Origin of the sequence: Microcoleus sp. S36a_B3, from assembly GCF_036700745.1 — a bacterium.
GTDB lineage: Bacteria > Cyanobacteriota > Cyanobacteriia > Cyanobacteriales > Microcoleaceae > Microcoleus.
Genome location: NZ_JAUBPN010000007.1, coordinates 112566 through 227908, shown reverse-complemented (window position 1 = coordinate 227908; position 115343 = coordinate 112566). Strand labels below are relative to the sequence as shown.

The 115343-nt window shown below is 45.3% G+C and carries 98 protein-coding genes and 3 tRNA genes (1 of these 101 only partly in view); 46 read left to right on the top strand and 55 right to left on the bottom strand.

Features of this window, described 5'->3' with window-relative positions; translation table 11 throughout:
* Together QUA01_RS10845 and QUA01_RS10840 are read left to right on the top strand one after the other, a co-directional pair.
* On the top strand, nucleotides 1-952 hold the 3' portion of the coding sequence (locus QUA01_RS10845) for a hypothetical protein (protein WP_333090793.1). Its footprint begins 488 nt before the window's first position; only the last 952 of its 1440 coding nucleotides appear in the window; its start codon lies beyond the left edge, outside the window; it ends in the stop codon at nucleotides 950-952.
* The gene (locus tag QUA01_RS10840) at nucleotides 952-2277 is read left to right on the top strand and encodes an O-antigen ligase family protein (protein ID WP_333090794.1); all 1326 of its coding nucleotides are present in this window, start codon (nucleotides 952-954) and stop codon (nucleotides 2275-2277) included. Before QUA01_RS10845 ends, QUA01_RS10840 begins: the two co-directional genes overlap by 1 nt.
* A gap of 20 nt (nucleotides 2278-2297) precedes the next feature.
* Here the strand turns inward: QUA01_RS10840 and QUA01_RS10835 are convergent, their stop codons facing one another.
* Nucleotides 2298-2597, bottom strand: a complete 300-nt coding sequence (locus tag QUA01_RS10835) for a hypothetical protein (protein ID WP_333090796.1) — start codon at nucleotides 2595-2597, stop codon at nucleotides 2298-2300.
* 49 nt (nucleotides 2598-2646) lie between these two features.
* A complete protein-coding gene (locus QUA01_RS10830) occupies nucleotides 2647-3258 on the bottom strand; it encodes a DNA-3-methyladenine glycosylase (protein ID WP_442921557.1) in 612 nt (203 codons plus the stop codon).
* Nucleotides 3259-3279: 21 nt separating this feature from the next.
* Here QUA01_RS10830 and QUA01_RS10825 point away from each other — a divergent pair, with 21 nt between their 5' ends.
* Entirely contained in the window at nucleotides 3280-3402 is a 123-nt protein-coding gene (locus tag QUA01_RS10825) for a hypothetical protein (protein WP_096830678.1), read from the top strand.
* A gap of 298 nt (nucleotides 3403-3700) precedes the next feature.
* Here QUA01_RS10825 and QUA01_RS10820 read toward each other — a convergent pair whose 3' ends face one another.
* Nucleotides 3701-4219 (bottom strand): pentapeptide repeat-containing protein, encoded by a 519-nt coding sequence (locus tag QUA01_RS10820; RefSeq protein WP_333090799.1) that lies wholly within the window; start codon nucleotides 4217-4219, stop codon nucleotides 3701-3703.
* Nucleotides 4220-4730: 511 nt separating this feature from the next.
* Here QUA01_RS10820 and QUA01_RS10815 point away from each other — a divergent pair.
* From QUA01_RS10815 to QUA01_RS10765, 11 genes are all read left to right on the top strand, one after another.
* A complete protein-coding gene (locus QUA01_RS10815) occupies nucleotides 4731-5234 on the top strand; it encodes a hypothetical protein (RefSeq protein WP_333090801.1) in 504 nt (167 codons plus the stop codon).
* A 101-nt stretch (nucleotides 5235-5335) separates the two neighbouring features.
* Complete coding sequence (locus QUA01_RS10810; RefSeq protein WP_333090802.1) at nucleotides 5336-5650, top strand: translation initiation factor; 315 nt, start codon at nucleotides 5336-5338, stop codon at nucleotides 5648-5650.
* Between the two features lie 268 nt (nucleotides 5651-5918).
* On the top strand, nucleotides 5919-7322 hold the full coding sequence (locus tag QUA01_RS10805; protein ID WP_333090803.1) for a hypothetical protein: 1404 nt from the start codon (nucleotides 5919-5921) through the stop codon (nucleotides 7320-7322).
* 110 nt (nucleotides 7323-7432) lie between these two features.
* The gene (locus tag QUA01_RS10800; RefSeq protein ID WP_333090805.1) at nucleotides 7433-8572 is read left to right on the top strand and encodes a transposase; all 1140 of its coding nucleotides are present in this window, start codon (nucleotides 7433-7435) and stop codon (nucleotides 8570-8572) included.
* Between the two features lie 326 nt (nucleotides 8573-8898).
* Nucleotides 8899-9372, top strand: a complete 474-nt coding sequence (locus QUA01_RS10795) for a hypothetical protein (protein WP_333090806.1) — start codon at nucleotides 8899-8901, stop codon at nucleotides 9370-9372.
* Nucleotides 9369-9878, top strand: a complete 510-nt coding sequence (locus QUA01_RS10790; RefSeq protein ID WP_333090808.1) for a hypothetical protein — start codon at nucleotides 9369-9371, stop codon at nucleotides 9876-9878. Before QUA01_RS10795 ends, QUA01_RS10790 begins: the two co-directional genes overlap by 4 nt.
* Nucleotides 9879-9952: 74 nt before the next feature.
* Nucleotides 9953-10597, top strand: coding sequence for a hypothetical protein (locus QUA01_RS10785; RefSeq protein WP_333090810.1), 645 nt, complete (start codon nucleotides 9953-9955; stop codon nucleotides 10595-10597).
* A gap of 786 nt (nucleotides 10598-11383) precedes the next feature.
* The gene (locus QUA01_RS10780; RefSeq protein ID WP_333090812.1) at nucleotides 11384-11581 is read left to right on the top strand and encodes a hypothetical protein; all 198 of its coding nucleotides are present in this window, start codon (nucleotides 11384-11386) and stop codon (nucleotides 11579-11581) included.
* 147 nt (nucleotides 11582-11728) lie between these two features.
* A complete protein-coding gene (locus QUA01_RS10775; protein ID WP_333090814.1) occupies nucleotides 11729-14149 on the top strand; it encodes a DUF3854 domain-containing protein in 2421 nt (806 codons plus the stop codon).
* A 139-nt stretch (nucleotides 14150-14288) separates the two neighbouring features.
* Nucleotides 14289-14615, top strand: coding sequence for a hypothetical protein (locus QUA01_RS10770; protein ID WP_333090815.1), 327 nt, complete (start codon nucleotides 14289-14291; stop codon nucleotides 14613-14615).
* Nucleotides 14616-14647: 32 nt separating this feature from the next.
* Nucleotides 14648-14932, top strand: a complete 285-nt coding sequence (locus QUA01_RS10765) for a flagellar alpha dynein (protein WP_333090817.1) — start codon at nucleotides 14648-14650, stop codon at nucleotides 14930-14932.
* A gap of 66 nt (nucleotides 14933-14998) precedes the next feature.
* Here the strand turns inward: QUA01_RS10765 and QUA01_RS10760 are convergent.
* Nucleotides 14999-15071 (bottom strand) — tRNA-Arg (locus tag QUA01_RS10760).
* A 355-nt stretch (nucleotides 15072-15426) separates the two neighbouring features.
* Between QUA01_RS10760 and QUA01_RS10755 the strand changes: the two genes are divergently transcribed.
* The 4 genes from QUA01_RS10755 (at nucleotide 15427) to QUA01_RS10740 (ending at nucleotide 22979) form a co-directional block, all read left to right on the top strand.
* Nucleotides 15427-18282 carry a hybrid sensor histidine kinase/response regulator gene (locus QUA01_RS10755; protein ID WP_333090819.1) on the top strand — a complete coding sequence of 952 codons (2856 nt, stop codon included), beginning with the start codon at nucleotides 15427-15429 and terminating at the stop codon, nucleotides 18280-18282.
* Nucleotides 18275-19711 carry a hybrid sensor histidine kinase/response regulator gene (locus QUA01_RS10750; protein ID WP_333090820.1) on the top strand — a complete coding sequence of 479 codons (1437 nt, stop codon included), beginning with the start codon at nucleotides 18275-18277 and terminating at the stop codon, nucleotides 19709-19711. The genes QUA01_RS10755 and QUA01_RS10750 overlap by 8 nt, the downstream gene beginning before the upstream one ends.
* Nucleotides 19712-19980: 269 nt before the next feature.
* Entirely contained in the window at nucleotides 19981-20376 is a 396-nt protein-coding gene (locus QUA01_RS10745; protein ID WP_333090822.1) for a response regulator, read from the top strand.
* Nucleotides 20373-22979, top strand: a complete 2607-nt coding sequence (locus QUA01_RS10740; protein ID WP_333090823.1) for a PAS domain S-box protein — start codon at nucleotides 20373-20375, stop codon at nucleotides 22977-22979. Before QUA01_RS10745 ends, QUA01_RS10740 begins: the two co-directional genes overlap by 4 nt.
* Before the next feature lie 281 nt (nucleotides 22980-23260).
* Here the strand turns inward: QUA01_RS10740 and QUA01_RS10735 are convergent, their stop codons facing one another.
* The 6 genes from QUA01_RS10735 to tkt all read right to left on the bottom strand — a co-directional run bounded on the left by QUA01_RS10735 (nucleotide 23261) and on the right by tkt (nucleotide 31978).
* Nucleotides 23261-24349, bottom strand: a complete 1089-nt coding sequence (locus QUA01_RS10735) for a hybrid sensor histidine kinase/response regulator (protein ID WP_333090826.1) — start codon at nucleotides 24347-24349, stop codon at nucleotides 23261-23263.
* 122 nt (nucleotides 24350-24471) lie between these two features.
* Nucleotides 24472-25971 (bottom strand): sensor histidine kinase, encoded by a 1500-nt coding sequence (locus QUA01_RS10730; protein ID WP_333090827.1) that lies wholly within the window; start codon nucleotides 25969-25971, stop codon nucleotides 24472-24474.
* Nucleotides 25972-26109: 138 nt separating this feature from the next.
* Nucleotides 26110-26559: a response regulator gene (locus tag QUA01_RS10725; RefSeq protein ID WP_333090828.1), complete on the bottom strand. Its 450-nt coding sequence runs from the start codon at nucleotides 26557-26559 to the stop codon at nucleotides 26110-26112.
* 49 nt (nucleotides 26560-26608) lie between these two features.
* Nucleotides 26609-29422 carry a PAS domain S-box protein gene (locus QUA01_RS10720; RefSeq protein ID WP_333090830.1) on the bottom strand — a complete coding sequence of 938 codons (2814 nt, stop codon included), beginning with the start codon at nucleotides 29420-29422 and terminating at the stop codon, nucleotides 26609-26611.
* Nucleotides 29423-29766: 344 nt separating this feature from the next.
* Nucleotides 29767-29949 (bottom strand): hypothetical protein, encoded by a 183-nt coding sequence (locus QUA01_RS10715; protein ID WP_194008234.1) that lies wholly within the window; start codon nucleotides 29947-29949, stop codon nucleotides 29767-29769.
* 13 nt (nucleotides 29950-29962) lie between these two features.
* Nucleotides 29963-31978 (bottom strand): transketolase, encoded by a 2016-nt coding sequence (tkt, locus tag QUA01_RS10710; protein ID WP_333090831.1) that lies wholly within the window; start codon nucleotides 31976-31978, stop codon nucleotides 29963-29965.
* A gap of 596 nt (nucleotides 31979-32574) precedes the next feature.
* On the opposite strand from tkt, the gene lysS reads away from it, so the two are divergent.
* Both lysS and QUA01_RS10700 read left to right on the top strand, forming a co-directional pair.
* Nucleotides 32575-34131, top strand: coding sequence for a lysine--tRNA ligase (gene lysS / locus QUA01_RS10705; RefSeq protein ID WP_333090832.1), 1557 nt, complete (start codon nucleotides 32575-32577; stop codon nucleotides 34129-34131).
* Between the two features lie 151 nt (nucleotides 34132-34282).
* Nucleotides 34283-35155 carry a hypothetical protein gene (locus QUA01_RS10700; protein WP_333090834.1) on the top strand — a complete coding sequence of 291 codons (873 nt, stop codon included), beginning with the start codon at nucleotides 34283-34285 and terminating at the stop codon, nucleotides 35153-35155.
* A gap of 78 nt (nucleotides 35156-35233) precedes the next feature.
* On the opposite strand, the gene QUA01_RS10695 is transcribed toward QUA01_RS10700, so the two are convergent.
* The 4 genes from QUA01_RS10695 to QUA01_RS10680 all read right to left on the bottom strand — a co-directional run bounded on the left by QUA01_RS10695 (nucleotide 35234) and on the right by QUA01_RS10680 (nucleotide 38537).
* On the bottom strand, nucleotides 35234-35833 hold the full coding sequence (locus tag QUA01_RS10695) for a TerD family protein (protein WP_333090835.1): 600 nt from the start codon (nucleotides 35831-35833) through the stop codon (nucleotides 35234-35236).
* A gap of 213 nt (nucleotides 35834-36046) precedes the next feature.
* The gene (locus tag QUA01_RS10690; RefSeq protein ID WP_333090836.1) at nucleotides 36047-36619 is read right to left on the bottom strand and encodes a TerD family protein; all 573 of its coding nucleotides are present in this window, start codon (nucleotides 36617-36619) and stop codon (nucleotides 36047-36049) included.
* Nucleotides 36620-36674: 55 nt separating this feature from the next.
* Entirely contained in the window at nucleotides 36675-37208 is a 534-nt protein-coding gene (gene def / locus QUA01_RS10685) for a peptide deformylase (protein WP_333090838.1), read from the bottom strand.
* An 87-nt stretch (nucleotides 37209-37295) separates the two neighbouring features.
* Complete coding sequence (locus QUA01_RS10680; protein ID WP_333090839.1) at nucleotides 37296-38537, bottom strand: HhoA/HhoB/HtrA family serine endopeptidase; 1242 nt, start codon at nucleotides 38535-38537, stop codon at nucleotides 37296-37298.
* 313 nt (nucleotides 38538-38850) lie between these two features.
* On the opposite strand from QUA01_RS10680, the gene dnaA reads away from it, so the two are divergent.
* On the top strand, nucleotides 38851-40224 hold the full coding sequence (gene dnaA, locus QUA01_RS10675) for a chromosomal replication initiator protein DnaA (protein ID WP_333090840.1): 1374 nt from the start codon (nucleotides 38851-38853) through the stop codon (nucleotides 40222-40224).
* 39 nt (nucleotides 40225-40263) lie between these two features.
* Here the strand turns inward: dnaA and QUA01_RS10670 are convergent, their stop codons facing one another.
* Both QUA01_RS10670 and QUA01_RS10665 read right to left on the bottom strand, forming a co-directional pair.
* Nucleotides 40264-41523 carry an RNA-guided endonuclease InsQ/TnpB family protein gene (locus tag QUA01_RS10670; protein ID WP_333090842.1) on the bottom strand — a complete coding sequence of 420 codons (1260 nt, stop codon included), beginning with the start codon at nucleotides 41521-41523 and terminating at the stop codon, nucleotides 40264-40266.
* A gap of 253 nt (nucleotides 41524-41776) precedes the next feature.
* A complete protein-coding gene (locus tag QUA01_RS10665) occupies nucleotides 41777-41911 on the bottom strand; it encodes a hypothetical protein (protein WP_255512907.1) in 135 nt (44 codons plus the stop codon).
* Nucleotides 41912-42109: 198 nt separating this feature from the next.
* Between QUA01_RS10665 and dnaN the strand changes: the two genes are divergently transcribed.
* Nucleotides 42110-43249, top strand: coding sequence for a DNA polymerase III subunit beta (gene dnaN, locus QUA01_RS10660; protein WP_194008244.1), 1140 nt, complete (start codon nucleotides 42110-42112; stop codon nucleotides 43247-43249).
* Nucleotides 43250-43732: 483 nt separating this feature from the next.
* Here the strand turns inward: dnaN and QUA01_RS10655 are convergent, their stop codons facing one another.
* Nucleotides 43733-45172 carry a sensor histidine kinase gene (locus tag QUA01_RS10655; RefSeq protein ID WP_333090845.1) on the bottom strand — a complete coding sequence of 480 codons (1440 nt, stop codon included), beginning with the start codon at nucleotides 45170-45172 and terminating at the stop codon, nucleotides 43733-43735.
* A gap of 818 nt (nucleotides 45173-45990) precedes the next feature.
* Between QUA01_RS10655 and QUA01_RS10650 the strand changes: the two genes are divergently transcribed.
* The 10 genes from QUA01_RS10650 to QUA01_RS10605 all read left to right on the top strand — a co-directional run bounded on the left by QUA01_RS10650 (nucleotide 45991) and on the right by QUA01_RS10605 (nucleotide 59631).
* Nucleotides 45991-47067, top strand: a complete 1077-nt coding sequence (locus QUA01_RS10650; protein ID WP_333090847.1) for a permease — start codon at nucleotides 45991-45993, stop codon at nucleotides 47065-47067.
* A 307-nt stretch (nucleotides 47068-47374) separates the two neighbouring features.
* Entirely contained in the window at nucleotides 47375-48163 is a 789-nt protein-coding gene (locus tag QUA01_RS10645; RefSeq protein ID WP_333090848.1) for a TIGR03943 family putative permease subunit, read from the top strand.
* A 183-nt stretch (nucleotides 48164-48346) separates the two neighbouring features.
* Entirely contained in the window at nucleotides 48347-49726 is a 1380-nt protein-coding gene (locus QUA01_RS10640) for an oligosaccharide flippase family protein (protein ID WP_333090849.1), read from the top strand.
* Between the two features lie 452 nt (nucleotides 49727-50178).
* Nucleotides 50179-50358 carry a hypothetical protein gene (locus QUA01_RS10635; RefSeq protein WP_333090850.1) on the top strand — a complete coding sequence of 60 codons (180 nt, stop codon included), beginning with the start codon at nucleotides 50179-50181 and terminating at the stop codon, nucleotides 50356-50358.
* Nucleotides 50359-51261: 903 nt separating this feature from the next.
* Entirely contained in the window at nucleotides 51262-52830 is a 1569-nt protein-coding gene (locus QUA01_RS10630) for a hypothetical protein (protein ID WP_333090851.1), read from the top strand.
* Nucleotides 52831-53347: 517 nt separating this feature from the next.
* Complete coding sequence (locus QUA01_RS10625; protein ID WP_333090852.1) at nucleotides 53348-56563, top strand: ATP-binding protein; 3216 nt, start codon at nucleotides 53348-53350, stop codon at nucleotides 56561-56563.
* Nucleotides 56564-56862: 299 nt separating this feature from the next.
* The gene (locus QUA01_RS10620) at nucleotides 56863-57744 is read left to right on the top strand and encodes a tetratricopeptide repeat protein (RefSeq protein WP_333090854.1); all 882 of its coding nucleotides are present in this window, start codon (nucleotides 56863-56865) and stop codon (nucleotides 57742-57744) included.
* A gap of 22 nt (nucleotides 57745-57766) precedes the next feature.
* Nucleotides 57767-58978, top strand: a complete 1212-nt coding sequence (locus QUA01_RS10615; protein ID WP_333090856.1) for a glutathione S-transferase family protein — start codon at nucleotides 57767-57769, stop codon at nucleotides 58976-58978.
* Between the two features lie 111 nt (nucleotides 58979-59089).
* Nucleotides 59090-59320 carry a ribbon-helix-helix domain-containing protein gene (locus QUA01_RS10610; protein WP_333090857.1) on the top strand — a complete coding sequence of 77 codons (231 nt, stop codon included), beginning with the start codon at nucleotides 59090-59092 and terminating at the stop codon, nucleotides 59318-59320.
* Nucleotides 59275-59631: a type II toxin-antitoxin system PemK/MazF family toxin gene (locus QUA01_RS10605; protein WP_333090859.1), complete on the top strand. Its 357-nt coding sequence runs from the start codon at nucleotides 59275-59277 to the stop codon at nucleotides 59629-59631. The genes QUA01_RS10610 and QUA01_RS10605 overlap by 46 nt, the downstream gene beginning before the upstream one ends.
* A 14-nt stretch (nucleotides 59632-59645) precedes the next feature.
* On the opposite strand, the gene QUA01_RS10600 is transcribed toward QUA01_RS10605, so the two are convergent.
* The 7 genes from QUA01_RS10600 to QUA01_RS10570 all read right to left on the bottom strand — a co-directional run bounded on the left by QUA01_RS10600 (nucleotide 59646) and on the right by QUA01_RS10570 (nucleotide 70405).
* Nucleotides 59646-62360, bottom strand: coding sequence for a DEAD/DEAH box helicase (locus QUA01_RS10600; RefSeq protein WP_333090860.1), 2715 nt, complete (start codon nucleotides 62358-62360; stop codon nucleotides 59646-59648).
* Entirely contained in the window at nucleotides 62350-63984 is a 1635-nt protein-coding gene (locus QUA01_RS10595) for a site-specific DNA-methyltransferase (protein ID WP_333090862.1), read from the bottom strand. The genes QUA01_RS10600 and QUA01_RS10595 overlap by 11 nt, the downstream gene beginning before the upstream one ends.
* Nucleotides 63985-64005: 21 nt before the next feature.
* On the bottom strand, nucleotides 64006-65325 hold the full coding sequence (locus QUA01_RS10590; protein WP_333090863.1) for an AIPR family protein: 1320 nt from the start codon (nucleotides 65323-65325) through the stop codon (nucleotides 64006-64008).
* A 24-nt stretch (nucleotides 65326-65349) separates the two neighbouring features.
* Nucleotides 65350-65706, bottom strand: a complete 357-nt coding sequence (locus QUA01_RS10585) for a hypothetical protein (protein ID WP_333090865.1) — start codon at nucleotides 65704-65706, stop codon at nucleotides 65350-65352.
* A 78-nt stretch (nucleotides 65707-65784) separates the two neighbouring features.
* Nucleotides 65785-68163, bottom strand: a complete 2379-nt coding sequence (locus QUA01_RS10580) for an EF-hand domain-containing protein (protein WP_442921556.1) — start codon at nucleotides 68161-68163, stop codon at nucleotides 65785-65787.
* A 183-nt stretch (nucleotides 68164-68346) separates the two neighbouring features.
* The gene (locus QUA01_RS10575) at nucleotides 68347-68997 is read right to left on the bottom strand and encodes an RNA ligase family protein (protein ID WP_333090867.1); all 651 of its coding nucleotides are present in this window, start codon (nucleotides 68995-68997) and stop codon (nucleotides 68347-68349) included.
* A gap of 130 nt (nucleotides 68998-69127) precedes the next feature.
* Nucleotides 69128-70405: an HhoA/HhoB/HtrA family serine endopeptidase gene (locus tag QUA01_RS10570; RefSeq protein ID WP_333090869.1), complete on the bottom strand. Its 1278-nt coding sequence runs from the start codon at nucleotides 70403-70405 to the stop codon at nucleotides 69128-69130.
* A 286-nt stretch (nucleotides 70406-70691) separates the two neighbouring features.
* Between QUA01_RS10570 and QUA01_RS10565 the strand changes: the two genes are divergently transcribed.
* On the top strand, nucleotides 70692-71042 hold the full coding sequence (locus QUA01_RS10565) for a metal-sensing transcriptional repressor (RefSeq protein WP_194010563.1): 351 nt from the start codon (nucleotides 70692-70694) through the stop codon (nucleotides 71040-71042).
* Between the two features lie 328 nt (nucleotides 71043-71370).
* Here QUA01_RS10565 and QUA01_RS10560 read toward each other — a convergent pair whose 3' ends face one another.
* Nucleotides 71371-71808 carry a helix-turn-helix domain-containing protein gene (locus QUA01_RS10560; RefSeq protein WP_333090872.1) on the bottom strand — a complete coding sequence of 146 codons (438 nt, stop codon included), beginning with the start codon at nucleotides 71806-71808 and terminating at the stop codon, nucleotides 71371-71373.
* A gap of 1056 nt (nucleotides 71809-72864) precedes the next feature.
* Between QUA01_RS10560 and QUA01_RS10555 the strand changes: the two genes are divergently transcribed.
* The 3 genes from QUA01_RS10555 (at nucleotide 72865) to QUA01_RS10545 (ending at nucleotide 76684) form a co-directional block, all read left to right on the top strand.
* Entirely contained in the window at nucleotides 72865-73509 is a 645-nt protein-coding gene (locus QUA01_RS10555) for a pentapeptide repeat-containing protein (RefSeq protein WP_194010561.1), read from the top strand.
* A 564-nt stretch (nucleotides 73510-74073) separates the two neighbouring features.
* Nucleotides 74074-75600, top strand: coding sequence for a hypothetical protein (locus tag QUA01_RS10550; protein ID WP_333090875.1), 1527 nt, complete (start codon nucleotides 74074-74076; stop codon nucleotides 75598-75600).
* A gap of 307 nt (nucleotides 75601-75907) precedes the next feature.
* The gene (locus tag QUA01_RS10545; protein ID WP_333090877.1) at nucleotides 75908-76684 is read left to right on the top strand and encodes a pentapeptide repeat-containing protein; all 777 of its coding nucleotides are present in this window, start codon (nucleotides 75908-75910) and stop codon (nucleotides 76682-76684) included.
* Nucleotides 76685-76694: 10 nt separating this feature from the next.
* Here QUA01_RS10545 and QUA01_RS10540 read toward each other — a convergent pair whose 3' ends face one another.
* The 9 genes from QUA01_RS10540 to speB form a co-directional block, all read right to left on the bottom strand.
* Complete coding sequence (locus QUA01_RS10540) at nucleotides 76695-79703, bottom strand: GAF domain-containing protein (RefSeq protein WP_333090878.1); 3009 nt, start codon at nucleotides 79701-79703, stop codon at nucleotides 76695-76697.
* A gap of 372 nt (nucleotides 79704-80075) precedes the next feature.
* Complete coding sequence (locus tag QUA01_RS10535) at nucleotides 80076-80531, bottom strand: NADAR family protein (RefSeq protein WP_194010558.1); 456 nt, start codon at nucleotides 80529-80531, stop codon at nucleotides 80076-80078.
* A gap of 265 nt (nucleotides 80532-80796) precedes the next feature.
* The gene (gene frr / locus QUA01_RS10530) at nucleotides 80797-81345 is read right to left on the bottom strand and encodes a ribosome recycling factor (protein ID WP_194068474.1); all 549 of its coding nucleotides are present in this window, start codon (nucleotides 81343-81345) and stop codon (nucleotides 80797-80799) included.
* Nucleotides 81332-82060, bottom strand: coding sequence for a UMP kinase (gene pyrH, locus QUA01_RS10525; protein ID WP_228050104.1), 729 nt, complete (start codon nucleotides 82058-82060; stop codon nucleotides 81332-81334). The genes frr and pyrH overlap by 14 nt, the downstream gene beginning before the upstream one ends.
* A gap of 186 nt (nucleotides 82061-82246) precedes the next feature.
* Nucleotides 82247-82645 (bottom strand): peptide-methionine (R)-S-oxide reductase MsrB, encoded by a 399-nt coding sequence (gene msrB, locus QUA01_RS10520; RefSeq protein WP_194068416.1) that lies wholly within the window; start codon nucleotides 82643-82645, stop codon nucleotides 82247-82249.
* Between the two features lie 73 nt (nucleotides 82646-82718).
* Nucleotides 82719-84539 carry a molybdate ABC transporter permease subunit gene (gene modB, locus QUA01_RS10515; protein ID WP_333090881.1) on the bottom strand — a complete coding sequence of 607 codons (1821 nt, stop codon included), beginning with the start codon at nucleotides 84537-84539 and terminating at the stop codon, nucleotides 82719-82721.
* Nucleotides 84540-84689: 150 nt separating this feature from the next.
* Nucleotides 84690-85496 carry a molybdate ABC transporter substrate-binding protein gene (modA, locus tag QUA01_RS10510; protein ID WP_333090883.1) on the bottom strand — a complete coding sequence of 269 codons (807 nt, stop codon included), beginning with the start codon at nucleotides 85494-85496 and terminating at the stop codon, nucleotides 84690-84692.
* A gap of 383 nt (nucleotides 85497-85879) precedes the next feature.
* Nucleotides 85880-86437 carry a thioredoxin family protein gene (locus QUA01_RS10505; protein ID WP_333090884.1) on the bottom strand — a complete coding sequence of 186 codons (558 nt, stop codon included), beginning with the start codon at nucleotides 86435-86437 and terminating at the stop codon, nucleotides 85880-85882.
* A 133-nt stretch (nucleotides 86438-86570) separates the two neighbouring features.
* Nucleotides 86571-87500, bottom strand: coding sequence for an agmatinase (gene speB, locus QUA01_RS10500; RefSeq protein WP_333090885.1), 930 nt, complete (start codon nucleotides 87498-87500; stop codon nucleotides 86571-86573).
* 369 nt (nucleotides 87501-87869) lie between these two features.
* On the opposite strand from speB, the gene QUA01_RS10495 reads away from it, so the two are divergent.
* Nucleotides 87870-88784, top strand: a complete 915-nt coding sequence (locus tag QUA01_RS10495) for an alpha/beta fold hydrolase (RefSeq protein ID WP_333090886.1) — start codon at nucleotides 87870-87872, stop codon at nucleotides 88782-88784.
* Between the two features lie 237 nt (nucleotides 88785-89021).
* On the opposite strand, the gene QUA01_RS10490 is transcribed toward QUA01_RS10495, so the two are convergent.
* Both QUA01_RS10490 and QUA01_RS10485 read right to left on the bottom strand, forming a co-directional pair.
* A complete protein-coding gene (locus tag QUA01_RS10490) occupies nucleotides 89022-89948 on the bottom strand; it encodes a calcium-binding protein (RefSeq protein WP_333090888.1) in 927 nt (308 codons plus the stop codon).
* A gap of 157 nt (nucleotides 89949-90105) precedes the next feature.
* On the bottom strand, nucleotides 90106-90558 hold the full coding sequence (locus QUA01_RS10485) for a hypothetical protein (RefSeq protein WP_333090889.1): 453 nt from the start codon (nucleotides 90556-90558) through the stop codon (nucleotides 90106-90108).
* A 101-nt stretch (nucleotides 90559-90659) separates the two neighbouring features.
* On the opposite strand from QUA01_RS10485, the gene QUA01_RS10480 reads away from it, so the two are divergent.
* Nucleotides 90660-91343 carry a response regulator transcription factor gene (locus QUA01_RS10480; protein WP_333090890.1) on the top strand — a complete coding sequence of 228 codons (684 nt, stop codon included), beginning with the start codon at nucleotides 90660-90662 and terminating at the stop codon, nucleotides 91341-91343.
* On the top strand, nucleotides 91340-92893 hold the full coding sequence (locus tag QUA01_RS10475; protein WP_333090891.1) for a sensor histidine kinase: 1554 nt from the start codon (nucleotides 91340-91342) through the stop codon (nucleotides 92891-92893). Before QUA01_RS10480 ends, QUA01_RS10475 begins: the two co-directional genes overlap by 4 nt.
* Nucleotides 92894-92949: 56 nt before the next feature.
* Here QUA01_RS10475 and QUA01_RS10470 read toward each other — a convergent pair whose 3' ends face one another.
* The 4 genes from QUA01_RS10470 to QUA01_RS10455 all read right to left on the bottom strand — a co-directional run bounded on the left by QUA01_RS10470 (nucleotide 92950) and on the right by QUA01_RS10455 (nucleotide 95734).
* Nucleotides 92950-93378: a YidH family protein gene (locus QUA01_RS10470; RefSeq protein ID WP_333090893.1), complete on the bottom strand. Its 429-nt coding sequence runs from the start codon at nucleotides 93376-93378 to the stop codon at nucleotides 92950-92952.
* A 220-nt stretch (nucleotides 93379-93598) separates the two neighbouring features.
* The gene (locus QUA01_RS10465) at nucleotides 93599-95014 is read right to left on the bottom strand and encodes an LCP family protein (RefSeq protein ID WP_333090894.1); all 1416 of its coding nucleotides are present in this window, start codon (nucleotides 95012-95014) and stop codon (nucleotides 93599-93601) included.
* 104 nt (nucleotides 95015-95118) lie between these two features.
* A complete protein-coding gene (locus tag QUA01_RS10460; RefSeq protein ID WP_333090896.1) occupies nucleotides 95119-95493 on the bottom strand; it encodes a hypothetical protein in 375 nt (124 codons plus the stop codon).
* 118 nt (nucleotides 95494-95611) lie between these two features.
* On the bottom strand, nucleotides 95612-95734 hold the full coding sequence (locus tag QUA01_RS10455) for a hypothetical protein (RefSeq protein WP_255515891.1): 123 nt from the start codon (nucleotides 95732-95734) through the stop codon (nucleotides 95612-95614).
* On the opposite strand from QUA01_RS10455, the gene rpe reads away from it, so the two are divergent.
* Complete coding sequence (rpe, locus tag QUA01_RS10450) at nucleotides 95733-96434, top strand: ribulose-phosphate 3-epimerase (protein WP_194009673.1); 702 nt, start codon at nucleotides 95733-95735, stop codon at nucleotides 96432-96434. The two genes, QUA01_RS10455 and rpe, sit on opposite strands and share 2 nt — an antisense overlap.
* 399 nt (nucleotides 96435-96833) lie before the next feature.
* Here the strand turns inward: rpe and QUA01_RS10445 are convergent, their stop codons facing one another.
* The 11 genes from QUA01_RS10445 to QUA01_RS10395 form a co-directional block, all read right to left on the bottom strand.
* Nucleotides 96834-97997, bottom strand: coding sequence for a ribonuclease inhibitor (locus tag QUA01_RS10445; protein WP_333090898.1), 1164 nt, complete (start codon nucleotides 97995-97997; stop codon nucleotides 96834-96836).
* Nucleotides 97998-98000: 3 nt separating this feature from the next.
* Nucleotides 98001-99410, bottom strand: coding sequence for an SDR family NAD(P)-dependent oxidoreductase (locus tag QUA01_RS10440; protein ID WP_333090900.1), 1410 nt, complete (start codon nucleotides 99408-99410; stop codon nucleotides 98001-98003).
* A gap of 67 nt (nucleotides 99411-99477) precedes the next feature.
* Nucleotides 99478-99549: transfer RNA gene (locus tag QUA01_RS10435), tRNA-Ala, on the bottom strand.
* A gap of 8 nt (nucleotides 99550-99557) precedes the next feature.
* Nucleotides 99558-99633: transfer RNA gene (locus tag QUA01_RS10430), tRNA-Asp, on the bottom strand.
* 107 nt (nucleotides 99634-99740) lie between these two features.
* A complete protein-coding gene (locus QUA01_RS10425; RefSeq protein WP_333090902.1) occupies nucleotides 99741-102101 on the bottom strand; it encodes a VIT domain-containing protein in 2361 nt (786 codons plus the stop codon).
* A gap of 402 nt (nucleotides 102102-102503) precedes the next feature.
* Nucleotides 102504-103286: a DsbA family protein gene (locus tag QUA01_RS10420; RefSeq protein ID WP_333090903.1), complete on the bottom strand. Its 783-nt coding sequence runs from the start codon at nucleotides 103284-103286 to the stop codon at nucleotides 102504-102506.
* A 364-nt stretch (nucleotides 103287-103650) separates the two neighbouring features.
* Nucleotides 103651-104163 (bottom strand): hypothetical protein, encoded by a 513-nt coding sequence (locus QUA01_RS10415; protein ID WP_333090905.1) that lies wholly within the window; start codon nucleotides 104161-104163, stop codon nucleotides 103651-103653.
* 115 nt (nucleotides 104164-104278) lie between these two features.
* Nucleotides 104279-104722, bottom strand: coding sequence for a hypothetical protein (locus QUA01_RS10410; RefSeq protein WP_333117682.1), 444 nt, complete (start codon nucleotides 104720-104722; stop codon nucleotides 104279-104281).
* Between the two features lie 77 nt (nucleotides 104723-104799).
* Entirely contained in the window at nucleotides 104800-104982 is a 183-nt protein-coding gene (locus QUA01_RS10405; protein ID WP_106334039.1) for a CsbD family protein, read from the bottom strand.
* A gap of 434 nt (nucleotides 104983-105416) precedes the next feature.
* Nucleotides 105417-105623: a hypothetical protein gene (locus tag QUA01_RS10400; RefSeq protein WP_333090909.1), complete on the bottom strand. Its 207-nt coding sequence runs from the start codon at nucleotides 105621-105623 to the stop codon at nucleotides 105417-105419.
* Nucleotides 105624-106211: 588 nt separating this feature from the next.
* A complete protein-coding gene (locus QUA01_RS10395; protein WP_333090910.1) occupies nucleotides 106212-106376 on the bottom strand; it encodes a hypothetical protein in 165 nt (54 codons plus the stop codon).
* Between the two features lie 255 nt (nucleotides 106377-106631).
* Between QUA01_RS10395 and urtA the strand changes: the two genes are divergently transcribed.
* From urtA to QUA01_RS10380, 3 genes are all read left to right on the top strand, one after another.
* A complete protein-coding gene (gene urtA / locus QUA01_RS10390; RefSeq protein ID WP_333090911.1) occupies nucleotides 106632-109499 on the top strand; it encodes an urea ABC transporter substrate-binding protein in 2868 nt (955 codons plus the stop codon).
* A 299-nt stretch (nucleotides 109500-109798) separates the two neighbouring features.
* On the top strand, nucleotides 109799-110032 hold the full coding sequence (locus tag QUA01_RS10385) for a DUF433 domain-containing protein (RefSeq protein ID WP_333090912.1): 234 nt from the start codon (nucleotides 109799-109801) through the stop codon (nucleotides 110030-110032).
* On the top strand, nucleotides 110029-110376 hold the full coding sequence (locus tag QUA01_RS10380) for a DUF5615 family PIN-like protein (RefSeq protein ID WP_333090914.1): 348 nt from the start codon (nucleotides 110029-110031) through the stop codon (nucleotides 110374-110376). Before QUA01_RS10385 ends, QUA01_RS10380 begins: the two co-directional genes overlap by 4 nt.
* 119 nt (nucleotides 110377-110495) lie before the next feature.
* Here QUA01_RS10380 and QUA01_RS10375 read toward each other — a convergent pair whose 3' ends face one another.
* Nucleotides 110496-110966, bottom strand: a complete 471-nt coding sequence (locus QUA01_RS10375) for a hypothetical protein (RefSeq protein WP_194009683.1) — start codon at nucleotides 110964-110966, stop codon at nucleotides 110496-110498.
* 184 nt (nucleotides 110967-111150) lie between these two features.
* Here QUA01_RS10375 and uvrB point away from each other — a divergent pair, with 184 nt between their 5' ends.
* Together uvrB and QUA01_RS10365 are read left to right on the top strand one after the other, a co-directional pair.
* A complete protein-coding gene (uvrB, locus tag QUA01_RS10370) occupies nucleotides 111151-113163 on the top strand; it encodes an excinuclease ABC subunit UvrB (RefSeq protein WP_333090916.1) in 2013 nt (670 codons plus the stop codon).
* A 9-nt stretch (nucleotides 113164-113172) separates the two neighbouring features.
* On the top strand, nucleotides 113173-113640 hold the full coding sequence (locus QUA01_RS10365) for a DUF2281 domain-containing protein (RefSeq protein ID WP_333090917.1): 468 nt from the start codon (nucleotides 113173-113175) through the stop codon (nucleotides 113638-113640).
* A 52-nt stretch (nucleotides 113641-113692) separates the two neighbouring features.
* Here the strand turns inward: QUA01_RS10365 and QUA01_RS10360 are convergent, their stop codons facing one another.
* Nucleotides 113693-114061, bottom strand: coding sequence for a type II toxin-antitoxin system PemK/MazF family toxin (locus tag QUA01_RS10360; protein WP_333090919.1), 369 nt, complete (start codon nucleotides 114059-114061; stop codon nucleotides 113693-113695).
* Between the two features lie 2 nt (nucleotides 114062-114063).
* Entirely contained in the window at nucleotides 114064-114471 is a 408-nt protein-coding gene (locus QUA01_RS10355) for a hypothetical protein (protein ID WP_333090920.1), read from the bottom strand.
* Here QUA01_RS10355 and QUA01_RS10350 point away from each other — a divergent pair.
* Complete coding sequence (locus tag QUA01_RS10350) at nucleotides 114470-114619, top strand: hypothetical protein (RefSeq protein WP_333090921.1); 150 nt, start codon at nucleotides 114470-114472, stop codon at nucleotides 114617-114619. The two genes, QUA01_RS10355 and QUA01_RS10350, sit on opposite strands and share 2 nt — an antisense overlap.
* Nucleotides 114620-114639: 20 nt before the next feature.
* On the opposite strand, the gene QUA01_RS10345 is transcribed toward QUA01_RS10350, so the two are convergent.
* On the bottom strand, nucleotides 114640-114831 hold the full coding sequence (locus QUA01_RS10345) for a hypothetical protein (RefSeq protein WP_190744611.1): 192 nt from the start codon (nucleotides 114829-114831) through the stop codon (nucleotides 114640-114642).
* Nucleotides 114832-115343: the final 512 nt, after the last annotated feature.

The window sequence follows — 115343 nt, the reverse complement described above, 5'->3', positions numbered from 1 at the left end:
GATTTTAAAATTCTCTGACGTGCCAACTGGTGCTATTCAAGCCAATAATCTCAAGTTTGAGACATTTTTGGTCGGTGATTTCGGCAACAAAACCTACGATTTTTTAACAAGTTTTTCCTGGTCAATTTCCCTCACGGGAGGCACTTCAACTATCACAGAGATCAAACAAGGTGCAACATTTACCAAACAGTATGCCAACCTAGTTGAGGAACAGTTTGGGTACAAAAAGGTAGAAAAACTTCCTACGTACTTGTACTCCAGTACCCTATCCCCAGGCAAGATTGACTCTTTTACAGAATCTGCACTTCAACCCTCAGCACCTTTTGTCGCCTGGACTAATAACTTTCCCGGTATCAACCCACCCAAGAAACCCGACACAATTTTAGGAGCATTTAACCAATCGGGAAATCTGATTGCAGTGAATGACGACGGCGGGCCGTTTGGAAGCAATTGGGGTTCAGGGATTAAAAGTTCTGTAAACAAGGACGGTTCTCTCAAACTCAAGGTGAGTGGCTACAACGACTTCAACTTTGATGAGCGTAATGACTTTAGTGGCGGCCCATGTAACGGCGGTAGCGGTGGTGGTGGATGTGTACGCAATGCACCACATCCTCAAGTTGGAAAATACGACTTAGCTGTCAAGATGTATCAAGATTACCTTCCTTCTCGCAGTAGCGTTTCTACATCTTCGAGTAATGTTGGTACGAATACAAGAACCTTCGCTGCTAGGAGTATAAACCAGGAAATGTCTTTTTCCGAAAGCGACGTTTCTGACATAGCAAGCCTTTACAGCGACGACTTACCAAACGAAAAAGCCTCATCTAAACAAGCCGAGGAGGATGCCCTTGCCGCCGCAGCCGTTCCCGAACCAACCACCGCATTAGGAACTTTATTTGCTCTAGGTGTATTGCCTGTAATTAAAAGACTCAAAAACCGGAAAAACCAAGAGTAATGAAAACCCTCTACACCCTGCTGTTTGCCCTCAGCATCATTCTCATTAACCCCTGGGGAAGCAGCCGGGGTCTCATCTGGACTTCCCCCAAAGTATTAATTATTTGGCTAATATTAGGAGTCAATCTTGCCCTATTATGGGAACAAAGAAAAGCCCTAACCATTCCCCGACAATGGAAAATCTCGCTAATACTTTGGACAATATTTCTCTCAATCGGAGCTATCTCAACTTTACAAAGTCCTTTCCCCTTAACCTCTTTCTTCGGTCAAGACCAAATGGGAGACGGCTGGCTCTACTGGCTGTTAATCGCCGCCTTCACCCTCAGCAACAGCTTGCTCTTAACCGTACACCCGCAACTCATCAATTCCCAATTCCAAGGACTGCTAATTGGCGGCATCATCCTTTCTGTTAGTATCTTCCCCCAAATCATCGATTGGCGGATCGACTACACCGCCACAATGGGGCAAATTATCAGAGCTGATGTTAATGCCAGCAGCATATTTCAAGGGCAACAACCAATAGGATTGTACTCCCATCGCGGCCACGCAGCCATAGTTTTAACATTAATAGCAATTACTGCTATTGTCGGTTGGTTTGGGAGATTTACCGCAACTAAATTAACTGCAATTACTTTGATTTTAACTGTTCCCGCGCTGCTGCTAACTTCTACCCGAAGTGCTATTTTAGGTTTGATGGTTGCGAGTGTCTATTTGCTCAGAGGCAAATATTACAAAATCGTTGCAGGCATTGCTCTTATGGGTGTAATCGCCATTGCCATCATGACTGTCAGCAGACCCCTAGATTGGAGCAAACCTTCGATCGCCCAAATCATGTCTAGCCGATCGCCCATGTGGACACTTTCAGCCCGTGGCATCAAAAAACGCCCGCTACTTGGATGGGGATTTGATGGTTTCGGCATTGCCTATCCCTACATCAGAAATCCTCAACTAACTCCGATTGTTGTAAATTTAGATGACTTTACTTACAACTATATTAACATAAAAAGTGAAATCAGCACTAGAGAAATCCCTACTTACAAAGCTCACAATTGGATTCTGGATACTACTTTGTCAGTTGGTATCTTAGGGCTGCTGGCTGCTATTGCACTTTGGGGATATTATGTATGTTTAGCGCTGAATTCGTCTATGCGCGGTATTGAAGCTGTTGCTATTGCTTATTTAATTTTTACTGTCACTTGGTTTGACTGCGCTCAATACGCACATATTGCCTGGTGGATTCTGAGTCTCGCCGCAGTTAAATCTGCTTCTTTTACTCGTTTTTATCGTTTCCGATCGCAGTCTGGGCAATGGGTAATTACTAATTAGCAATTACCCATTGCCCAATCTTACATTTCCTGCATCAGCCGCAAATAGTTTTGCCGCATCTGCGTCATATTTTCCATCATTCGATTAGCCATATCTTTCTCAACATCGCTCATTTGCTGCCAAAATAAGGCCGATCGCCTCGCCATGATAGCTTCTTCCCACAAAATCTCCAAAAGTTGCGCCGCCATAGGGTTTTCAGCATCGATAATCCCGCACAATTGCTCGAAGGCTCGGTTCGCTTCGGTGTGAGTGTTGACATCCTGAACCAGGCTTAGGCATTTTTTGAGTTGTACGATCGGATTTTCAGAAGAGTAAGCCATAATTTCACTAAGATAAGCGACAAAATTTACAGTGATACCTTTGACATTACTAGAGTTTTGACACAGCCGTAGAGTTCCCTACATACCATCGCCAAGGTAAATCAATTCCTTGAGAAATCCCGATCCGCGTAGTTTGCACAAAATTTATTGTACTCTCCTCCACGGCTTGCTGAAATTGCTCGCTCCGGTGTTCCAACCGCAGCGGGTGGCCTGCATCTAAGGGAGAACCGCTGAAAGTTCGATCAATCTCCAGCACCTTACACAGTTTCCCAGGCCCGGCGGCGAGGCGCGATCGCTTTTTTTCGGGAATTCCAGCGAACCCCTTGGGAAGCGCATCTAGCTGCAAAGCTCGAATCAGCACACCGCTAGCAACCCCCTCTGCATCCGTCACCACGTTAAAACAGTGATACATCCCGTAGATTAAGTAAACGTAGCAGATACCCGCAGGCCCGAACATCGCCTGATTGCGAGGAGTGCGCTGGCGGTAAGCGTGACAAGCCGGATCTCCGGGGCCGTAAGCTTCGGTTTCGACAATAATTCCTCGAATTTCTTCGCCATCAGGAAACTGCCGCACCAAAGCACAGCCCAGCAAATCTGGCGCTACGCCCGTAGACGGGCGCGCCAGCCAAAAATCTTCTACAATCTGAGTATTTTCGCTCACTAAATCAGGAGACACTCAATTATGGACGTTAAGTTAGTTTTAGCAGTCTTGACAGCAGTTTTCACCGTTTGCTGTTTGTTCTTCGGTACAAAAAACGGATTCTATGATAGCGACAAGTATCACGGTAACGGTTCTGCTCACTAATTTTAGGCGATTGTTAGTTGTTTAAAAAAAAAACCGCTGTCTGTTATTGAGATGGCGGTTTTTTTTGATGAACCACAGAGGCCGCAGAGGACACAGAGATTGATGAGAAAACACAGAGCTCAAAGATTGACAAAAATTTCACAAATGATTGTGGGGCTGATGTCTGTTATTGAAATGGCGGTTTTTTTTGATGAACCACAGAGGCCGCAGAGGACACAGAGATTGAGAAAACACAGAGCTCAAAGATTGACAAGAATTTCACAAATGATTGTGGGGCTGATTGCTATGTTTGCTTTGATTAAGGGTGAATGTTCCCATCGGGCATTTTAGTACCCTGCAATTTAGTATTCTCGAAATCGGCGCATCCCGGCAGATTTAAACGAATTGTAGCTCCTCGGTCTGTTGATTTCATGTTCAAACCAACTGCGGCATTTTCTGGGTTATTTTTTTCGGGAACAGCACTGACATTAAAATCCATATTTGCTGCTTGACCATTAGTATCAAGATTGAAACTTATGCCGCTACAGCCTAAATCTGCTCCGGTCAGGTTGGCTTTATTCAAGTTAGCGTTTTTGAGGTTGGCATTCGCCAATTTTGCTCCTGATAAGTTAGCACCTTCTAGGTTGGCTCCCTGCAAGTTAAATCCTTGTAAGTCCATTGCTTTCAAGTTGACATTGCTGAGATTGCATTCGGGACACTGTTTGGTTTCGAGCAATTGCTTGACTAGGTTTTGTTGCTTAAAATCAGGTATGTATTTGGTCGCAGCTAATAAAACTGCGATCGACAATCCAACGGTAACTATATTTTTGGTTTTCATAAAAACTCATAAAAGCTGCGGCGGCTTTCTATCGCGGTTAATTATTAATACAAGAGTGCGATCGACATCTCCAGAATTTCTACGAAAAAATTGCCTCGATATCAGACAAGCTCGGAGGTGCAATTAAACACTGCAGGAGTGATAAATCCCGCTTCTTTTCCTTCGCCAGTGCTGCTTTGGGTTTCCGGCTCGCCTCCGTCGGCTTGACTTGGCTCGCTTTCTGGCCGCAAACGGATTTTTTTTTAGCAGAGGTGGTGCATTTGTATATACCTGCGGACTGAAATCAAAGAAACTTTATTTATATCCCTGGAGTGAGCCGATCTTAGACAGATGTGAAGATGATTAAACACAAAGGAAATACTTTACCTGCGCTGTTGGAAGTTCTCGGCAACTAATTTTGGCAAAATTGCTGCGATCGATGAATTTACTTAAAAAACCGTTGGCAGCAGCTCAGGTTTCCCAACCTAGCCAAAACACACCCTATCTGTAATCCCGACAATTCGGAGCGGCAATGAACACAATCAAACCCGAACCCAGAAGATCGCGCTTCATGGCTCTGCTGCTGACAACGCTACTGACATTTCCGCTTTTGAATGCTTGCGGTTCTGGCCAGCAAAGTTCCACCCCCCCGCCTCCTGTTGACGACACTCGTGCTGGAGGAGTGCAAACTAATCGCGCCCAGACTCCTTTGCCACAAGCGAAAAAAGGCTTGAACAATGCTCAAAAAGTAGGGATTACTTTAGTAGGAGCAGCAGCCCTTTATTACCTTTACCGCCAGCACCAAAACAAGCAAGAACAGGGGCCGCAGGGAAAGTATTACCTTTCTAAAAACGGTCGCGTTTACTACCGCGATGCCCAGAATCGCGCTCACTGGGTAACGCCCCCGCCTGAAGGAATTACAGTTCCTGAGTCCGAGGCGGCGCGTTACCGCGAATTCGAGGGGTACAACAACCAAACTACCGGCCGAGACCTCAAAAGCTTGCCGGAAGCTACAAGTCCTGTTCCAGCACAATAGCCTCATCATTTGAGATGGTCACTGCCGCGATTTTTAATTAAATCTGGTATTCCAAATCTAAAACACCAGTTTTTCAACCCATAAAACAGAGGAAGTTTATCATGGTAGACGGATTTTTGCGTAAGTTAAAAGATGCGATCGTCGGGCCAGACAGCGAACAAGTCGATCCTGATGCCAATTATGACGATCGCGCGAATGCCGGACAGTTCGGCAACGTGCGTCCGGCCAGCGAAGACCCCTACGGCGACCCGGCGGACAACGTAGCGAATGCCGGACAGTTCGGCAACGTGCGTCCGGCCAGCGAAGACCCCTACGGCGACCCGGCGGACAACGTAGCGGATGCCGGAATGTTCGGCAACGTGCGTCCGGCCAGCGAAGACCCCTACGGCGACCCGGCGGATGAGGAAGTTGTTTGAGTTGAATTAGTTGGCTAGAAATTTTACCTGGTAAGCAACAGCACTCCTGCGGGGGTGTTTTTTTTTGCTGTTCTTTTGCTAGTTCTCAAAAACGGAGAGGGTGGGATTTGAATCAAAGACTCGCTCTTGAATGACGATTTTCCGTCGTTCTAGCCATTTTTTGCACCCACTCTGAAAGTCCTGTTTTTGATTTGAGCGAACACTGAGCGACTTGCTGTAGGCTGAGTGCATCAGTCAAACTCAGCACTGTCAGAGTAGGGAGCGAAAGATGAGCGAAAAGTCTAATCCTGTCACTGCAAGTACCACCGCAGACTACCTTGTTGGTTACGAGCGGATTCTAGACTACTTCCAACAAGCACAGAAAGAATGCCCCAAAGGCGTAGGGCTAAAAAAAGACAGGAAAGCTAGCGGTGGTTACATAACGCTGCAATTCAAGTTAGGTGACAAGCGTGTCAATAGAACTTGTGGGTGCTACTTGACGATGCAAGGTATCACTGATGCTCTGAGGAAGGCTCATCTAGTTGCTAGCGCTTTGCAATCCTTCTCTAGCGAGAGTCGATTTTTAGTCTGGTATGATGATGTTATTTTGGATAAAAACGTTATCAAAAATGATTTGATGACGTTTGGTGAGGCGATAGCGAAAGTAGAGAAAGAATACTGGGAGGGACGTACCAAACGCCGTCAACAACGTGACAGGAATAATGCTAGCCATCAAAGCTCTTGGGGATGTGTTTACGGACAATATTTTAAACTGTTACCCAGGGAGGCGGTTATAAACTCAGCGGATATTTTGGCTGTCATTCACATCAAGAAGCAAGGAACTAAATGCTTTAAGAACTGTTTGTGTGCCATGAAAAAACTAGCTGAGACTATTGGCGATACTGAGTTGCTATGCAGACTTAAAGAAATTGACGGTACACAAACAGAATTTCGGGAAGACCTTCAAACTTTATCAGTGGATGATTTTCTCAAGCTTCGCATTCAGGTTCTCAGTGTCTCAGATGATAAGCGATACCACCTGGAATCGCGTAAACGGTGGCTGTGGGTATTCTCGATGCAGATGGTGTATGGCTTTCGGGTTCACGAAGTGTTTGCTGTTCAGAACATTGACAAACCTTTTAAAACAAAGGATGGCGTTATTATCCCGGCACTGATTGAGCCAAGCAATATAAAGATGATTGCTGTAGTTGGTGACAGAACGCTACTCGATACGACGACTAAAACTGGCTACCGACTGTGCGTGCCGATGCTTCCTCCTACTCATCTCGACTTGATAGAGTGCTTAGAAATTAAGTCAGGTAAATTACCTGAGATTGGAACGCTATCAAGTAATCCGAAAACAATTGCTGGACTATATAGTGACGGCGCACAAAATTTTTTAAGAAGATGGAACAAAGGCTTTACTCAAATCCACGCTTTACGCCATCTCGCTAATCTCAGTGGTCAAATGGCTGGGATGTCTCAAGAAACAAGAGCTAAAAGTTTGGGGCATTCACCACAGATGAATGAAACTGTTTACAAGCGTCGCGCTAACACTGAGACGACGATTGATTTATTAACTCAATCTACGAAGGAAGCTATTCCTTTGGGGAGTGCAATTGGGGTTCTTAAACAGTTAGGAAGTGACTGGAAAAGCTGGTTGACTGACAAAAGTCAGTCAAGATCGGGATAAAAGCTGACCCAGACTGGATTAAAGAGAAAAAGAGGGATAAACTGTTTTTAACCAAAAAACCAGTATGAATCGAAATGCTCGATCGCCCCTCTCATCTTCATCATAAACTAATGAAATTCGCAGGTCAATACAGTCAGTGGTCAGATTTAAGACATCTAGGAGTGATGTGTTGGATGATGGTTGGTTTGATTGTAGAAGGCAAGGTAAATCTAACCAAATGGATCGACCATGTTTGCACCAAAGCACAAATAGCCCAAAGCACACAACGAAGATTGTCTCGATGGGTAAATAATCCTCGCATCAACCCAGCAAAACTTTATAGTCCTGTAGTGAAAGCCTCCTTTGCCAACTGGAAAGACTCAGAAATTGATCTGAGTTTTGGTACCAGTATGTTATGGGATAAATATTGCATCATTCGGATCTGTGTTGTACATTTGGGCAGAGCGATTCCGGTGGGCCCGCGAGTAATCAAACACAAAAGTAGTAGTGTCAAAATCGATACTTATCAGGACCTCCTCAAGCGTGTCTCTAGGCTCCTACCAGTCGATGTCAAAGTCATTCTCTTGGCTGACAGGGGGTTTGCCAATGCCGAATTAGTCCGTTATGTCAGAGAATTAGGCTGGCACTGTCGAATCCGGATTAAAGGCAATTTTTGGCTGCGTCATCCACGGCAGGGGTGGCAGCGAGTGAGTCAATTTCCGGTAGCCATCGGCGAGGCAAAACTGATCCACAACGTTCAAATTCACAAATGTAACTCGCTCACAGATGTCCATCTAGCAATTGCGTGGGAATCTACGAATGGCGAACACTGGTACATTATTAGTACAGAACCTACTACTCTCCAAACTTTTCGGGAATATGGCCAACGCTTTACCATTGAGGAAAATTTTCTGGATGATAAATCCTCTGGATTCAATCTCGAAGACTCTAAACTCCGTTGGGTTCCAGCTCTTTCTCGACTGTGCTTGGTGTTAGCGATGACTACTTTGTTCTTGACTGCTCAAGGTGTTGAAGTTGTCATTTTAGGTCAGCGTCGCTGTGTAGATCCACATTGGTATCGGGGTGCTAGCTACTTGAAAATTGGCTGGAGTTGGGTCAAACAAGCTCTGAACAAGGGCTGGAATTTAATTTCTGTTATCTCTTTTTCTACTAATATTGACCCCGAACCAGTCAAGGCTTCTCGTTTACAACATCAGCAAAGAACTTACCGAATTGAGTTTCAAGCTACCACTGTAGTTTGGGCTAATTAAACTTTTGTCAGTCAATCAGCGGGAAAAGTATCAAACTGCTAGCTGCTATTTACGGCATTACGCCCGACGCAGTGATGGAGTTGCTTGCCGAATAATTTGAAACAAAGCTTTACAGTCTCTGTGTTGACAAGGAACTGTAAGTCTGCAATCGTGAGTAACTAAGGAAGATTGATGCGCGGTTGACGAGCACTTGCAATGCTAGCCAAACCACGACTTCCCCAAACCGTTCATCGACAACGTTTGGAGCCTATAAATTATGCCACTTTCAGCCGATTGTCCCAAGGGGCGATCGCAACACTTAACGTTTCCGGGTGCGGGGGCTAGCCATGACTGAGCCTCCCGTACATTACCGCCGCATTGACAAACTCAAGGCGATCGCTTTCGAGCGCGGTTTCACCAACGAAGACGCAAAGCAGTTTGGGAAGCTTTCCAAGACTTCCACATGGGAAGCGCTGCTAGAGCTTTATCTTGTTGACGGCGAATCACTAGACAGTGTAGACACTGTAGACATTACTCTCAATGTTGTAGACACTGCAGACACAATACCTGAATCCTTTAATACAGAAGCTGTAGACAGTGTAGACACTAGCTGGACTAACGACGGTTCCTTCCCCGTCTGCGACTTTACCCGCCAGACTTCCACCAACTTTTTAGAATGGGTTGATTTCTCTCAACTCATCGCACTCGCACTCGCATCGGCGGGGGTCTTTGTGCTGGCTATGAGTTTGTGGCAGCACATCAACCCCCTCAATCTATTGCCTCCTGTCAAAGTCAACATTCAAATAGGGACAAAATTATGAGCTTACAACTCCGACTGTTTGGCGGCGGAAAAACTGCTGCCGATTTAGCTACCACCAACGACGGCGGACACGCGATCGACAAATCTAAAGTCCTGCAATCAACCGCACCCGGAGTCATCACGCCGACAAATCCCGGCAATTTTGGCTCAATCCGCACAGTCCCCGTGTTGCCCGAACCGCGCTATTTTGATCGCGAAGAAGCCGATCGCTTGAAAGAGCTTGCCAAAGAAAAGACAGACGGCGCTCGACAATCCAAACGCGCTTACAAAGCTTTGACCAAGATTGAAGTGGCGGACAAAGTAGTACACAAAGAGCATCGCAAATACGAGGGCGCGGTTGCTGAAAACGAATTAGGCAAGAAGCGCGCCGATACTGGACTGGCTAAAAAACTGCACGGCTTGCGCCCTGGTTATGCCCGACTGGGTTTGGGGATTGACAAAGCTGACAGCGATGCCCGCACTCGGATTGACGCAATCAAAGCCAAACTCACAGCGGGGATGAACTAATGAGAGCGATGTATCTGGCTAATTATTTCTGTGCCGGCTGCATCGCTTCCTCCCTTCTGGGATGGGTTCAGTCAGTGGCTCAAAATTTCTGTGCAAAATCTGCAAGCTCTGTTGCTGGCTGGCTTGGCTATGACAATCATCGGAGCGGGGGTATTTCTATGCAGCTAAAAATGTGGATGCTCAGCGGTGCCGCTCTGACTCTGTGGTTAGCACCGCTTACGGCTCTCGACAAGCGTGTCGGCTGGCATAAGTCAATCCAGGGCTTAAGCCTTTGCGGTGCGATTGCTTGCGCGGTCGGTGCTGGGAAAATTGCCTCCCAGTTGGCTGATGAAAATGAAATCGAGTTTTTAAAAATTAGAGCAATCAAGGCAGATGTCGAGGATGAGATTGCTACGGAAGTTTATGTGAGCCAACAACAACGTCAACAGGAAGCGGAACAAATCTTCAACCCGCGCGAACGGCTTGAACGTGCTTTAGCATTGACTTCTGCTGATGACGGCGAGTCCGAACCGATCGGAACGCAACAGCTAGCTGAACTCGATAAGAACTCCGAATCTGAACGCGCTGAACGGGCACTTCAACTCAAAGCTAAGGGCTGGGGCAAAGCTAAAATCATCCTTGAAATTTGGGGCATAAGCAAAGGCGGCTCTTCCAAGTACAAAGCTGCCGAAGCCCAATATGAGCAATTCATCAACCAACAGGAGGAAGAGGAAAAATGAAAAAGCGGGCCGGGGGGGGCTGGTTTAGGGTCTGCCCCCCGGCCGCTACATCAGAATTTAAGGCGCCGCAGGCAACCGGACCTGAGTAATACCCGGTAATACCCGGTACACTCTTTAACAAGTAGAAAAAAAGCCCAATAGATAATATTAGTTAAAAAATAGGATAAAGTAGATAGTAAACAATTCACCATCTACTTTGATATGTTTTTCAGCTATTTGACTCTCTAAGCTTTCAGGCTTATTCACTAGCGGGATTTTTTCGATGTTCCGCTAGCAAGCTCTGCCGAAGTTGCACAGATTCCGCCGGAACTTCGGAAAAATAGCCGCAACCCTCTGGCACGTTGTACGATTTAAAAATTGGTGGAATCCTAGCCTTGAGCGATCGAGGTGCATCCAGTAGGCAGCCCAAGAAATGCTTTGACAAGAGAAAGAGTAGGCGCGATTTGTACCAGTTCGGCTGTATGAATCCGGGAATCTCCCAAAGTAGGTTGCTAGGAAGGACGGGTTACACCCGATAAACAGACAGCACCGTGATCAGGCTGCGAGTGCATACAACCCACCACAAACTGAGCTGGACTCTCATTTGCACGAGGATGACTGGCTTTCTATCGCAGGCAAAACGCATTCCTTTGATGCTTGGTTTTGGATGGCGATATAAGCTGGTTCCATTTAAGCTTTCAATTTTTCAAAAACTCAGTAAACACCAAAAAACCGCTGCTCTCTAATTGGAACCTAGCTTGCAACGGCTTTTTGGAATCATTCCCGGCTAGAGGTCGGGCAATAATCATGTCTGCACTCAATGATAGCAGCAATTTTTCCTCATTCCTAGTACCAGCTCCTGTCAACCCAAAACACCTCGCCGAGTGGGTTGAAGGTTCAGCCGTATCAGAAGCGATCGCCCGTCTCAACATCGAATCGCTAGCGGCCAAAAAACTCAACGAACGCATCCAGCCCAAAGAACCAATCAAAACAGGTGGTTGGTAGTGTCGCAGCATCAACTGGCGCACCGGGGCAAAAACAGGGAACCGCTACGGCCAGGGCAAGCCAGACAAACCGCATCAACCAGAAGGGCAAAAACCGCGTAAGTACCTAACAGCATCAGGAACGGAACCCGACGCAATTTTCCTAGCCATGCCAGATAGAGATTACTGGCTCAAGACTCGCAACGACCTCTCTATTCCCCGGCACTGGAGAGAAGGGGTCAAAAAAGCTGGCTCTGGACTGAGCATCGGCTTAGCAACCATTGCCCTGACAGGAGTTTGGAATTGGGGCAAAGACGGTCAACTAGCAAAAGAGGTTGAAAACTGGGCGCAACCTGAAACTGTTCATTACATAGACTTTGACTCTGACTACGCAGCCAATTCATCTTGCCGTGCAGCCATTTTGAAGTTTGGCCGGTTGCTAGAAGAACGCGGATGCGAGGTTTACATAACAACTTGGGATGCCCAATTCAAAGGCATGGATGATTTTATCAAAGCTAGCGGTGGCGATGTCTTCAAAAAGGCTGTAGCGGACGCGCCAACCCTAGTGAAATGGGAAAAACAGCTCAAAAAAAGCGATCGCAAAAATGACGCTTCTAACCCTAATATTTCTTTAACTCCTCACCCGCGCACGCGAAAAAATGTAGTACGTTTGGAGTCTAGTAGCAGTACAAATGACTACATCCCAGACACCGCACCGACTCCAGAACAAAATTATGTGCAAAAAACAGTCGAGGCGCTGTATTCCGGTGGTCATTGGGTATCCGTGGCGGGGCAACTTTTGGAATTTACGGGGACTTACTACGAACTACGCCCTGAAGCTACGGAGAAGCGCCGCATTCTTGATTGGTTGAGTACCTACTCTGAGTTTGTGAAGGGCAAGTATCGCTGCAACCGTGCCAACTCTGCCAGCGCTAACGAGGTTTACACTTATATCCTTTTGGCTAAAGCAGTTGACCCCAATATGATTAACCCGGATGGCTTGAACTGTGCCGATGGAGTCGTGAAGATTAACTCAGATGGGACGCACTCGCTTGTACCGCATAACCCTGAGCGGGTCTATACCTATGTCGGCTGCAAGTATGACCCCAATATTGATGCGACGGATTGCGATCGCCTTCTGGAATGTTTGGAGCCGTCGCAGCGTGAAGTGTTTTTGCGGACTGCTGCTGCTGCTTTGAATTTGAAACTGGTGCGCTCGAAGTTGACGGGGCGGGGCGTGAAAGGTTTGCTGTGCTACGGCGAGGGGTCTAACGGCAAGGATACGCTGCGGGCTGTGTTGGCCGCTGTGTTTGGGCGGGGAATGACTGGTAAATCGCTGTCAGATTTCAAGTCCTACGATAATGGCCGCAAGTTTTCTCTGGCTGGGGTTGAGGGAAGTATCTGCAATTGGGCCTCGGAGAATACCGCCAAAGTAGACCTAGACACTATTCAGAGCCTCAAACAGTTAATCACGGGCGATCCTCTGGATATTGAGCGCAAGGGCAAAGATAGCTATGAGTACAAGCCTGCTGCGATTTTCTTGGCCAACTGCAACAAACTACCCTCTATCACCGGGGGGACGGCTGCAATTGATGACCGCTACGGCATCTTGAAGTTTGAAAAAACCTATAAGCACGGCGCTGACTCATCTCAGGGTGAGTTAGAGGCTGACCCGCGCTTTAAAGATGATGAGAACTTCATCCTTGAACGAATTGCGCCGGCGATGCTTAACAAGATGCTGGAGCGGTTGCCGTTGTTGTTGACTGAGGGGATTGATTACAAGGCAACCCGTGAAGCGATGCGGGAAGCTCAGGAAGAAAGCCGACATCTTTGGCAGTTTGTCAGGGATTTAGGATATGAGGCTGGCAAGGGTGAGCGCGTCTATGCCAAGGATTTATGGAGTGAGCTGCAAGATTGGTACCAGGAGGCGGGGATACTTGAGCTTGAGTACAACAAAGAGGGTAAACAGAAGCTGATCTGGAATGAGCTACCAAACCAGTGGGATAAGCCCGTCAAAGCCATAAATCAGTTGTACGCCCGCCTTTGTGAGATTTTCCCTAAATTAGAGAAGCATCGGCATACGGAAAGAGGTTTTGAGTCTCAGCGAACAATGGGTGATTTTTACTATTTCGGCATAAGTAAGCAAAAATCTCAAACGAGTGAGAAAAGTGCTCCAGCATCTCCAGCAGTAGACACAGCAAGGATATCGTCTCCAGCAGTGCTCCAGCAGTATTTTCCTGCTGGAGCACTGCTGGAGCAAACAATCCTTACACAGAGCGCTGCTGGAGATGCTGGAGCACTAAACCCAACTATTTTGGAATTGTGCAACGGAATTGCAAAACTCACTCTAACCCAAAGACAAAAACTGGTAGAACTACTCACCGGCACTCCCTGCTCTGACCCGCTAAAAGCATTCAGAGTTGGAGATAAAGTGGCTGGTAACAATCCAGAGGATATGAGCTACAACTGGCACGGCCGCATCGTTGAAATCCACACGAGCATCAGTTGCAAGGTTGACTGGCAAGAGCGCGAAGGTATGAAAGGCGGACGGATAATCTCAATGCTGTTCTGCAACCTACGGAAAATTTAACCGCTGACTGACAATTGACGGCTAAACCCCATCCCCCTTAACTGGGGGATTTTTGTGTCTACAAATTCTGTAGACAAACTGTTGACAGTGTAGACGGCTATCAGTTATTATAGACAAATACCGTATACAAGTGTCTACAATGAGTCAAAGTCAAGTCGTATCGTTTAGAGCTTCCGGTCACTTCCTGAATTGGATAGAAGCTCAGAGATTAGACGGTGAGTCAGTCAATCAAGCTGCACAACGCATTCTCAAGGAAGTCTCAAGAACGTCTACAACGCTGTCTACAATGTATACACCAAGTAACGACGTGTCTACAATGTCTACAGATTTGTCTACACCAAACAGTGATAGCGTCGCGTCTACAAAAGTTGTAGACATTGTAGACAAGGCTGTAAGCTCAAGTCTTGACCCCGTGATGGAGCGGATGGCCGCCATTGAGGAACGGCTGGGAAAATTGAGAGCCTGAGCGATGGCAATGATGAATCGCTCAGGCAAGAATTGAAAGCGGCCAACAAGCAACTGGCAGAGTGGGATGCAGAACTGAATCAGTTACACGAGCGCAACGGCGATTTGGTCTTAGAAGTTCAGATGCTGAGGCAAGAACTCAAGAAAGAACGCGCCGATCGGGAAGCAAATCAAAACTCAGCTCCGACCGACGCGGATTTTCCAGAGCCGACAGACTTGCTCAACCAGTTGAAAGCCAGACGCAAAAAGTCCGGGGCAAACTTGGCAGATATGGAAGTGGTTTTGGAGATACTTGAAACCGACAGGAGCGAAATTTGAGCGGAAAGTAGGACGATAGGCAATACAATGAACCTGAAACCCTTACTCAACACAAGACATATAAAATGAGCACGGAGGGATTTGAACCCCCGACCCTCAGGACCGGAACCTGATGCTCTATCCACTGAGCTACGTGCCCTTGACTTTTGCCATCATAACACGTCTTGCCGAAAATGGCTAGTGGATCAACCAAATTCGATCGCCAGTCTCCAAACCCCTCGCTCCCTAGGGAACTCGCCCACAGAGGGCGCATCAGCCAGTTATCGAAGCCAGAGACTGCAAATTTTGCCTAAATCGTCAATAATTACGACAATAGGTAAAATAATATACTCTCATATAGCAAAGATTAGGTTCGCATTCGATCGCCGTTAAACATCTACCACACCTAAATATAGCCCCCATGAATTCCCTCTAGCTCGTCGGGGATGGCGCTGCTGTCAAGACAAACTCTGCAAGGACGCTTCTAGGCTAAGTTCACCAAACCTCTAAATCTGATGATTTCTAAAATTTTAGACAAATTACCGCTGCGAACAGTTCTCATAGTTCCATTTGTACTGCAAATCGTCGGAGCAGTGGGACTCGTAGGATATTTGTCTTTTAAAAACGGACAAAAAGCAGTTAATAACCTGGCCACTCAGTTAATGAGCGAGGTGAGTTTGCGTGTCGAGCAAAACCTGCAAGTTTACCTGACAACTCCCCATCAAATCAATCAAAGCAAGCTCGATACAGTCAAGATCGGGTTTTTAAGAATGGATGATTTGTCAAAATGGGAGAAATATCTTTGGCGGCAAGTAAAATTATATCCCTATATCAATTTTACTGCCGTTGGTAACGAAAAGGGAGATTATCGATCCGGAGAACAACTTTCTAACGGCTCCCGAACGATGAATGTAATCGAGAAATCTACTGGAGTAAATTTTTATTCTTACAATACTAATGATACGGGCGATCGCACTACCATAGTAACAGTTATCAAGAATATTGACAGTAGGCAACATTCTTCCTACAAAGTTGCCGTAAAAGAAGGCAAGCCCACATGGAGTCCGGTTTACGTTTCCTTCCTAGAACCGACATTAATTATCAGCGCTGTCCAAGCTGTATACAGCGAAAAAGATCAGCTAGAAGGAGTATTGATTGCTGCTTTGCGTATCGACTATATCGGCAGATTTCTCAACAGTCTAAAAATTGGAAAATCGGGACAAGCCTTTATTATCGATCGCCAAGGTAATTTGTTAGCAACTTCTACCACCGAAAAACCATTTCGCACTAGCGGTAAGGAAAAAAAAATATTTAAAGTAAAAGAAAGCAGTAACCCTCTTACTCAAGCTACAGCCAAATATTTAACTACACAATTTAAACAATTAAATATTAAAAAAACTGAATTATTGAAGTTTGAAATAAATGGCAAGCGGCAATTTTTAAAAGTCCTGCCATTCCAAGACGGCAAAGGCTTAGACTGGCTGATTGTAGTAGTAGTTCCCGAAGCAGATTTTACCGAAGAAATCGATGCCAATACCCGTCTGACGATTTTGCTGTGTTTCGCAGCTTTAGTAGTAGCTGTATCCATTGGCATTCAAACTTCTCGCTGGGTAACAAATCCTATTTTGCGCTTAAATACAGCAGCCAAAAATATTGCTAAAGGTGAATGGGACAAAACAGTAGAAAGTCAACGATCCGACGAATTGGGGGAATTAGCCCAGTCCTTTAACAGCATGGCTCAACAACTGCAACAATCTTTTGAAACTTTAGAACAGCGAGTGCGAGAGCGGACTGCTGAATTGGCTGTAGCTAAGGACAAAGCCGAAGTAGCAAATCAAGCTAAAAGCACCTTTCTGGCTAACATGAGTCACGAATTGCGATCGCCACTCAATGCAATTCTCGGCTTTTCCCAACTGATGACTCGCAGCCAAAATCTATCCCCAGAACATCAAGAAAATATTAGCATAATTAGTAGCAGCGGAGAACACCTCCTCACCCTGATTAATAACGTACTCGATTTATCTAAAATTGAATCGGGGCGCACCACCCTCAATCCCAAAAAATTCGACCTCTATCGCCTACTCCACGACTTGGAAGATATGTTTCAACTCAAAGCAGATGACAAGCACTTGCAGCTAATTTTTGACTGCAGTCCCGACGTGCCGCAATACGTAGAAAGTGACGAGTTAAAGTTGCGACAAGTCTTGATAAATCTGCTGAATAACGCTCTTAAATTTACATTAGAGGGCGGTGTTGCGATCAGAGTTAGCAAGCATTCAGCAGGCATAAATAACGGCGAAACATTACAGTTTGGCGAGCAGTCAAAAAATACAGGAACTCCTGCAAATAACAGTTATGAAAATTCCGAATTAATTTATTCAGAAAACGCAACTTATGCAGCCCAAAACAAAAGTTCAGCTTCTACCTCCTCATGTTTTATTCATTTTGAACTCCAAGATAGTGGCCCTGGTATTGCGGCCAATGAATTAGACAATCTTTTTGAAGCTTTCGTGCAAACCCAATCCGGCAAAGATTCGCAAGAAGGTACAGGTTTGGGATTACCAATCAGCCGCAAATTTGTGGAATTAATGGGCGGCGAAATGAGCGTCATTTCTGCTGTAGGGGAGGGAACTAATTTTAAGTTTGACATTCAAGTGATTGCGGTCGATGCGACTGATATTGAAAGTCAAAAGCCTACCCGCCATGTGATTGCACTCGCACCCAATCAACACCCTTATCGAATTTTAATTGTAGACGATAAACCGCTCAACCGCCAACTGTTAATCAAACTTCTTCATCCTCTCAATTTTCAACTAAAAGAAGCTACTAACGGTGAAGAAGCTATTGAGCTTTGGGACTCTTGGGAACCCCATTTAATTTGGATGGATATGAGAATGCCCGTGATGGACGGTTACGAAGCAACAAAACACATTAAAGGCACGATTAAAGGTCAAGCTACTGCTATTATTGCGCTGACAGCGAGCGTTTTGGAGGAAGAACGGGCAGTTATTTTGTCGGCTGGCTGCGATGCTTTTATGCGGAAACCTTTCCGGGAAGCCGATATTTTTGATGCTATGCACAAACATATCGGAGTGCGCTATATTTATGAAGATCCGGGTCAAGCTAATTTATCGGTAATTCCAGAGCGCGATCGCGAAATGATTGAGGCTGATTTCGTAAAATTGCCTGACTCGCTGGTAGCGGATTTAAAGCTCGCCATACTGAATGTAGATATGGATTTAATTGAAATATCCATCGAGCAAATTCGATTAAAGGATACAGTAACGGCTAGTGCGATCGCCCATTGTATAGAAAATTTCGAGTACGACAAAGTTTTAAAGTTAATCTCTCAAGCAGAATCACATGAATAACAACATTCCTAGCACCGATCGCGGTAATATTTTAGTAGTTGACGACACCCCAGCTAATTTGCGGCTGCTAGCTGGAATTTTGAACGGCAAGGGCTATAAAGTCCGCCCCGTACCTAACGGTGAATTAGCGCTTTCTGCTGCCAAAGGTATGCCTCCCGATTTGATTTTGTTAGATATTATGATGCCCGAAATGAACGGGTATGAAGTTTGCGAAAAAATCAAAGCAGACGAACGCACTCGCGACATTCCGGTAATTTTCATTAGCGCGATTAATGACGTACTAGATAAAGTAAAAGCCTTTGCTGTTGGAGGGGTAGACTATATTACCAAGCCATTTCAAATGGAAGAGGTTCTAGTCAGGGTAGAAACCCATTTAGCAATGTGCCACTTGCAAAAAAAACTCCAAGAAAAAAACGATCAACTGACAGTCACTTTAGACGAACTGCAAGCAACTCAGCATCAATTAGTTCAATCAGAAAAAATGGCCGCATTAGGGCAACTGATTGCCGGTATTGCTCACGAAATCAATACACCACTGGGCGCAATTCGATCGTCTATTGGCAATATTACCAACTTTTTGGATAACAATCTCGAAAGTTTACCAGTTTTTTTTAAAGAACTGTCAGCCGAACGCCAGCACGATTTTTTAAGTTTGATGTACAGTGCCCGCCAACAAAATTACTCTTTATCTACGCGAGAAAAACGGGAATTAAAAAGAGGTCTAAAGCAGCAACTAGACTCCGAACAAATTGATAATGCTGACAGTCTTGCTAACATTTTAGTCAATATTGGATTGCAGGGAAACTTGGACCAATTCTTGCCATTACTCAAAGATCCTAAAAGTGAAAATATTATCAAAACCGCCTACGATTTTGCTAGCATTCACAGAAGCGCCAAAACTATCGCTACCGCTACAGAACGCGCTGCTAAAGTCGTATTTGCCCTGAAACATTATGCACGTTACGATGTCAATAGCGAAAAAATACAGGTGAATATTATGGATGGAATTGAAACTGTATTGACTCTTTATCAAAACCAACTCAAGCAGGGTGTGGAGACAGTCAGAAACTATGAAGCTGAATTGCCTATGGTATTTTGTTATTCCGACGAGCTCAATCAAGTTTGGACAAATTTAATTCACAATTCCTTACAAGCGATGGACAATCAAGGAACTTTAACAATAGATATCCAGCAGCAAGATACCAACGTTGTAGTCAAAATTACCGACAGTGGAAAGGGAATTACACCGGAGATTTTGCCGAGAATTTTTGAGCCTTTTTTTACTACTAAACCTGCTGGAGAAGGCAGCGGGTTAGGGTTGGATATCGTTGATAAAATAATTAAAAAACATCAGGGTAAAATTGATGTAAAGTCGGTGCCAGGGCAAACAGAATTTATAGTGTCTGTACCGATCAATTTAAGGGAGTAGTTGACACTCCCCAGATATCTATAGCATTTATCAAAAAGGTGAGATTTGAGATTATTCGACTTATTTCGACTGCGCTCAGTACAAGTTTTAGATTGGGGGATTGAGGAATTGAGGGATTGAGCGATTGATTGGTCAATACTTCATATTTTGCTCTAACTACTATATCTGGGGCTAAAAATGGGCAGTCTACCCCGCAGAATGTAGAATTTAGACAACGATGTGCTTACCCGTCGGGGTTCACTCAGCCAGACTAAAGGAGGAAACTAGCAATGTCTAAACCAGCAATTTTGTGTGTTGACGATGAAATAGCGGTGTTGGAAAGTCTGGAAATTGAACTGCAACAGGCATTTAACGGTAAATATCTGTGCGAATTTGCTGAAAGTGCAGCAGAAGCGTTAGAAATTATTGAAGAGCTATGTGAAAATGAGGTTAATATTCTAGTAATTGTCTCGGATTGGTTGATGCCCGGAATGAAAGGAGATGAGTTGCTGATTGCAATTCATCACAAGTATCCGCAAATCGTGACAGTTATGCTAACGGGACAAGCAGATAAAGAAGCAATCGAACGCACAAAAGCTCAAGCCAATCTTCATGCTTTCATACAAAAGCCTTGGAAAAATCAAGAATTAATTGAAGCAATTAAGTCTGGTCTAGCAAATTTATGAAAAAGCCAGTCATTATTTGTGTTGATGATGAGCAGACTATACTCGATAGTCTGGAAATAGACTTGCTCAAAGCCTTTGAAGATAAATATTTAATTGAAACTGCCCAAAGTGGCGAAGAAGCTTTAGAGTTGCTATCCGAACTTTTAGCAGAACAGTATGAAGTTCCTTTGGTTATTTCCGATCATATTATGCCGAATATGAAAGGAGACGAGCTATTGAGGAGTGTTCATGCCATTTCGCCGAAAACTCTCAAAATCATGCTGACGGGGCAGGCAGATTTGGAGGCGGTAGCCAATGCTATTAATTATGCTAAGTTATACCGCTACATAGCTAAACCTTGGCAATCTGATGATTTAAAATTAACGGTCACTGAGGCGATTTATAGATATTTTCAAGACAAACAATTAGCTGAAAAGCAAATAGAACTTCAGGAGATGAATCAGGAGTTAGCCAGATTAAACCGCAAGCAGGCGATGCTGATTTCCAAACTCCACGAAAACGAAAGTCGGTTGACGCAATATCTGGAAGCCATGCCGCTGGGCGTGTGCGTGCTGGATGCTCACGGTCAATCTTTTTATGCAAATCAGAAGGCGCGGGAAGTTTTTGGTAAAGGCACGGTGCCGCATATTAATTCAGAGCAGAAAGCGGCAATTTATCAATTTTATAAAGCCGGAACTAATGAGAGATGTCCTGTGGAAGAGTTGCCAATTATGCAGGCGCTCCGGGGCGAAACAGTGCGGACTGAGGGTGTAGAAATTAGGACTGGAAATAAGATTATTCCGGTGGAGAGTTGGGCGACTCCTATTTATGATTCTATCGGCGATATTTGCTACGGGATTATTGCTTTTACTGATATTACGGAACGCAAGCAAGCTGAAACAGCGCTGGTGCAAGCTGAAGAGAAGTATCGCCAGATATTTAAAAATGCTCTTGAAGGTATTTTTCAGACTGCACGGGGGGGAAAATTGCTCAGCGCTAATCCTGCTCTGGCTCAAATTTACGGCTATGATTCCCCTGAAGAATTGATCGCAAGTGTTAATGATATTCAGCGGGAATTATACGTGCAACCGCACCGCCGTCAAGAGTTTTTGGCGCTGATGGAAAAGTACGGTAGCGTGTCTGAGTTTGAGTCGGAAGTTTATCGGCTAGATGGTAGTGTTATCTGGATTTCTGAGGATGCGCGCACTGTTTTTGATGCTAGCGGTGATGTGCTTTACTATCAAGGTTTTGCTGAGGATATTACTTTGCGAAGACTGGTAGATGTGGAGCGACTCAGGTTTACAAATGATTTAGAAAAAGCTTTGGTAGCTCAAGAAAAGTTAAATGGAGCGCTGTTAGAAAGTGAAAATCGGCTGACTCAATTGCTGGAAGCAGTGCCGGTGGGTATATTTGTGATAGATAATGTCGGAAAACCTTGCTATATGAATTCTTGGGCTGAAAAAATATTTGGCAAAGGCTTGGTTTCTGATGTTATTCCTAGCAATTTGTCTGCAGTTTATCAAATTTATTGTGCTGGAAGCAATGAGCTTTACCCGGACGAAATTCAACCGATTGTACGGGCGCTGCGGGGGGAAGTGGTGCACGTTGACGATGCGGAAATTCACGGCCCGGAGAAGATTGTGCCGATCGAGGTTTGGGCGACTCCAATCTACGACGAACGAAAAAACATAGTTTATGCGATCGCGGTTTTTCAAGACATCACAGAGCGCCAAGAGGTAGAAACCGAGCGGCAAAAATTCACAAACGAGCTCGAAAAAGCTTTGGCAGCAGAAGAAAATTTAACAGATGCTTACGGGCGATTTGTGCCGCACCAATTTCTCCACTTTCTGGGATATGAAAGTATTCTGGACGTAAAATTAGGCGATCAAGTACAGAAAGAAATGTCGGTGCTGTTTTCAGATATTCGCGATTTTACTACTCTTTCTGAAACTATGAATCCCGAAGAAAACTTTCAATTTATTAATGCTTATTTGTCGCGGATGGAACCAGTAATTACTGAAAATTTTGGCTTTATTGATAAATACATTGGCGATGCGATTATGGCGCTGTTTAATGGCAGTGCAGACGATGCTGTGAAAGCAGGAATTGCGATGTTAGAACAGCTTAACGAGTACAATGTCAGCCGTCATCAACCCGATCGCCCGCCGTTGCAAATTGGCATTGGCATCAATACAGGTTCTTTGATGTTAGGTACGGTTGGCGGCAAAAGTCGGATGGACAGCACGGTGATTAGCGATGCAGTAAATTTAGCTTCCCGCGTCGAAAACTTGACGAAAGAGTATGGAGTTTCGATGTTAATTACTCACCATACTTTTATACAGTTGAACGATATTTATGATTTTAGATTGATCGATCGCGTTACAGTGAAAGGTAAATCGCAATTGGTAACAGTTTATGAAATATTCGCGGGAGATGCGCCGGAGGTGCGACAAAAAAAATTAGATACAAAGACAATCTTTGAGGAAGGTTTGGTATTGTACAATAATAATAGGTTTGTCGAAGCGAGAAGATTGTTTTCGCAGTGCAAACAAATCAACCATGAGGATAAGGTAGCTAAAATTTATATGCAGCGATGTGTGAAACGGGCGATATATTCTATATAAAATTATTTAAGATTTTCGACTGCGGTGTGAGCGCTAACGTCGAAGGATTTGAGATTGAAAAAATGAGAATGAATAAAAGAAAATGTAACAATAACAAAGAATTTTTGCAAAAAGTCTACTGATTGCGTAAGAGTTGGGAACTATATCATGTTCTGCTGAACACCATAACAAATACGGTTGCACTCATACATGATGTTAACTGTTAACTGTTAACTGTTAATTTACTATTCCGATGAAGAAAGGATTTGATATGAATCGATCGGACACGATATAATTGTTTGTTAGATGGGCAGGGAAACGCAAACAATTGTTTCTTGCTGCGGTAAACTTTCTATTTTAAATCTTCCTCCGTGCAATTCTGCAAGGCGTTGAACTATGGCTAAGCCCAATCCCAAACCTGCTTGTTGGTAAAGTTTGCGATCGAACTGTCTGTAAGCTTCTAGTTGTGCAATGCGATCGGGAGTCAGGCCGCGTCCTTGGTCTTTTACAGAGAGAATAAACGTCCGATCTTCGACAAAAGTGCTTAAAAAAACTGGGGTTCCTTCTACAGAAAATTTGAAGGCATTGTCGAGCAGTTCCTCAACAATTTTTGTGAGTTTTATAGAATCGATAGCAACTGACGAATCTTGCAAATTTAAGTGTAAGTCGTCGGTTCTATTCACTTGTTTTGCTTGCTGCCGCGCTTTTTCAGTCAGCAAAGATTTGACGCAGCTAAATTCGCTGCTACGCATCTCTTTTAGCTGTTCGGGATTTGTGGCGGCTATTTCCAGTTCTGCATAGAGCAAAACGTTTTGAATCAGCCTGTACAAGCGATGACCGGAAGTGTTAATTTGACCGATCATTTCTAATATTTCTGCTTTTTCAAAGACTTGATATTCGGATAAGATTAGCTCAGAAAAACCCAGAATGGCATTCAAAGGAGTCCGCAATTCGTGGGGGAGAGACATACTAATATTAGTCCGCAATTCGTCTAGGGTTTTTTTAGACTGCTTGCTAATGGTTTTATATTTTTCAAGTCGAATAGCAATTGCTTTTAGCAGTTCTTGCGGCGTACAAGGCTTAGTAATGTAATCGTCGGCTCCCAGTTCCATGCCCGTGCGAATGTCATTTTTATCGGCTTTGGCTGTGAGGAAAATAAATGGAATTGTGGCAGTTAGGGGTTCGGAGCGCAAGGCTTTGAGGACGGCGTGACCGTCTATTTCCGGCATCATCATGTCGCACAAAATTAAATCGGGGATTTGGGCGATCGCCAATTTGATGCCGGCTCGGCCGTTGCTGGCTCCAATTCCTTGAAAATTCTCAGCTTCAAGTAAATCTAAAATATTTTCTCTAATCGATTCTTCGTCTTCTATTACCAAAATTTTTGCCACGGTCGTTACTCCTTTTGATTAATAATTGGTTATAAAATTTTGCTTTCATAACCTTGACAATTTTGTGATTTTCGGATAAAATTTAGGTGAGTGGTTGATGTTTATAGTTAAGCATTAAGCGATTATTGTGTTTGTGAAATCAAAGGCAAGGTAATAGTGAAAGTTGTACCTTTTTCTTCTTGGCTGTCGATCGCCAGTTGGCCACCGTGCAGTTCCACAGCCCGTTTCACAATGGCTAAACCGAGGCCAGTTCCCGAAATAGTGCCGACATTTGTAGAGCGGTAAAAAGTTTCCAAAATTCGCTCTAGATCGGCTTGGGGAATCCCGATGCCAAGGTCTTGAACTTGGAAAACAGCTTTTTGGTTTTGACAGTTTAGCTGTAAGGAAATTGTACTGCCGGCGGGGGAATATTTGATAGCATTTGAGAGGATGTTTCCCAAGATTTGCCGCAGCAGTTTTTCATCCATTTGAGCATCGCAGTTGTCGCCTTCATGTTTAAAGGTGATCGGGTGTTGGTTGCTGTCGTTGAGCTGCTGTTCTTCTACCAGTTGACGGCAAAATTTTTCGAGGTTTAAGGAAACTGGTTGAAACTGCAAGGTGTTTGCTTCGATTTTGCCAATTACTAGAATATCTTCTAATAACTCTGTCATGCGTTTAATTGCTATTTGAATCCGCGCAAAATGAGTAGATTTTTTATCTTCAGTCCACTTAGAACTGTAGTCTTGCAGCAATCCACTCGAAAATTGGATGGTTGTCAAGGGGGTGCGGAACTCGTGGGAAACCATTGTCACAAATTTGGCTCGCAGTTCGGAAAGTTCCTTTTCTCGTGCGAGGGTTTTGAGAATTTCTGCTTCGGCTCGTTTGCGATCGCTAATGTCGCGGGCTTCAGCAATCAGCAGCAAAACTTGTCCCGTGTCATTTTTAACAGGTTTCAGTGATAAATCAACTGTGATAATTTGGCCGCTTTTGCCTAAAAAGTCTATTTCGCGGCGAAAAAATTCGCCCTTAGCAGCCTTGGCTAGACCTTCTTTTAATTGTTCTTTACCATTTGGTGATTGTTGCCAAATCAACTGTTCCCAAATCGGGCGACCTACAATATTTTGCGATCGAACTCCGGCAAAATCTAGGGCTGTCTGGTTCACTTCCAGCACGATTCCTTCGGGGGTCAGCAGTTTGGTAAGCTGAAAGGAAGAGTCAAAAATCGCCCTAAAACGCCGTTCGCTTTCCCGCAGCATTTGAAATGTTTGAGAACGTTCGATCGCGTAGCGGATCGTCCGCACTAATAATTGGGTGGTAATTTGACCTTTAACAATGTAATCTTGGGCTCCCAAGCGTACTGATTCGAGTCCGATCGCCTCATCGTCCAAGCCTGTCATTACCACCATTGCCGTATCGGGAGCCACTTCTCGCAGTCGAGTTAGCGTTTCCAAACCGTGGCTGTCGGGCAAAGAAAGGTCTAGCAAAACTATATCAAAGGATTGCTTGCCCAGTTGGGCGATCGCCTCGTGCAGGAATTCAACAGACACGAGTTCCCACTCCACTCCGACAGATACTTCCAACAGTTCTGCAAGCAAATCAGCATCAGCCGGATTGTCTTCTACTAACAGAATCTTAATCCACATAGCTTAAAGATTTTTGACTGTAACATTTTCACTGGGTATCAATCTCAGGTTAAACTTTTTGGTTTTTTTATGCAATTTTTATTTGTTAAGCTATTATTCTAAAAGTGTCACTACCGCCAGCCACCAATCCTCAATCAATTAATAAATTACAGGAAGGCGGACAACGGCGAGCCAGAATTCCTCAATTAACCTGACTACTTTAGTAAATTCTACAAAGTCTACAGGCTTAGTTATATAACAGTTGGCATGGAGCGAGTAGGACTTGACAATATCCTCGGGAGCAGCAGAAGTGCTGAGAATCACGACAGGAATTAATTTTAATTTCGGGTCAGTTTTAATTTCTTCTAGCACTTCAACACCGCTTTTTTTCGGCAGATTCAAATCTAGCAGAATCAAATCGGGACGGGGTACGTCCAGATAGGGTGCTTTTTTGCGTAAAAACTTGATTGCTTCGACTCCATCCTCCACAAAATGCAAGTTATTCAATATTTTACCCTGACTGAGGACTTCTCTTGCCAAATCGGCATCGCTGGGCGAATCCTCAATTAACAGAATCTCAACTAATCTAACAGTGCTGGGATCGCTCATAAACTGTTTATCCTTGTGACTATAAAAAAAATAAATGAAATTTAAGCCTTCAGATACTAATTATAGGAATAGTAAAGTAAAAAGTCGCTCCTTTTCCTTCTTGAGATTCCACCCAGATGCGCCCGCCGTGGCGTTCCACAATGCGCTTGCACATCGCCAAACCTATGCCAGTACCGGAATATTCGCGGCGAGAGTGCAGGCGTTGAAAAATAATAAAAATGCGATCGGCATATTGCGGATCGATGCCAATGCCCCGATCGCGCACGCTGAACACCCATTCGCTATCTTGCCGGCCTGCAGCGATATGAATCAACGGGATATCTTCGCGACAAAATTTGATACCGTTGGCGACCAAATTTTGGAATAACTGCACCAGTTGAAATTCATCCGCCATCACAGTTGGCATCGCGTCGCAGGTGATGACAGCTTTTGTTTCGGCGATCGCAATTTGCAAATTAGACAAACTTTGCTTGACAGCAGCGTTGCAATCGGCTAGCTCAAATTGTTTACTTCGGGTTCCCAAGCGCGAATAGGCCAACAAATCATTAATCAATTGTTGCATTCTGGTAGCGCCGTCAACAATATAATGAATATATTTATCTGCTTTAGTGTCCAAATTGTCTTGATAGCGGTGGGCGAGCAATTGAGCGTAGCTGGTAACGGCTCGGAGCGGTTCTTGCAAATCGTGGGAAGCCACATAAGCGAATTGTTCTAATTCTTCGTTAGAACGCTTCAAATCTTCTGTAAGTTGCAACATTTGTTGCTCTGATCTTTTACGTTTTGTAATGTTATAAACTAAGGCGCAGCATGACAGCATATTTCCCTGGGAGTCCATGACTGGACTGGTAGACATATCCGTCCAAATATCTTTACCATCCTTAGTTGTGAATTTGAATTCATGTTGTTCAGCGATCCCTTCCTTGCGACGCTCGAAATTATCGAGAGCTTGTTTTTTTTCCGGTTCGTCCATGAAGTCCCAAAGTGGCCGACCGAACATTTCTAATTCACTATAGCCGAGCATTCGCGACATTGCGCGGTTCACGTAAGTCGTGACGGCATTGTTATCAATTACCCAAATACCCTCTTCTGCTAATTCAACTATTTGCCTGTATTTGAATTCGCTTTCCTGCAACGCTGTTTCAGTTAGTTTACGCTCGGTGATATCTTTCAGAAAACAGTGATAGCCGTTAAATGTTCCTTCGGCATCGCAAGCTTTGACCATTGTTAATTGATTGTGAAAAAATGAACCCTTTTTCCGCACACCTCTAGCTTCAACTTCTACTTTGCCAGAAATCAGCATTTCTTGATAAGCTAATGTCAACATCTCAACATCGTCTGGATGCACGGTAAGCTGCCATTCCATGCCTAGCATTTCTTCCGGTTCGTAACCACATTTACGAGCGTAAGCTCGGTTAACATTCACATAGCGTCCGTCAATGTCCAGCAGCGAAATGCCTTCCACCGCATTTTGCAGAGCATTGGTGAGGTCGCGCAGCTCTTTTTCAGCTTGTTTGCGTTGCGTAGCTGCCGCCACGGCATCGCTAATATCTTGACCGATCGCCAAAAAACCAGTAATATTTCCTTCAGTATCAAATAAGGCTGTCACCGACAATTGCACCGGAAACCGCGAACCATCTTTGCGGATGTAAGTCCATTCATTTTCGTCAGCCATTCCCTCGCGCGGCAAAGTAAAAAAAACTTCCATTCCTGGCTCTATTTTTACTCCCAATTCTTGAGACAAAACTTCCGCTCTTTTGCTGATCTCCAGAGGATCGTGAATGATTGCTGGCGTGACTTTGCCTACCACTTCTCCGGGGGAATAGCCTAAAAGTTGCTGGGCGGCGCGATTGAATATTTTAATTTTACCGTCTGGCTCAGTGGAAATAATTGTGTAGTTAGCGCTGTTAAGAATTGCATTTTGTAGTTGCGTCAATTCCAACAAAGTTATCGCAATTCTTTGTCTGTAAGCTACTTCGTTTTGCAATTGTTGCTTGGAAATTTCCATTTGAGTAGTGCGATCGGCAATTCGATTTTCCAGAGTTTCATTGAGCAGTCTATTTTCCTCTTCTACCAGCTTACGTTCTGTAATATCAGTAATGGTACACACATAGCTTTTAACCTCCCCATTTTCTCCGATTTGACCGACAGATTGAGCTAAAACCCACTTCACTTGACCGTCGTCAAGACGTTGAAAACGGTACTCAGATTTAAACGGCAATTTCTCGGTAGCAACGCTATACCATTGAGCAAAAACGCTCTCGCGATCGTCTGGATGAATGCCTCGCAACCACCCTTTACCCAAAGCTTGATCGCCGGTAATTCCAGCAATTTGACACCAGCGTTCGTTGACATACAAACAGTCTCCGGCATCGTCAGCATAAAATATTCCCACTGGCGAAACTTCTGTTAAAGTTTGATAGCGAGCGTCACTTTCTCGACGTTCGACGATTTCTGTTTGTAGTATTTGATTAATCATCCCTAATTGAGCGGGACTCGTGAAAACTAATGCTTCAGGAATTAATGGAATTAATGCGAAAGCTGTGTAAGCAGAAATGACTGCGGTTATCAGTTTCAAAGTACCAGAAAGCCAATAAACAGGATGCCAAAGCGTCCAAACTTCCATTATATGAGTAGTGCCACAGGAGAAAATAAAGGCTCCAAACAGCAAAAAAATGTTGCGAAAGGGCAAGTCTTTTCCTTGAGTGCTAAAATAAATTAGCGATACGGGTATTGAATAGTAAGCCAGGGCAATTATAGAGTCTGACACTACGTGGAGCGCGACTAGCTCTCGCTGCCAAAGGTAACAGTGGCCGTGAGGAATATAGTTGCCGACGAATAACAAGTTATTTAAAAAAGTCCACATGATAAAGGAATGGGTAATGGGTAATGGGGAATGGGTAATTGGTAATTGGTAATTGGTAATTGGTAATTGGGTAACGGGGAATTTAACCCCATAACTTATAACTTATCTCAAATTTTTGAAATATACATAAGACCGGGCAAATGGAATTCGCACGCCAAACAAACGAAACCCACCGCAGCGGGTTAAGGTTTGATCTTCTTCAGTCTTCAGTCTTTAGTCTTCCGTCTTCCGTTTTCCTTCTTCCTTCTTCCTGATGACGTTGGACGGAAAGCTCCGGGGAGACAGCAAAACATGACTAATGACTAATGACAACTAAGAGGGCCCGCACGCACCATCCACCGCCCCTACTGACTGATGACTAATGACTTCTTCCTTCTTCCTTCTTCCTTCTTCCTTCTTCCTTCTTCCCTCTTCCTTCTTCCTTCTTCCTTCTTCCCTCTTCCTTCTTCCCTCTTCCTTCTTCCTTCTTCCTTCTTCCTTCTTCTATAAAAAAAGGGGGCGAGCCAAAAGCCCGCCCCATCATTCATTATGCTACTGCGATTAACCCAAGAGTGCCTTAGCTTTAGCCACCACATTATCAACGGTGTAGCCAAACTTTTCTAAAGCAACGGGGCCTGGTGCGGAGGCGCCGAAGGTGTCGATGCTGATGCTGTCGCCTTCGGAACCTAAATAACGTCCCCAGCCGAAGCTAGAAGCTGCTTCAACTGCTAACCGTTTGGTAACAGCTTTCGGGAGTACAGATTCGCGGTAAGCGGCATCTTGTGCGTCGAACAATTTCCAGCAAGGCATGGAAACGACGCGGACTTTTTTGCCTGCGGCGCGCAATTTTTCAGCGGCATCAACGCAGAGGTATGTTTCGCCACCGGTGCCGATTAAAATGATGTCGGGAGTGCCGCCGTCGTCGGACAAAATATAAGCGCCTTTGGCTGTTCCTTCGATCGAGCTTCCGGCCAAATTCGGCAAGTTTTGACGGGACAAAGCCATTAATGTGGGGCGTTTGGGGCTTTCAACTGCCACTTTATAAGCACCGGATGTTTCATTTCCATCCGCAGGGCGCATCACCAACAAATTGGGGATGGCGCGCAGGGAAGCGATGGTTTCGACTGGTTGGTGAGTGGGGCCATCTTCGCCCAAAGCTACGGAGTCGTGAGTCATGACATAGATGACTCCAGCTTCCGAGAGTGCGGAGAGGCGAATTGCACCGCGCATATAGTCGGCAAATACCAAGAATGTGGCGCAGTAAGGAATCAAACCGCCGTGGAGTAGCAAACCATTGGCGATCGCGCCCATAGCGTGTTCCCGCACGCCAAAGCGCAGGTTACGTCCTTCGTATTGACCTTTTTGGAAGTCTTTTTCACCCTTAAGCAGAGTCATGTTAGAAGATGCCAAGTCAGCCGAACCGCCGATCAATTCAGGTAGGACAGCAGCCAAAGCATTCAAACATTTTCCAGAATGATTCCGAGTTGAATCAGCCTTATCTTCTACCTTGTAAGTCGGGAGAACTTTATCCCAACCTTCGGGAAGTTTGCCAGCAACCGTGCGTTCGTATTCTGCTGCTTCGGCGGGATATTTTGCTTTATAATCTGCAAAAGTTTTATTCCATTCTTGTTCGGATGCAGCACCGCGATCGACTGCTTTGCGGAAGTGAGCCAAAGCATCATCAGGAACCTCAAACGGTGCGTATTCCCACTTCAAGAAATCGCGAGTTGCTTTAACTTCATCGGTACCCAAAGCAGCACCGTGAGAACTGTAAGAATTGCGCTTGTTGGGAGAACCATAACCGATGACTGTGCGGACTTTAATCAGAGACGGTTTGTCCGTGACTTTTTTGGCTTCTTCAATAGCTTTGTGAACTGCTTCTGCGTTAGTATCTTCGTCGAGGTTGGTATTGTCTACTGTAATGACGTGCCAGTTGTAGGCTTCAAAACGCTTGCCGACATCTTCAGTAAAGGCCAAGTTAGTGTCGCCTTCAATGGAAATGTGATTGTCATCGTAGAGGGCGATTAATTTGCCGAGTCCGAGGTGTCCGGCCAAAGAACAAGCTTCGCCAGAAATACCTTCCATGTGACAGCCGTCACCCATGATGACATAGGTGTAGTGGTCAACAATGGTGCTATCGGGCTTGTTAAACTTGGCAGCGAGGTGAGCTTCTGCCATTGCCAAACCGACGGCGTTAGCAATGCCTTGTCCCAGGGGGCCGGTGGTGACTTCTACGCCTTCGGTGACGAAGTTTTCCGGGTGTCCGGGGGTTTTGGATTCCCACTGACGGAATTGCTTGATGTCGTCGAGGCTGACGCTATCGTAGCCGGCGAGGTACATGAGGGCGTACTGCAGCATACAGCCGTGGCCGGCAGAGAGTACGAAGCGATCGCGATTGAACCACTTAGGGTTTTTAGGGTTGAACCGCATGAAGCGATCCCACAGTACGAAGGCCATAGGCGCAGCGCCCATCGGTAGTCCTGGGTGTCCTGATTTTGCTTTTTCTACCGCATCGATGGCGAGAAAGCGGATAGAGTTAATGCAGAGTTCTTCGATTGATTTGGTTGCAACAGCCATAATTCTGGTTTTTATATGTATGAGAGAGTGTGTGCGAGCTCATATCCGGTGAATTGACCGTGATTGTTGTAGGGGCGAGTTAACCAATAATCCTCATCAAAACCAGAGTTTTAGTAAACGCCCCAAACCAAATAGTACGATCGACCGACCGGACACGATCTGTGTGGTCAATTTTGGCAGAGGTGCGATGAGTCGAGTTCGATCGCTCGCGTGTCTGCTATGGAGTTTCTGTGGAACTGCCCTGAGACTGCACTACATATCATCTCACCTGTTGCGACCGACAGACAACTTAATTTTTTAATGTTTCGCCCGCTTTATGCTGTCGATAACAATTTGCGATCGCAAATATTTCAGCAGCCAGGGTACAAAAAGCAGCGTGTATCTGAATTATTTAGCAAATTGGCCCCGTCAGGCAGCTCAGTTATGATAGAGTTTGGTGTTTCTGACATCTTGCACCTGTTGCGATCGAGCTTTCGGGCATCCGCCGTCGGCCTACCCACAAAAGAATTGAGTTGTGGAACAGACCAGAAAGCCTGTGAATGTGACAATGCAGTGCAAGATCTAAGATATTGGTAATTTTAATTAGGCAATAACTAATGACTCTGAGTGAAGCCGAAGTCCGCAGTCAAAAAGTAGACGAACTGCGATCGCAAGGCATAGAACCGTATCCCAGTCAATCCTACGCGCGATCGCACACAGCCCAACAAGTTCGCGAAATATTTAGTCAGCCAGGAAAAGAACTCGAAAACGGACAAAGTGACCCCGAAGAAATTCCCCTGCGATTAGCCGGCCGCATTATTTCCAAGCGAGACAGCGGCAAAATTTGCTTCATCGATTTAAAAGACGCCACAGACAAAATTCAACTCAAAATCGAAAAAGCAATCGTCACCGGCGAAGTCGGTTTGAGCTTTGAACAAATCAAAAAATTGCTTGATGTCGGCGATTTTGTCGGCGTAGAAGGCATCGGCTGCCGCACCCCCAGGGGAGAACTTTCTATTTTAGTCCGGGAATTCACGCTTTTATCAAAAGCTACGATCCAATTTCCCGATGCTTATTACGGCATCAACGACCCCGAAGTTTGCCGTCGCCACCGCGAAATGGACTTAGCAAGCAACCAAGAAGCCCTCAACCGTTTCATGCTACGCAGCCGCATCGTCCAAAGCATCCGTTCCTATCTTTGGAAAGCCAACTTTTACGAAATAGAAACGCCAACACTGCAAGCTATTTACGGCGGTGCAGCCGCTAAACCATTCATCACCCACCACAATGCTTTAGAAGTAGATTTGTATTTGCGCGTCGCCCCCGAATTGTTCTTGAAAAGAGCAATTTGTGGCGGTTTCGAGCGAGTATTTGAACTAGGAAAAGCCTTTAGAAATGAGGGCATTGACAGCACCCACAATCCAGAATTTACCTCCTTAGAAGTTTACCAAGCTTATGCAGATGTATTCGACATTTTAACAGTTGTCGAAGATGTGATTTGTTTCGCAGCAGCAGAAGTATCTGGCGATGTGCGGGAAATAGAAAATCAGGGAGAAACAATCAGTTTAGAACGTAAATACGACTACAGCGAAAAATATCCCGGTTTTAGCGGCAAACACTGGCAAGTGAAAACAATGGTAGAAGCTGTCAGAGACGAGTTTGGACTGGATTTTGACAGTTTGGACTTAGAAAGTGCAATATCCTCCGCAACCAAACTAGAACTGCACCTTTCCAAGTTAGAACAACAGAGTTTAGGCTACGTGCTCTACGCAGTTTTTGACAAATTAGTTGTTCCCAAACTAATTCAACCTACATTCATCATCGACTACCCAGTCGAAGTCAGTCCCCTCGCCAAAGGACACCGCAGCAAACCCGGATTTGTCGAGCGTTTCGAGCTATTTATCAACGGCACAGAATACTCAAACGGATTCTCAGAATTGAACGATCCGAAAGAGCAAAGAAAGCGGTTTGAAGAACAATTAGCACAGAAGAATGCAGGAGATGACGAAGCGCATCCAATGGATGAAGACTTTATTCAAGCTTTATCTTTGGGAATGCCTAACTGTGCGGGAATGGGAATTGGTGTAGACAGATTGGTGATGCTTTTAACTAATACTCAAAGCATCCGCGATGCGGTGATGTTCCCGACAATGCGGCCGGTCAAAGATTCGTAAAACATTTGAGTTCCCTTCAGATCCCCGACTTCTTAGAGAGGTCGGAGATCTCGCTTGTGGCAGCTAAATATTAATATTTATGACATTTGAAATAAAAATTATCGCGCCAGTTATAGTGTTTTTGTTTATTTAACTAACCCACCGATCGCACATGATTTTAAGTGAGTCAGTTACCCTCAAACCAAGATATCAACCTCAAGCATCAGACACCTGTATTGAGGTAGAAATCATCCAGTTTAATCTCTGGAGGCAAATGCCGCCCGCAAAGAGATTAGCATTAGCCTCTGCTGCCACGAGGGGCTGCCGCCAATTAGCCTTATCGGGAATCAAAAAACGCAACCCTCAATTAGATTCCATCTACCTCAAACAAGAGTTTATCAAAGCAACTTTAGGACAAGAATTTATTAAAATTGCCCAATTACTAGAGACAAAACTTGTAATGCAAGATCCGATCTGGTTAGCAGCTAAAATTGGTAACATCCTAGATACACTGTCAATTCCCTACTATGTTGGCGGTTCAATTGCTAGTTCCGCTCACGGCGAACCCAGATCTACTCAGGATGCAGACATTGCTATCAGCATCCGAAAAGAACAAACTCAGTCCCTCATTCAAGCAATGCAAAGCGAATTCTACATCAGCGATATTGCAGTTGAAGACACTTTGAGGGGGAGAAGTTCAAGTTTCAACGTCATTCACCTAGAGACAGCCATTAAAGCAGACATTTATTTGATTAAACCCGATCGCGAATACGAGCAATGTCAGCTCGATCGCCGACAGCAATTCTACCCAGACGACAGACCAGAATTAACCTTTTATATCTGTAGCCCCGAAGATATAATTTTGCAAAAACTCATTTGGTACAGAATGTCAAGATTTCAGTCAGACAAGCAATGGCGAGATATTCTAGGAGTGATGAAACTTCAGGCAGATTCGTTAGATAGGGCTTACCTGCAACATTGGTCTTCCCAGTTAAATATCGCTTCAGAAATCGATCGGGCTTTTTCTGAATCGGGATTAAATTAACCAGAACACGCAGAACCCCGACTTCTTAAAGAAGTCGAGGATCTAACAGCGATCGCGACGATTAGGTTGACCTACTTCTCACCGCATAAACGAACCCACAACGCCGTTCATATCTTCAGTCAAAGGATTTCCCAAAGCCTTAAATTTCCACTCGCCGCCTTCTCGATACACTTCTCCCATCAACATATTTAATTTGCCTTCATAGGAAGGGTCATTTGACAAGCGATAGCGAGCTATTTCTTTACCGGCTGCATCTACAGCCCTGACGTAAGCATTTTCTACCATGCCAAAATGCTGTTTTCTTTCTTTGCCATTGTAAATATTTACGCCCAAGATAATTTTGTGATATTGTGCTGGCAACGAGCTGAGTTTCACCAATATTTGTTCGTCGTCGCCGTCTCCCTCCCCGGTGAGATTGTCGCCGGAGTGTACAACAGTTTTATCGTTTGATTCTAAATGAGAGTAATAAATTACATCTTCTTTGTAATTTTTTAATTTGCCATTTTCTCCTAGCAGCAAAGCGTAGGAATCTAGGTCAAAATTTACACCGCTACTTCTGCCGAAAAGACTTGTTTTAACTTGCGCGACATCCCAGCCCAAAGCCATTGTCAATCGGGATAAGTCGTATTCACTTTTGCTGAGTACGATTGATTGTCCTTTTGTCAAGTTGATAGCCATTGTTTTGTGATTTTGTAAGGTTTATCGTGCAATATGGGATTGATAAAAAGACCGGGCGGTTTCAACAGTACGTCCGATTTGTTTATTTCCCGGATATCCCCCTAAATCCCCCTTAAGAAAGGGGACGAAAGAGAACTCTCTTGTCCCCCCCTTTTTAAAGGGGGGCTAGGGGGGATCGACTTTATCTGAACCGTATTGTTTTATATCGACCTTTTATCCAGCATACTTGTCTACAAAGCTTTGCAAGCCTGCATTGTAGCCTTCTCCGACTGCTTGGAACCTCCACTCGCCATCTTTCTTGTAAAGTCTGCCAAATTCCATCGCAGTTTCCCTCGAAAAATCCTCATCCAAATCGTACTTAGTGACTTCTACATTAGTCGTAGTATCATAAATCCTGATAAAAGCATTGCGAACTTGACCAAAGCCCTGTCTCCTCGATTCAGCTTCATGAATTGTCACCACAAACACAATTTCTTGAACGGCTGGATCGACTTTGGTTAAATCGACTGTAACGGTTTCATCATCGCCAAATCCTTCTCCGGTTCTGCTATCTCCCAGATGTATTACAGCAGTATCGGGCGACTCTTTGTTGTTGTAAAAAACAAAGTATTTTTCGCTGGGAATTTTGCCAGCAGAACCCAACATAAACACGGAAGCATCTAAGTCAAATGCATCGCCGGTGTCTGTAGCATTGGTATCCCATCCCAAACCGATCCCGGCATTTTTCAGCCCCGGTGCTTCTTTAGATAGATTGATTCTCCCGCCTTTTTCCAAGTTGATAGACATTTGCTCTCCTGTTCGCAACATCACTCTTAGTTACCGATCGCCATTATATCAATTATCACAGGAGCTTGACAAATTGCTGCTGGTACTCATCCTCCGACATCAGTTCTCGGGTATTTTCCACCCTGTCTAAAAATACGATGCCCTCTAAATGGTCGTATTCGTGTTGAAAAATCCGGGCTACAAAGTCTGTAAGTTCTTGTCGGTGGACTTTGCCGTCTCTACTGGTGTATTCTATCTCGATCGCCCTACTTCTCGGCACCAACCCGCGAATCCCCGGAATGCTCAAACAGCCTTCCCAGTCTTTGACTGTTTCTGTGGATGCAGCGAGAATCCGGGGATTAATCATCGCCGTCGGTTCCATATTCGGCGCTTGGGGATAGCGGAGGTTGGGGCGGGATGCGACGATAAACAGCCGATCGCACTTCGCCGCTTGGGGGGCCGCAATCCCTACTCCGTTCGCCTGTTGGACGGTAGAAATTAGGTTGTCGATTAGCTGTTGAATGCGATCGTCCTTAATATTCTCGACAACTTGCGACGGGCGGCGCAATACGGGATTTCCTAATTGTGAGATTTGTAAGAGTTCTGCCATAGTTATTGGTTAGTCGTTATTGGTTAGTCGTTAACTACTGACAAATTACCATTTCCTTCTTCCTTCTTCCTTCTTCCTTCTTCCTTCTTATCGAACTTTTTGAACCGGCAAACTCCCCGGTTTAACAGTCAAATTAACTATTTGTCCGTTGCGATTAATCTCCATTTGTAACAGACCGCCAACCTTAGCATTTTGCACGAATTCCTGAACAGCTTCCGACTGAATAATCGGCTGATTGTTAAGCTTTTGAATCACGTCTCCAGCCCGCAAACCTGCCGCCGCCGCCGGAGAATTAGGAACTACACTCACAATAGCCACACCCCGATCGACTGCCACTCGCAAATTGCTATTAGGATTGCTGTTAATTTGCTGCTTAACATCAGGAGTCAGCGTCGCCATTTCAATACCCAAATAAGCGTGTTCGACTTTCCCCGTCGTAATCAGTTCCTTCGCCACCTGTTGCGCCGCCTGAATGGGAATCGCAAAGCCCAATCCTTGAGCACCTTGAATAATCGCCGTATTCATGCCAATAACTTCGCCCGAGGCATTCAGCAGGGGGCCGCCGGAATTCCCCGGATTAATTGCAGCGTCTGTTTGAATAAAACCGATCCGCTTGTCGGGTACGCCCACATCAGAGCTCGATCGCTCCGTAGCGCTAATAATCCCTGCAGTTACCGAATTGTCCAAACCCAAAGGATTGCCGATCGCGATCGCCCATTCCCCAGGCAACAGCTTATCAGAATTGCCGATCGCCGCCACAGGCAGAGCAGTCGCCTCAATCTTCACCACAGCCACATCCGTCACCTTATCCGCCCCCAACACCCGCCCCTGATAGCTGCGGCCGTCCTTGAGAGTTACACTTACCGTATCTGCACCCTCTACAACGTGAGCGTTAGTGAGAATCACGCCGTCGGCCCCGATCACGAAACCCGAACCCGTACCCCGTTCGATCCCGCCCCTACCGCCCGAATTCGGTTCTGCGCCAAAAAAATCTTCCGGTGAAAGCGATCTATTTGTCGGTTTCACCAAGCGCGAAGCATCGATCCGCACCACCGCCGGGCCTACTTTTTCTACCGCAGCCACAATGAAATTCACATTAGCTGCATCGCCCGACAAGGGAACCTGCGGCAATACTTTGCTACCTTTAACCTCAGTCTTAGGAGGCAGTTGCAATTTCGGTTGCATCACCTCTTGTCGCGAATCACCAGAATTAGGACGTAATTGAGAAACCGTCAGCCGATCGCCCAACATGGCGGCCCCGGCCCCCGTTACCAGCAGCAATATGTAAATTGCCGGTTGCTTCCAAAACTTGCCTGTAGAACTCTTCATAGCCACGTTTTTAGGCTTTTCTGCCAAATTTAAATATTTGCTTAGCAGCTCTTTGATACCTGCTATATCGCCGCAGAGCCGCAAAATTTTTGGGCGATGGCGTCGGGCCCCGCAAGCTACGGCAGACTCCCTTAAACTTTAGCATTCAGCTTCTCATTTTGGATTTTTGATTGCCGATTTTCGCTGATTTTGCTAAGAGATACGGTTGAAACCGCCCAATCTTGGGCCGCTCTAGCTTCCCAACCACCAACTCGACTAAACTGAACAGTCTGGACTTGAAAATCTCTTAAATGCCGATCGGCAGAGGTAATCGATGGACATTCCCCTCGAAAATCTGTGGAAACAGATACTTGAACGTCTCCAGGTACAACTGAGCAGACCTAGCTTTGAGACCTGGATCAAAACTGCCAGAGCCGAACAACTCGAAAATAACTGTTTGATCGTCAGCGCCCCCAACCCCTTTGCTCGCAATTGGTTGCAAAAATATTACAGAGAAATCCTTGCTGATGCAGTCGAAGAAATTCTCGGCTATCCCGTAGATATTTACTTGACAATTGCCGGGGGAAATGAAACAGGCGACAGCAGCGACTCCGCCACAATTTGGCCCTCCCCCATCGCCGCCGATGTCCCCGAAAACAAATCGCTTCACCCGCCTAAACCCGCTAATTTAAACCCCAAATACGTATTTTCCCGTTTTGTCGTCGGTTCCAACAACCGGATGGCTCACGCAGCAGCCCTCGCAGTAGCCGAGTCTCCGGGCAGAGAATTCAATCCCTTATTTTTGTGCGGCGGCGTTGGTTTGGGGAAAACTCATCTGATGCAGGCGATCGGTCATTATCGCTTGGAAATTGACCCCAACGCCAAGATTTTTTACGTTTCTACTGAAAAATTTACTAACGATTTAATTGTCGCAATTCGCAAAGACAGTATGCAAAGTTTCCGCGACCATTATCGGGCAGCGGATGTTTTATTAATAGATGATATTCAATTTATTGAAGGCAAAGAATACACTCAAGAAGAATTTTTCCACACGTTTAATACTTTGCACGAATCTGGAAATCAAGTAGTTTTAGCTTCCGATCGCCCGCCGCAGCAAATTCCCCGGCTGCAAGAGCGTTTGTGTTCCCGATTTTCGATGGGATTAATTGCTGACATTCAATTGCCCGACTTAGAAACGCGGATGGCAATTTTGCAGAAAAAAGGTGAGTACGAAAATATGCGGCTGCCGCGAGATGTGATTGAATACATTGCTTCTAGCTATACTTCCAATGTGCGGGAATTAGAAGGAGCTTTGATTCGGGCCGTAGCATATCTTTCTATTACCGGTTTGCCGATGACAGTTGAGAATATCGCCCCGGTTTTGAACCCGCAAACTGAAACGGTACAGGCGACTCCCGATGCGGTAATTGCAGTGGTGGCTGAGGCGTTTGATGTTTCTGTTGAAGATTTGAAAGGTATTTCTCGCCGACGCGAAATTAGTCTCGCCCGTCAAATAGGGATGTATTTAATTCGGCAGCATACTGCTTTGAGTTTGCCGAAGGTTGGCGAAGTGTTCGGCGGAAAAGACCACACGACTGTGCTTTACAGTTGCGATAAAATTGCTCAGTTGCGGAACACTGACCCGAATTTGGCTCAAACTTTGCGTCAATTGAGCGATCGAATTAACGTTGTCAGTCGCAAAAGTTAGTGACATTACTCCGACTATCAGGTGCGGAGCTTCTAAGAATCACTTCTTAGATTTCCTAGTTATTCCCTCGCGGGTTTTCGACTTTGACCTAGATTGAGACACCTCAATCCCCGGCAAACCGTCTGCATAGGCATTTTGAATTCCCGACTGTCCATCGGTATTAACCAAAGCTATTCCTCTATTTCTAATTACTTGACCGCTGGCGACATCTCTATCGGTTGTGTAGCCACAATTAGAACAAGAATGCACCCTGACACTTAAGTCTTTTTTGACTTTTGTACCGCATTCAGGACATTCCTGCGAAGTACCTCTAGCACAAACTTCACCAAAAAATTTACCGCGTTTCCAACACAGGTATTTGACGATGGTTCGGAATTGTCCAAATCCAGCGTCAAGCATTTGTTTCCCCAGCATTCCTTTGGCTAGGATTCTGTAATCCAAGTCTTCCATGAAGACCATATCGCCAGCATCGCAAAGCGTATGAGCTTGTTTGAAGTGGAAATCTTTACGAGTGCTGTCAATTGTGTGGTGAAGTCTGGCAACCTTGATACGTTGTTTTTCGTAATTTTTAGAACGTTTCTTCTTTCGAGAAAGTCTGCGTTGCAGCAATTTCAGCTTGCGGAGCATTACTTTCAGGAATTTGGGCGATTTTACGAGAATACCGTCGCTAGTTGCTAGAAACTTCTCAAGCCCCACATCTACCCCAATAGGATGACCGTGAGGCATTGGATCTGGAACGCTGACATTGCATTGGATATTGATAGAGGCGTACCAGATATCTGCTTTATTGATTATCCGCACCTGTTTAACCACAAATCCACTCGGTATTGGGCGATGCAGGTTGATTGGAATCAACCCCAATTTTGGTAAAGCAATATGCGTACCAGTCACCGGATTGGTTTTGAACTGCGGGAACAGCAAAGACTTGAATTGACCAAACTTCTTGAATCGAGGGAATCCATGCCCAATTTTTTGAAATCCTTCCCAGGCTCGGTGTAACTGCTTGAGCGCTTGCTGCAACACTTGGCTCGGTACTTCACTCAATCGGGGAAATACCTTTTTAGCGCCGGGCAGTGCGTTGAGTTGGTTTACTTCGCTAGGGAAAGGAGTATCCGCAGGTATGATGTACTCATGCCTGATAGAACATCTTTCAACCAAACATTTCCGACCATTAAACCAATCCTTAATTTCTCGCAACCCGTAGTTATAGGCAACGCGACAAGTATCCATCCACTCAAAAAGCGACTGCGCTTGAGCGACGGTTGGATAGATTCGGTAGCGGTAATTCATGGTTAACATTTCACTACCATAGCACATTTAGTGACGAGTATGTCTCTGGTAAATATAAAGCCGTCCTAGAAGGACGGGGTTTTCGACCCAATTTTCTGATAAAAAGTCATTAGTCATTAGTCATTAGTCATTAGTCAGCAGTCATTAGTCATTAGTCAGCAGTCATTTCAATCCCCCTGCCCCCTACCTGTGGAAAAACCTGTGGAAAATTTGCCCTTTGTTTGTGGAAAACTTTACTCGATCGCCCAAAACCATTTTTTTACTAAAATGGGCGATCGTATTCAGCAGCTTTTCCACAAGTTTTCCACAGTTTTTGGAAACTATAAGTCATATCCCGCAAACAGTTAACTTTTTTTTCCACAGTTTCCACAGGGCGATCGACATAAAAATAATTCAACAAATTAAAAAAAAATCTAGTCCTCGGCGCGTTAACCTCAGAAACCGGGTTTCTAAGTATATTTCTCCTTCCTTCACAAAATTTTGCCCTGAAACCCGGTTTCTAGCCCCAGAAATAAGCCATGACAGAGAAAAGTCAGCCCGCCGACTTTCTGTGATAGGATTTGGTTTCGTCTCAAATCCGGTTAATTAACCTCCCATGAAATTGGTTTGCACCCAAAGTGACCTCAACGCCAACCTCTCGTTGGTAAGTCGGGCCGTTCCCTCCCGCCCGACACATCCGGTACTAGCCAACGTGCTCTTAGTAGCGGATGAGGAAAATCAGCGGGTTAGCTTGACAGCTTTCGATCTCAGTTTAGGAATTCGCACCAGCTTCGCAGCAGAAGTGACCGGCGGCGGCAGTTTTACCATACCCGCTAAATTGCTCAACGATATTGTTTCGAGACTCCCAGATGGAGAGATTACTTTAGAAGATGAAGCGGGGGACACCGTAGCATATCTCAGTTGCAGTTCAGGCAGCTACCAAGTCAGAGGCATGGGCCCGGAAGAATTCCCAGAATTGCCAGCAATCGAAGCCGGAACAATCCTCAAACTGCCGCCCGAAGCCTTGATAGAAGGACTCAAAGGAACTTTATTTGCGACAAGCCCCGACGAAGCAAAACAGGTACTTGCAGGCGTGCATTTAAAGGTATTGCAAGATTGCTTGGAATTTGCAGCGACAGACGGCCACAGATTGGCAGTAGTTCAAACTGTCAATGAAAAAGTCGAAGGCGAAGAAACCCAAGAAGAATTTGAGGTGACAGTTCCGGCTAAAGCATTGCGGGAAGTAGAAAGAATGCTAGTAATGCGGCAGTGGACTGAACCAGTTACGCTGCATTTTGAACATGGTCAAGTAGTGTTTGAATGGGCAGACCAGCGGTTGACAACTCGCACCTTAGAAGGGCAATATCCCGCATACCGGCAGTTGATTCCACCGTCTTTTGAGCGGCAAATTACCTTAGAAAGGCGATCGCTCTTAGCAGCCGTCGAAAGAATAGCAGTCTTTGCCGACCAAAAAAATAATATCCTCAAATGCAGCATCGACGAGGAAAATCAGGAAATTACTTTGTCGGTAGATGCCAAAGATGTCGGTAGCGGCAAAGAGTCAATGCCGGCGCAGATTTCGGGAGACAGCATCGATATTGCTTTCAACGTGAAATACTTAATTGACATTTTGAAAACAGCTCAGTCTCCCGAAATTCAACTGCAATTAAACGGCGCTCTGGCTCCTGTAATTTTTCAGCCTTTAGGCGGAGTCAATGCTACATTCTTGGTGATGCCCGTTCAGCTTCGAGCTTAAAAATAGTCAGTAGTCAGTAGTCAGTAGTCAGTAGTCAGTAGTCAGTAGTCAGTAGTCAGTAGTCAGTAGTTATTGGTTATTGGTTATTGGTTATTGGTTATTGGTTACTTGCTACGAATTCCCAATTTTCCATTCTCAATTCCCAATAACAACTAACAAATAACAGTTAACAGTTAACAGTTAACAGTCAACAGTCAACCGTTAACAGTTAACAGTCATTAGTCATTAGTCAACAGTCAACCGTTAACAGTTAACAGTCATTAGTCATTAGTCAACAGTCAACAGTCAACAGTCAACCCCAGACAGTTCCACCAAAATTGTTGATACAATTAATCAGCCTTAATCTGTGTTAATCTGCCTGTATCTGCGGTTAAAAAAAGATAATTTAGTAACCGCAGATGACAGTGGATTGACGCTGATTTACGCCGAGGTCGAGAGATCCGAATAATTCTGCTGCTAAAAGATTTGATATGACTTCTTCATTCAAATCAATGGCAACAAAATCTCAAATTCCGTCCCCGTACCGGGCGTAGAATGCAAATTCAACTTGCCTTTATGCTTCTCCGTCACAATTTGATGAGTAATTGCCAACCCCAAACCCGTACCTTTCCCAGCAGGTTTAGTGGTGAAAAATGTATCAAAAATCCTGCGCTGAATTTCTGGCGGAATTCCCGGCCCGTTATCGGCAATTCTGATCGCTATCCAAGCGTTATTTTGATTCTTTTCGCTTGCTTCTGGGCTGAAACCGGCGTTTTGGCTGGCGGATGATAGCTGTTTTGCATTTTGTCGATCGCCCAAAACATAATTTTGCAGTAATTCCGAATTCACGAAGTCTCCGTCAGAACTGTCTATTACCTCAGTTTCAATCGTAATCGCAGCGACAAAACCTGTTTCTTCTTTTACTTCTTCCAAAGCATCGATCGCATTGCTGATGATATTCATAAATACCTGACTCAACTGACCAGAGTAACACTTGACCAAAGGCAAATCCCCATAATTTTTAACTACTTTAAACCCGTACTTCAGACGGCTTTTCATAATTAGCAGCGTACTGTCAATACATTCGTGGAGGTTAGCTTCTTTCAAGTGAGTTTCGTCCATGTAAGAAAAGGTGTGCAGGCTGGTGACAAGTTCCCTCAGTCTCTCTGATGAAGCCTTCATACTTTTGATAATTTCCACCCAATCTTCTTTCAGAAAATCAAATTCTATATTTTTTTTGAGTGCGTCAATTTTTTCGCTAGGCCCGACAATTTGCTCGTAAGCAGACAGCAACTCCATGATGTCTTTCGAGTAGTTAGACAAAAAGCCGAGATTTCCGCTGATGCAGGTGACAGGGTTTCTAATTTCGTGAGCTACTCCAGCTACCATCTGCCCCAAACTGGCTAATTTTTCGGTTTGAATTAGTTGAGATTGAGTTTGCTGCCTCAGCAATTTTGTCGCTAATTCGTGAATTTTTGACTGGGCCACTAACAGTTCGCGTACATCTACCAAAGTATAAGTTTGGGGCGACACTTGAACCACAATCGGCTCGTAAAGCAGTTCTTGCGATCGCTGCAGCGACTTCCGGGCTGCATCCACGATTAAAGTATTGCTAGGAAAAATCAAAGTCTCAATTTCAGCAAAGCGATATAAAGCCTTGACAGGTCGTTTTAAAAATAATTCTCTTCCAAAAGGACGGCTGAGAAATTCTAAAAATCTCCGCCGGGAAATCATGCCGACAAATTTACCTTGATTTGTCAAAATGACTCCCGGTAACAGCGGATTAGTTTCTAACATCTGGGAAATTTTCATCCCGAAATCCATAGCTTCTACTTGAAAATCGTAAAGCGATAATTCTTGGAGAGTAGAGTCTAAACGAAGTTCTCCAGAGTCAGCTTCGGACGCGGGTTGTACTGGTATTTCTACGCAAGAAGTATTTAACATAAATTCATCAGCACGCTTTTTTGGTTTTTATTTGCCAGCAGACATTCAGTTACCAAAGCTCAGTCGGTGAGTAGCTGAGTGCTTTTGCCGACATCCCTCTGGCAAACTGCATTTTAAATTACACAAAAAACTGTTTGTGGCAAATGGGATTTTACCACTCCAAGTATTAGGCAAGTTTGAGGATGACCGAGATAGATGCGCTTTGGTAATTATGCCTGACTTTATTTTATATTGGCTGGAGGCGTATTAACTGTTATTTGGAGTATTTAACTATTCGTTAACCTTGGGCTAAAAGCTTAACCTGTTGTTAACACTAACCCGATTGCGCTGGAAGTTATCATTAATTGATGATACAGGAAAATCATTATTGCGGCGCGCTTCTCAAATACCCCTGCTCGGTTTTCCCATAGAGTCTGGCTGTCTAAACAAGCTTGCTACTTTTATGATTTGTTCGTTGCAACAAGCCAATTTGGCGCAATATTTGGTGATATTTTAATTGATTAAATTTTTATGACTTTTTGTGATAATTCGCGCCAGTTAAATCAACAATTATCCGATTGATAGGAAAAATATAAAATTAATTTTAACAACTATTATTTTTGTGTGTAAATATAGAGATTATAGGCGACCATTACTAGGGATCGGATATTGCGGTGTCCGGTGCTGGAATCTGCAACTTTTAATGGTTTCTATAACATTGAGGACGATCGCCAAAAAGTTTCAACGGAATTTTAAACTTAGTGCTGTGCAGAAGGTATGATCGACAGGGAGTCCGCCAAATACGTGAAACTAAATACCAATTTACCAGTAGGCGATCGATGCAACCAGCCCTAACGAATCAGTTAAACAATGCTTTTACCCTTTTTCTCAGCCTGTTAGTAGAAGCAATACCTTTTCTGCTGCTGGGAGTTTTATTCTCAGGTTTGCTGCTGGGGTTTGTAGACGAACGCAAACTCGTATCCCGCATCCCGCGAAACCCACTGCTGGGCGCTTTGATGGGGAGTTCGATCGGCTTTTTGTTTCCCGTGTGCGAGTGCGGTAACGTGCCCGTAGCCCGCAGGTTGCTGATGCAGGGAGTACCCGCACCAGCGGCGATCGGCTTTTTGCTAGCAGCCCCCACCATCAACCCGATCGTAGTTTGGGCGACTTGGACAGCATTTCGCGATCAGCCAGAAATAGTAGTTTTGCGGGTAGTATTTTCTCTGTTTATCGCCACAATCATCGGCTGGGTGTTCAGTGTTCAAGCCGACTTGCGCCCTCTGTTACATCCCTCTGTAGCCCGCGCGATTCCCCTCCCAAAACCAGAGTTTTCCGAACAAAACCTCGCCCCAGCCAACACTCCGCTACTGTTACAGTCGGGAACATTTATGCTCGGTCAGGGGGGTGCAGTGCCGATCGAATCTTTGCTAAAAGATGACTGGAAGCCTTTACAAACAGGCAAAACAGACAAAACCTCGAAACGTTCATCTATGTTTCACCCGGTTTCTAAAGAGCGTCTGCGCCTGCTTTTAGATAGTATGGTACAGGAGTTGCGGGAGTTGGGAGGAGTTTTGGTCATCGGAAGCGCGATCGCCGCCATCATTCAAGTTGGCGCACCCCGCGAACTAATTCTCAACCTCGGTCAAGGCCCGGTTTCCTCGATTCTCGCCATGCTGCTATTAGCCGCAGTCGTATCGATTTGTTCTACAGTAGATGCTTTTTTTGCCCTATCTTTTGCCGCCACATTTACCAGCGGTTCGCTGTTAGCCTTTCTCGTTTTCGGCCCGATGATTGACCTCAAAGGCATCGGTTTAATGCTCTCTATTTTTAAAGGTAGAGCAGTAATTTACTTAATTGTCTTGGCTGCTCAACTAACATTTTTAATGACCCTCGCTGTCAACTTGTATTTAGGTTGATCGATTTGCCCGCACGGACCAATAACGATATAGCATTTCTCATAAAGATGAGGTGCTTTCGGGCATAGGCCAAACCGGGCATAGGCCAAACCGGGCATAGGGCATACCTCACCACGCGATCGAACCGCAATAGACTTCCAATTCTCTTTGAGCCAAGAACAATGACAAATAACAACAACTAATAACTAAGGAGCAACAACTAATAACCAATAATCAATAACCAATAATCAATAACCAATAATCAATAACCAATAACTAATGACTGATGACTAATGACTAATGACTAATAACTAATGACTCTTCAAATATGAATCTTAAAAAACTTAGCCCTTGGCTAGACGCCCTAGCTATCCTAGCCTGGGGAATATTGCTCCTCAAATATTGGATTACAGGCAAATTAAGCATTCTGATTCACCCCAATTACTTTGGCTTGACAGTCGCGGGAGGAATCGGCTTAATGGTGATTGGCGGATTTAAAATTTGGGAACTCTTAAAGGTCGATCGCGCCAACAAACAATTGCGGGCATCCCCAGCCAACAACTCTCCCAGAATCACAGAAGTTGAACACATTACTTTATTTCCCCCCAGCATCGGCAGCACCTTAATGCTGAGCGTCGCATTAATCGGTTTAGCAGTAACGCCCCGCACATTTACCAGCCAGACAGCATTGGAACGAGGTCTCACCGAATCTCTGCCCATCACCAGACTGCAACCGCAAGAATTTCGCAATACTACAAAACCCGAAAATCGATCGCTCGTCGAATGGGTGCGGCTGTTAAATTTTAACCCCGAACCAGATACATACAGAGGTCAAAAAGTCAAGGTTAAAGGATTTGTGATTCACCCGCCCAACATAGCAGAACAATATATGTGGATCGGGCGTTTTATCATTACCTGCTGCGCGGCGGATGCCTATCCGATCGGGTTGCCGGTCAAATTAGCGATCGGTGAAAACCGCGCCTCTTTTCCGCCAGACAGTTGGCTAGAAATAGAAGGAGAAACAATCGTAGAAGAACTACAAGGTAAGCGCAAATTAATCATTCAAGCATCCTCCCTCAAACCAATTCCCGAACCAAAAAACCCTTATGATTATTAGATTTGGAGCTGGTTGCAGATTAAATTTTATCTTTCTGACTGTAAAATGTGTGTCGGGCCAGTCCTACAATCAGAAAATGAAGATATTGTAAAGTTCGCTAAAAAATGGCTGCAGCATCCTGTAGAAATTGCCAACTACCGATTCAGCAACTAGACTCATAATTAGGAAATAAGTTTAGAGTATATGTCATCAGAAAAAAAATTAGCGATCAAAGGCGCATTCTGGACGATCGCCAGCTATGGAAGCAGTCAAATTATCCGATTTGGCAGCAACCTAATTTTGACCCGCCTGCTTTTGCCCGAACTATTTGGTTTAATGGGTCTAGCCTACGTTTTCATCACAGGTGTCCACCTATTCACAGATATAGGTCTGGGCCCAAGCATCATTCAAAACAAGCGCGGGAACGAGCCAGAATTTCTCAACACCGCTTGGACAATGCAAGTTCTTCGCAGCTTGTTTGTTTGGTTGTGTTTAATGTTAATCACCTGGCCAGTTGCTAACTTTTATGAAGAACCGCGTCTCCTGTGGTTGCTTCCCTGCATAAGTATAAACACCCTAATAGGAGGGTTCAAATCCACTTCCGTATCCACCCTCGAACGCAAAATGAGCGTCAAGCAAGTAGTGCTTTTCGAGTTGGGGATACAGGCAATTTCTACTACAGTGATGATTGTATGGGCCTTTTTCCATCCTACAATCTGGGCGATCCTCGTCGGCGGTTTTGCTAACTCTATAATAGAGTTAGTATGGAGCCATTTTTTGATTCCCGGCAAGTCAAACCGCTTCGCTTGGGACAAAGAAGCCGCTAAAGAAATATTTTCTTATGGAAAATGGATATTTTTATCGACGATTTTATTTTTTCTGTGTTCTCAAGCCGATCGCCTAGTTCTAGGGAAAATCTTTACTTTAACAATGTTGGGCATTTATGGCATCGCTTTTACCCTCGGCGATATGCCGCGCCAAGTGATCATCGCCCTCGCAGGTAGGGTGATTTTCCCCTCAATTTCGATGCTAGCAGAATTACCTCGTCAGGAATTGCGCGCCAAAATTATTAAAAACCGCAACTTAATCCTGATACCTTTAGCCGTAGGCTTAGCAATTTTTGTGAGCTTTGGAGATCAGGTCATTTTAACATTGTACAGGAAAGAGTATATGGCAGCATCTTGGATGATGCCAATCTTGGCTTTAGGTATCTGGCACACTACTCTCCACAATTTGATGGGTTCTTGTTTGTTAGCGGTTGGCAAATCTCAATATGCAGCTATGGGCAATCTGGTAACTTTCTTGAGTATCACTATTGGCATCCCAGTCGGATATCATTTTTTTGGTAATTTAGGTGCTGTGATTGCTGTAGCTGTCGGTGATATTCCTACTTATTTAGTAACCAGCTACGGTCTTTGGAAAGAAAGGCTAACTTGTTTTTGGGAGGATATCCAATTGACAGCACTGTTCTTAGGGGTACTAGCGGGAATACTTTGCATTAGAATGTATCTGCTGGGTTGGGGACTACCTATCGACAAAATATCACCGATGGATTTAGTACCGATAAATCAACTATTTCAGTAAACACAAAGGAGATTGTCTGTATGTCGGCTGAAAATTTACAATAAAGAAAAGTAATGCACTTTATCATTACCCAAATTGCTTTGTTACAACAAATATCGCGATCGGTCATTAGGTATATTAAAATGATGCTGTTTTTTCATAAAAGACCATCATAAATTTATTCAAATAAAACGAACCGCCTGAGAAAGAACGCCCTAAAATTTTTGTTGCTGTCGCACACATTACATCAGTTGAAGAATCTGAGAATCCTGAACAAGAGGCAGCAAAAATAGAAAGACTCAGGTATACAATAGATGGACTGTTGGCGAGTTTTGCTCATTGCGACGTGAATATAGCCTTTCGATCTCTCATATGAGGTACTATCCGGCATAGGCCAAACCGGGCATACCTCACCATACTTGAGAAACGCTATATTGCGAGCCAAACTCTACCGAACAGGCAGGTTACAGCGTATGTATTTACCTGAAGATCAAATTAAGTGCATTCAGATACAAGAAGACCCAGAATGCGACCCGATCTTGGTATGGTTTAGGCTTCAGGAAGAATTTGTCGAAAAAGTAGAAGAACTTGAATGGTTTTTATTCAGAGAAGATGACATTATTTTAGCCGATGCTTTCACGCTAGAAAATTAGCAAAATTCAACCAAGAAAGCGGATATAAAAATGCTATTTTTCCCCCAAATTGTTATGAAATGTATCAAGGGACTAAGAGATATATTGATTTGACGATAACGCAACCATTGGTAATAAACAAGCTATCTAGTGTAGAGATAGAGGGTGTAAAATTTGCGGAATTTAACAATCCTCACGCAGCATTTTACTGTTTGTCAAGAAAGCAGATGAAACACTGGATAAAATCAGGTCGTTTCTTCAAAAATCGAATAGTGGAAGTCTTGCCTTTAGAGAGTGCAGCAACTTTTTGTTTTTTGGAATTTTTCTCTATATATTAAGTCTCACACGTCAAATTTAAACTATTTTGAGGTCAGGCATTACGATAGCAAATATTCTATAGAACCCATTTGATATCTATTCTCTGTAAATCTCAGAAACCGGGTTGATCTCTATATTTCTCATCACCCAACCCAAAACTCGTAGAAACCCGGTTTCTCGCCCCTTGCGTAAATCTCAGAAACCAGTTTCTCTCTATATTTCTCGTCACCTAACCCAAAACTCAAAGATGTCAAAGGGGTTCTATATTATATGCCGAACCGGAATCGCCCTATACACTGTCAGCGGTTAATCATAGTTCGAATATACCAATCGTCAAGGATTCGTGAAATAATGGCTCTGGGCTAAGTAGCCGTCTGAATTATTAGGAGTTTTGGACGCGGTGGCGATAGCTTGAGCGCTCTCGGATTGGTTCGTAGTGCGGTGAAGTCCTCACTACGAACTGTTTTTGCTATGATCGTCAACCGGAGTTGATATGAAACTCCGATCGCCAAATTGGGTTTTTGAGCTGGGGTGCGCCTGGGAAAGTAAAATTTAAGAGGGAAAATTGGGCAGTGATTTTTCACCATAAATAGGAGAGAAAAATTTGTGAATATTTTTAACAAAAAATTTAATCCTTCATTCTTCGGTATTCTGCCGTTCAAACAGCCGATCGACCGCACGGCGATCTTGCTGATGTTAATGTTAAGCGTCTTAATCGGACTGCTGCTGCTGAGTGGCGATCGCACAGCGCCCAGAGTGCGAGAATTTAGCTGGGAAAACAAACAAATCGGCGCGCGAGATACCGGCTTTCTCCTCACCTTCTTTCGCCCGATGAACCACTCCAGCGTCGAGGAAAACTTAACGCTAGAACCTCCCCTCCCCGGTAAATTTAGTTGGGCGGGACGGCGCATGGCTTACACCCTCCAAGATCCAGCACCCTACGGCGTTACCTACACATTAAAACTCGCTGGTGCAACGGACAAGTATTTCGGAGAAAACAACCAATATAAAGGCACGCCAATGCAGCCGTTTAGCAGTTCCTTTCGCACTCGCGATCGGGCTTTTGCTTATATCGGCGTTCAAGGCGAAACAGAAAGCAGATTAATGCTAGTCAATCTCTCCAGCAGCGAATCGAAACCGATACCCCTGACTCCCAAAGATTTGGTTGTCACCGATTTTAAACCCTATCCCGGGGGCGATCGCATTTTATTCTCAGCCACAGATCGATCTATCGCCCGTACTCGCGGCACCCTAAATCAAGAACTATTCACAGTCACCACCGGCCTCAATCCCCAATCCCCCGGAGAAGAACCCCAACAAAAACAGCCAGCAGGTAGAATCGACAAACTACTAGACTCCAAAGATTACCAAAACCTAAAATTTGACCTTTCAGCCGACGGAAAAATCATCCTGATTCAGCGCGTCAACCGCAGCAATCCCAGCGATTTCAGCCCTTGGATTCTCGAAGAAAAATTACCGCCCCGCCCATTGGAAAATCAACAAGGCGGAGATTTTATGATTCGGCCCGACAGCAAATCGGTGGTAATGTCTCAAAAACAAGGATTAGCGATCGTCCCGCTCAAACCAGAAGCAGATCCAGTACAACTTTTACCAAAATACGAACAAGTATTGGGCCTGGCCCGCGACAACTCCGCCGCCGCCTATGTTAAATACAACGGCGACTTTACTCGATCCCTTTTCATCTTAGACAACCAAGGTGTGGAACAAGAAATATTGCGGATTCCCGGTAGCATTATCTCCGTTTATTTCGACCCGCGCAAAAACAAAGACAATCAATTCCAGCGTCTTTACTGTTTGTTAGCCCAACGCCTCGAAACAGAAAGCTACAAAGAACAGCCTTTTATCGCCGCCATCGACCTCAAAAAAGATGGCACTCGTTTGGTAGGAACCATCAAACCGCTGCTAGTTTTGCCCAACCAATTAGATACCCAAATCAGTTTATCTCCCGACGGTCTGGCATTAATTTTCGACCAATTAGTTACATCAGCAAAACCGTCAGCAGCAGACAGTCCCCGCAACTCCGGCGGACAGTCGATCGCCACCAGCCGCCTTTGGGTGCTACCCTTATTAGAAATACCTCCAGACGGTTCTGCTGCAAAAGTACAGCCCGAAGAACTTCCCTTTACCGGCTATCATCCCCGCTGGCTGCCGTAAATCGATTTTATAGTTTATGGCGATCGCAGGTGGAGAGAGTTTGAGAGTTTGACAAAAGTTAACGATTTGCAGTTTGTCGAGATATCAAACGTTTATTTGCACAACAGCCGATCGCCAAAAAGTGCTTGTTACAAAACCGGAGATGCTCCATAACACAGCGAGATTCATGCCGATCGCTATGACAAATTTGTTTACACAATTAAAATCATTTCAACATCAATTGTAACCAATCTTAACGACCAAATAAATAAGGATAAGCTTTCTAACAGAAGAATAATCACAGTTTGCTCAGGGTGCTTTAATATCAAGCACCCTGAGCTTGATTTCTGCAATTAAGCTTAAGCCTTAAAATAATTAGTAATCGCCTCAAATCAAGTGCCGGTCTCGAACTCGCTCTTTTTTGGTCGATCCCGGACCAGATAGCGAACTGATATAAAATTAATAAGATACAGAAATCCGCAGGTACATTGGGTATCAAAAATATTACTGCTATAAATAGCAGACTCTCAGGTTTGTTATGCCAACCACTAACCCCAGTCTCAACAATTTTATCTCCCCAGTGCCGCTGTGCCGACCAACGGCGACACTAGAATCGCTGCGGTCAATTTTCATTGAGGGAAAGTGCGATCGAGTCGCAGTAGTCAACGAACAGAAGGAGCCGCTAGGATTAGTTTACCTCCGCAGCCTTTGGATGGGCACGGACTCGCGCACAAACGACGGAGAGCAACTTTTGTCGGAAAGCTCGATCGCGATCGAACCCATCACCATAGTACCGGCAGCTTTGAGTGTCAGCGAATTCTGGCAGTACCTGCAAAAAGAACAACTAAATAGCCCAGCCCACAGCCAAAGCGTCGGCGGTTTCTCCAAAAGCCCGATCGCCCTTACAGATGCCAGCGGTAAATTTTTAGGACTCCTAGAGAGCCTGAGCCTGCTCCAATTTATCGCCGCATTTAACAGCAGCAGTCAGGCGGAGTCAACAGCAGTCAAAGAAATTGAATTAATACCCGTTTCCTCGGCGCTAGCCACCGCCGAGGGCAAAGGGCGCTTTTTAGAAGCAGGATTGAAACCCTCGGAAAACCTCAACTCCCTAGTCCAACTCCTAGAAAAACTGCCCCTACCGCTGAGATTGCAAACCCCCAGCGGACAAATAGTCAGTCAAAACGCAGCGTGGCGGATTTTGCTGGGAGCCGGGCCTCAACCAATTCCAGAACCAGCAGCAAATTTGGGCAAACACTCGTCCCACAAACCAAGCCATGTAACCAGCGAATACCAGAGCGTGCAATTCGAGGCTATCACCTCTGAGTGCAGGAGCTTAGTAGGAGTAAGTCGATCGGGCGATTCTCTGCGGGATAGCTTCGGTTCACCGGATGCAACCGCAGCCACCAGTTGCCCGCTACCGCTGTACTCGGCCGCCTCCCCATCAACCTTAACCGCTCCAGCTTGGTGCGCCATCGCAGGCAAACCAGACACATACATTTGCGACTGCCCGGTACAAACAGGTCAAGAACGGATCTGGCAATTTGTCAAACAGCCGCTCGGAGACCAGCTAATTTTAGTCATGGGACAAGATGTCACCGAAGAACATTTAGTCGCCAAAGAACTAGCAGCAAAAAACGCAGACTTAATCCATCTCAACCGACTAAAAGACGAATTTTTATCCTGCATCAGCCACGAACTAAAAACCCCGCTTACCGCCGTCCTCGGTTTGTCCAGCCTCCTCAAAGATAAATTGATCGGAGAACTCAACGATCGGCAATCACGTTACGCCAAACTAATCCATCAAAGCGGGCGGCATTTGATGACAATAGTTAACGACATTTTAGACTTGACCCGCATGGAAACCGGGCAGCTAGAACTAATTCCCGAATCCGTAGAAATAGCAGCAACTTGCAAAAGAGCCTTTGAACAAGCAAAACAACTGCAACAGCAAGAAGAAAAATCTCCCCCCAAAACAAACGGCGAAGCAAACGCAGAACCGTCAGCAAAAATAGAATTTACATTAGAAATAGAACCGGGACTGAGCTATTTGATTGCCGACGAACTGCGGCTGCGGCAAATGCTCGTCAATCTCCTTGCCAACGCCCTAAAATTCACCGAAGCCGGCGGCAAAATCGGATTGAAAGTAAATGTTTGGGAAGGTTGGCTCGCCTTCACAGTTTGGGACACCGGCATCGGCATCCCCGCCGACAAACAGCACCTGATCTTTCAAAAATTCCAACAGCTAGAAAGCCCCCTGACCAGACGCTTTCAAGGAACCGGACTGGGACTGGTACTGACTCAACGGCTCGCGAGGCTCCACGGCGGAGACGTTTCGTTTATTTCCTCAGAAAACCGAGGCTCTGAATTTACCCTGCTGCTGCCGCCCAATCCTCCGGGAAACTGCGGGGAAGAATCCCCACCGCCTGCTTTGGCCGAGGAAGAATTATTCAAACCAAAATATCAGCATCCGATCGCCAATTCTCGCTCTCGTTTAGTATTAATAGTCGAAGCAGTTCCCAAATATATCGAAGATTTAACCAACGTCCTCTCCAGTTTGGGCTACCAAGTAATAGTCGCCCGTTCCGGCACCGAAGCCCTGGAAAAAGCCCGCAGGTTCAGTCCCGAAGCGATATTCCTCAACCCGCTGCTGCCCCTGCTGTCCGGTTGGGACGTGCTGACGCTGCTCAAGAGCGATCCAGATACCCGATCGATTCCGGCAATCGTCACAGCCACCAGAGGCGAAAAAGAACGGGCTGCTGTCAACCGCGCCGAAGGCTTTTTGAGCTTGCCGGTGGAAGAACCCGCTTTGCGAAGGTTGCTGGCAGATTTGATCGGCCACAGTAATGCCAGTACCAATAAGGTGAGAAGTTCTTTAACCGTGTTGTGGCTCAGCCCGCAAAATACTTCATCTCAAGGTTCCGCTTTACTGCTAAATCCCACCTACTGCCGGGTTTTAGAGGCAGACGACCTCGACCAAGCAGAACTCGTCGCCCGAATTTGGCGGCCTTCGGCGATCGTTTTGGACAGTACAAGTCAACTGAAAAACCCCTTAGCTTTTATTGAACAGTTAAGTCGATCTCGAAATTTAGGTTCTCTGCCCTTGGTGACTTTAGACCCAGCAACTACGCAACTGGCCAATCAAATCAAAGGATTGTCCGTATTTCCCTGTTTGGCAGCCGGCAGTCGCGAAGGCACTCTTTTGGGCGCTTCTGCGTTGTGGCAAGTGATTCAAGTAGCTGCGGGCATGAGTTGGAAGCCCAGCATTTTATTTGCTGACATTTCGACTTTACCGGACTTGCACCGCGCGGCTGGGGAGAATATGACAAAAGAATTGAAAAATGGCGATCGATCGACCAATGCCGAGATTCCTCTGCCCAATTCCCAGTTTTCTGCTCCGAACTTTCAAGCTTTTATTCAATACATCCAAACGGCAGGATTCCGAGGGGCGATCGCACCCTGCTGGAGAGAAGTTTTGCAGCAGTTGCAATATCAAAGTGTTGACTTAGTTTTGCTGTGCTTGCGAGATGCCCCCTCAGAATCAACTGCTATGTTGCAAGCGCTCTCGAACCTGCGACAAATGACTGGAAAACTGCCAATTTTAGTCTGGGATTATCGATCTGTTGTAAATTCAGAATCCGAGGCGATCGACTTTTTGCTGCAAGAAGTATCGGCTAAAATTTTGCCTTCTTCCTTATCGGTAGCACAATTGTTAGACCAAATTCAACAGGCTTTATTAACTCATTCAGATTGCTAAAATGAAAAAAATCTCAGGTTTTAAGTAAGGATTTCAGTCCTCTCTAAAGCAGTATTCAACAGACTTTATTAACTCACTAAAGTTGCTAAGATGAAAAATTTTCCTGGTTTGTAGTGAGGACTTCAGTCCTCTCTAAAACAGTGAATCAAAATTATTATTCCTGAGTGCAAAACAGAATCTGGGAACAATTTAACAGAAAACCGCAAAACGTTGCGAGTCAGGAAGCAATATCAAAACTCAAAAATATGAGTTATTATAGGCGATCGAGAAACCATTATATTTTTTCCTGGGGCTGTACAGTGCCTAATCGTATTTCTTTAATATCTCTGGCGATCGCGCTCAGTTTGGGGACAATGCCCAAGCCCGTTGTCGCACAGGCACTCCTGCCTTACACCCTGCAAATCGACTCGGCCCAACTCGACCAGACAGCCTTGAGCCTTGCTGAAGAAGCAGTCCAGCTAGCCCGACTCCAGCAGTACCAACTCGCCATCCCCAGAGCCGCACTCGCCACACAGTTAGCCCCCAAGAACGATCGAGCTTGGACTTTGTTAGGCAGCTTGTACCTTCAAGTCGAACAGTTGGACAAAGGGATTGAAGCTTTGGGGCAAGCTCAATCTCTATCGCCAGAAAATCCCTCAATTAAATTTGTCTTGGGAGAAGCTTACTTTCGGCAAGCGAAGTACGAAAAAGCAGCCGAATACCTGCAAGCTGGTTTGAAAATAAAGCCAGACACTCCGGGCGCATTATTTGATTTGGGCAACGCTTTTTACAAGCTCAAGCGGTTTGATAATGCGATCGCCCAGTACGAAAAAGCCTTTGCTTTAGAAAAAAACCTGTGGCCCGCTATCAACAATATCGGATTAGTCAAATACGAAACCGGAGATGCCGATGGCGCAATCAAACGCTGGCAACAAGCGATCGCGATCGACAACAAAGCAGCAGAACCAATGCTAGCTCTAGCAGTAGCACTCTACAGCAAAGGCGACAAAGAAAAAGGTTTAGCAATGGGAGAAGCCGCCCTGAAATTAGACAGACGCTATGCCACTGTAGATTTTCTCAAAGAAAACCTCTGGGGCGATCGCTTGATTGCAGCCACCCAAAACTTCCTAGCCACCCCCCAAATTCAAGCAGCACTCACCAAAATTCAAGACGCTCCACCCCCTCCCCAGACATCGCCCTAATTATTATCAGCCCAATTTAACTATGACACCCACCGATCGCCTCGCCCCCCTAAGCTGGACAGAATTGGAGGCACTCACAGACTTTCAAGTCGATCGCACCAACGGGCCAACCAACTCTCAAGCCCGCTTGCGCCTCTTCGGACAAACCGAATCCGATGTGAGAGTCACCCTGTACCGCGATAATCATGCCTGGTGTCCCTATTGCCAGAAAATTTGGTTGTGGTTGGAAGAAAAACAAATCCCCTACCGGATTGACAAAGTTACCATGTTCTGCTATGGGGAAAAAGAAAGCTGGTACAAGCGGAAAGTGCCGTCGGGAATGCTACCGGCGATCGAACTAGACGGCCGCATTATCACCGAAAGCGACGATATCTTAATCGCCCTCGAACGAGTCTATGGCCCCTTGGGTTTGGGCATGGAAAACCCCGCAGTAATACCCATGCGGCGACTAGAGCGACTGCTATTTAGAGCCTGGTGCTCTTGGCTGTGCTACCCAGCAAGTTCAGCCAAAGTAGAACAACACAACCGCAACCAATTTATCAGCGTCGTCGCCCAGGTAGAAAAAGCCCTGGCTAGCACTCCGGGGCCTTATTTCCTCGATGAATTTGGCACTGCGGATGTCATCTTTACGCCCTACGTCGAACGGATGAATGCCAGTCTTTACTACTACAAAGGCTACTCAATGCGGGAAGAAAACCCGCGCTTTGCTGACTGGTTTGCGGCGATGGAAAGCCGCCCCACCTATCGCGGCACTCAGAGCGACTTTCACACCCACGTCCACGATTTACCGCCTCAAATGGGCGGCTGTTATGAAAACGGCGAACCTCAGATGCTACTCAATAAAGCCCGCGTGGATAATGGGCCTTGGGCCGGACTCCCGGATGTGATGTATCCAGAACCGGAAACCTCCCGCGCTGAAGCACTCCACCGCGTCATTAAGCACCAGCGCAACATTGTTCGCGTCAATCCTGCTGATGACAACTTATTTGATGAAGCTTTGCGTTGTGCTTTAACTTTGATGATGACTGGCGAAGTTTGTACGCCGCCGACTGGTTCTGATGCGGCTTTGCGGTATTTGCGCGATCGGGTGAATGTGCCCCGCGATATGTCGATTTACGCGGCGAAGCGCTTGAGGGAAGCTTTGGAAGAAACGGCGGCTTTGGTGGGCGATGGCCAAGGTTCTCCGATTCTGCTGAAGCATCGGCGAGATCAAGATCCGGCTAATTTTGTGTAGGGGGCGATCGCAATCAAAGGAAATGATCGTTGCTGCTGCTATACTTTATCAACTTGCAATCTGGTCGATATTTCTGCTACCATCGGTAGTATTAAAAGTGGCATAAATAATATGAAAGTATCTATCTCTTTGCCAGATGAGTTAGTGCATTATATTGACCAGCGTGTAGAAAATCGCAGTCGCCTAGTTGAGCTTTTATTGCAAGCATGGCGCAAACAACAAGAACAGCAGGCAATGGTAGAAGCCTGTTTATTACTGGATGAACTGAGCGATGAATTAACCGATGAGGATGAAGCATGGCAGCAAGCAGCGATTACCGACTGGGAAGCATCTGGATCGTGAATTTCGATCCCTCAGTCGGTACAGAAATCCGCAAGACTCGACCGGCGGTAATTATTTCAGGAACTGCTTTTAATCAACGCAGTAAAGTCACAGTTCTACCCATCACTTCTGCTGTTCCAAATGAGCATTTACGACCCATTGTTTTACCTGTGATTCCCTCGACTATCAATGGTCTGAGTACCGAGAGTTTTATCGTGTGCGTCGATCCGATGACGTTTGATAAACGCAGACTTGTGCGCTGTCTTGGGGAATTGGAGTTGCAACAAATATCCGAAGTTCAACTGATTTTGGCTCGATATTTAGAACTTTAAGAGTGCCGCTGAAATTAACCCTTAGTAGTGACGCTATAGCGATCGCTTAGTTTTTGGAGTGTCATATTTTCTTTGATCTCATCATGGGGAATTAAGACATATTTCCAAGGTTTGCCACCGTGCTTTAGCATATAGTCCGAAGCATATTGACACCATTGAACTGCGACATCTTTCTTAGCAAGCACTTGAGGATTGTCAATTTCATTTCGAGCTTTTGGTTCAAGCATATAGATAACTTCTTCTGTTTCAGCAACAAAATCGGGTTGATATTCTGGATAGTCTCCATGCCATTTGTAATAAAGCTGAAATTGCCCTTTTGCGGGTTTAAACCATTTGATTGCATCCCGTTCTAAAATCATTGCTAGTATTCTTTCTGCTTCCGATTCAAATTTCTGTTCTCGATAGAGGCATTTGGAGAAGCCTGTAAACAGATATTTGGACATATTGCTTTTGTCTCGTGGCGAAGATTGATAATCAAGACAATTCTTAGCGTTTGTAGTGTAGGCGCTATCTTTTAATGCTGTAAAACCTTTACTGATTTCGACTTTATAACCTGTTGTTTCTTCCCAGAAATGTGGCTGCATTTCGCTATGGACAAAATTGGCAATTTCCCGTTGGTAAAAGCGTAAAACTTTGTGTGTATCTTCTTCGGATAAGTAGCTCATAAGATGGCTAAGAACTTGACCCGCCAGGTCATAGAGTAAATCAGCGTGTTCGTCATAGGAAATATCATCGAAGTTGACTAAATTTTTGACAATATAGTTTTCTAGCCGTGATTCTTCAAAGTTTTCTTTTTTAATTCCCATATATTCAACTTTATTCGTTGTTAGCGATTGAATATGTAATTCTTCTTGGGAGGGAACGGGATAATTAAAGCCAGTAAAATCTAGGGCAAAAGACCTGAAACCCGATCGCACTTGCCCTTGAGGAATAACAATAATTTTAGGAATATTGATGGTTTGCTGGATAACTAAGTTCGTTGTTTTCGCAACGATCGCTTCAATATCTGGAGGTGCTATTATACCTTCAAGTTCCCTTTGTGCGGGTTGATATTCTCTAGCTACGGCTTCGCGCACCCTTCCCTGAACTTTTGGGGATGCAAGATGGGCGGTGGTTGGGACTTCTTCGGGGCGGCTTTCAAGCTTTAGGATTTCTTGGTATGTAAGCTGTGCAATCTTTTGTTCTATAGGTGATTGAAATAGGGATGGTTGAATATTTTGGGGTTCTGTTGCAGGTAAATTATCAGGTAAATTAATGGGTTGTTCGGGGTGAAGTCCTAGATTTTGGGCTAGTTGCGATCGCGAAATTACTGTTTGTGTCTTTTGCTGTAAGTCTTCATCTGTGAGGATAATTTGTTTCAGGCGGATTTGGGATTCTGGGCGCTTTGCTTCATCGACAATTTCTTGAAATTTGTCATGGGCGACGATATTTAGGCGATCGACAATTTCTACACCTGTACGCATTCCATAGGGCAAACGCAAGCCCCGTCCGATAGATTGCTCGATCAGGATTTTAGAATTTGCGGCTCTCAGAGGGACGATTGTATAGAGGTTGGTGACATCCCAACCTTCTTTGAGCATATTTACATGAATCACTATTTCAGTAGGTTCATCGGTATGTTCTACTTTCAGCAATCGCTCTACCATTTCATCTTCTTGAGCGCCCGTTTTACTAGAATCAACCTGAATAACTTTATGTTTATAATTTCCTTCGGAAAATTCATCGGATTGAATGAGTTCCATCAGTTTGGATGCGTGGGTAGTGTCACGGGCAATAACTAACACAAAAGGTTTAACAATCTTTCTTCCAGTTTGAATAGCATAGGTTTCTAATTCAGCTTTAATATTTTCATGGAGATAGATGCCGTCTTCTAGTTTGAGACGTTCGATCGCTTCTGGTGACATTGACGCGGGGTTAAAGTCTTTGCGGGTGACGACTGCTGGATCTTTCACAAATCCATCGATTATGGCACGTCCAAGGGGATAATCATAGATGACATTTTTGAAAGCTACTGAACCTTTATTGGTTTCGACAAAGGGTGTGGCGGTAAGTTCTAGCCCCATTAATGGTTTTAATTCATTAATAGCGCGAACTCCTGCTGATGCGCGATATCGGTGCGATTCATCCATTAGAATTACCAGGTCTTTTAATTGAGACAAGTAATCAAAATAGCTTTCGCCAATATATTCGGATAGTCGTTTAATTTTAGGGCTTTTGCCACCACGCACTTCTGAATTAATTTTTGAGATATTAAAGATATTAATTTTGCATGAAATTTGTTGATCTAAGATCGTTCGCGCATTCATTTCATAGTTGTCACCTGTGATGATGACTGGTGGAGAGAGCGCAAATTCAGAGATACCCGTAAATACATACTTTGAGGTATTGGGCGTAAAGTCGGTAATCAGTTTGTTGTAAATGGTTAGGTTTGGGGCAAGGATAAAGAAGTTTTTAATGTTATATGCTAGGTATAAGTAACTGATAAATGCGCCCATGAGTCGAGTTTTACCCACACCTGTGGCTAGGGCAAAACATAGGGATGGAAAGTCGCGCTCGAAGTCAGTAAACGTTGAAAATTCTTGTTTGATGGCGACTAAACTTGTTTCTCTATCTGTGATGTCTGGGATAGATAATAGTTTACAAATCCTATGGAGCTTTTCTAATGATTCGCGCTGGGGATGGCGCAGGCTGAGACGATTAGAAATATTATTAACAAGTTTATTTTTCATAGGTATCCACGTCAAATAGTGCTAGTTGTCCGAACTTTGGAGGTGCTTTTGGCAAGTTTTCAATTTTTAGACTGTAATCATCATGTCCCCATTCACAGCGTGAAAGGATTTGTTTAGGAATTTTTTTAACGGTGAGGTTTAGGAATATGTCGGTTTGACCTCGAAAGGCGGTACATAAAACAAGTAGAGTGCGCTCTTGTCCTACTTCGTCTGCAAGTTTTGATAGTTGTTCGTGACTAAGATTTTGGGTGGTGACATAGATAAAGTCGCTTTCGGTGGAATAGCCATGTTGCCAATAGAAGGTGTCTGATGGTGCGTAGGTGAAACCTTCGATTTTGCAGAGTGCTTCGGCAAGCATGGCGGCGTTATAGTTTTTATTGATCACCCAATTATCCCATTTGTCTTTTTCTAGTAGAGATGGTGCAAGACGATAGTACCGAAACCCACCGCCGCCTTTCCAGTTTAATGCTTTGCTAATTCCACCTTGATCTTCGCCATCAATTACTTTTTTAAGTCGGGGAATAATATGGGTATGGCAATGTTCGCCTAGTTCAATCATGATCCAGCGTCTTCCCATTTTATGGGCGACTGCGCCTGTTGTTCCTGATCCTGCGAAGGAATCAAGAACAATATCTCCAGATTTAGTCGCAATGTCGAGTATGCGTCGAATCAGCTTTTCTGGCTTGGGTGTTGCAAATGAATCATCAGGATTTATTGCTTTGACTTCTTCGCGTGCTTCGTGATTATTTCCTGCCTCAGTATGTAGCCAAATTGTCGCTGGCGGAGTCCCGGAAATTTTTAGCTCACTTAGAAATGTCTTTCGTGAAGGATTAGCTTTTCCATCCGCACCAAACCAAATCTCATCATTTTTATCTAGCTTTCGTAATGTTTCAGCAGGAAATCTAGGCGAGGTTCCTTTTGGAGGCATCCATACCACTCCATTTTTAAATTGGAACGAGAATGCTTGTTCTTTTTCGGAGCCAGTTCGTTTTGCATAAATAGGAGTAGCTTTCCAAACACCTTTGGGATGGTTGTCTGGGTTACGGTAGCGTTCGTCCATTTCAGAAGTACGCCCAAGTCGATATGGTCTCCATGCTTCTTTATTCTTGGCAAATATCAAAATATGATCGTGATTTTCTGCTAACCATTTAGCATCGTTTGCCACAGTATACTTCTTCTGCCAGACTACATTCGCCACAAAATTTACGCGCCCAAAAATCTCGTCACACATCACTTTTAAATAATGCGCTTCATTATCATCAATTGTGATCCATAAAGAACCATCATTCGACAATAAATTACGCAAAATCTCTAAACGATCGCGCATTAAACCAAGCCATAGAGAATGTTCAATTCCATCATCATAATGTTCAAAAGCTGATCCTGTATTATATGGCGGATCGATAAATACACATTTAACTTTTCCTGTAAACTCTGACTCCAAAGCCTTGAGAGCCAACAAATTATCCCCAAAAATTAAGCGATTATCAAAAATATCATTTTCACTCACCTGATGAGCAGCATGATAAGATATTTCTGGATCTTCCAGCAAAATTCGCGGCTCCAGCTTGGGGCGAATATCCTTACCAATCCAGGTTAATTCTAGTCTCTGCTTCTTATTCATAATTAATATCTATCTCACCAGTTAAACTGTAGGTATATTCGGATTTTCAGCCAGAGCATCCCTGCGATCGAACTCCTGCATCACCAAACTCGTTAAAGGCATAACATCTGTGATATTCCTAAAAATAGCAAGATATCCCTTGTTGTCACTAGCAAAGTTCGATTCAGCAACAGTGTAAACAACCTCAGCAAGCTCTAACCCAATTCGTGAAAGTTGCATTTTATCATCTTCAGACAAATAAAGTTCATGCTTATTGAGCAAAGGTTTATAGCGTCTTGCAAGAATATCTAGAATAAAAAATCTACCGTGCTTATAAAACTTTTTTTGTTGACCGGTTGCAGCCTGTTCTGAAGCTGAAAAAATTTCATCCAGATATTGAAAGATTCGCATATAACGACACAGCATAACTCCTGAAATCGCATCACTAAACAATATATCATAATAACGCTTATAAAGCTGACTAATTTCTCTCTTTGCTGCAACCACTATTTCCGTATCACCGCTAAAACAAGCAAGGGCAACTGCCGCTTGTTCAATCGTAATCGCATCCTGATTCCGCTCCGCCGATGGTCGATATTCATAAACAATATTCGATACCATACATTCCTGTCGCAAACGTTCTTGATTGGAATCTAACGCGGCAAAATAAACATCGCGCACAGCATTTTGCGTATTTCTTGCCCCAGCAATTTTTTCGCCAATATTATCAGTCTCCGTCCCCACTTCAATAATTGTAACTAATAACTTTGCATCAGCAGATATTGAGCCACTAGCATTATAAACAGAAGCGATAGCTCCTACGGTTTGCGCCCCATTCACGACGGAAAAATCTTTTAAAGTAAATTGAGTTGATTCCTGTTTATGTCCTGATGGCAGACTAATGACCGAACAAGTAATCGTCAGACCATTGTTGAGATAGAATAGTTCAGATGGTTGCTCTTTGACAGTTTCCGCAATCGCTAAGTTAACATCCTCTGCACCTAGGTAATAAGGGATATTTTTCTCAAAAAGCGACTTATTATGCTGTTGATATAAAGAGGCAAGTTCTGAAGCCTTAACCAATCCATAAAAAGCCCTACGCTGCCGATCTAAACAATGCCAGTTTTCCAATGTCAAGACTACATCAACAGGGGCGATCGCTTGTTTTGCTGTCAACCAACCATGTGTTATGCTAATATTTAAATCTTGCCATTCAAAACGTTGCTCGAACTGATTCAGTTCAGTTTTTAACTGATTGAGATCCCTAATCACATGAGAGCTAAGGCTTTCATCAAGATATATATTACAGCCAACTATTTTTACCCCGTTAGTATTTAAAGCATCTTCAACATCTTGCTGCAACCGCGCAAAGCCATCATTAAATTTCTAAAAACGTTGATGGACTAAATCTATAATCCCATCACAAAATTTTTTATTATCACCCATATTTGGAGCATTCCCGGCCTTAGCCTGCACCAACAAAAGCAAATTTTTCATCCGCTCGAAATAAATGGCATCAATCCCATTGTCATTTTCCCCATTGATAATTGAGTTAGCCGCTTGAGCAGGGGTAATGTCAGCAAGATTGGCGATCGCAAATGCAGCCAAAGAACGACTCAATCGATTTTTTTCATGTTGCTCTGGTGTCCAGTTCCTCTGAAGCTGCGCGGTCATTTGAAAATAATCCTGCTTTAGTACCTCAATGATTTGAGTCTTTTTGGCATGGGTATTCGGATTAGGCATTGAGCGATCGTTAATATTTTAATTTTTTCTAATATAGGTAAAAAGTTAAGCTTAAAAGCTTAACTTTTTAGCTGATATCTAAGCAACCTCTACGAACACACCGCTGCGAGCAAACTCCTCTTCTTCAGGAGTGAAGACTGGAGATCGATCGACAAGATCCGGGTCAAAGTAATATGTCTCTTGTAGGAATTGTCCCGTGACGATCGCCTCCTCCAACTCCTTGATATAATCTTGGGCAACTAAGCAAGCCTCCTTGATGCCTTCTGAGTCACGCTTATCCAACAGTTTTTGCAATGTTGCTCTCACCCCTGTCAGTCGTGCTGCGGGTTTGAGCATACCGTAGAGGCGGTACATCCGATCGGTGGCAATGCTAATGTGTTTGAGGGCGTTGGCTCGTGCTAGCTCAGAGTCAATGCTGGGCCAATAACGAGTCGTGTAGAATGCTTTCTCATCCTTGTGATACCACTCCTCCGATCGCGCAATTGATGAGGAGACAGTATTGTGCAGCTTCCAGAAGAATAAGCGCAGGGAATCGCCATCTACTACGGTAGACAGCTTTGCCTCCATTGATACCTCAAAGTTATTCAGACGCGGGTCGCGCCCAAGCACAAGGTACTCTACAGGGTACATTTCCACCTCTTTATTCTGCACCACGTAGGCGTTGAGGTGGTGGCGGCAGTAGGGGCAGGGATACATAGTGGCAAACAGCTTGAAAAAGTCCTTGAAGATGGCCACCAGAGTTTTTTGCTGTTTGGGGGTCTTCGTAGAGACGATTTCAGCCGTAGTGTGGAAGAAACGCCACACCGCAGGGCCAATATAGTAAGGGAAGCTGACGCGCATTTGTGAATTCTTTATTTCACTGCGATCGAGATACACGTCGATAAATGACACATATTGCGAAAGTTCGCCAGACTCGCGCCCAAACTCCATGCGTTCGCGCCGTTTCTGTACCCCATTTAGGTAGTTGTGCGTCAAGCGCCATGCCTGTTTGAGCATCAGTTGCTGTTTTGGAGCGCATTTGGGAAAGCTTTCTATAACATCCGCCCCATAGCGCCCAAATTCCCCTGACGTTTTAGTGGCTTCGTACCACTGGTTTAAAGCCGTTTCGTCAGGCACCGTGTTCAAGGGGATGTCTGCTGCGGTAATGACGCTAAAGGCAGCCAGCAACTTCGGCATAAAGTCTTCATACCAATATGCCACGGGCATCATCGCACCATCGATTTTCTCTGAGGCATCCGAGAGGATGACGCGGTTCCACTTCTTCAGGTAATCTTTGGGATTTCCCTCGGATTGGGCTGGTGGCGGTGCCATTTCCTCACTCAGCTCCATTTTTCGCAGTCGGTTGAGTTCGTTGATGGCAAGCACGCCCTCAGCGATGTCGCGCAAGTTGAGACTCTTCTTCTTGATGGTGATTGCAAACTCGACTCCCGCGGCAAACTTTTCCTTGGCGGTGGCAGATTTACCCCGCGCCTCCAACATGGCTTTTTGTTCTGCCAACATTTCTGGAGTTTTTTCGATCGTCTTCCACTTCTTGATGCGAGCCTGTAGTCTGGCATATTCATCTTCGATCGATTTCACGACTGCATCCAGTACAGGGTTGCACGCAGACTCTACGATACCTAATCCTTTATAAAGGGCGATCGCAGTTTTGACAAATTGCACAAAATCAGCGATTCTGTACGGCAAATTTCTCACGCGCAGGTGAGTCTGGTGGTTGGCGGAGAAACTCTCGCGGAAGCTGCGGTAGGCGGCTCCCTGGATCAGACGAAACAAACCAATCTGCATCTGCAAGCGGGACGTACCGCGCTTCTTCTCAGTTTGTGGGTGTTGGGCGAGCAGTTCTTTTAGCCGCGCTATTTCTGGATTGCTATCGGTGGGTGCTTCTTCTAGATTAGGTTCAATAGTGGCAGAAGCTGCCTCATCGATCGCAGTTGCTGTACTTGCGATCGCAGCGGCTGTACTATCTGAAATCTCGGTTGTCTGTGTACTGACAACTGGAACGGGCGAGTCTTTATATCCGGTTGCGAGCTCTGACTCATCCGGTACCAGTTTGCAGAATTCCTCAAAGTCAATTGAGGCATCGCCATCATTGTCTACCTCTTTGATGATCTCATCCAGCTCTTGCTCTGTGAGCCCAAACTGGCTCATCACACCCTGCATCTCGTTTTTAGTGATTTGACCGCTGTCATCCTCATCAAATACACTAAATGCCATTTTGAGACGACTCTGGCGATCGCCCTGCTGGGACACCATCAGCATTTTGAATTCCTCAAAATCGATGCTACCCGACAAGTCTACGTCCACTTCCTTGATCATGTCGCGCAGATCGGTTTCGTTAGGACTCTGGCCTAGCGATCGCATCACTTGACCCAGTTCTTCTGATGAGATAGAACCGCTCCCGTCTGCGTCAAATACTTTGAAGGCTTCCCATAACTTTGCCACTTCTTCTTCAGTCATGGCTTTTTTTTCAAGCTCCACAGATGTCATAACTAAATTTTCCCTGATTTTTTTATTGGCTGTCTATTGATTACGACCAATATACTTTAATTCCTGATGACTTACGCAACGGTATTGTCAAATCCCAAGGGATTGCCGACATCTTCCACTTTGGCTTGTGACAGTTGATCTATCAGTTTGATATTACTCCCAGTAATTTTCCCAATCATCCTGAAAAGCTTCCCGTAATCTCTGCATATACGCATCTGTCTTAATCTTCACCATCCACAGATTATTAGCATTGCGGCCTCCCTTGCACACAACACCTTCATCCACACCGTATTTCCCCTCGCGAATATCATCCATAAACTTGCCAGTTAATTTGCCGCGATAAATCACTCGCGCAATATTTAATTTACCAAAGTCCTGAATAAACCGATCGGGAACAACCATACCGCGATCGGTTTCCACATCAAAAAGCACTAATTGTTTGCGATCGTCCTTTTGGTGCATTCCCGCAAACGAGTTAGCACCAAAAAACTCTGTAAACACAGTAATTTCAGCGCAGTGATACTGTTCGTTCTCTCGAAATATAGACTCTAACGGACTAGCAAAATCTCTCTTAAATATTTCAGGTGCTGCTTCTAAACCTGGATGTGCAGCATTAAATTCTGCAATTCCCATTTCATCCAAATCAAATCTACTGCGGCGCATACCAAAAGCATACCAACCGAGTTCAAATTCCCAAACCCAATGAAAATTAGTGCCATCGTACTTTTCAAAAGCTATACATTGTTCGTTAGGGCAATTTTTACTATCTGGAATTTTGGGATATGCAAGCTGAATTCGTGTCATATAGAGGAAGGAAGTTCGGCAACGGATTCGCTCGACGGATGTAACGGATGTAACGGATGTCAGTCCGAGGGAAGTCGGAAGAAGGAAGAAGGAAAGGGTTTCTAACAGTTTCCCCCCTTCCCCTTCTTTCCTAAAAATCCCTCAATTGAGCAGTTTGAACCGCAATATCTTTCGTCTGGGCACCGCGGCGCACCTTCAGCTTGAGAATTTGACCGATTTGGCTGTTTTCCACCAAATTTTGCAACTGTGCCGGCTGTGTCACTTTCTCGCCGTCAATTTGAACGATCGCATCTCCCTTCTGAATCCCGGCTTTCTCAGCAGGCGTATTGGGCACCACTCGCATCACCAATACCCCTGTAACTTCCGGCACGATCGCAGGAGCATTGGGGTCAGCATTATTCTCTCTGGCCATTTCAGGAGTCAAAGCAATCATCTGAATCCCCAAAAACGGGTGGCTGACTTGTTCTCCCTTGGCTAACTGCGCGTAGATAGCCTTGGCTTTGTCGATCGGAATTGCAAACCCAATACCCATTGCATCAGCTCGAATCGCCGTGTTGATACCAATCACTTCTCCCCTGCTGTTTAACAGCGGGCCGCCGGAATTGCCGGGATTGATGGCCGCATCCGTTTGAATGAAATCGAGCCGCTTGTCGGGGATGCCAACGGCTGCACTGGAGCGTTTGAGAGTGCTGATAATGCCCAAGGTGACGGTGTTGTCAAATCCCAGAGGGTTGCCCACGGCGATCGCCCAATCTCCCACTTTCACCGCATCGGAATCTCCCAAGGTTGCCACGGGCAAGTTAACTTCCTTGGTATTAATTTTGACCACAGCCAAATCTGTTACTTCGTCAGTACCTTGGACTTGTCCTGGAAATGTCCGCCCGTCGTTGAGAGTTACAGTGACTCGATCGGCTTTGTCAACTACGTGAGCGTTGGTTAAAACAATCCCGCTTTTGTCGATGATGAAGCCAGAACCTTGACCGCGCAAGCGTTCTTGTCTCGGTGTCATGCTGCGTAAATCTTCTCCCAAAAATCTGCGGAAGAAGGGGTCTTCCATTAACGGGTCGAGGTTGCGGCTGACAGTGCGCTCGGTATCAATGCGAACAACTGCCGGCCCGACTCGCTCGACTGCCGCCGTCACAAAACTGTTGGTATTTGTCGCCGCCAGGATTTCCGGGCTCCGCAGCGCTAGCATTTGCGGATTTGGCAGAGTCGCTGGGGAACTCAAATCTGCTTGCTGCACGGCTGTTATTGCCATTTCCCGCGAGTTTGGCGGATTTTTGTCAATTGCTAAAGCCAGTGCAGGATTGATTGCTAGAACGCTCAGGGCGATCGTCATTCCTAAAATTAGGGCGAAGTGGCGATCGCCGGTGCGGGGTGCGCGGTCAAAAAACTTAAATAGTCGCATAGCGTCAATCTTTGTTACTCTGAGTTATTCTGGTCAAGGTGTGCGAAGGTGTGCGATCGCGCCCGCTTAATTATTTGCGGCTCTCTAGATCCTAAATATATTTTGACAGTTACAATACATGAGTCAGCAGCTTTGACTAATTCAACATATTCTCAATTCTAACTTGAAAATTTTCTTGACTAACATCAGTTTCACAAAATAATGCAACACTAGACACGGGAGCCAACCCTTACCGAATAACTCATTCCGAAATCTAAAATCTAAAATCTAAAATAGCATAACCCCAATGATTGTATCTGATACTTCTACTGACAAATCCTTGCCCTCAAATTCCCACCACCATCACAATGAATCGGCCCACCCTCACCATCACGATGAAGAATCGATGCGGCGGCTGGTAAATCGCTTATCTCGCATTGAAGGACACGTCCGTGGTATCAAAACAATGGTGCAAGAAAACCGTCCCTGTCCCGAAGTTCTCGTGCAAGTTGCAGCAGTTAGAGGAGCCCTCGATCGCGTAGCGAGAATCATTCTTGACGAACATTTAACCGAGTGCATCGCCCGAGCCGCTAAAGAAGGCAATATTGATACAGAAATAGAAGAATTGAAAGCGGCTTTGGATCGGTTTCTGCCTTAATTGCTGCAGATTTTTACCTTTATATAACAAAACCTGCAAATTAGACAAAACTTGCAAGCTATAAATTATGGCACATTTTTTAAGCATCTTTCACAAACTCTGAGAGCGAGTTTGCTTCACAAAACTGATGCCAAAGAAACCCGGTTTTTGCGAAACATCTTGGTTTGCTAGCGCAGTATCTAGGAAGAAACCGGGTTCCTGGCCCGCGCGCGCAATTTTTAGTTCAAAAACAATTAGTTTAGTTTGTATTGAAGATCCAAATCCTCAACAATTTCAAAACCTGCAAACTTTTGGACGGTGATTGACTTGCTGCGCGAGTATCAACTGTCTAGACTTTCGTCAGCTTGGCTTTTAGCTGATATCTGACTGTTGCGTAAACGGCTTTATAGGAAGCTTCAATGCTGTATTCCTGCTGCAACCACTCTTGAATTTCTCCATAGCTTTTAAAGCCTTTCTGGGGGTCGCTGAGGCGCATTGCCAAACTAGCGCGGGCTAGAGGAGGAATCGCAGGCTTGCGGCCGCCGCTGTGCTTTGTTTCTAGAAGTCCTTCAAGTCCCTCAGAGCGGTATTTTCTCAGCCACCGCTGCACGGTAATTCGGTTGACGCCGATTGTCATTGCTAATTCTTTAACTGTCTTAATTTGACAAATTTTAAACAGGTAAAGTGCTTGAATTTTTTGAAATCCGCTTGCCGTTTTTTGTTCGTTTAACAAGCTTTTCAATTCTTCAATTGTCTCTGTGATGCTAAGTTTACATACTCCAGCCATACCAATTACCTCACGATTTGCGTTATACAATAGGTTTGTTTGACAAGGGATAAAAATCGGCCCCGTCCCAATCGATCGCCTGTTGTTTGCTAATCAAGCAATACACAAGCGCTCTCCATCAATTTTTTTCAGTCATCGGCTTACTCAGACGATAGTAAGCCGGTTCTTGATTTAGCCCGGGGCTGCAACCATATTTTTTGAGAAATTACCTGTTTTTTGGGTAAGTTTTGTCTTCGACGATCGCACCAGCGTCCTTGCTAATACCGATCTTGGTTAACCGTTTGACTGCTACATTCGCTGCAATAGTTAAATTCTATGTGATATCATTTTTGCTATTTTTACTCAACATTTATCATCGTCTTCATGGTGTGTTTCGGTATTTTTTGTGCCGATATTGGCAATTTTTAATCATTACGTGCTAGCAAACAGGTTAAATCTGTACGCCAGCGATCGAAATTTTACACATACATTTCCCTGTACCCATAAGTGCATTTCTGGCTCTCGCTGTGCCATAAATCCTGCGATATCAGCACTTTCATCAATCTGAACAGGTTGCGTCGAGTTACGCTAGAACCGACCTTCGTGCCACAGGCCTGTCTCTGTGAAACTACTTGCTCGATCGCCTGTTGAGTAAAACACGCAGGCGGTGGGATTGTCAATTTCCCAGCCGCACGGTACCATTATCGGCTATTTTTTGGGCTTTGTCGCGATCGAAACGGTTGTTTCTATGTGATACTACTAACATCAATTAGCGATCGCGGTCACACCATTCCTCAGTAAACTCAACTATACGCAAGAACTTATGGCCTCGATCGCCCTTTTGAGTTAAGATGTTTGATTTACTCAAAAAGTGCGATCGAGGTTGTTAAAAAAATTAATCTTAATTTTTGTTAATTCAGGGGCAAAGAGAATCTTGTTTTGCGCTTCTACTCCCCAAACAGTCTCAGAGTTCTGGGCCTGTGAACCTGTCAGCATCTAAAATCTCAAATGGCAGAACATCCGGTATAACCAACCAACTGACAGTATTCTGCATTTAAAAGGTGTAGAGAAGGCAAAATGAAAGTTGACGAACTGCTCAAGCTATACGCAATAGGAGAAAGAAATTTTAGTGGGGTCTACCTGCACGAAGTATACCTCTACGAAGCAGAATTGATTGGAGCCAATCTGTATGAAGCAGACTTGATTGGCTCCAATCTCAGCAAAGGCAAACTCAGCAGAGTCAACTTTGGCAAAGCCAATTTGTCCAAAATCAATTTGAGCAGAGCCGACTTAGCTGGAGCGGACTTCACAGAAGCACTTTTACTGGAAGCTAACCTGTACAGAGCAGAGTTGATGGGAGCAAATTTGAGCAAAGCAGACTTGAGCGGTGCTTCGCTGATCCAAGCAACTTTAATTGGAGCCAACATATCTCGGGCAATACTCTGCCGTACAGACTTGCACGGAGTAAATCTTTACGGAGTAAACTTGCGGAGGGCGGTGCTGACAGAAGCCGATTTAATTGGCGCAAACCTGAGCAAAGTAGACCTCAGCGGAGCCGACTTAATGGGAGCGAGCTTAATTAGGGCAGACTTGACAGAAGCGATTTTAAGTGCGTCTGATTTAAGCGGGGCAAATCTCCTAGGAGCAAACCTTACAAAAGTTAACCTGAACGGAGTATATCTTAAGGGTACGACGATGCCCGACGGCACGATCCACGACTAATTTATCAGAAAATTGGGTTGAAAACCCCGTCCTTTGAGGACGGCTTTTTTGCATTGTTAAGTAAAATAACAAATCCATCTTCACAAATGAATATGGTAGAGTATAGCAATCAGACAAGATGTAAAAACCTACCTCCGGACTGGGGGAAAGTCTACGCCCAAAACATTCACAGAGGAGATATGATTGTGCGCGTAACGTGCAAATGCGGTCAGCCTGGGAACCCTAGCAATAGGGATATTAAGACCCAAATGTCTTAAGAATCCTCGTGCCCGATTGCCGAGGAGTGTCAAGTTTTAAATTTTATGGTTGGTGAGAACCGCTGCTCAAGGGTAACAGCAGTTGACATTTTACCTAGACTTACCTAGGTTTTAGTAACTAAAACCTAGGTAAATTGACGAACAGACTAATTAGCGTTGGTGATTTCGATCGAAAGAGAAGGTGCAACCTTTGAAAAAGACCTCGCCAGCGACGTTTCGGAAATAAAAGAAACTCATTGAAAAACTTGCAAATCCTGCGCGAAGCGATTAATATACTAGGATGCAACCACATTGAAAGGTCGAATCAATGGCTACCTTAACTTATTGTAAAGGCTTGCCCACGCCAGCAGATGAACTCAACGAACTTGGATTTACAGATTTCGAGATGTTCTTGGAAGCTTACGCCCCAATTTTCAGGGCTGCAAGTATTGAAACAGTCAACCACTTACTTTTAAATACAGAATTCAAGAAGTCCGACTGGAACACACACTTACAGCAAACCTACGGCATCAATAAGCGCCATGCAAATGGCGTAATCAGTGCTGCCAAAGGTCGTGTAGACGGCGCTAAAGAACACAAAAATTTACACATAAAGACTCTTGAAGGAAAGATTAAATCCATTAATGCATGGCTCAAGAAAGCCGAACGTAAGTTGGCCTTAGCCCGTAAATTTTATGCAAAAAAAAAATGGCAGAATTCAAAGACAGGTTGTAATTTTCCCATAGCTTGCTCGCTCCAATACAAATCTACCAATTGGCAGAGTTTACGCTTTCAAATACACCATAAAAAGCGTAGACTGACCTTGTTAACGAATAGGCTCGAACACTTAAGAGTCAAGCCAATCAAAGTCTTCGTCCCTCACGGTGATATTTTTGTCGTCGGCTCTAAAGACGAGTCTTTTGGCAATCAAGTCTCCCAGTGGAATGGGAAAAAAATAACCTTTAGAGTTCCCAAATGCTTAGAGTCACGATTCGGGAAAGCTGTATCTTCGGAGGTTGGTGATTTCAATCGCAACATAAATAGACTACCAGAATGCGGGGCTAAGACCTGGCATTTCTACCGTAAAAACGGAAAGTGGGTTATTGCCGTGCAATTTACTCCCAAGCCTGTGAATCAAGTTTCTAGAAATAGGATGTACGGTTGCATTGGTATCGATATGAATCCTGGTTCTCTTGGGTGGGCGTATGTTGATACTGAAGGGAATCTCAAAGCCAAAGGGCAGATTCCATTGCAGATGGGCTTACCGAATGGCAAGCAGCAGGCTCAGATTGTTAATGCCTGCTTGCAACTAGCAATAAGAGCCACGGAATTTGAATGTCCCGTAGTTTGTGAAGAACTTGATTTATCAACAAAAAAGCAATCTCTGGGAGAGAGAAGTAGAAAGTACGCTCGGATGTTGTCGGGCTGGGCATACAGTGAATTCTACAAGCAATTGGGTTCTATTTTGTCGAATCGTGGTATTGAGTTGATTGCGGTCAATCCAGCTTATTCAAGCGTTATCGGTTTGGTGAAATACCTGAGAATGTATGGATTAGCGAGTGACGAAGCGGCTGCACTGGTAATTGCTCGTAGGGCTATGAAATTAAGTGAAAAAATACCTCGCTCCTTAACCGCCTATTCTGAGGTGAACTCAGAAAAGCACGTCTGGAGCGAGTGGAACCAACTAAATAAAAAGATCAAACGTTCCGCTAAAATATCACGTCGTTGTGATTATTATAGCGTTTTTAACTGGAGTTTCTTGGTCAACCTTGACCAGAGAGGAAGCGTAAGCGCTAAGAAAGAACGTTTAAAGCTTATACCGCAGAGCTTACCCAGGTTTGCCAGGTTTTTCTAAGCGGTAACAAGCTTTTTGTTACCCTTATTTATTGGTGGCGAAATGTTTATTTGGCAATCTGTTGAGGACGTTAATTTTAATGTATCGGCTTGGACGCATTCAGGTCAAAGAAACCGGGTTTTTACCCTATCTGTGGACTACAACGCGCATATTTTCCTAAAAAACCCGGTTTCCGATCGCCTGTGCGTAAGCCCTATGTATAATGTCTAGAATCAGGTAATATTTAGCAATATCTGTTATCTTGACTTTCACTTGCTGTGATAAAAGCTATTTTAGATTTAATATTTGGGATTTTGGACGGATTAATATGAAACTAAGAATCCTTGCTGCTGCAACGCTGCTGAGCACGATCGCGCCTCTAGCTCCTGCAATGGCCGAGAACATCCAACACACGCAACAATTACTAGCCACGAAACAGTGCCCCAACTGCGACCTGAGCAGTGCCGGTCTGGTTTTAGCCAACTTAACAGGAGCGAATCTCAAAGGAGCTGACTTGAGATTGGCGAACCTCAGCCGAGCCAACCTCACCGGAGCAGACCTCAGCGGAGCCAATCTCAGCGGCACAAGTTTGTTTGGTGTCAACCTCACCGGAGCAAACCTCAGCGGAGCAAACCTCAGCGGAGCTGACTTGAGAAGCGCCTATCTCAGCAATGCCAATTTAACTGACACCAATTTAACTAACGCCCAATTGCTGGGAGTTAGGGGAATGCCAACTAATATCGGCAGCGCGGAAGATTTCTATCGCTTGGGAGTAATGGAAGCTCAAGCGGGAAACTACAGAAACGCCATTGATTATTACAATCAAGCCCTGAATATGAAATCGGATCTAGCCGCCGTTTATTTCGCGCGCAGTATGTCTCGGGCTGATTTGGGAGATTTCGCCGGGGCGACTCAAGATGCCGATCGAGCTAAGCAACTCTTTACCGATCAAGGAAATCCCCAAGGTCAGGAATTGTCAAAGCAGTTAGCCGAAGCCATTGTGGCGCGCCAAAAACCAACCGAGCCGCGCACTGGGGGTAACGGCAACTTGATGAGTCTTCTCGGCTCCCTCGGTTCGGTTCTGGTGAAGATACTCTTGCCTTAAGCAGAGCTTGCTAATTCACCGGAATCTCGATCCAGAACTCTGTACCGCGACCTGGCACAGAAATACACTTGAGTGTTCCTTGGTGTTTCTCAACTACAATTTGATAACTGATAGAAAGTCCTAAACCCGTCCCCCGACCGACGGGTTTAGTCGTAAAAAAGGGATTAAATATGTGAGAAATCAACTCTTTGGGAATGCCGTGACCATTGTCTGCAATGCAAATTCCTACTGTTGTTTCATCGATTAATTCGGTACGAATCCGAATGGAAGGGTAGGAAAAATCAGGAATCAAAGACTCGCTGCTACCATTTATATCTGCAGGTTCTATCTCCGGTTTCTGAGAGCTAAAATATGTTGCTGCTGCGCTGGCAGAGAGTCCGGGAACATTGATAATTTGCTCTTTTTGTCCCATTTCTAGCGCGTCAATGGCATTGCCGAGCAAATTCATAAATACCTGATTTAGCGAGCTCGCATAGCATTCTACTAAGGGCAAATTGCCGTATTCTTTGATGATTTCTACGCTGGGGCGATCGGACTGGGATTTGCATCTGTGTTGCAAAATCAACATGGTACTGTCGATGCCTTCGTGAATATCAACAGGTTTCTTTTGAGCTTGATCGAGTCTAGAAAAATTCCGCAAAGATACAACTAACTGGCGGATGCGCTCAGATCCGACTTTCATGGAAGTCAAAATTTTGGGCAAATCTTCGGCCAGAAATTCAACGTCGATGGCTTCGGAGCACTCGCTAATTTCTGGGTGGGGATTGGGATAGTGCTGGCGGTAGAGTTCCACCAAGCAGAGCAAATCTTTGCTGTATTCGCTGGCGTGGGAAAGATTTCCGTAGATAAAGTTAACGGGGTTGTTGATTTCGTGGGCGACTCCCGCCACCAGTTGTCCGAGACTGGACATTTTTTCGGTTTGAATCAGTTGGGCTTGGGTATTGTTGAGTTCTGTGAGGGTTTTAGCTAGCTGTTCGGCTTTGTCTCGATCGGCAGTTGCGGCATTGAGACTTTCTTGATAAAGTTCTGCTTGGTGAATGGCGATCGCAGCTTGAGAGGCCAAATGTTGCAGCAACTCTTGTTCTGCTGTTTGCCAAACCCTCGGCGCGGAACACTCGTGGGCTATCAGCAACCCCCAACATTCGGTATCTGTGCCCATCATCGGCACAATTAAACTTCCCCTCACCTGCAATTTTTCCAAAAATTCGCGGTGACAGGGCGTTAAATCCTCAGTCTCAATATCGTTAATTGCTCGCACTCGTCCAGCTCGGTAAAAGCACTCTGAGCCTTCGGGGAAGCATTCTTGTGGAGATTTGAGACCTAAAATTGACTCCCACTCGCCGCGCACAGCTTCGACAACTACCTCGCCCTGTTTGGCGGCGGTAAATTGATAGATTACGGTGCGATCCGTATCGAGCAAAACTCTCACTTCCCGCACAATAGTTTGGAGGATAGTTTTTAAATCTAAGGTGCTGCGAATTTGGTCTCTAACTCTGGTCAATACTCGAGCAAAGTCCAAGGATTTTTGCAATTGGGCGGTACGTTCTTGAACTTGGCGCTCCAAGTTGGCATTCAGGGCCTGCACTTCTTTATAAAGTAGGTACTGCCCAATTGCCGCACAAAATTGGCTGCCGATCGCTAAAGCTTGCTCGATATCTTCCCGTTTCCACTCTGGCGACTGACCTTTTTTGATTTCTCGCCAGACTTCAAAGGATTGTCTGGGAAGGGTTTGTGCAGCGCTGCTGTCAAAGCGCCCCGCCCACATTTTTTCGGTATCAATTTCATTGCGAAAAATGGTCAAACAGCCTACTACTTGTTGTTCGTGGTGGAGGGGAATTACCAGCAAACCCCGAATTTTAGTAGCTTGGAAAGCTGGGAATAAAACTCGAAATTGAGATTCTTTGTAGAGGTCTGTAATTATCCAAGCTGGGAATTGAGAATTAGTAAAAGTTGAGAATTTGGGAATTTTTTCGGTGTTTTTGAATCCTTTGCTCAGCCATTGCTGCCAGAGCGGATGAGCTTCGATCGCCCCTGGTGTTTCTCCGTTGGAAAGTGTGGGTTGCTCGCCGGTGGCGAACAGTTCAAAGCTAGGCTCGCTTTGGGCAGCAATGGCAAATGCTCGATCGCCCTTAACCGATAACTTGTCGCTGTTTTTGACATTCGGGGCGTTGAGATAAATTCTGCCACCGCTGCCACCAAAGGCTGCTACAGTGGCCTCTAAAGCCTGTTGCAGTTGAATATTGGCGTGACCGTACAACATGGCTGCGATGCGGCTCACGGTGGCTTCGCGGGCTGCTTGAGAGCGGATTTGGTGGAGCAGGCTCGAGTGGCCGATCGCATTTGACAGTTGATCTGCTACGAGCTGAACTACTTCTAAATCTGTGGGTAAAATATTGCGGGGAACCGAGTGGTGAGCAACTAAGAGTCCCCACAGTTCGATGTGAGTTTGGCGATCGCTTCCCGGCTCGTATCTAGTCACGCACGCGGGGGCTTCGCACATATCTTCTGTTTGGCTGTTTTTCGACACGATCCGGCGGTGCAAAATCGGCACGACGAAGGAAGATTGTACTCCCATTCCCATCAGGTAAGCTGCGTGGCAAGGATCGAGCGATCGGTAGTGCGTTTCTTCGTTTAATAAAGGTTGACCAGTATCGGCGGCATCGAGGGGACTCAGGACGATCGTCCCGGAGTTAACATCTACGATCGTCCGCTGGCGCATCCTGACATACATCTCCCTGGCGTGGGGGGGGATGTCGTCTGCTGGAAAGTGCAAACCCTTCAAGGAAGGGAGACGGTTGTTATTAATTGATTCGGCAACAACTTCTCCGCTGCAGTCGGGACTAAACCTATAAATCATGATGCGATCTGTTTTTAAAAAAGACCGCACTTCTGCTACCGCAGTGGTTAAAATATCTTCTAATTCTAGAGATTGGCGGATGCGTTCTGTGATCCGCCGCACCAAAATTTCTCTGTCTAGTTTATGATTTAATTCTTCTTGTGTGTTTTCTGTCAGTTGCATAAATCTCCTTTGGCAATCATCAGAATTACGATAAAAATAAGAAGTTTTGATATGCTGTCAGATCGCTCTGACGAGCACTGCACCTGCCTGATTTTTTAATTTAACCGATCTGTAGAATGAATCGGGCGCGCGCGCGGCTTAGAGAGGACGCTGGAGCGCTGGGGGGACGGAAAATGTGCGATCGCCCCGGTTTAGTCTTTGCCTTCAACAGACCAAGAAGCTTAACCGAATGATAATTATTATTATAATATTCTCATAAATTTCTCGCAATCTTAAAATCTCACTCTCATAATTATTAATCATCAAGGTAACTTGACAATTGTTTGTCTAACTTCATATAATAATCAAAAAAAAAAGGAATTTGAGTTTCTCTCAGCCTCCCAGACGCTGACCAATTTCGTGTCGCACGCTCATCAAAATTTTACCCAAATGATTTTGGCCTGTTCCATCGCAGCCGCAGCCCCAGTAGTAATCGGTTGGCGAATCCTCCACAATCACTCGCTCCCCCGTACCCAGAAGAATAGCTTGAATATCTCGATGAGCGAGAAACTTAGTTAAAATTGCTTCGCGCATAATCGGAATTTTCACCGCTTCCCAATCGTCGCGAATCCGGTGATTGGGATCGCGACCTAATTGGGCTGCTTCTTGAGGAGTTGCTACGCCTCGAATCGCCGCCACTAATCTTCTATCGACGCTACCAACAAATTTGTGGGCTTGATAGTAATGTTCCACGGTTAACCAATTTTGACCGCCCAGGAAAATCTCATGCGGTGAAAAATTGGAAAAGCAGCCGTAAGGCTCCTCTACTTTATAAAAATAAATTATCATAATTATTTTAAATTTTCTAGGATAAGGAAGATGCAACAATCGCGGACGCACGCGCCCAGATATTCAAACAGGTTTCAACCTGGTTTTATAGTTGAGAAACCAATATTTTTCTGAGAAACCCGGTTGAAGAGCGCAAGTCCCGATGGAAAAGGGAAGGTGAAATAAAAAGGTAATACGATGTCCGGTGAATTACCGGATCTAAAAAATAATTATTGGGAGCAGGCCCGAAAGCCTGCTCGCTTACTGGCTTTTTAGGATAACTGCACTAAACAGTCGTGATATCTTTCTCTTTGGCTGCCAGAACTTCTTCTATTTTGGCGACATACTTGTCCGTCAGCTTTTGAATTTTGTCTTGCAAGTCCCGCGATTCATCTTTAGAGAGATCGCTGCTTTTTTCTTGCTTGCGAATCGAGTCAACCGCATCGCGACGGATATTCCGAATTGCGACTTTACCTTCTTCGGCAAATTTCGAGGCCATTTTGGCAAATTCTTGCCGTCTTTCGCTTGTCAGCGGTGGAATGTTCAAGCGAATAACTGAACCGTCGTTGTTGGGCACGAGTCCTACATCCGACAGAGAAATTGCTTTTTCGATCGATGTTAGTGCTGTGCGATCGAACGGTTGAATGTTGATCGTAGTTGCATCCGGCGTGCCGATATTGGCAAGGGATTTGATGGGAGTTGGTGCTCCGTAGTAATCTACCATGACTCGATCGAGGAGGGAGGAGTTGGCCCGTCCCGTCCTGATAGTATTAAAAGACCGTTGAGTAGCCTCAACTGCCTTTTGCATATGATCTTCTGCTTCAGCTAACTTCACAAAATCCTCCGACAAGGGTTCCAATAGATTCTCCCATTACGGCTCGGTAGATGTTGCCCGATACCGAGAGGTCAAATACCATAATAGGAATATTATTTTCTTTGCACAGGGCGATCGCGGTACTGTCCATCACCCGCAAGTCTTGGTTCAAGACGTGGGCGTAGGTGAGGGTTTGATACCTGCGCGCGTTGGGGTTGAGGTGGGGGTCGCAATCGTAGACCCCATCTACCTTAGTAGCTTTAAAAATCACCTGTGCATCAATTTCCGCCGCCCGCAAAGCGGCTGTAGTATCAGTAGTAAAAAAAGGATTGCCAGAACCGGCACCAAAAATTACTACCCGTTTTTTTTCGAGGTGACGAATTGCCCGCCGCCGGATGTAGGGTTCAGCTACCTCTTGCATGGCGATCGCCGATTGTACCCTCGTTGGTACTCCTGCTTGTTCCAAGGCATCCTGCAAAGTGATAGCATTCATCACCGTAGCAATCATGCCCACATAGTCGGCTGTTGCCCGATCCATCCCTGCAGAAGCAGCTTTTACGCCGCGAAAAATGTTGCCGCCGCCGACAACGATCGCGATTTGGATGCCTTCGGACACTACTTTAGCCACTTCCTGGGCGATCGATCCAACGACTACCGGATCGATGCCGTAGCCCAAGCTGCCCATCAGCGCTTCACCGCTGAGCTTCAGCAAAACCCGCTGATAAACCATCCCCATGCCGCCACTATTTTTTCTTTTTGTCTCCACCATAAGATAGCAGCACGGGTGCATTTTGAACATCAATTGCTTGGAACAGGCTGCTGGGAACGGATAAAAACCCGGTTTCTCGGCCTAATCTTCTTTTTGAGCAATCTTAAAGTTAAGGCAGAAACCGGGTTTTTTGGTGAGAAATACGGACTTAATTTATTCCTTGGGAACGAAATCAAGAGAAGCAGAATTCATGCAGTAACGCTGGCCCGTGGGTTTTGGCCCATCGTTGAATACGTGACCGAGATGAGCGTCACAAACAGCACACAGTACCTCAGTGCGGCGCATGAATAAGCTGTTATCCGACTCATTCTTGACATTTTCTTCGTTAATGGGAGCGTAAAAACTCGGCCAACCAGTACCGGAATCGTATTTTGTTTCTGATTTAAATAGCTCGGTACCGCAGCAAATACACTTATAAATTCCGGGCTTTTTGTTGTCGTGATATTCGCCACTAAAAGCTCTTTCGGTTCCCTTTTTTCTGGTAACTTTGAACTGTTCTGGGCTGAGTTGCTGTTGCCATTCGGCATCGGTTTTTTTAACTTTGTCTGTCATGACTTAATCTGGTTAATTGTTAATTGTTGACTGTTGGCTGTTGGCTGTTAACTGTTAACTGTTAACTGTTGACTCATGCCTCCATTAATATTAACCTAATTGGCTCCAAATAAACATACCATGGAAAAGAATTGTCCTCGATCGCCCGCCACTTTTCCTTGAAAAGTTCAGCTTGCAAGTGATAATCTTGGGAATCGTGGGGAGGCGAGTGCAACTTGAGATATAATGTCACTCGGTGGGGAGTTTCTACTGTTGAGGCGATCCAACAAGGAATAGTATTTTCGCGATCGCACCCGCTAACAAAATTGATTTGATGAGCTCGAATTCCGACAGAAACTAGAGATTTGGGAATTGGTTCGACTACAGTCAAAGTGCAGCCCCAGCCGATCGCCTCTACGACAGTTTCAGCAACCGGTTTAGCAGCAGAGAAATTCTTGCAGCCCGTTAACTGCGCGACGGTGAAGTTGCGCGGGCGATCGAAAATGTTCTGTTTGGTATCAAAGGCGATCGGCTTTCCCTCAGCCAACACCAACAGATTTTTACACACCCGGTAAACTTCCTCTAAATTGTGACTGACAAACAAAGTAATTCCCCGATAATTAGCCAGAACCTGCATTAACTCCCGTTCCAGTTGACTCCGCAAGTGCGTGTCCAAAGCCGAAAACGGTTCGTCTAACAGCAGTAAATCGGGATTCGGGGCGATCGCCCTCGCCAAAGCCACCCGCTGCTGCTGGCCGCCAGAAAGTTCGTGGGGATAGCGGTTTTCCATTCCCAACATTTGCACCGAAACAAGCTGTTCTTTGACCCGAATTTTTTGCTCGCTTTTAGATAAATGCTGCAAACCAAAAGCAATATTTTGAGCCACATTCAGATGAGGAAACAAAGCATAGTTTTGAAACAAAAAACCAATACGGCGGTCTTTAGAAGGTAAATTAATGCCCTCTGCCGAGTCAAATAAAACCTTTCCATTAACTGCAATTTTACCGCTGCTGGGAGTTTCCAAACCCGCGATACAGCGCAGAGTCATGCTTTTGCCGGAACCCGACGCGCCCAGAATTCCCAGCACTTCCTGACCGATATCAAAACCGACCTCCAAAGCAAAGCCAGAAAGAGGTTTAAAAATATTTAAAAATAGTCCGCCTTCCAGTTGTTTTTTTGGGGCTTTTATGGTAACTTTAGAGCCAAATTGAGCGAGATTAGATTGCCGTTGATAGTTAGGATTTGGCTTGGACGAAATTCTCGGTAAATAAGTCCAGTAATTAACCAAAGTGAGCACGCTCAAAGCAAGACTGAGAATAATCAAAACCCAAATAGCAGCTTGCCTCATATCCCCAGCTTCCACCGCAAAATAAATTGCCATCGGGATAGTTTGAGTTTGTCCGGGAATATTCCCAGCTAACATCAGCGTCGCGCCGAATTCACCCAAAGCGCGGGCAAATGCGAGAATAGTTCCTGCTATAATTCCCGGCCACGCTAGCGGCAACATAATCCGCCAAAAAACCGTCCCTTCCGAAGCGCCCAAAGTGCGGGCTGCATTGAGAAGATTGGCATCAATTTGCTCAAAAGCCCCCAAAGCAGTTTTGTACATCAGGGGAAATGATACGACAGTGGCAGTAATTACGGCGGCTTGCCAAGTAAAAATTATAGTTAAATCAAATTTTAGAAGAAATTGACCGATCGCGCCATTTCTACCAAACAGCAGTAGCAGCAAAAATCCGACTACCGTGGGCGGCAAAACCAAAGGAGAGATGAAAATGCCTTCAATCAACGCTTTACCTCGGATGCGAGTTGAAAGCATCCACCGGGCGGCAGCTATTCCCAGAAAGAAGGTAAAGAATGTGGCGATGGCTGATGATTTTAGGGATATCCATAATGGAGATATGTCAAATTCCATATTTTGGATGAACTATCGCAGTTTTGGATGATTTGTGAATGAGATTTTTTTTAACGAACCGCGAAGACGCGAAGGGCGCGAAGGAAGAAAGAGAAGGAAGAGAATCAACTGTAGGGGCGGTGTCCCCGTGCCCGCCCTCCGGGTTTCTAATTAACGAGCTAGACCAAATCCGTATTTCTGAAATACTATTTTAGCGCGATCGCCCGCTAAAAACTCAACAAAGGCTTTTGCTGCGGCGGGATTGCGGCTGTTTTTGATAATTGCTAGCGGATAAACAATGGGCGAGTGCAAGTTTTCTGCCGCGGTTAGTCGCACTGTTACTTTGTCCGATGCTTTGGCATCTGTGGTGTAGACTATACCGGCATCAACGTTACCGCTTTCGACAAATGTTAGCACTTGGCGGACGTTATTTCCCAATACTAATTTTGGCTGCAGTTGCGGCCACAATCCGAGCTTAGTTAGCATTTCCTGAGCGTATTGTCCCGCAGGTACGCTTTTGGGTTCGCCGATCGCAATTTTCTTGATTTTTGCCTCTGTCAACTGTTTAAAATCGCTCAAAACAGCGCCATTTTTAGGAGTAATCAAAACTAGGCGATTTGTCAGCAAATTGCGGCGCGTCTCGTTCATCAGCAAATTAGCTTTTTGTAAACCATCCATTTGTTTAGTCGCGGCGCTGAAAAATACATCTACCGGAGCTCCTTGCTGAATTTGCTGCTCTAGAGCGCCGGAAGCACCAAAATTATAAGTAATAGTAGTATTGGGATTGCTGCTTTGATATACTGTTTTGATTTCTGTTAAGGCGGGCGAGAGACTGATGGCGGCGGATACAGTTAAAGACGTGCGCTGCTGTGCTGTGGCTGGGGAAACATTCTGAAATAAGTTCCAACTAATCAGCAGTACCAGTGTGGCGACGGCTGCGATTATCAAGTTGAGAATACGTTTTCTTTTTAGGTTCATCGGGAATAGTTGAGAATCTTTGATTTTGAATTATATCAAAACCGCTACAAAACTATCTTCCTCTTTTTCTTCCTTCGCGCTCTTTGCATCTTCGCGGTTCGTTAAATAATAGTGCGGTAGGCAGACGGCACCGATCATTAGTGTCAACTTAAATGTGAAAATCTTTGTATTTCTCGTTTATAGCAGAGGCCAGATCCCCCTCGCATCCCCCTTAAGAAGGGGGACTTTGAGCAGAATCTTGTCCCCCCCTTAAGAAGGGGGAGTAGGGGGCAAGCTAAGGGGGGATCTGGCCTTAATCGCTAGACAGAAGACTCGCACTACGTTTGACGTTAAATTCACACTAATGGGCGGTGCCGTGTTCCTACGGATTTCAGGTGTTATCCCTATTGTCGCCACTTGACAGAACAACCGATCGCCTCTGTAATAGAAGGTTCTACCGGTTCGTCTTTGAGCAATTGGTCGATCGCGCTTTGCAGATAAAAAACCTGTGCCGCCGCCGCGTCGTCGGCATTATCATCAATTAAACCTTTATAGCGCAATTTGCCGTCTCGGTCTAACAAAAAAACTTCCGGCGTTTTAGAAGCCCCAAAACTGTGGGCCACATCTTGAGCAACGTCTCGGATGTACGGGAAGTTGAGTTGATTGTCGGCCGCAAAAATTTTCATATTCTCAAAACTGTCGTCTGGATACTGGTTGCAATCATTGGCATTAATCCCGATCAACGTAACAGCTTGATCTTGAAAAGCTACTTGAAGTTCTTTCAGGCGATCGATATACAACTTCACGTAAGGGCAATGATTGCAGATAAATACTACCCCGATTGCCCGAAATTTTTCTAAATAGCGAGCTAAATGGTGAACTTCATCGTCAACTCCCGGCAGTTCAAAATCGGGAGCGTAGCCATTAATTGAAGTACCCGTTGTTTCGATTGGTAAACTCATGTTTTCAGGAGGTTAAGAGCAGTATTTGCGAGCGTGAAAGATGAAATTCTTAGCAATAATCAAATTAGCTGTTTTTGGGTTTTACTTTGATTCTAACCTGGCCAACAGCTTATTTTGATTAATAATTCGCGATTTATTCCTCGTTTTGCTTTAGCCAACCTTGAGCCGCCGCTTGATATCCAATAAGTTTGTAGGTTAATTTGGCGGCGGTAAATTCTGAGACGACAGAATCTACAACAGGTGCTAATTCCATGATGTCACAGCCGATTACTTCGTAGGACTCGAAGACGCGCCGCAAAAATCCGGTTAGCGAATACCAATTTAACCCACCCGGTTCGGGTGTGCCTACCCCTGGAATTAATGTCGGGTCGATGCCGTCTAGGTCGATCGTCAAAAATACTCGTTTGGTTGTTATGCTGGCAATGGCGCGATCTGCCCAATCCGGTTGAGTAGCAATTTCCCGAGCTCGAATCACGTTTAGCTGTTTGGCTTTAATCAAGTCGGCTTCTTCCTTGCAGATAGCGCGAATCCCGATTTGCAGTGTCGGCAAGCCCATATCAACAATACGCCGCATCACGCAGGCGTGGTTGTGGATCGAGCCTTCGTATTCGTGTCGCAAGTCGCCGTGGGCATCGATTTGCACGACGGTGAAGGGTTCATCCGGGTAGCCTTGGCGGTAGCCTTCGACAATGCCGGCGGTGATGCTGTGCTCGCCTCCGAGGGAAATTACAAATTTATTTTCGGTAATTAGCTGGTGTACGGTTTGTTGCGTGACTTCCAGCATTTCTAAGGATGAAACTGGTTGATGGTTGCGAGTATCGGCGATCGGCAATGCGGTATAAATGCCAACATCGTAGCAAACTTCGGAATCTAGTTCTTCGTCGTAGCATTCGAGCTGGTGAGAAGCTTCTAGCAGTTTGGCGGGCCCGTTTTCGCACCCCCGGCGGTAGGTGGTGGTTGCTTCGTAGGGAATTGGCAAGATTACTACTTTGGCTGTGTCGTAGTCTGGTACAATTTCTGACCCCAGAAACGGTACGACAGCAGTGGAAACGATCGTTGGCATAAGGGAAATTTTAATACAGCAAAGAAGTCAGCATCTTTAATCGTGACATAGTATCGCCTCTAACTGCAAAGTCAGAAGGAAGAGGGAAGAAGGAAGAGGGAAGAAGGAAGAAGGAAGAGGGAAGAGGGAAGTTCGGCAACGAGCAATGTACGGGATGTAACGGATGTAACGGATGTAATTCAGGAGGAAGAAGGAAGAGGGAAGAAGGAAGAAGGAAGAGGAATTAACCGCAGAGGGCGCAGAGGGCGCAGAGGGAGGAGGGAAGGAAGGTTTAGGATTTATGTCTTAGTGGTTGCCTAGAATTGCGATACCTTTTGTAGTAAGGACTTCAGTCCTTCCCATTCTTCAATTTTCACTTTTTTTATTTCTATGACACCTTCTACTCCCACTCTGTCAACACTTGCTGCACCTCAAACTTGGCTGTGGAAAGGTTTTCCCATTTGCTACCAGGCTGCGGGAACCGAGGGCCCTGCGGTGGTGTTTGTCCACGGTTTTGGCGCGTCTTCGGGCCACTGGCGCAAGAATTTGCCGGCATTGGCTGCTGATTGTCGCTGTTACGCGATCGACCTCATCGGTTTTGGCGGTTCTGCTAAGCCCGCGCCCAAACTTGAGATTGACTATACTTTTGAAACTTGGGGACAGCTAATTGCTGATTTTTGTCGGGAAGTTGCGGGCGGGCCGGCTTTTTTGGTGGGAAATTCGATCGGCTGCGTAGCAATTATGCAAGCCGCTGTTGATTTTCCCGATATTGCTTCTGCCGTAATTTTACTCAATTGTTCTCTGCGTTTGCTGCACGATCGCAAGCGCGCCGAAATGCCTTGGTATCGCAGTTTTGGAGCGCCAATTGCACAAAAAGTTTTAAATATCAAGTGGATAAGTCAATTATTTTTTAAACAGTTAGCCACGCCAAAAACAGTCAAAAAAGTGCTTTTGCAAGCCTATCACCAGCCGGAAGCTGTCACCGACGAACTTGTAGAAATCTTGTTAAAACCAGCGCGAGATAGCGGCGCTGTGGATGTATTTGTGGCATTTATCAGCTATTCTCAAGGGCCGCTACCGGAGGATTTGTTGCCGCGTTTGAGCTGTCCGGCTTTGATTTTGTGGGGTGCAAACGATCCTTGGGAGCCGATCGCCCTGGGGCGAGAATTGGCAAATTTTCCGGCTGTTGAAAAGTTTATTCCTTTGGAGGGAGTTGGCCATTGTCCGCAGGATGAAGCGCCGGAATTGGTCAATCCTATTTTACTTGATTGGATTAAAGGGCGATCGGTAATTGCAGCAAATTAGAAATTAGGAGACGGCAGTGCCGTGTCCCTACAATATTATCTTGGGTAGGGAAACTGCACTGCCGTGTCTTCGGTATCATAAGTATTATTGAACCGCGAAGACGCGAAGAACACGAAGGAAGAAGTAGGAAGAAGAAATTAGGAGACGGCAGTGCCGTGTCCCTACAATATTATTTTGGGTAGGGAAACTCCACTGCCGTCTCCTCGGTATCATGTCTGAGTGCAGCCGCAATTGATATTACACGAATATGAAACTATCAGGGGTAAAGCCACCTTGAATTACAGCAATTTGGTCAGAAGTACCAGCTAAATTGATGGAGTTACCAACAATATTGTAGTTGGAAATACTCCCATGTAACTGAATGCGATCGATTCCCTGTTGGAAATCCTGAATTACTGCAACTCCTGTTCCTTGATAGTAGCTGATTGCGGCATCACCGAGAACAAAAACATCTCTACCTCGACCGCCAATCAGCACATCTGTTTCGTTGCTTCCCGGTGTAGCACTCGATGGATTGACTCCAATCAGCGTATCATTGCCACGTCCACCCGAAAGTGTGTCGTTACCCGCTTCTCCTATTAAATAATTGTCTAGGTTATTGCCGGTAATCACATCTACATTGGGCGTGCCCGTGACATTCGCGAAATTCTCTACAGTAAAATTCAGAGTGCCGATACCGGGTAAATTGTTAACTGCTAAACTATTCTGCAACAAATTTGCATTAATAGAAGCTGTGCCGCTACCTGTGGAAGCATCGATGGTGTTAATCTGCCCCAAAGGAGCAATGATTTGCTCGATGCTTTGAAGGCTGTCTGTGCCGGCTGCGCCCTTGTCTACAATGCCTTTAGCCTCAAGGGTAATGCTATTGCTGAGGGAAAGATAGCTGATTGTATCCGTGCCTAATCCTCCAAGGATGCTATCAGTGCCGCTACTCCCTAGGATGAAGTTGTCTAAACTATCTCCGGTAATATTGTCGTTTCCTGTTGTGGTGTTGATACTGTTGGCTGGCGGTACTGGTGGAGTTGGGTTTTGGGGAGGTAGAGCAGAATTGGTAAGTTGTCCGCCTTGATTTGGAGGTGGAGGATTGCCCGGTACTCCTTGATTTGGAGGTGGAGGATTGCCCGGTGCATTAATTGAATTAGGATTGGGAAATAGTGGTGGCATGGTGTAATTATCTCGATTAAGTTTCTAAGTTGAAAGCATTTGTCAGGCTAAAGAAATGAATTATCGATCGCCTTTTGCTTTAGTCGCTACAATCATTAAGCTGGTTCAACATGACATTTATCTCTGTGCTGGGATTACAGTTTTGTAATCTGGAAAATTACCGTTTTTCTGAATTGTCAGGTATATTACGATCGCCCGATGGACGCGGTGGAATGCCCAAAACTTTGATTAGCTGTGCTTCGGTAATACCCAACTTTTTCGCTGCACCGGCAATATCTAAACGAGGAGGGGGCGGTGGGCCCGGCGGGCGATTATTTTCAGTTGGTGGTTCGGGCGGTTTGGCTGGTAGCCCCAATGCTTCGATTAACTCGGCTTCGGTGATTCCTAATTGTTTGGCCGCAGCGGCAAAATCTATACGGGGCGGATGTCTGCGCTGTCGATCGGGCGCGGGTTGGCTTTGGGCTAGCGGGATGTTAAAACTGACTGTAGTTCGATCGCCCAAAGTCAAGCTGCTCAATCCCAGCAGCAAAGCTGTAGCAGGTAATGCGAGTAGTGCAGGATTTTTCATGGTAGTTATAATTGCCGATCGCCAAATAGTTGATAGCAGCATCAAACTACCCAAACATGACGGGGAACTCTGCTGATAGATTACAATTTTGTAATTTAATTAAATAAACAATCACTGTATAATCACAACGCATCGGTGAATTTATGAATATTCTCTACGTTGAAGATGAAGAAAAAATCGCTAATTTTGTTTGTATCGGCTTGAAAGAACAAGGCTTTGTTGTGGATTATTGCGATAATGGCAACGATGGCTACGGGCGGGCGATGGATAATCAGTACGATGCGATCGTGCTTGATATTGTTTTACCGGGAAAAGACGGATTGTCTATCCTCAAACTGCTGCGAAAAGCGGGGCGCAATGTACCTGTGATTTTATTGACGGCTCGCAATGAATTAGACGATCGCATTGAAGGCTTGCATCTCGGTGCTGATGATTATTTGGCTAAACCGTTTTTTGTTGAGGAGTTAGTTGCTCGGATTTATGCTGTTGTGCGGCGTGCTTCTGGAAGCGGGCAAAATATTTTGAGTGTTGGCCCAGTTAAGCTCGATCGCATTCTCCGAGAAGTTACTTGCGATTCCCATACAGTCGAACTGACAACCCGCGAGTTTAATCTGTTGGAATATCTGATGCGATCGCCTGGTAGGGTACTCACCCGCACGCAAATTCTCGAACATATCTGGGGCTATGATTTTAATCCAAATACGAATGTGGTAGATGTCTGTATTCAACGCATTCGCAAAAAACTTGAACCCATCGGCGGTACGGGATGGGTTGAGAGCGTGCGCGGTGTTGGCTATCGGTTTCGCAAACCAGATTCCCCATCATGAAATTGCAATCTTTTCGCTTTCGGATTACTCTATTCTCTGCTGTTCTGGCAAGTATTTCTATAATTGGCTTTAGTATTGTTTCGTGGTGGTTGATTTACGATGCTAAGGTAAAACGTCTTGATGCTGAAATTAAGAATCAGTTAATCCAATCTACTCGCCCGCAATCAGCTCAATGGGATAATTATGCTAATTCTTTGCCATCAGTTTTGGGCATGAATGATGGGGAAACAACCGCGGCTTTGCTGGTGAATGACAGAGATGGTAATTTGCTCTACCGATCGCGCCAGTGGCAAGATGGACTTGATCCTAATTCATTATGGCGATCGCTGCCCCAACCCCCTCCCGATCCTGCCAGAATACCTTTTGAATTAGAACCTCCCCCTCCACCACATTCACTCTATCCACCACCTCCCCATCAACCACCTCCCGATCGACCCGATTCATTCTTACCGAGAGAAAGAAGACCCCCGCGCGATCGGCCTCCTCAATTCGATCAACCGGATTTTCCTCGAGTTTTCAAAGCTAAGCTAGCAACCCAGCGTACTAGCACGGCTGTTTGGCGTGTAGGCGCGATTCATTCTCCTCAGACTCAAATAGCGATCGCTGTTAACTTACAAGCGATCGATCGGGAAATGGCATCGATTGGCAATATCTTTCTAATTTCTATTCCCGTAGTGCTGTTATTCGTAGGAGGTGGAGCGTGGTTGATATCGCGGAGTATTCTGTATCCCATTGGGCGACTCACGATGGCTATTCGCAATGTCACCGTACAAGGGCTCGATCGGCGCGTCCCTGTTGGTTCGACGGATATTGAATTTTTAGAATTAATTTCTGTGTTCAATCAGATGTTAGAACGTCTGGAACGGAGTTTTAAACAAGCTTCTCGTTTTAGTGGAGATGCGGCTCACGAATTAAAGACTCCGCTGGCAATTTTGCAAGGGCAAATAGAGCTTGCTTTGCATCAAGTTGAATCTGGTTCTCAAGTGCAGCAAACTCTGAGTAATTTATTGGATGAAGTGCACCGCTTGAGTGAAATTACCCGCAAACTTCTCTTACTTTCTCTAGCCGATGCCGGACGTATGGGTTTACATTTGGTTGAGGTGAATCTGTCGGCTTTGCTATCGGAAATTGCCGAAGATATGGAACTGCTAGCACCACATTTAGAGGTGGACATGGAAATTGCTCCCAAGTTATTTATACAGGGCGATCGCGATTTGCTGGTGCAGGTTTTGCAAAATCTAGTTGGGAATGCTATTAAATATAATTTACCGAAGGGTTGGCTCCGATTACAAGCCCAGCGTCACGAAAAAATAGTAATTGTGAAAATTGTCAATAGTTCTCAAGATATTTCTTTAAGCGAGCGCAAGCTAATTTTTGAGCGCTTCCATCGCGGTGACTCCAGTCAAATCCAAAAAATAGAAGGATCGGGATTGGGGCTGAGTTTAGCAAGGGAAATCGCACGGGCCCACGGCGGCGATATTCAACTAGATGCTGCAATCCTAGGTCAAACAGGGTTTATACTGAGTTTACCTGTGGGCGATCGCGATTAACCCGATCGATAATATGGTTGCGGTTGTTTTGACTTGAACTGAGCGATCGGGTTAACTTAGAATTGAGAGTTTTTAGGAGTTGAAGTGGGAGCTATATTTGCGCGATCTCGCCACAGCAACAACGGAATGCTTAACGTTCCTAAAATCATCACAACTCCCGTCAGAATCCAAACTAGCACGCGATTAGGGCGATAATCACTTCGCTCGATTTGCCAGAAAACTCGATTGTAACGCCATGCTGCTAAGGCTATGACCGCAATGCCAAAAACGACTAAACTCAGCCCTAAAGTTTCGGAGTTGAAGAAGGGAGGGGAAGAAACTTCTTGTTGAGTCACTGTAGCTTGAAATTGGCGGAGAAATAAACTGAACCGAGCGATCGCAAATCCAAAACCAATTAAAGCGAGTGAAGTTCGCAACCATGCAAGAAAGGTGCGTTCATTTGCCTGATGTTCGCGCTGTCGGTCTATTTTAGCACCCTTGTTCATCAACCCTACCTTTATAAAAAATCTTAAGCTTTCCCTCGTTGATTATTGTGTCATTTCTGGTTGCGGAGGGAAGTATCAGTATGGCGATCGCGATTCATCATCACCCAAAAATATACTATCAGTAAATCGACTAAAAAGCGATCGCCTCCTTCTCTACCCACACAAAAAAACAGGACACAGCACTGCTGCGTCCCTACAAATATCGAATTTAAAACCCAGTTTAAAAAGATTTCAATTCGCTTCCATACTTAGTTTTTTTGCTCAACCAATCCTTGCCCAATCTGATTGTCACATCCGACTGCAAAGAACCCGTACTCTCAACCAGCACATCTCCAAAACCCAAAGACTGTTGAATCGCTCGGGCACCTTTAATATCGCCGTCTTGAGCGACAATCGTAGTCTCTTCTAGCGGTTCTGGCCAATCTTTATAAACCTGGACATTCCGATAGCCAGCGCGAGTCAGAGTATTGACAAAATCTTCAACAGCCGATTCATTGCCCGTACTGTCTTGAATCGCCACCTTCAGAAAAGTCGCATCAGCATTCTCGATTGTCCAAGTATTTTGACCGAAGTCAAAATGCTCTGCCACCATAGTTTCGATCGCATTTTGGTCTGGCAACCAAAAACTTGCCTTATAGTCTTTAGGATCGCTGAATCTGCCGGGAACCATCAACATCTGCACGCCAGCGCGATCGGTTTGAGTAGCAAAACCAGCCAAAGCCACCAATTCTTCTATACTCAAATTTGTGTCAATGTGAGACTGAATTACCGACAAAATCTTCGGCAAGCGAGACAGCAAACCTACATTAACTTCCTGTTCCACAAAAGCCCGCATCAACAATTGCTGGCGCTGCACCCGCCCAATATCGCCCAAATCGTCGTGCCGGTAAAGCAAATATTGCACGATTTGTTCGCCGTTGAGAAGCTGCTTGCCAGCCTTTAAATCTATATATAAATGTTGGCTTTCATCGGTATACTTCATGTCTTTAGGGACATTAATAGTAATGCCGCCCAGTGCATCTACCAAGCTTTTGATGCCTTGAATATTGACTGTGACATAACGGTCAATTCCCACGCCGCCCAAGAGTCCGCTGACTGATTTAGCTGACGAAGCCGGGCCACCGTAGTAATTAGCTTCGTTGATTTTCACTTCACCCCTACCTTCAACATAGGTGCGGGTGTCACGGGGAATCGAAAGCACGCTTAATCTTTTATTTTGAGGGTCAAACCTCACCAATAGCATGGTATCGGTTAACCCTTTAAAAGAGTTTTGCCAGACATCGTATCCCTGTTCCTTGTCGGGATGGCCGTCGAGGTCTGAACTCAGAACCTTAAGTCCTAAAACTAAAATATTAACTGGACGAGTCAGTTCCGGCATCTTCATGTTGAGCTTTGCCATGTCGCCTTGAGAAAACACCGCCGCTTCTTCGGGAGTCAACTTTTGTTGCTGAAGCGGTGTTGTGGAAAGCGAGACGGCTAGCAGCGCTCCGGCGGTGGCTGAGAGCATTGCTACTCCAGCCAAACCAAAACCAAAACCCAACCAACGGCCTCGATGTGGCTGGTTCGATTTTTTAGTTGCAGGTTGAGCGGTTGATTGTTCGATAGGGTCTTGATTAGGAGTTTTTTGAACTGGCACTGGCTTCCTCACAGACAACAAAAATAAAAAAACATCGCGGAAATATGTAGTATCAAGCGGAAACTGCACTCAATCAATAGGGTCGGGCTTAAAAGAACCCTAAATTATGATAAATGTTTGCCGACCACTTGCTCGGCTACGCGACTTATTCCGGGCAACCATAGCGGTTGACGCTTCCAGAGACGAACCATCAGTCCCACAGAAACAATAAAATAACTGGTTGTTAGCAGGCTACTCATTAATAACATGGTAAGTGTCGGAGATTCCGCAGAAATCGCTGCACCTTCTAAAAGAATATGTCCTAGGAGCCAACTAAAAGCAAGGGCAATTGCCAAGCGGCTGACGGCTTTGCGTTCGGGGCTGCCCTGACGCCGGTAAAGATTCCACAGGGCGGGGAAAAAGCCGATGACTGGGATCATTAATACAAACAGACTTGCCCGATCGAGTTCAGGATTTTCTGAGGGATGTGTATTTTTCATAATTTGCATTCAAAATTTACAGGAGGTCTAGTTTTGCACAAAATCTATTGGTTTGACAGAAAATTGAGCTCGCAGACCAAAATTCGCAGCAGGGCTGGTTTTGCACAAACGTTGTCTGTCAGAGGCAAAATTTTTCGGTGATTGCTGGCGGTCGATCGCCCGCCAGCAACTTTTCGACCCGGAGAGCCGTATTTTGATAAACTGGATACAGCACCGCAGACAGGAGAACAGACTTAGCCATGACCAAATCTCAAAAACCGATCGTTATTTCTCCATCAATATTATCAGCCGATTTTAGCCGTCTCGGAGAAGAGATTCAGGCGGTCGATCGAGCTGGGGCTGACTGGATTCACGTAGATGTGATGGACGGTCGCTTTGTTCCTAATATTACTATCGGGCCGATGATTGTCGAAGCAATTCGTCCCGTTACTACCAAGATAATAGATGTCCACCTGATGATTGTGGAGCCGGAGAAATACGTCGAAGACTTTGCTAAGGCTGGTGCGGACATTATTTCCGTTCACGCCGAGCACAATGCTTCGCCTCACTTGCACCGCACCCTAGGTCAAATTCGGGAATTGGGCAAGCAGGCTGGTGTGGTGCTGAATCCTTCGACACCCCTGGAGTTGATCGAGTACGTGCTGGAACTTTGCGATTTGGTGCTGATTATGAGCGTCAATCCGGGCTTTGGCGGTCAAAGTTTTATCCCGGCGGTGCTGCCGAAAATTCGCCAGTTGCGCCAAATGTGCGATGAGAAGGGCCTCGATCCTTGGATTGAGGTGGATGGCGGTTTGAAGACGAACAATACTTGGCAGGTTCTGGAAGCCGGCGCAAATGCGATCGTCGCGGGTTCTGCCGTGTTTAAGGCGAAGGATTACGCAAGCGCGATCGAAGGTATCCGCAACAGCAAGCGCCCGACTCCTGAGTTGGCTGCTGTTTAGTTGAAAATGCGATCGTTTCCGGCGAATTACCCAGAATAAAACTGGTTCGCAGTCAGGACTTTAGTCCTTAGTGGCTAAAAGATTTAAGAAAGGACTGAAGTCCTCACTACAAACTGTTGCATGACTTTTTAGCTAAACAGACGGGAATCCCCACACTATACCGATCGAGGTTAGTGTGGGATGAAAAGGGATAGAAAGGATGAACGAAAGTGAATCGTCTCGACTATTGCAGGTTGCGAACCTTGGAGGGCAGATAAATTCACGATCGCCCCGGCAATAAACTACTCGCCCAGATTAATCCCGGTTGTTTGCGGCGGTATCGATCGGCCTGTCCTAGTTCTAAAATTTGCTGAATTTATTTTACATTAAATACTGACGAGTCGCAAAACAGGGTTCAACTCAACGATATACACTCTGGATTAAAGAAACACTACGAGGCTGATGTAATTCTTCACCAAAATTCAGCATTCGGTTGCGCTCTAACAAAACTTCAATTCGTCGATATGGTTGCCCATCTAAAATCAGATAACGTAATTTTTGATTGATTTCTAATGCATAAATGAGCGCTTTTTTTCCCAAATTGCCAATTCCATTCCGACAAAGATTGAGTTTCAATAAGGTTTGGTTCCGTGCGATCGAATGGGCGATCGCACTTGCACCGATATCTCCAATCTGATTGGGCTGCGATCCCAACACTCCTGTAGAAGGACTATAACCTAAATCCAGATTACTAAGTTTGGGATGGGTTGCCACTGCTGCTAATAATGGATTGCACCCTGCTACCCCAATTCCATTGCTAGCTAGTCCTAAATCAACCAGTGTTTTATTTTCTGCCAATCCATCCACTAAAACTGTAACACCTCGATCGCCCAGATGATTGACATTAAGAAATAAGCCAGTAATCACAGGATTATCAGCTAAAAGATTAGCCAGTAAAGCAGCATGGTTTTCCTGAATTTGATTGCCGCCCAAGTACAGCCGTTCAACAGTACGATTGGTGTAAGTCAAAACCTCTAAAATGGCTGCTAATCCCTCATCTCCTATTTGAGTATTGACCAAATCTAGGGTGCGGATACTTGTATTGTGACGCAACATTTCCGCTAGACTATCTGCACCTTCTACGCCAATCGGATTGCGTTTTAACCACAAACCAGTTATAGATTGATTCTGCGTCAGCGCTTCGGCAAGTGCAGCAATACCTGTCGATGAAATCGCATTGCAACCTAAATAGACAATCTCTAAACGGTGGTTACGTTGAATCAATCGCGCCACATCCTTAGCACCCCGATCGCCAATACCATTGGTTCCCAATAATAAGCTAGCGATCGCATCATTGTTTGCCAATGCTTCAGTCACTAAATGACATCCCATTACACCTAAATCTTGCTTGCACAAATCAAGTCGTCCATCGGGCATGACTGTGCCGCGCGGGAAGACTATTTTTTGAGCTATCGGTCGATCGGTTTGGAGATAATCGATTAACGATTTGAGTTCGATTACAACTTCGGAGGAAGACTCTATAGGATTGGGTAACGGACAGTGAAGAGCGGTATTTATCATCATTTGCTACCAGGGATAGGGGGCGTAGTCTTTAAGAAAATGACCGTAAATGGGAGGCTCGGGATTTTCAATACCTTGAACGATCGGATCGTAAATTCTTGCCATCCCATCTATCGCATCTAATGGCGTGTAAAAGCCTTGTTCTCCTTGAACTCGTATTTTCTTAGGATCGGGATTTTCATTGGTAATCCAACCCGTATCGACGCTGTTCATGAAAATATTATATCGAGCATAATCAACCGCCGAGGTTCGCGTCATCATATTCAAAGCTGCTTTTGCCATATTGGTATGGGGATGATAGGGTGTTTTACTGTCGCGGTTGAATTGTCCTTCCATTGCTGAAACATTGATGATAAATCGTCTTTCAAAGGATGAACGAAGTAGTAATGGTTTGAGTTGACTGTTAAGAATGAAGGGTGCGATCGCGTTGACCACCTGTACTTCAAGTAACTCAATCGTATTTACGTCATCCAGTTTTAGCAACCAGCTATTCTCGGGGCGAAGATCCAGTTGTTGTCCGTCAGCATCGAAGCAATCGCGCGGGAAGTGATCGGCGATCGCACCCGGTAGGCTAGCTTTGTAATTCGGTTGACTTTCGAGTAAAATAGATTGATGTCGAGGTAATTGCTCCTTTAATAGATTGCGATCCATCGGGATTAATGCTTGCGCGTTGTTGCTGAGTATTTGTGATGCTTCTTCTTCTCGCTCTAAGAGATGCTGATAAAATGCCAATGGACGCTTGATAGTTTGAGCTGCATTGTTGATAATCAGATCGAGAGCGGATTCAGTATGGAATAAATTCCGTACAAATGTTTCTAATGCTGGAATATTTCGCAGATCGAGTCCGTGAATTTGCAGGCGATCGCGCCACTGCTCGAAATCGGGTTCTAGACTATAGCGATTAGCACAGTCATAGGGGAATCTTGTGGTGAGAATCACCCTAGCACCATCTTGCAACAGTCGCAATCCCATCTGATAGCCAATCTTGATGCGTCCGCCTGTCACTAATGCAGTTCGCCCAACTAAATGGGTTCGCTGTTGTCGTTTTTGGTAATTAAATTGAGCACATTTTGGGCAGAGTGAATGATAAAAAAAATGAATTTCTGTATAGGGTGTTTTGCAAATGTAACAAAGGATGGGCTTGTGCAAATGCTGCGATCTGGTTGTTGATTCTGGTAAGGCAGCCGATGGCTGTTGTTGGCGCTGATGCTGCACCATGACGGTTGATGCTTTGAGTTGCCTATCTTCAATTCGTCGTTGTTGTTGTTGAGTTTGACGCCCACCTTTGCGTCCCTGTTTGTAGATTTTGGCAATCAAACTTTTGAAGCGATCGTGTTCGCCAATGACCGCTGGATCTTCTGAAATTTGTTGCAGAACATTGAGGCAAATTTCTAATTGGTCTGGTGGGATATTCATCTTGACCAACCCCTTGAGAAATTGAGCGCGAAAACCCCTTCATATATCCACATTTGATATTGATGGGTGGGGCTAAGAGGATTTGAACCTCTAACTTCTTTCCTGCAGAGAAAGCGCTCTTCCATTGAGCTATAGCCCCCAAAAAGGTGGAACTGAGGGAGACTCGAACTCCCAACCTCTGCGATGATGTCGCTAGTGCTCTTCCAATTGCGCTACCAGTCCCAAATCTTAGAAATCGCTGATACTACATTATAGTTATATCAATTCCGGTAGCATCGGAATAATTATTGGCCGGAATGAGGAGACTATTGTTGTGCAACTCAAGCTGTTTTACGATCGCACCCGCAACGTCAGGCGCACTGTATCCCCAATAAAGTGAGGAATACGCCAGCTAAACAGCCATTTTTTGATGATTTTCAGCAACTCCACATCCGCCAAAGTCGAAGCATCAGCATCCACGACTATTCGGCTGGCGCGCACCTTATCGAAAACAATTTCTAACACCAATTCGCCGTTGATACCGGGCGGGACAGTCAGAGTTTCCAAGTGTTCGTTTAAACTATCGATCGCCTCTTCATCCAATCCCGTAGCGCTAACAACTTCTACAGGTGAGGTGCCGCGCGGGCGGGCCGGTGCGATCGGGGCGCTGGCTGGTGCGGGCAATGGATACACCCGTTTTTCTAGGCGATTAAATGTGATGCCGCGTTCTAATTCTTGTTCTTGTTCCATCCAGTCTGTGCAGCCATTATCTTCTACATAGCCTGTGCCACCAAATACACCTCTATATTCCACCGCTTCCGGCATTTCTACTGGCACATTCATCGCGATCGATTCCGTACCCGGTTCGACGCGCACATCATCGCTGACAGCCACAAAAGCCGTGTACTGCGACAGAAGCTGATATGTTAGCGCCGTTTCTGTCACTGTTTCCACCCCCACCTTGGTTTCGTACTGCACCATCTGATTCATCAAATCTTTGATGCGGTGCCGCCCCCAAAGCTGGGCAACTGCCGGATTTCCAGGATCGGTAAAGTCGAGTTGGTAGGTTTGGACGTACTGGTGTCCGCCTGCGCTAACCCCTTTAATCTGCAATATTCCAGCTTCGCGATCGCCCTTTTTTCCAAATAAAACCAGCGGTTGTTCGGCAAATAAATCCGGCGCAACTGACGGATAAATTACCGGATTTTCGCCCTCTCCCTGCCAAGTAATTTCTAGATTTATTAACACCGGATTGTTGATTTGCCGGAAGAACTTTTCCACAAATTCATTAACAGGTTCGTCATGCCGGATAATCCGCGAGATTCCCCGCCCGATTTCGGCAATGCGATCGAGCAAAAAGCGATTTACGGAACTCCCGGCACCGAAACTGTACAGGCGATTCCCAGATTTAAGGTGTTGCTGCACTTCGGCGAGAACTTGATTTTCGTTGCCGATGAAACCGTCGCTGAGGAATACCACAGTTCGCAAGCGCCCGGATGGTGCGGGAAAATCGATCGCCGCCCGAATCCCGCCCAACATTTCCGTACTATTGTCAGCGCGCAGTTTGTTGATATATTCGATCGCCTGTTGTCGATTTTCTGCTGTATTCGGTAGCGGTTGTTTTGACAGTTGTCGCACTTTGTCGGAAAAATCCAAAATCGAGAAAGTATCCGCTGGATTCAATCCGTTAATAAATTGTCGCAACAATGCCTGACATTGCTGCAAAGGCGCACCGGATTGCGAACCGGAAGTATCGACTAAAAAAACGACATCTTTCGGCACAATTTCATCGGTTTTGTACTCGATCGCCGGAATCAAGTAAACTGCAAAATGCCCGCCGCGAGCGTCCGAATGAGTTAATACCGTCGATTGAGTTTCTCGACCCGCAACTTGATAGCGAACAATCAAATCTTTGTTGGGAATTGTATCTGTATTTCCCAACTGAACGCGCACCTTCAGCCCATTCTTTTGCTCGCTTTTTGGGGAAGTTTGGGGAGAGTCGAAATATTCAATTTGCAGTTGGTGGGATGGAGAATTGACATTGCGAATCGGTACGCCCGCCTCAATTTCCAGCGTCACGCCGATATCCTGTCCCGATCGCCTTCCCGGCGGCAAAATCGGGGCATTCAGCCGCGACGCATCGGGAACAATATCGGTAGACGAATTAACTGTCATTGGGGCTGGGGCGCTACCGCTGGCTGCAGTTTCATCCAGCGGCGTACCGGGAATATATCGCGGCCCGACAACCATCGGAAACACAAATTCATAATCCCCAGCTTGAAATTTCAAGCTGTCCGTATAGCGAATCACAACCTCGATTTCTTCTCCCGGTTTGATGTTTGCGAGGGATTGAGTGAAAATATTATCTCGCTCTTGTTCCAACAAACCCGCTGTCCGCCCTTCTTGTTTGGCTTGTTGGTAAATTCTTTGTGCTTCTTCGCGTTTTTTGATGCTGCCTTTAATAGTGTTACTGCCAATTTTAATTTCCATCTCATCAACCGCTGCTTCGTCAGGTAGCGGAAAAATATAGACGGCTTCCAGCGGCTTGGTGAAAGGATTTTCAAATGTTTGCGAGACTTCAACTCGCGATAGATTTCCGGCTATTTTGGCTCTGACTTCTGTATGTTTCAGGGGAAAAACGAGTTTTTCTCCATCGGGGGAACGCACGTATAATCCACTGGTTCGATCGGTTGGAGATATCAAGGGTGTCATGAGGTTGTTCCTCCATTCCTCCATCACTGATATATAGCGGTTATCAAAAAAGTGAGGTATGTCCTATGCCCTATGCCCAGTTTGGCTTATGCCCGATCCCGGATAGTACCTCATCTTTCGCTTGAAAGGCTATATTATAACATCATACAAACAGTAATGCTCAGTTGCGATCGACTTAAACTGCCAGTCAAACCGCAGCATTACTGTTGGCTGGTGCGATCGTAATAATGCCCATTTGCCAAATTCAATAGCAGCGTTTCTGTCAACTCCGGTTGCACTTTTTTGCGATAGAGAGGAGACAGCAATGCCCTGTCCCTACTGAGATTAATTGTAGGGACACCGCCGGTGCAGTGTCCTCATTTCGGAGAATATTAATTCCGATGCAACCGGAAATGAGATTGATTATTTCGAGACATTCGCGAGAATATTTTCCATCTCAGAAAGCTCGACAGCCCCGGAGAAAGTTTGGCCGTTCATGATAAAGAACGGAGTGCCTTCAATGCCAAGTTGTTTAGCCAGTTGCACGTCTTTCGCAATGGCGGCTTCGGCGGCGGGGCTGTTGCGATCGGTGTTGAACTTATCTAATTTTAGATTGAGCTTTTGGGCGATCGATCCGTAAAATTCTTCGCCTAAGTCTTTCTGCCCTTCAAACAAAGCATTGTAATATTCCCAGAATTTGCCCTGCTGCCCAGCAGCCCAAGCTGCTTTAGCCGCTGGCAGCGCTTGAGGGTGAATTGAAGTCAAGGGAAAATGTTTGTAAGCTAAAGTAACTTTGTCCTGGTGTTTTGCCATAAACTGCTTGACAGTCTCGTGAGCCTTCGCGCAAAACGGACATTGAAAGTCAGAGAATTCTACAAGTACAATCTGCTGCGCCGCCGAGCCCGTGGTAGGAGCATCCCCGATCGCAGATTTGGGATTAGTTTTCATCGCCTGCAAAAAAGACTCCTGCGCTGCTTTGAGAGACTGCTGCTGCTGTTGCTGGTACGCTTGTACCGAGTCTAAAATTGCTTGGGGGTTTTCGCGGAGCACCTGCAAAACTTGCTCTTTAAACTTGGGATCGACTGAATTGCCAGCCGCTGACTGGGCGGGGGAACAACCGATAAATACAAGGCAAGCTGCCAGCAGTGCAGCGAAGCAGAAGGCTTGCTGGCTGCGGAGTTTTCGCCAAATAGTGGATACGTTCATCTTTTTTTTTCTGATTCAAGGCAACACTTAATCCTACATTCTATTTTGCGGAGTGTCAGGTAGAGCCTTCCTCAAAAAGGCGAGCCATCCATCGATTTTAGATCCTTGGGCTTGTTTCGGCTACGCTGGCTCACAAGTCGCTCAGTACGAGTTTTAAATTTTAAATTTAAGATTGAATAATTGGGGAATTGAAGAAGTTATCGATTGAATAAATGAAGAATTTAATAATTGAGGTAGCCCTGAGCACCATCAAAAAGGTTTGAGCGTTCGGACTTCAGTTTTTTTCCAACAAAAAATGACTAAAGTCCGAACATCCAACCTTTTTTGATAGCGTTTGATGTTCAGACTTCAGTCCTTCCTTAAACTATTTGCGACTGTTGAGCCATTTAGCAGCAACTATTCCCAAAATACCCACTACAACTGGATTCCCCAAAAACTTCATCAAACCAGGCTCTTGGGCGAGCACATCTCGGAAAATATCCGGGTGATTGTGATAGGTAAACGAGGCCAGTTTGGTAACATCGTCAGCAGTCATGCGGCTGGCGTGGTGAGTAGAAAGTCCTAATTGCTTTTCCAATTGGCGATCGTTCAATCCTCTCTTGTCCAACTGCTTGAGGAATTCGCGGGCCACATCATCCAGTTCCTTTGGCTTAATTTGGGCGATCGCCTTTTGCAATTCTGGTTCCAACTGCGCCGGCGGTAGCGAGTCATGATTCAGAGAACGCCCGAATAATTGTTTGCGCTGATCCGGCGAAGTTCTCTGAGCAAAATCGTCAAAATTTTCGTACTCTTCACCGGTTGTTTCCGGCATCACTTCTTTATTCCCCTGAGCCAAATCCTTCATGATTTGACTCTTATAATTATCGCTGCTACTCATGGTGTTTTTTCCCAAATCTACACAACTGTTATGTTTCAAATTTCGATAATTTCGCCAGCCCCAAATTCCAAAATGTTATTAAAGCTACGCGCTCATTATAAACTTTGTTGCCAAATCAAGAATTGTATTCAATTTGATTTGATTGCTGGTCGTACTTCGCCGTCAAAATTAGCTTTTTATCAGGAGCATAAATCAAAACACTTACATCCTGGTTGGGAAAATTGCGGTGAAAACCTTGAGCTAAAGACTTCGCCAAATCTTTTACTTCTTTAGGGTTCACTTGCGGAGTAATTACAACTCCCAACTTATTATTGTCACGCACGTAAGCATCCTGAACTAAGCCTTGAGCAGTCTTTGTTACCCATTGACCAAAATCTTGACCTGCAGCGGTATTGCCGCGTTCTAGCTGCGCGTAATAACCCTGACTGCCGCCAATTGCTACAGGTACATTAGTCGGTTGTTGGGCGGAAACGCTGGGGGCGCAGGCAGTAGTAACAGCCAGCATTAAAACCAACATTAGACCCGCAATTATTTTTCGACTCTGCTGCAATAAACTCACCTTTTTTCCTCCGGTATGACAACATTTTCAATAATTGAGAGGGTCAGCTTTCTCGACCCTCTCAATTAGTATTAGAATTAGTCTAATTTCTTTTTGACTTCATCTTTCACATCTTCGACTGCGTGACGAGCTTGTGCTTCTGTTTGCTTCGCTTTGCCTTCAGCTTTGTCCTTGGGATCGCCAGTAACATTACCTAGAGCTTCTTGAGCTTTGCCTTCGATGTTTTTGCCAGTTGCCTTTGCTTTATCTTCAATGCTCATTTGTTTTTCCTTATCTGTATCTAGTTTTACACTTTCTAATTATTATCATAGGGAACAACCAGCTCGGTTGCACTCTACCTGTAGGAAGAAAGTTTGGTGTACTCGGAGTGTACAGAATCTCATGGAAGCCAGGAATAGGGAATAGGGAATAAGGAATAGGGAATTAGGAAAAATTATTCTTGAATTGAGGATAGACTACGACTTTGCTGCTGACGGTTTTTTGACCTAAATTACTAGCTGCAACAAACTAAGTGTAGTATCGCAAAAAAAACTCGGCGCAAAGCTACTTGTGCACCGAGAACAGGATTGTTTTAAACTCAAAAAATGGAAAATTTTAAACTTATCTTGAATTGTACCGACTTTTATATAACTTCAAAAAGCGGGTGCGGGCAAGACCGTATTTTACCCACACCCTCTAAACATTGGCATTAGTTTTAATCGGGCGTATGGTGACATTCTTTATCTATTTTGTGCTGCAGTTCTTCTTTTAACTGTTCGACAGCGCGCATAGTTTCAGCATTGTGTTGTTTCTGCTCGCCGAGGGCTTTTTCTGTTTCCTCGCCGAGCAATGTTTCTCTGGATTTTGGTAGCGTGACTTGTAGGTCGCTGACCCTGTTGGTTGCGTTTGGTTCAATATTCATTAGTTTTCACCCAACTATTTGCAAAAGTTATTTTTAAGAAGGTTACTTATAGAGTCAACCTTAGATTTATCGTAAGGGCGATCGCAGAGACTTTCCTCTGCCTGAAGGGAGATTAGGGCTGGGGAATAGTTTTTAGTTTTTATTTCTTAATCTAATAGTTAGAGAAATCAGGGAAACTTGAATCGGCCGGAAGAGAGATATAGCCTTTCTCGTAAAGATGAGGTATGTCCGGTAATGGGTAATGGGTAATTGGGAATTGGGAATTGGGAATTGGGAATCGCAAGTGCCTATAGGCTTTCTGAGGTTTCTGGAGGTAAAGACGGCCTCCGTGCGAAAAGCTGATCGTCGCATAATTTGGCATACCTCATGTTTTTGAGAACCGCTATATAGCCTTTCGAGTTCTCCTATGAGGTACTATCCGGCATAGGGTAAACCTCACCACGCTTGAAAACCGCGATATAGCAGTTAGAACTCTCATATGAGGTATCGAAAATCGCCCAATTGCCCAATCTCCCAATCTATAATCTAAAATCTAAAACTCGTACTGAGCGAGTTGTGAGCCAGCGTAGCCGAAGCAAGCTGAAGTATCTAAAATCGATCGCTCTTCACCTTTTTGAGAAAGTCTATAGGGGAAGGGGAATAGTGCTTGAGTGCGTGAGATTGCTTTGTGACTCGCGCGTGGGGAGTGCGGGGAGTGTGGGGAGTGCGGGGAGTGTGGGGGAGTGCGGGGAGAATTTTTGGGGTATGGCGCATTTATGGACTTGTGTCGTTTGTTTGATGAGGCGGTTTCGACATCGGGACAAAATGAAGAGAGAAATAGGCGACAGATTGGTGCAGACTGAGGTCAAGGCGATCGAGTTTGACCGTTAAAATCAACAGGGTGCGGCAATTCCCAAGTTTTGTGGCGATCGCCCGAACAAATCTGCTAAACAGGAGTTAGCATCAAGGCTGACTTCCAGCAGGATCGAACTAAAATTTCTGTTATTAGTAAAAAGTATCTAAAACCCTATGGGAGCAAGCAGCAGTAACCCTCTCGAAGCAGCAGGCCTAATTCGTGAGTCGATAAAAATAGGCGTGCTGCATTCGCTCACGGGCACGATGTCCATCAGCGAAATTTCTGTTAAAGACGCGACGCTGTTGGCCGTTGAGGAAATTAACGCTGCTGGAGGAGTGCTCGGACGCCCCTTGGAAGCGGTGATAGAAGATGGAGCCAGCGATTTGCAGACTTTTGCTCAAAAAGCTAAGCAATTGCTCCTAGAAGCCCAGGTGGCGGTGGTATTTGGCTGTTGGACTTCGGCGAGTCGGAAAGCTGTACTGCCGGCTTTTGAGCAATATGGCGGGTTGCTGTTTTATCCGGTGCAGTATGAAGGGCTAGAACAGTGTCCGAATGTTTTTTATACTGGTGCTGCGCCAAACCAACAGATTGTACCTGGGGTGAATTACTTACTCGCACAGGGGAAGCGGAAAATTTTTCTGTTGGGTTCGGATTATATATTTCCGCGCACGGCAAATATGATTGTGAAAGCTCAACTGGCGGCACTTGGGGGAGAGTTGGCGGGGGAAATGTATCTGCCGCTTGGTTCGAGGAAGGTGGATGAGGCGATCGCACATATCTTAGCAGTGAAACCGGATGCGATTCTCAATACTCTTAACGGCGACAGCAATGTGGCTTTTTTCCAAAAGTTGCGGGAAGCTGGCTTAAAACCGGAAAACTTGCTGGTGATGTCGGCGAGCATAGCAGAAGAGGAAGTGCGGGCGATCGGGTCTCAAAATATTGCCGGACATTTGGTAGTTTGGAATTATTTTCAAACCGTAGATACACCCAAAAATCAACAATTTGTCAAGGCTTATAAAGCTCGATACGGGAAAAATAGAGTGACGGACGATCCGATAGAAGCGGCTTATTTTGGCGTTTATCTCTGGAAACAAGCAGTAGAAAAAGCTGGTTCGATAGATGCAGTTAAAGTCAGGGAGGCTGCTAAAAATATTGAGTTTGCCGCGCCTTCGGGCAAGGTGAAAATAGATGCCAAAACGCAGCATACCTGGAAAACTGCTCGGATTGGCAAGGTGCGATCGGACGGTCAAATTGAGGAAATTTGGAATTCCGGCGCGCCGCTGGTGCCCGATCCTTTTCTGAAAAACTATCCTTGGGCGGCGGCCCTTGCTCCGAGGCGGATTTCTGTGGGAACTCGGGCTTCTTTGATCGGACTGTTTGCGATCTTGGTACTGATAACTTGGATGGCGGCGGGAGTCGGGTGGATGGGGGCGGTGCAGATGAAGAACTATCTGGTGGCAATAGAGGCTGCCTCTGCTGCAGCGGGGGTTTCTGAGGCAGCCATGACGGTGCTGGTACAGCAAACTCTGTTGGTGGCGAGCCGCACTCAGCACTGGCTGCTGGGGACTTTGGTTTTGAGTTCGATCGCGGGGATAGTTGCTTGTGTGTCGGTGTCGGGGATTATTCGGAATCTCGGCTTGCTCAGGGAAGCAGCCCAACTGATGGCGAGCGGTGATTTGACGGCTCGATCGCCTGTGGTGTCTAATGATGCGATCGGGGTGCTATCTTCTACTCTCAATACAATGGCTCAGCAAATTAACAGTTTGCTCAAGGGTTTGGAGGTGCGGCAGCGGCAGCTAGAGGAGCGATCGCGCGAATTGGAAGTTGCTAAGAACTATGCGGAAGCTGCCAACCGGGCGAAAAGCACATTTTTGGCAAATATGACTCACGAGTTGCGAACGCCCCTGAATGCGATTATTGGCTACAGCGAGCTGCTGCAAGAAGAGGCGATCGAACTAGGCGAAGAAGAGTTTGTGATGGATTTGGCAAGCATTAATCTTGCAGGCAAACAGTTGCTAAATATTATTAGCGATATCCTTGATATTTCTAAAATTGAAGCAGGAAAGATGACTCTTTTTCTGGAAACTTTCGATGTGTGGAAGTTGATCGAGCAGGTTGTGACTACGGTTCAACCGCTGGTGGGGAAAAATGGCAACACTTTGATCGTCAATTGCGATCGCGATATTGGCACGATATATTCTGATTCCTCGAAGCTGCGACAAGCGCTGTTGAATTTGACGAGCAATGCTGCTAAGTTTACCGATCGAGGGAAAATTACGATTAATGTTTGGAAGGAAGAAGAATGGGAAGTTTTGCCTCCTGATAATTCTGAAGGACTTTCTATCGTGAACTCTGGGTGTCAAAATTCTGCGATCGTGTTTCAAGTCACCGATACTGGCATCGGGCTGACTGACGATCAGTTGTCGAGGCTGTTCGGGGCTTTCTCCCAAGCCGATGATTCTACTACTCGCAGGTACGGTGGCACCGGTTTGGGGCTGACTATTAGCCAGAGGTTTTGCCAGATGATGGGCGGCGACATTACGGTTGAGAGCGAGTTTGATTGCGGTTCTACTTTTACAATCCGGTTGCCCGTTGCGGTTAAAAGTCAGAAAGAAGCCCAAGGCGATGAATCGCTGCCGGAAACAACGGACAAATTGGGGCCGCAACCCTTGGAATTGCCAGATGCTGCTATGGTGCTGGTGATTGACGACGATCCCGACGCCCGGGATTTAATCACTCGCTGTTTGTCGAAAGAGGGATTTGAGGTGCGATCGTCAGCTAGCGGTGAAGCTGGGCTTGAGTTGGCAAAGGAGTTGCTACCGGATGCGATTACTCTGGACGTAATGATGCCGAGTATGGACGGCTGGGCGGTGCTGTCTGCATTAAAAGCAGATCCGGATTTAGCGGATATTCCGGTGATTATGTTGACTTTTTTGGACGACAAAAATCAGGGTTTGGAATTAGGAGCGGCGGAGTATTTAAGGAAGCCTGTAGATTACAAGCACTTTGCTGATTTGTTGAACAAATATCAACGTCCGTGAAATTAGCGAGCGGTCAATCGATTTTAGATTTTAGATTTTAGATTGAAGCATTGACCCCACGGATAAATTCGGGGGGCAAGTTTCATCGGATACAGGTTTTTTATTTCTCCACGGATGAATGCGGGGGCTTGTATCCTGGATGCTTTCGGTCATATCATGCCTGATGGATTACCATAATAAAAACGGTTCGCAGTGCGGACTTGCACAGGCTCCAATTTGCGGACTCCAGAACGCCATCACAAAAACCGTTGAACCTGAATTATCACAGTTAATCGATCGGAAAACGAGAAATTAAAGATATGACTGATAGAACTGCATTGCTTAAAAGGATTACTCAAACACCTGGTAAATGTGGCGGTCGCCCCTGTATTCGCGGCATGAGAATTCGCGTTAGCGACATTTTAGAAACTCTAGCAGATAATGTAACAGCTAGCGAGATTCTAGCTGATTTCCCCGATTTGGAACCAGAAGACATTCAAGCGTGTCTGCTTTTTGCATCTCTCAGCATAGATTTCCCCAGGATCGCAGTATGATTTTCTGGTTAAATGCTCAATTTCCTCCAAGTTTGGCGAAATGGTTAACCCAAACATTCGGTGTTAACGCTGTTACATTGCAAGAGCTCGGGCTGCAGGATGCTCAGGATATTGAGATATTTAATGCGGCTCGTACCAACGGCTTAGGTACAGTTATCATAACTAAGGATCGAGATTTTGTGGATTTATTAATTCGCCTTGGTAGTCCACCACAAATTCTTTGGCTAACCTGCGGTAACATTACGAATAGAGATTTGCAACGCATTTTCACTGGTGCTTTTCCTGATGCAGTCGATCTACTTAAAAATGGCGAAAATATTGTGGAAATTTGCCCGGTTAAATAAATCATTTTCGATGATTTAATTGCTCAATAGCGATCGCGCTCAATTTCCCTACAAATGTTTTATTAGTCATTAGTTAACAGTAAAAAACCAATGACCAATAACTAATGACTAATGACTGATTAATCTAAGAAGCCCATTAAAGTCGAGCTGTCGTCAATTTCATTTGAAGCAATGGGGCGGTCTCCTCCCATTGTGGAGTAAATTTCGTCAATGTGCAGAGTACCTACTCCAATTGGGCGAGCACCGGACATACTGAACATTTCGCTGACTTGAATGGCGCTGGAGCCGATCGGGCGTCTCCCCATTGTACCAACTACTTCCAAGTCGCTGGCTTCCACCGGGCGATTGCCTACAATGCCGTAAGTTTCGCTGATGTGCAGGGTGCTGGTGCCGATCGGGCGATTCCCCGATATCGAGACTGTCTCGCTGATGGTAAAATCATCTGGGCCGACGGGGCGGTTATCATGCATGAGTTGCGGGCGATAAAGTTGGATGCCCGCTGATTGACCTTCGCTGGTGGCTGGTAGGGCCTTGGTAGTGCCTTTGTTGCGGGCGCTCGCTTTGACTTTATCTTTGGGTGTGAGAGCCATAATTTTTTTCCTTGCTAATTGCTGGGGGTTGATTGCTGGGTTCGGACAACTGCTTTTCTGGGCTTTCTGCTTTCTATTGCGGCCGATGATTAAAATAGTATTACAAAGTTTAACTATTTTCTTAACGAAATTGCCAAATCTCTCAATTTTTGTTAAGATTTATTGGTAATAGCTACATTTTCCTATGGTAACTGCGGCAGCATCTTTTCAATTGCAAGCGCCCTTCCAGCCCACAGGCGACCAACCGCTAGCGATCGAGCAACTCGTCAAAGGCATCGAAGCAGGCGATCGATTTCAAACCTTACTCGGCGCGACAGGTACCGGCAAAACCTTCTCCATTGCTTCGGTTATTGAAAAAATCGGCAGACCAACCTTAGTTCTAGCACACAACAAAACCTTGGCAGCTCAACTGTGCAACGAACTACGCAATTTTTTCCCCAACAATGCAGTCGAATACTTTGTAAGTTATTACGACTACTACCAACCTGAAGCATACATCGCCGTCACCGATACATTCATAGAAAAAACCGCAGCAATTAACGATGAAATCGATATGCTGCGACACTCCGCCACGCGATCGCTCTTTGAACGCCGCGACGTAATTGTCGTAGCATCAATTAGCTGCATCTACGGCTTGGGAATGCCCGCAGAATATCTAAAAGCTGCTATCCCTTTGCAAGTAGGAATGGAAGTCAACCAGCGGCAAGTTTTGCGAGATTTAGTCAACGTCCAATACAGTCGCAACGACATCGATTTAGGCAGAGGCAAATTTCGCGTCAAAGGCGACGTTGTAGAAATCGGCCCCGCCTACGAAGATAGAATTATTCGCGTCGAATTCTTCGGCGACGAAATTGATGCCATTCGCTACGTTGACCCCGTAACTGGTAAAATTATGGCAAGTACAACTGCTTTAAATATTTATCCAGCCCGCCACTTTGTGACTGCTGATGATAAATTAGAAGCTGCTTGTCAAGGAATAGAACTCGAATTAGAAGACAGACTGGCAGAATTTGAAAAAAATGGAAAACTCTTAGAAGCTCAGCGAATAGAACAGCGCACCCGCTACGATTTGGAAATGCTGCGCGAGGTAGGATACTGCAACGGAGTCGAAAATTATTCGCGGCATTTAGCAGGGAGAAATGCGGGGGAACCGCCAGAATGTTTGATTGATTATTTTCCGAAGGATTGGATGTTGGTGATAGATGAATCTCACGTCACAGTGCCGCAAATTCGGGGGATGTACAACGGCGACCAAGCGCGGAAAAAAGTATTAATTGAACACGGTTTTCGTTTGCCGAGCGCTGCGGATAACCGCCCTTTAAAAGCAGATGAATTCTGGGCAAAAGAGAATCAGTGCATTTTTGTTTCTGCTACGCCTGGGGATTGGGAAATGGAAATATCGGAAGGCAGAGTTGCAGAGCAAGTAATTCGCCCTACGGGAGTAATAGATCCGACGATTTTCGTGCGCCCGACGGAAGGACAAATAGATGATTTGTTGGGGGAAATTAAGGAGAGAGTAAGTCGGGACGAGCGAGTTTTGGTGACGACTTTAACGAAGCGGATGGCGGAAGATTTAACCGAATATTTGCAGGAAAGGGGAATTAGAGTGCGGTATTTGCACTCGGAAATTCAGTCAATTCAACGCATTGAAATTATCCAAGATTTGCAGGATGGTAAGTTTGATGTATTGATTGGTGTTAACTTGCTGCGGGAAGGTTTGGATTTGCCGGAAGTGTCGCTGGTGGTGATTTTGGATGCGGATAAGGAGGGGTTTTTGCGATCGGGACGTTCGTTGATTCAAACGATCGGGCGGGCGGCGCGGCACGTTCAAGGACAGGCTATTTTGTATGCGGATAATTTGACTGATAGTATGGTTAAGGCGATCGACGAAACCGATCGCCGCCGGGGGATTCAGCTAGCGTACAATAAGATGCACGGGATTACGCCCCAGCCGATCGCGAAAAAGCGATCGACTAACGCGATTTTGGCATTTTTGGATGTGTCGCGCAAGCTGAATTCCCAGCAGTTGGAGGAGGTTTACGAACAGGTTGATGAGTTATCTTTGGATGAGATTCCTCAGTTAATCGGGCAGTTGGAGGCGCAGATGAAGGCGGCGGCGAAGAAGTTGGAGTTTGAGGAGGCTGGTAAGTTGCGCGATCGGATTAAGCATTTGCGGGATAAGCTATTGGGACATTAAACCCGGCGGTTGAAACCGCGTCTACACGAACAAAACCCGCCTGCGCGGGTTAAAGATTGGACAGCAATGAGCAAATTTCAGTTATTGGATGCAGTTAATTTAACCGAAGAAATCGCTCTCGCAGATGGCGGAGTTGCACCCCCAGAAACAGCGGGGGCGATTGTTGAGGTATTCAAGAACGGTGAAGCTTATTTAGTCGAATTATTTGGCGGCTGGGTGAAAGCAGAAGTTGGCGGAGATTTTGTTGCCGCAACTCAGGATGAGCCAGAATCATTTATGGAAACGATAGGTGTTGAAACAGTTTATCCGCATCAGTTGCAATTAGTAAAATCTGCTAGCGAAATGATGGGAGTTCGAGAGCGTTTACAGTCTATTTTGGATAATTTATCTGAAGATTTAGTGGCTGAAGTCTGCGATTTTGCCGAGTTTTTGCAGGAAAAAAAGCAAAAAGTACGCGCGTGCGAATCTATCCCGTAGGGAATCGCATTAAGCATTTGCGCGATCGACGTTTAGATAATGGAGGAATAATTTAAAAGCCAAACATAGCTTTTATTCCATTTGCGATCGGCTGATACTCTTCTGCGGTTAAACTGCCAAGATACCGCAATACTCGCCGGATATCTACAGCGCGTACTTGATCCAGCAATACTATCGAGTCGGCGGTTAGATTTCCCACTCCAGCCTGAAGACTTGGGTATAAAATTGGATTTTGTGCAGTCCAATCTCCTGATTGTCTGGTAATCGGCACAACAATCACAAGTTCAAAACGGATCGTACCTGTGTTGCTTGGCCTCCCCACTACTACAGCAGGGCGTATTCCTTGCTGTTCGTGCAGTGCAGGCGTTTGAGGAGGGAAATCAACCAGTAAAATATCGCGGATGGTGAATCTATTAGCCACGCTTATTGCTGTACCCTTTCGTCTTCAAGAATAACAGCACCTACTCCCGGTATATAGCGCACGGGTTGACCAAGTTTCATCGGGTCTACATCTCCCCAATCATAGGGGGGAATTTCATTATCGACGAGGTAAAGTTGACGCCAAGGCGATTTTGCCAATGCTTCCTCGGAAATGTCAGGAAAAAATATTAGCACTTCTGGGATGCCAACTGGAAAACCATTGAGTTTGCTCAAGCCATCTATAATAGCGGCGAGGACGGATAAGTCTAAATGGTTGAGCTTTTCGGCTTTTTCGATCAGTTGGTATACGGTTTCAGGATTGAGTGTTTCGCCGACAGCTTCGACTAAGTTTTCGGGGGTGAAACCTCGACATTTCAAGTATTCGGCTAGTTGTAAGCGAATTGTGCTCATGGGTTTAGTTGAGAAAGATTTTAGGGTGAAGTGCGATCGCCCTTTACCATTATCCTATTTTATGAATGGAAAGGGCGATCGGACTTTTTACCAGATTCCTAACCTTTGGGCTGATTCGCGATCGGATAAGTTTTTGTCTGAGCGCTAATCATCAGAAAGGTTACATAGCTATTGAGCTTGTCCAAACTTAGCTATGAAATGGTAAATTTCGTCATTACTCAGGCGGCCAAAGTCTGGCGGGTTAACTATGCCCCTGCCTTTGACTACCAGTTGGGCTATCGCAATCAGCATGGTACGGACTTGCCAGCCTAAAGGGTTAGGATACAATTGTCCATCTTCTGTGCTAAAATTTTGGGACATTTATTTAAAATTAGTTAGGTTGACTTGTGGTGTCTGACAGTTAGGATGTCAAACCACCTGGAGTTCGCTAGCTAAAACGAGGGCTCTGTCTGAATTAGTAGTTCAGGCGGCCTTTTTCGTTTTTACTACTTTGAACCGCAGATGCACGCAGATATACGCTGATCAATTGCAGAAGTCTGCGACAAGAATCTTTAGAACGGCTTGATACAGGTCAGTGCAGCCGCTTCAAGATTCACAATTACCACACAGCGGCCTATTACTTGCCGTTTTAGGAACTGTTCTACTTCTAACAGGTGGATGAGGGATTTGTCAAGCAAATTCCGAATATTTTTTTTTAAGAATCAGGGATTGAAACTGAGTGTTATCCGGTATCGTATCCTGATTGTTGCAAACTACATTTATTGAGAGTTTCTTACTAAACGAGATTTAGTTTATTAAACGAGATTTAGTTTATTAAACGAGATTTAGTTTATTAAACGAGATTTAGTTTATTAAACGAGATTTAGTTTATT

Excerpts from the sequence above, each read along its gene's own strand:
- QUA01_RS10415 (WP_333090905.1), bottom strand. The coding sequence starts at position 104,163 with ATGAGTAGCAGCGATAATTATAAGAGTCAAATCATGAAGGATTTGGCT.
- QUA01_RS10790 (WP_333090808.1), top strand. The coding sequence starts at position 9,369 with ATGAGCTTACAACTCCGACTGTTTGGCGGCGGAAAAACTGCTGCCGAT.
- QUA01_RS10650 (WP_333090847.1), top strand. The coding sequence starts at position 45,991 with ATGCAACCAGCCCTAACGAATCAGTTAAACAATGCTTTTACCCTTTTT.
- modA (WP_333090883.1), bottom strand. The coding sequence starts at position 85,496 with ATGAACCTAAAAAGAAAACGTATTCTCAACTTGATAATCGCAGCCGTC.
- QUA01_RS10535 (WP_194010558.1), bottom strand. The coding sequence starts at position 80,531 with ATGATAATTTATTTTTATAAAGTAGAGGAGCCTTACGGCTGCTTTTCC.
- QUA01_RS10585 (WP_333090865.1), bottom strand. The coding sequence starts at position 65,706 with ATGCCTAATCCGAATACCCATGCCAAAAAGACTCAAATCATTGAGGTA.
- QUA01_RS10445 (WP_333090898.1), bottom strand. The coding sequence starts at position 97,997 with ATGATGATAAATACCGCTCTTCACTGTCCGTTACCCAATCCTATAGAG.
- QUA01_RS10615 (WP_333090856.1), top strand. The coding sequence starts at position 57,767 with ATGACACCCACCGATCGCCTCGCCCCCCTAAGCTGGACAGAATTGGAG.
- QUA01_RS10600 (WP_333090860.1), bottom strand. The coding sequence starts at position 62,360 with ATGAAAAATAAACTTGTTAATAATATTTCTAATCGTCTCAGCCTGCGC.
- QUA01_RS10400 (WP_333090909.1), bottom strand. The coding sequence starts at position 105,623 with ATGAATATTGAACCAAACGCAACCAACAGGGTCAGCGACCTACAAGTC.
- QUA01_RS10700 (WP_333090834.1), top strand. The coding sequence starts at position 34,283 with ATGATTTTAAGTGAGTCAGTTACCCTCAAACCAAGATATCAACCTCAA.
- QUA01_RS10730 (WP_333090827.1), bottom strand. The coding sequence starts at position 25,971 with ATGTGGATTAAGATTCTGTTAGTAGAAGACAATCCGGCTGATGCTGAT.
- QUA01_RS10840 (WP_333090794.1), top strand. The coding sequence starts at position 952 with ATGAAAACCCTCTACACCCTGCTGTTTGCCCTCAGCATCATTCTCATT.
- QUA01_RS10635 (WP_333090850.1), top strand. The coding sequence starts at position 50,179 with ATGTATTTACCTGAAGATCAAATTAAGTGCATTCAGATACAAGAAGAC.
- QUA01_RS10550 (WP_333090875.1), top strand. The coding sequence starts at position 74,074 with ATGGCTACCTTAACTTATTGTAAAGGCTTGCCCACGCCAGCAGATGAA.
- speB (WP_333090885.1), bottom strand. The coding sequence starts at position 87,500 with ATGCCAACGATCGTTTCCACTGCTGTCGTACCGTTTCTGGGGTCAGAA.
- QUA01_RS10690 (WP_333090836.1), bottom strand. The coding sequence starts at position 36,619 with ATGTCTATCAACTTGGAAAAAGGCGGGAGAATCAATCTATCTAAAGAA.
- QUA01_RS10725 (WP_333090828.1), bottom strand. The coding sequence starts at position 26,559 with ATGAGCGATCCCAGCACTGTTAGATTAGTTGAGATTCTGTTAATTGAG.
- QUA01_RS10640 (WP_333090849.1), top strand. The coding sequence starts at position 48,347 with ATGTCATCAGAAAAAAAATTAGCGATCAAAGGCGCATTCTGGACGATC.
- QUA01_RS10460 (WP_333090896.1), bottom strand. The coding sequence starts at position 95,493 with ATGAAAAATACACATCCCTCAGAAAATCCTGAACTCGATCGGGCAAGT.
- QUA01_RS10625 (WP_333090852.1), top strand. The coding sequence starts at position 53,348 with ATGCCAACCACTAACCCCAGTCTCAACAATTTTATCTCCCCAGTGCCG.
- QUA01_RS10695 (WP_333090835.1), bottom strand. The coding sequence starts at position 35,833 with ATGGCTATCAACTTGACAAAAGGACAATCAATCGTACTCAGCAAAAGT.
- QUA01_RS10475 (WP_333090891.1), top strand. The coding sequence starts at position 91,340 with ATGAAATTGCAATCTTTTCGCTTTCGGATTACTCTATTCTCTGCTGTT.
- QUA01_RS10345 (WP_190744611.1), bottom strand. The coding sequence starts at position 114,831 with ATGTCCCAAAATTTTAGCACAGAAGATGGACAATTGTATCCTAACCCT.
- QUA01_RS10490 (WP_333090888.1), bottom strand. The coding sequence starts at position 89,948 with ATGCCACCACTATTTCCCAATCCTAATTCAATTAATGCACCGGGCAAT.
- tkt (WP_333090831.1), bottom strand. The coding sequence starts at position 31,978 with ATGGCTGTTGCAACCAAATCAATCGAAGAACTCTGCATTAACTCTATC.
- QUA01_RS10795 (WP_333090806.1), top strand. The coding sequence starts at position 8,899 with ATGACTGAGCCTCCCGTACATTACCGCCGCATTGACAAACTCAAGGCG.
- QUA01_RS10540 (WP_333090878.1), bottom strand. The coding sequence starts at position 79,703 with ATGCAACTGACAGAAAACACACAAGAAGAATTAAATCATAAACTAGAC.
- QUA01_RS10655 (WP_333090845.1), bottom strand. The coding sequence starts at position 45,172 with ATGTTAAATACTTCTTGCGTAGAAATACCAGTACAACCCGCGTCCGAA.
- QUA01_RS10555 (WP_194010561.1), top strand. The coding sequence starts at position 72,865 with ATGAAAGTTGACGAACTGCTCAAGCTATACGCAATAGGAGAAAGAAAT.
- QUA01_RS10440 (WP_333090900.1), bottom strand. The coding sequence starts at position 99,410 with ATGAATATCCCACCAGACCAATTAGAAATTTGCCTCAATGTTCTGCAA.
- QUA01_RS10455 (WP_255515891.1), bottom strand. The coding sequence starts at position 95,734 with ATGGCTAAGTCTGTTCTCCTGTCTGCGGTGCTGTATCCAGTTTATCAA.
- QUA01_RS10480 (WP_333090890.1), top strand. The coding sequence starts at position 90,660 with ATGAATATTCTCTACGTTGAAGATGAAGAAAAAATCGCTAATTTTGTT.
- QUA01_RS10470 (WP_333090893.1), bottom strand. The coding sequence starts at position 93,378 with ATGAACAAGGGTGCTAAAATAGACCGACAGCGCGAACATCAGGCAAAT.
- QUA01_RS10770 (WP_333090815.1), top strand. The coding sequence starts at position 14,289 with ATGAGTCAAAGTCAAGTCGTATCGTTTAGAGCTTCCGGTCACTTCCTG.
- dnaN (WP_194008244.1), top strand. The coding sequence starts at position 42,110 with ATGAAATTGGTTTGCACCCAAAGTGACCTCAACGCCAACCTCTCGTTG.
- QUA01_RS10405 (WP_106334039.1), bottom strand. The coding sequence starts at position 104,982 with ATGAGCATTGAAGATAAAGCAAAGGCAACTGGCAAAAACATCGAAGGC.
- QUA01_RS10420 (WP_333090903.1), bottom strand. The coding sequence starts at position 103,286 with ATGAACGTATCCACTATTTGGCGAAAACTCCGCAGCCAGCAAGCCTTC.
- QUA01_RS10820 (WP_333090799.1), bottom strand. The coding sequence starts at position 4,219 with ATGAAAACCAAAAATATAGTTACCGTTGGATTGTCGATCGCAGTTTTA.
- QUA01_RS10810 (WP_333090802.1), top strand. The coding sequence starts at position 5,336 with ATGGTAGACGGATTTTTGCGTAAGTTAAAAGATGCGATCGTCGGGCCA.
- QUA01_RS10485 (WP_333090889.1), bottom strand. The coding sequence starts at position 90,558 with ATGCTGCTATCAACTATTTGGCGATCGGCAATTATAACTACCATGAAA.
- QUA01_RS10780 (WP_333090812.1), top strand. The coding sequence starts at position 11,384 with ATGTCTGCACTCAATGATAGCAGCAATTTTTCCTCATTCCTAGTACCA.
- QUA01_RS10575 (WP_333090867.1), bottom strand. The coding sequence starts at position 68,997 with ATGACACGAATTCAGCTTGCATATCCCAAAATTCCAGATAGTAAAAAT.
- def (WP_333090838.1), bottom strand. The coding sequence starts at position 37,208 with ATGGCAGAACTCTTACAAATCTCACAATTAGGAAATCCCGTATTGCGC.
- QUA01_RS10605 (WP_333090859.1), top strand. The coding sequence starts at position 59,275 with ATGGCAGCAAGCAGCGATTACCGACTGGGAAGCATCTGGATCGTGAAT.
- QUA01_RS10595 (WP_333090862.1), bottom strand. The coding sequence starts at position 63,984 with ATGAATAAGAAGCAGAGACTAGAATTAACCTGGATTGGTAAGGATATT.
- QUA01_RS10355 (WP_333090920.1), bottom strand. The coding sequence starts at position 114,471 with ATGAGCACAATTCGCTTACAACTAGCCGAATACTTGAAATGTCGAGGT.
- QUA01_RS10745 (WP_333090822.1), top strand. The coding sequence starts at position 19,981 with ATGTCTAAACCAGCAATTTTGTGTGTTGACGATGAAATAGCGGTGTTG.
- uvrB (WP_333090916.1), top strand. The coding sequence starts at position 111,151 with ATGGTAACTGCGGCAGCATCTTTTCAATTGCAAGCGCCCTTCCAGCCC.
- QUA01_RS10565 (WP_194010563.1), top strand. The coding sequence starts at position 70,692 with ATGATTGTATCTGATACTTCTACTGACAAATCCTTGCCCTCAAATTCC.
- QUA01_RS10350 (WP_333090921.1), top strand. The coding sequence starts at position 114,470 with ATGGGTTTAGTTGAGAAAGATTTTAGGGTGAAGTGCGATCGCCCTTTA.
- QUA01_RS10800 (WP_333090805.1), top strand. The coding sequence starts at position 7,433 with ATGAAATTCGCAGGTCAATACAGTCAGTGGTCAGATTTAAGACATCTA.
- QUA01_RS10835 (WP_333090796.1), bottom strand. The coding sequence starts at position 2,597 with ATGGCTTACTCTTCTGAAAATCCGATCGTACAACTCAAAAAATGCCTA.
- QUA01_RS10425 (WP_333090902.1), bottom strand. The coding sequence starts at position 102,101 with ATGACACCCTTGATATCTCCAACCGATCGAACCAGTGGATTATACGTG.
- QUA01_RS10395 (WP_333090910.1), bottom strand. The coding sequence starts at position 106,376 with ATGCGCCATACCCCAAAAATTCTCCCCGCACTCCCCCACACTCCCCGC.
- urtA (WP_333090911.1), top strand. The coding sequence starts at position 106,632 with ATGGGAGCAAGCAGCAGTAACCCTCTCGAAGCAGCAGGCCTAATTCGT.
- QUA01_RS10750 (WP_333090820.1), top strand. The coding sequence starts at position 18,275 with ATGAATAACAACATTCCTAGCACCGATCGCGGTAATATTTTAGTAGTT.
- QUA01_RS10645 (WP_333090848.1), top strand. The coding sequence starts at position 47,375 with ATGAATCTTAAAAAACTTAGCCCTTGGCTAGACGCCCTAGCTATCCTA.
- QUA01_RS10815 (WP_333090801.1), top strand. The coding sequence starts at position 4,731 with ATGAACACAATCAAACCCGAACCCAGAAGATCGCGCTTCATGGCTCTG.
- QUA01_RS10740 (WP_333090823.1), top strand. The coding sequence starts at position 20,373 with ATGAAAAAGCCAGTCATTATTTGTGTTGATGATGAGCAGACTATACTC.
- QUA01_RS10805 (WP_333090803.1), top strand. The coding sequence starts at position 5,919 with ATGAGCGAAAAGTCTAATCCTGTCACTGCAAGTACCACCGCAGACTAC.
- QUA01_RS10720 (WP_333090830.1), bottom strand. The coding sequence starts at position 29,422 with ATGTGGACTTTTTTAAATAACTTGTTATTCGTCGGCAACTATATTCCT.
- QUA01_RS10545 (WP_333090877.1), top strand. The coding sequence starts at position 75,908 with ATGAAACTAAGAATCCTTGCTGCTGCAACGCTGCTGAGCACGATCGCG.
- QUA01_RS10570 (WP_333090869.1), bottom strand. The coding sequence starts at position 70,405 with ATGCGACTATTTAAGTTTTTTGACCGCGCACCCCGCACCGGCGATCGC.
- QUA01_RS10375 (WP_194009683.1), bottom strand. The coding sequence starts at position 110,966 with ATGGCTCTCACACCCAAAGATAAAGTCAAAGCGAGCGCCCGCAACAAA.
- QUA01_RS10495 (WP_333090886.1), top strand. The coding sequence starts at position 87,870 with ATGACACCTTCTACTCCCACTCTGTCAACACTTGCTGCACCTCAAACT.
- QUA01_RS10505 (WP_333090884.1), bottom strand. The coding sequence starts at position 86,437 with ATGAGTTTACCAATCGAAACAACGGGTACTTCAATTAATGGCTACGCT.
- QUA01_RS10610 (WP_333090857.1), top strand. The coding sequence starts at position 59,090 with ATGAAAGTATCTATCTCTTTGCCAGATGAGTTAGTGCATTATATTGAC.
- QUA01_RS10670 (WP_333090842.1), bottom strand. The coding sequence starts at position 41,523 with ATGTTAACCATGAATTACCGCTACCGAATCTATCCAACCGTCGCTCAA.
- QUA01_RS10385 (WP_333090912.1), top strand. The coding sequence starts at position 109,799 with ATGACTGATAGAACTGCATTGCTTAAAAGGATTACTCAAACACCTGGT.
- QUA01_RS10580 (WP_442921556.1), bottom strand. The coding sequence starts at position 68,163 with ATGACTGAAGAAGAAGTGGCAAAGTTATGGGAAGCCTTCAAAGTATTT.
- modB (WP_333090881.1), bottom strand. The coding sequence starts at position 84,539 with ATGGAATTTGACATATCTCCATTATGGATATCCCTAAAATCATCAGCC.
- QUA01_RS10680 (WP_333090839.1), bottom strand. The coding sequence starts at position 38,537 with ATGAAGAGTTCTACAGGCAAGTTTTGGAAGCAACCGGCAATTTACATA.
- lysS (WP_333090832.1), top strand. The coding sequence starts at position 32,575 with ATGACTCTGAGTGAAGCCGAAGTCCGCAGTCAAAAAGTAGACGAACTG.
- QUA01_RS10380 (WP_333090914.1), top strand. The coding sequence starts at position 110,029 with ATGATTTTCTGGTTAAATGCTCAATTTCCTCCAAGTTTGGCGAAATGG.
- rpe (WP_194009673.1), top strand. The coding sequence starts at position 95,733 with ATGACCAAATCTCAAAAACCGATCGTTATTTCTCCATCAATATTATCA.
- QUA01_RS10775 (WP_333090814.1), top strand. The coding sequence starts at position 11,729 with ATGCCAGATAGAGATTACTGGCTCAAGACTCGCAACGACCTCTCTATT.
- pyrH (WP_228050104.1), bottom strand. The coding sequence starts at position 82,060 with ATGGGGATGGTTTATCAGCGGGTTTTGCTGAAGCTCAGCGGTGAAGCG.
- QUA01_RS10755 (WP_333090819.1), top strand. The coding sequence starts at position 15,427 with ATGATTTCTAAAATTTTAGACAAATTACCGCTGCGAACAGTTCTCATA.
- QUA01_RS10825 (WP_096830678.1), top strand. The coding sequence starts at position 3,280 with ATGGACGTTAAGTTAGTTTTAGCAGTCTTGACAGCAGTTTTCACCGTT.
- QUA01_RS10560 (WP_333090872.1), bottom strand. The coding sequence starts at position 71,808 with ATGGCTGGAGTATGTAAACTTAGCATCACAGAGACAATTGAAGAATTG.
- QUA01_RS10715 (WP_194008234.1), bottom strand. The coding sequence starts at position 29,949 with ATGAATGATGGGGCGGGCTTTTGGCTCGCCCCCTTTTTTTATAGAAGA.
- msrB (WP_194068416.1), bottom strand. The coding sequence starts at position 82,645 with ATGACAGACAAAGTTAAAAAAACCGATGCCGAATGGCAACAGCAACTC.
- dnaA (WP_333090840.1), top strand. The coding sequence starts at position 38,851 with ATGGACATTCCCCTCGAAAATCTGTGGAAACAGATACTTGAACGTCTC.